101 protein-coding genes, 2 tRNA genes and 8 pseudogenes (1 of these 111 running past the window's edge) are annotated in these 115,343 nt (G+C 45.3%); 78 read left to right on the top strand and 33 right to left on the bottom strand.

Annotation, left to right across the window (positions count from 1 at the left end; genetic code table 11):
• Positions 1-739: the 3' portion of a M23 family metallopeptidase gene (locus tag NSB28_RS20625; protein WP_109748400.1), read on the top strand. The gene continues 38 nt to the left of window position 1, outside the view; the window shows 739 of its 777 coding nt (coding positions 39-777); its start codon lies beyond the left edge, outside the window; the stop codon is at positions 737-739.
• A 264-nt stretch (positions 740-1,003) separates the two neighbouring features.
• Positions 1,004-1,270 carry a GIY-YIG nuclease family protein gene (locus NSB28_RS20620; protein WP_109748401.1) on the top strand — a complete coding sequence of 89 codons (267 nt, stop codon included), beginning with the start codon at positions 1,004-1,006 and terminating at the stop codon, positions 1,268-1,270.
• Positions 1,271-1,375: 105 nt separating this feature from the next.
• Here the strand turns inward: NSB28_RS20620 and trhA are convergent, their stop codons facing one another.
• Positions 1,376-2,131, bottom strand: coding sequence for a PAQR family membrane homeostasis protein TrhA (trhA, locus tag NSB28_RS20615; RefSeq protein ID WP_109748402.1), 756 nt, complete (start codon positions 2,129-2,131; stop codon positions 1,376-1,378).
• A gap of 240 nt (positions 2,132-2,371) precedes the next feature.
• Here trhA and NSB28_RS20610 point away from each other — a divergent pair, with 240 nt between their 5' ends.
• The 4 genes from NSB28_RS20610 to NSB28_RS20595 all read left to right on the top strand — a co-directional run bounded on the left by NSB28_RS20610 (position 2,372) and on the right by NSB28_RS20595 (position 7,360).
• Positions 2,372-3,625, top strand: a complete 1,254-nt coding sequence (locus NSB28_RS20610; protein WP_109748403.1) for a 5-bromo-4-chloroindolyl phosphate hydrolysis family protein — start codon at positions 2,372-2,374, stop codon at positions 3,623-3,625.
• 43 nt (positions 3,626-3,668) lie between these two features.
• Positions 3,669-4,826: a toxic anion resistance protein gene (locus tag NSB28_RS20605; protein ID WP_109748404.1), complete on the top strand. Its 1,158-nt coding sequence runs from the start codon at positions 3,669-3,671 to the stop codon at positions 4,824-4,826.
• A gap of 238 nt (positions 4,827-5,064) precedes the next feature.
• Positions 5,065-6,648 carry a DEAD/DEAH box helicase gene (locus tag NSB28_RS20600; protein ID WP_109748405.1) on the top strand — a complete coding sequence of 528 codons (1,584 nt, stop codon included), beginning with the start codon at positions 5,065-5,067 and terminating at the stop codon, positions 6,646-6,648.
• Between the two features lie 112 nt (positions 6,649-6,760).
• Positions 6,761-7,360 (top strand): ECF transporter S component, encoded by a 600-nt coding sequence (locus tag NSB28_RS20595; protein ID WP_109748406.1) that lies wholly within the window; start codon positions 6,761-6,763, stop codon positions 7,358-7,360.
• Between the two features lie 132 nt (positions 7,361-7,492).
• Here NSB28_RS20595 and NSB28_RS20590 read toward each other — a convergent pair whose 3' ends face one another.
• On the bottom strand, positions 7,493-8,038 hold the full coding sequence (locus NSB28_RS20590; RefSeq protein WP_109748407.1) for an NADH peroxidase: 546 nt from the start codon (positions 8,036-8,038) through the stop codon (positions 7,493-7,495).
• Positions 8,039-8,154: 116 nt separating this feature from the next.
• Positions 8,155-8,544: a Fur family transcriptional regulator gene (locus tag NSB28_RS20585; RefSeq protein ID WP_109748408.1), complete on the bottom strand. Its 390-nt coding sequence runs from the start codon at positions 8,542-8,544 to the stop codon at positions 8,155-8,157.
• Between the two features lie 166 nt (positions 8,545-8,710).
• Between NSB28_RS20585 and trxB the strand changes: the two genes are divergently transcribed.
• Together trxB and NSB28_RS20575 are read left to right on the top strand one after the other, a co-directional pair.
• Positions 8,711-9,631, top strand: a complete 921-nt coding sequence (trxB, locus tag NSB28_RS20580) for a thioredoxin-disulfide reductase (protein ID WP_109748409.1) — start codon at positions 8,711-8,713, stop codon at positions 9,629-9,631.
• 197 nt (positions 9,632-9,828) lie between these two features.
• Positions 9,829-11,349 (top strand): NlpC/P60 family protein, encoded by a 1,521-nt coding sequence (locus NSB28_RS20575; RefSeq protein WP_109748410.1) that lies wholly within the window; start codon positions 9,829-9,831, stop codon positions 11,347-11,349.
• 1,051 nt (positions 11,350-12,400) lie between these two features.
• On the opposite strand, the gene NSB28_RS20570 is transcribed toward NSB28_RS20575, so the two are convergent.
• The 10 genes from NSB28_RS20570 to NSB28_RS20525 all read right to left on the bottom strand — a co-directional run bounded on the left by NSB28_RS20570 (position 12,401) and on the right by NSB28_RS20525 (position 23,921).
• A complete protein-coding gene (locus NSB28_RS20570) occupies positions 12,401-15,208 on the bottom strand; it encodes an NlpC/P60 family protein (protein ID WP_109748413.1) in 2,808 nt (935 codons plus the stop codon).
• A gap of 190 nt (positions 15,209-15,398) precedes the next feature.
• Positions 15,399-16,016 (bottom strand): V-type ATP synthase subunit D, encoded by a 618-nt coding sequence (locus NSB28_RS20565; RefSeq protein WP_109748414.1) that lies wholly within the window; start codon positions 16,014-16,016, stop codon positions 15,399-15,401.
• On the bottom strand, positions 16,016-17,413 hold the full coding sequence (locus NSB28_RS20560; protein WP_109748415.1) for a V-type ATP synthase subunit B: 1,398 nt from the start codon (positions 17,411-17,413) through the stop codon (positions 16,016-16,018). Before NSB28_RS20560 ends, NSB28_RS20565 begins: the two co-directional genes overlap by 1 nt.
• Positions 17,414-17,427: 14 nt before the next feature.
• The gene (locus NSB28_RS20555; RefSeq protein WP_109748416.1) at positions 17,428-19,197 is read right to left on the bottom strand and encodes a V-type ATP synthase subunit A; all 1,770 of its coding nucleotides are present in this window, start codon (positions 19,195-19,197) and stop codon (positions 17,428-17,430) included.
• Entirely contained in the window at positions 19,190-19,777 is a 588-nt protein-coding gene (locus tag NSB28_RS20550; protein WP_109748417.1) for a V-type ATP synthase subunit E, read from the bottom strand. The genes NSB28_RS20555 and NSB28_RS20550 overlap by 8 nt, the downstream gene beginning before the upstream one ends.
• A 15-nt stretch (positions 19,778-19,792) precedes the next feature.
• The gene (locus tag NSB28_RS20545; RefSeq protein WP_109748418.1) at positions 19,793-20,101 is read right to left on the bottom strand and encodes a V-type ATP synthase subunit F; all 309 of its coding nucleotides are present in this window, start codon (positions 20,099-20,101) and stop codon (positions 19,793-19,795) included.
• A 6-nt stretch (positions 20,102-20,107) separates the two neighbouring features.
• Complete coding sequence (locus NSB28_RS20540) at positions 20,108-20,548, bottom strand: ATP synthase subunit C (protein ID WP_109748419.1); 441 nt, start codon at positions 20,546-20,548, stop codon at positions 20,108-20,110.
• Between the two features lie 61 nt (positions 20,549-20,609).
• Positions 20,610-22,550, bottom strand: coding sequence for a V-type ATP synthase subunit I (locus tag NSB28_RS20535; RefSeq protein ID WP_109748420.1), 1,941 nt, complete (start codon positions 22,548-22,550; stop codon positions 20,610-20,612).
• A gap of 17 nt (positions 22,551-22,567) precedes the next feature.
• Complete coding sequence (locus NSB28_RS20530; protein ID WP_109748421.1) at positions 22,568-23,605, bottom strand: V0D/AC39 family V-type ATPase subunit; 1,038 nt, start codon at positions 23,603-23,605, stop codon at positions 22,568-22,570.
• A gap of 4 nt (positions 23,606-23,609) precedes the next feature.
• Complete coding sequence (locus NSB28_RS20525) at positions 23,610-23,921, bottom strand: hypothetical protein (RefSeq protein WP_109748422.1); 312 nt, start codon at positions 23,919-23,921, stop codon at positions 23,610-23,612.
• Between the two features lie 210 nt (positions 23,922-24,131).
• Here NSB28_RS20525 and trmB point away from each other — a divergent pair, with 210 nt between their 5' ends.
• Together trmB and NSB28_RS20515 are read left to right on the top strand one after the other, a co-directional pair.
• Positions 24,132-24,806 (top strand): tRNA (guanosine(46)-N7)-methyltransferase TrmB, encoded by a 675-nt coding sequence (trmB, locus tag NSB28_RS20520; RefSeq protein ID WP_109748423.1) that lies wholly within the window; start codon positions 24,132-24,134, stop codon positions 24,804-24,806.
• Positions 24,807-24,898: 92 nt separating this feature from the next.
• On the top strand, positions 24,899-25,048 hold the full coding sequence (locus NSB28_RS20515; RefSeq protein WP_187374413.1) for a hypothetical protein: 150 nt from the start codon (positions 24,899-24,901) through the stop codon (positions 25,046-25,048).
• A 153-nt stretch (positions 25,049-25,201) separates the two neighbouring features.
• Here NSB28_RS20515 and NSB28_RS20510 read toward each other — a convergent pair whose 3' ends face one another.
• Positions 25,202-26,566 (bottom strand): AI-2E family transporter, encoded by a 1,365-nt coding sequence (locus NSB28_RS20510; protein ID WP_257497548.1) that lies wholly within the window; start codon positions 26,564-26,566, stop codon positions 25,202-25,204.
• Between the two features lie 284 nt (positions 26,567-26,850).
• Between NSB28_RS20510 and NSB28_RS20505 the strand changes: the two genes are divergently transcribed.
• Positions 26,851-26,923 (top strand) — tRNA-Lys (locus tag NSB28_RS20505).
• Positions 26,924-27,105: 182 nt separating this feature from the next.
• Here NSB28_RS20505 and NSB28_RS20500 read toward each other — a convergent pair.
• Positions 27,106-27,726, bottom strand: coding sequence for a hypothetical protein (locus NSB28_RS20500; protein WP_109748425.1), 621 nt, complete (start codon positions 27,724-27,726; stop codon positions 27,106-27,108).
• 187 nt (positions 27,727-27,913) lie between these two features.
• Here NSB28_RS20500 and NSB28_RS20495 point away from each other — a divergent pair, with 187 nt between their 5' ends.
• The 5 genes from NSB28_RS20495 (at position 27,914) to NSB28_RS20475 (ending at position 32,209) form a co-directional block, all read left to right on the top strand.
• The gene (locus NSB28_RS20495; protein ID WP_109748426.1) at positions 27,914-28,573 is read left to right on the top strand and encodes a response regulator transcription factor; all 660 of its coding nucleotides are present in this window, start codon (positions 27,914-27,916) and stop codon (positions 28,571-28,573) included.
• 238 nt (positions 28,574-28,811) lie between these two features.
• Complete coding sequence (locus tag NSB28_RS20490; protein WP_109748427.1) at positions 28,812-29,726, top strand: ATP-binding cassette domain-containing protein; 915 nt, start codon at positions 28,812-28,814, stop codon at positions 29,724-29,726.
• The gene (locus NSB28_RS20485; RefSeq protein ID WP_109748428.1) at positions 29,719-30,549 is read left to right on the top strand and encodes an ABC transporter permease; all 831 of its coding nucleotides are present in this window, start codon (positions 29,719-29,721) and stop codon (positions 30,547-30,549) included. The genes NSB28_RS20490 and NSB28_RS20485 overlap by 8 nt, the downstream gene beginning before the upstream one ends.
• A 67-nt stretch (positions 30,550-30,616) precedes the next feature.
• Positions 30,617-31,501 (top strand): sensor histidine kinase, encoded by an 885-nt coding sequence (locus NSB28_RS20480; RefSeq protein ID WP_109748494.1) that lies wholly within the window; start codon positions 30,617-30,619, stop codon positions 31,499-31,501.
• 45 nt (positions 31,502-31,546) lie between these two features.
• A complete protein-coding gene (locus tag NSB28_RS20475) occupies positions 31,547-32,209 on the top strand; it encodes a GNAT family N-acetyltransferase (protein ID WP_109748429.1) in 663 nt (220 codons plus the stop codon).
• 11 nt (positions 32,210-32,220) lie between these two features.
• Here the strand turns inward: NSB28_RS20475 and NSB28_RS20470 are convergent, their stop codons facing one another.
• Complete coding sequence (locus NSB28_RS20470; RefSeq protein WP_109748430.1) at positions 32,221-33,255, bottom strand: LacI family DNA-binding transcriptional regulator; 1,035 nt, start codon at positions 33,253-33,255, stop codon at positions 32,221-32,223.
• Between the two features lie 431 nt (positions 33,256-33,686).
• On the opposite strand from NSB28_RS20470, the gene gtfA reads away from it, so the two are divergent.
• Positions 33,687-35,126: a sucrose phosphorylase gene (gtfA, locus tag NSB28_RS20465; protein ID WP_109748431.1), complete on the top strand. Its 1,440-nt coding sequence runs from the start codon at positions 33,687-33,689 to the stop codon at positions 35,124-35,126.
• A 118-nt stretch (positions 35,127-35,244) separates the two neighbouring features.
• On the opposite strand, the gene NSB28_RS20460 is transcribed toward gtfA, so the two are convergent.
• Both NSB28_RS20460 and NSB28_RS20455 read right to left on the bottom strand, forming a co-directional pair.
• Positions 35,245-35,697: a TM2 domain-containing protein gene (locus NSB28_RS20460; RefSeq protein WP_109748432.1), complete on the bottom strand. Its 453-nt coding sequence runs from the start codon at positions 35,695-35,697 to the stop codon at positions 35,245-35,247.
• Between the two features lie 164 nt (positions 35,698-35,861).
• Positions 35,862-35,934, bottom strand: a tRNA-Val gene (locus NSB28_RS20455).
• A gap of 175 nt (positions 35,935-36,109) precedes the next feature.
• Between NSB28_RS20455 and NSB28_RS20450 the strand changes: the two genes are divergently transcribed.
• The 4 genes from NSB28_RS20450 to NSB28_RS20435 all read left to right on the top strand — a co-directional run bounded on the left by NSB28_RS20450 (position 36,110) and on the right by NSB28_RS20435 (position 40,865).
• A complete protein-coding gene (locus NSB28_RS20450) occupies positions 36,110-38,167 on the top strand; it encodes a DHH family phosphoesterase (protein WP_109748433.1) in 2,058 nt (685 codons plus the stop codon).
• A 2-nt stretch (positions 38,168-38,169) separates the two neighbouring features.
• The gene (rplI, locus tag NSB28_RS20445) at positions 38,170-38,616 is read left to right on the top strand and encodes a 50S ribosomal protein L9 (RefSeq protein WP_109748434.1); all 447 of its coding nucleotides are present in this window, start codon (positions 38,170-38,172) and stop codon (positions 38,614-38,616) included.
• 12 nt (positions 38,617-38,628) lie between these two features.
• Complete coding sequence (gene dnaB, locus NSB28_RS20440) at positions 38,629-39,960, top strand: replicative DNA helicase (protein WP_109748435.1); 1,332 nt, start codon at positions 38,629-38,631, stop codon at positions 39,958-39,960.
• Between the two features lie 143 nt (positions 39,961-40,103).
• Positions 40,104-40,865 carry a MerR family transcriptional regulator gene (locus NSB28_RS20435; protein WP_109748436.1) on the top strand — a complete coding sequence of 254 codons (762 nt, stop codon included), beginning with the start codon at positions 40,104-40,106 and terminating at the stop codon, positions 40,863-40,865.
• A 64-nt stretch (positions 40,866-40,929) separates the two neighbouring features.
• Here NSB28_RS20435 and NSB28_RS20430 read toward each other — a convergent pair whose 3' ends face one another.
• From NSB28_RS20430 to pflB, 5 genes and pseudogenes are all read right to left on the bottom strand, one after another.
• Entirely contained in the window at positions 40,930-41,655 is a 726-nt protein-coding gene (locus NSB28_RS20430) for a nitroreductase family protein (RefSeq protein WP_109748437.1), read from the bottom strand.
• Positions 41,656-41,772: 117 nt separating this feature from the next.
• Entirely contained in the window at positions 41,773-41,946 is a 174-nt protein-coding gene (locus tag NSB28_RS20425; protein ID WP_109748438.1) for a DUF362 domain-containing protein, read from the bottom strand.
• Positions 41,947-42,092: 146 nt separating this feature from the next.
• Positions 42,093-42,863, bottom strand: a complete 771-nt coding sequence (gene pflA / locus NSB28_RS20420; protein ID WP_109748439.1) for a pyruvate formate-lyase-activating protein — start codon at positions 42,861-42,863, stop codon at positions 42,093-42,095.
• A gap of 1 nt (position 42,864) precedes the next feature.
• Positions 42,865-43,125 (bottom strand): annotated as a pseudogene (grcA3, locus tag NSB28_RS20415) (autonomous glycyl radical cofactor GrcA3); the annotation flags it as partial.
• A gap of 81 nt (positions 43,126-43,206) precedes the next feature.
• Entirely contained in the window at positions 43,207-45,270 is a 2,064-nt protein-coding gene (pflB, locus tag NSB28_RS20410) for a formate C-acetyltransferase (protein ID WP_109748441.1), read from the bottom strand.
• 336 nt (positions 45,271-45,606) lie between these two features.
• Here pflB and NSB28_RS20405 point away from each other — a divergent pair, with 336 nt between their 5' ends.
• The 6 genes from NSB28_RS20405 to NSB28_RS20380 all read left to right on the top strand — a co-directional run bounded on the left by NSB28_RS20405 (position 45,607) and on the right by NSB28_RS20380 (position 52,289).
• On the top strand, positions 45,607-45,813 hold the full coding sequence (locus tag NSB28_RS20405; protein WP_109748442.1) for a DUF1858 domain-containing protein: 207 nt from the start codon (positions 45,607-45,609) through the stop codon (positions 45,811-45,813).
• Positions 45,814-45,939: 126 nt separating this feature from the next.
• Positions 45,940-46,950, top strand: coding sequence for a LacI family DNA-binding transcriptional regulator (locus NSB28_RS20400; RefSeq protein ID WP_109748443.1), 1,011 nt, complete (start codon positions 45,940-45,942; stop codon positions 46,948-46,950).
• A 274-nt stretch (positions 46,951-47,224) separates the two neighbouring features.
• Entirely contained in the window at positions 47,225-48,637 is a 1,413-nt protein-coding gene (locus tag NSB28_RS20395) for an ABC transporter substrate-binding protein (protein ID WP_109748444.1), read from the top strand.
• A 69-nt stretch (positions 48,638-48,706) separates the two neighbouring features.
• Positions 48,707-49,747 (top strand): carbohydrate ABC transporter permease, encoded by a 1,041-nt coding sequence (locus tag NSB28_RS20390; RefSeq protein WP_257497550.1) that lies wholly within the window; start codon positions 48,707-48,709, stop codon positions 49,745-49,747.
• Positions 49,747-50,604, top strand: a complete 858-nt coding sequence (locus NSB28_RS20385) for a carbohydrate ABC transporter permease (protein ID WP_109748445.1) — start codon at positions 49,747-49,749, stop codon at positions 50,602-50,604. The genes NSB28_RS20390 and NSB28_RS20385 overlap by 1 nt, the downstream gene beginning before the upstream one ends.
• Before the next feature lie 11 nt (positions 50,605-50,615).
• A complete protein-coding gene (locus tag NSB28_RS20380) occupies positions 50,616-52,289 on the top strand; it encodes a glycoside hydrolase family 13 protein (RefSeq protein ID WP_109748446.1) in 1,674 nt (557 codons plus the stop codon).
• Positions 52,290-52,378: 89 nt separating this feature from the next.
• Here the strand turns inward: NSB28_RS20380 and NSB28_RS20375 are convergent, their stop codons facing one another.
• Together NSB28_RS20375 and NSB28_RS20370 are read right to left on the bottom strand one after the other, a co-directional pair.
• Positions 52,379-53,149: an adaptor protein MecA gene (locus NSB28_RS20375; protein WP_109748447.1), complete on the bottom strand. Its 771-nt coding sequence runs from the start codon at positions 53,147-53,149 to the stop codon at positions 52,379-52,381.
• A 162-nt stretch (positions 53,150-53,311) separates the two neighbouring features.
• The gene (locus tag NSB28_RS20370) at positions 53,312-53,899 is read right to left on the bottom strand and encodes a TetR/AcrR family transcriptional regulator (protein WP_109748448.1); all 588 of its coding nucleotides are present in this window, start codon (positions 53,897-53,899) and stop codon (positions 53,312-53,314) included.
• A 165-nt stretch (positions 53,900-54,064) separates the two neighbouring features.
• Here NSB28_RS20370 and NSB28_RS20365 point away from each other — a divergent pair, with 165 nt between their 5' ends.
• From NSB28_RS20365 to NSB28_RS20345, 5 genes are all read left to right on the top strand, one after another.
• On the top strand, positions 54,065-55,051 hold the full coding sequence (locus NSB28_RS20365) for an NAD-dependent epimerase/dehydratase family protein (protein ID WP_109748449.1): 987 nt from the start codon (positions 54,065-54,067) through the stop codon (positions 55,049-55,051).
• Positions 55,052-55,122: 71 nt separating this feature from the next.
• Complete coding sequence (locus tag NSB28_RS20360) at positions 55,123-56,394, top strand: HD-GYP domain-containing protein (RefSeq protein ID WP_109748450.1); 1,272 nt, start codon at positions 55,123-55,125, stop codon at positions 56,392-56,394.
• Between the two features lie 21 nt (positions 56,395-56,415).
• The gene (yaaA, locus tag NSB28_RS20355) at positions 56,416-57,177 is read left to right on the top strand and encodes a peroxide stress protein YaaA (RefSeq protein ID WP_109748451.1); all 762 of its coding nucleotides are present in this window, start codon (positions 56,416-56,418) and stop codon (positions 57,175-57,177) included.
• Positions 57,178-57,202: 25 nt separating this feature from the next.
• Positions 57,203-57,673: a NifB/NifX family molybdenum-iron cluster-binding protein gene (locus NSB28_RS20350; protein ID WP_109748452.1), complete on the top strand. Its 471-nt coding sequence runs from the start codon at positions 57,203-57,205 to the stop codon at positions 57,671-57,673.
• Between the two features lie 45 nt (positions 57,674-57,718).
• Positions 57,719-58,240: a hypothetical protein gene (locus NSB28_RS20345; RefSeq protein ID WP_109748453.1), complete on the top strand. Its 522-nt coding sequence runs from the start codon at positions 57,719-57,721 to the stop codon at positions 58,238-58,240.
• A gap of 73 nt (positions 58,241-58,313) precedes the next feature.
• Here NSB28_RS20345 and NSB28_RS20340 read toward each other — a convergent pair whose 3' ends face one another.
• Positions 58,314-59,495 carry a CapA family protein gene (locus NSB28_RS20340; protein WP_257497551.1) on the bottom strand — a complete coding sequence of 394 codons (1,182 nt, stop codon included), beginning with the start codon at positions 59,493-59,495 and terminating at the stop codon, positions 58,314-58,316.
• A gap of 171 nt (positions 59,496-59,666) precedes the next feature.
• On the opposite strand from NSB28_RS20340, the gene NSB28_RS20335 reads away from it, so the two are divergent.
• The 5 genes from NSB28_RS20335 (at position 59,667) to NSB28_RS25185 (ending at position 62,887) form a co-directional block, all read left to right on the top strand.
• Entirely contained in the window at positions 59,667-60,689 is a 1,023-nt protein-coding gene (locus NSB28_RS20335; protein ID WP_109748455.1) for a DUF2804 domain-containing protein, read from the top strand.
• A 14-nt stretch (positions 60,690-60,703) separates the two neighbouring features.
• The gene (locus NSB28_RS20330; RefSeq protein WP_109748456.1) at positions 60,704-61,303 is read left to right on the top strand and encodes an accessory gene regulator ArgB-like protein; all 600 of its coding nucleotides are present in this window, start codon (positions 60,704-60,706) and stop codon (positions 61,301-61,303) included.
• 17 nt (positions 61,304-61,320) lie between these two features.
• Positions 61,321-61,965, top strand: coding sequence for an endonuclease III domain-containing protein (locus tag NSB28_RS20325; RefSeq protein ID WP_109748457.1), 645 nt, complete (start codon positions 61,321-61,323; stop codon positions 61,963-61,965).
• Positions 61,966-62,305: 340 nt separating this feature from the next.
• The gene (locus NSB28_RS20320; protein ID WP_109748458.1) at positions 62,306-62,575 is read left to right on the top strand and encodes a Fic family protein; all 270 of its coding nucleotides are present in this window, start codon (positions 62,306-62,308) and stop codon (positions 62,573-62,575) included.
• A gap of 180 nt (positions 62,576-62,755) precedes the next feature.
• Positions 62,756-62,887: an ATP-binding protein gene (locus NSB28_RS25185; protein ID WP_392391517.1), complete on the top strand. Its 132-nt coding sequence runs from the start codon at positions 62,756-62,758 to the stop codon at positions 62,885-62,887.
• 113 nt (positions 62,888-63,000) lie between these two features.
• Here the strand turns inward: NSB28_RS25185 and NSB28_RS24900 are convergent, their stop codons facing one another.
• Both NSB28_RS24900 and NSB28_RS20310 read right to left on the bottom strand, forming a co-directional pair.
• Positions 63,001-64,044, bottom strand: a complete 1,044-nt coding sequence (locus NSB28_RS24900) for a sensor histidine kinase (RefSeq protein WP_109748459.1) — start codon at positions 64,042-64,044, stop codon at positions 63,001-63,003.
• The gene (locus NSB28_RS20310; RefSeq protein WP_109748460.1) at positions 64,032-64,700 is read right to left on the bottom strand and encodes a response regulator transcription factor; all 669 of its coding nucleotides are present in this window, start codon (positions 64,698-64,700) and stop codon (positions 64,032-64,034) included. The genes NSB28_RS24900 and NSB28_RS20310 overlap by 13 nt, the downstream gene beginning before the upstream one ends.
• Positions 64,701-64,927: 227 nt before the next feature.
• On the opposite strand from NSB28_RS20310, the gene NSB28_RS20305 reads away from it, so the two are divergent.
• Genes NSB28_RS20305 through NSB28_RS20285 form a run of 5 tightly spaced genes read left to right on the top strand, consistent with a single transcriptional unit; the run spans position 64,928 to position 69,368 of the window.
• Complete coding sequence (locus NSB28_RS20305) at positions 64,928-66,247, top strand: ABC transporter permease (protein WP_257497552.1); 1,320 nt, start codon at positions 64,928-64,930, stop codon at positions 66,245-66,247.
• Between the two features lie 15 nt (positions 66,248-66,262).
• Positions 66,263-66,949, top strand: a complete 687-nt coding sequence (locus tag NSB28_RS20300; RefSeq protein ID WP_109748462.1) for an ABC transporter ATP-binding protein — start codon at positions 66,263-66,265, stop codon at positions 66,947-66,949.
• Positions 66,946-67,092, top strand: coding sequence for a CD1871A family CXXC motif-containing protein (locus NSB28_RS20295; protein WP_187374414.1), 147 nt, complete (start codon positions 66,946-66,948; stop codon positions 67,090-67,092). The genes NSB28_RS20300 and NSB28_RS20295 overlap by 4 nt, the downstream gene beginning before the upstream one ends.
• A gap of 9 nt (positions 67,093-67,101) precedes the next feature.
• Positions 67,102-68,064 carry a 4Fe-4S binding protein gene (locus tag NSB28_RS20290; RefSeq protein WP_109748463.1) on the top strand — a complete coding sequence of 321 codons (963 nt, stop codon included), beginning with the start codon at positions 67,102-67,104 and terminating at the stop codon, positions 68,062-68,064.
• A 47-nt stretch (positions 68,065-68,111) separates the two neighbouring features.
• A complete protein-coding gene (locus NSB28_RS20285) occupies positions 68,112-69,368 on the top strand; it encodes a TlpA disulfide reductase family protein (protein WP_109748464.1) in 1,257 nt (418 codons plus the stop codon).
• Positions 69,369-69,514: 146 nt separating this feature from the next.
• Here the strand turns inward: NSB28_RS20285 and NSB28_RS20280 are convergent, their stop codons facing one another.
• The gene (locus NSB28_RS20280; RefSeq protein ID WP_257497553.1) at positions 69,515-70,192 is read right to left on the bottom strand and encodes a YczE/YyaS/YitT family protein; all 678 of its coding nucleotides are present in this window, start codon (positions 70,190-70,192) and stop codon (positions 69,515-69,517) included.
• 314 nt (positions 70,193-70,506) lie between these two features.
• Between NSB28_RS20280 and NSB28_RS20275 the strand changes: the two genes are divergently transcribed.
• From NSB28_RS20275 to NSB28_RS25180, 13 genes and pseudogenes are all read left to right on the top strand, one after another.
• Entirely contained in the window at positions 70,507-71,244 is a 738-nt protein-coding gene (locus NSB28_RS20275) for a MerR family transcriptional regulator (protein ID WP_109748466.1), read from the top strand.
• Between the two features lie 113 nt (positions 71,245-71,357).
• Positions 71,358-72,089, top strand: coding sequence for an ABC transporter ATP-binding protein (locus NSB28_RS20270; RefSeq protein ID WP_109748467.1), 732 nt, complete (start codon positions 71,358-71,360; stop codon positions 72,087-72,089).
• Complete coding sequence (locus tag NSB28_RS20265; RefSeq protein WP_109748468.1) at positions 72,076-72,819, top strand: ABC transporter permease; 744 nt, start codon at positions 72,076-72,078, stop codon at positions 72,817-72,819. Before NSB28_RS20270 ends, NSB28_RS20265 begins: the two co-directional genes overlap by 14 nt.
• Before the next feature lie 875 nt (positions 72,820-73,694).
• Positions 73,695-73,913: a helix-turn-helix domain-containing protein gene (locus tag NSB28_RS20260; RefSeq protein ID WP_109748470.1), complete on the top strand. Its 219-nt coding sequence runs from the start codon at positions 73,695-73,697 to the stop codon at positions 73,911-73,913.
• Positions 73,914-73,927: 14 nt separating this feature from the next.
• Positions 73,928-74,399 (top strand): annotated as a pseudogene (locus NSB28_RS20255) (DUF1819 family protein).
• 23 nt (positions 74,400-74,422) lie between these two features.
• A complete protein-coding gene (locus NSB28_RS20250; RefSeq protein ID WP_330581498.1) occupies positions 74,423-74,644 on the top strand; it encodes a hypothetical protein in 222 nt (73 codons plus the stop codon).
• Positions 74,645-74,877: 233 nt separating this feature from the next.
• A pseudogene (locus tag NSB28_RS20245) lies at positions 74,878-75,822 on the top strand (BREX-1 system adenine-specific DNA-methyltransferase PglX); the annotation flags it as partial.
• Between the two features lie 11 nt (positions 75,823-75,833).
• Positions 75,834-76,295 (top strand): hypothetical protein, encoded by a 462-nt coding sequence (locus tag NSB28_RS20240; protein WP_109748471.1) that lies wholly within the window; start codon positions 75,834-75,836, stop codon positions 76,293-76,295.
• Positions 76,282-77,073, top strand: a complete 792-nt coding sequence (locus tag NSB28_RS20235; RefSeq protein ID WP_109748472.1) for a hypothetical protein — start codon at positions 76,282-76,284, stop codon at positions 77,071-77,073. Before NSB28_RS20240 ends, NSB28_RS20235 begins: the two co-directional genes overlap by 14 nt.
• A 37-nt stretch (positions 77,074-77,110) precedes the next feature.
• A pseudogene (locus NSB28_RS20230) lies at positions 77,111-78,491 on the top strand (ATP-binding protein).
• Positions 78,492-78,497: 6 nt separating this feature from the next.
• Positions 78,498-78,725: a hypothetical protein gene (locus tag NSB28_RS24885; RefSeq protein WP_330581502.1), complete on the top strand. Its 228-nt coding sequence runs from the start codon at positions 78,498-78,500 to the stop codon at positions 78,723-78,725.
• Positions 78,726-78,756: 31 nt separating this feature from the next.
• Positions 78,757-80,373, top strand: coding sequence for a BREX-1 system phosphatase PglZ type A (pglZ, locus tag NSB28_RS20225; protein ID WP_334304803.1), 1,617 nt, complete (start codon positions 78,757-78,759; stop codon positions 80,371-80,373).
• 157 nt (positions 80,374-80,530) lie between these two features.
• Positions 80,531-81,405: pseudogene (locus tag NSB28_RS25180) on the top strand (anti-phage BREX system Lon protease BrxL).
• Between the two features lie 318 nt (positions 81,406-81,723).
• Here NSB28_RS25180 and NSB28_RS25175 read toward each other — a convergent pair.
• A pseudogene (locus NSB28_RS25175) lies at positions 81,724-81,846 on the bottom strand (helix-turn-helix domain-containing protein); the annotation flags it as partial.
• A 76-nt stretch (positions 81,847-81,922) separates the two neighbouring features.
• Between NSB28_RS25175 and NSB28_RS20205 the strand changes: the two are divergent.
• From NSB28_RS20205 to NSB28_RS20170, 9 genes and pseudogenes are all read left to right on the top strand, one after another.
• On the top strand, positions 81,923-82,753 hold the full coding sequence (locus tag NSB28_RS20205; protein ID WP_109748473.1) for a MerR family transcriptional regulator: 831 nt from the start codon (positions 81,923-81,925) through the stop codon (positions 82,751-82,753).
• 84 nt (positions 82,754-82,837) lie between these two features.
• The gene (tsaA, locus tag NSB28_RS20200) at positions 82,838-83,314 is read left to right on the top strand and encodes a tRNA (N6-threonylcarbamoyladenosine(37)-N6)-methyltransferase TrmO (RefSeq protein ID WP_109748474.1); all 477 of its coding nucleotides are present in this window, start codon (positions 82,838-82,840) and stop codon (positions 83,312-83,314) included.
• A 9-nt stretch (positions 83,315-83,323) separates the two neighbouring features.
• Positions 83,324-83,518 (top strand): annotated as a pseudogene (locus tag NSB28_RS25170) (integrase DNA-binding domain-containing protein); the annotation flags it as partial.
• Between the two features lie 18 nt (positions 83,519-83,536).
• Positions 83,537-83,788 (top strand): annotated as a pseudogene (locus NSB28_RS25165) (tyrosine-type recombinase/integrase); the annotation flags it as partial.
• A gap of 247 nt (positions 83,789-84,035) precedes the next feature.
• Positions 84,036-84,461, top strand: a complete 426-nt coding sequence (locus tag NSB28_RS20190) for an Hsp20/alpha crystallin family protein (protein ID WP_109748475.1) — start codon at positions 84,036-84,038, stop codon at positions 84,459-84,461.
• Between the two features lie 204 nt (positions 84,462-84,665).
• Positions 84,666-85,091 (top strand): Hsp20/alpha crystallin family protein, encoded by a 426-nt coding sequence (locus NSB28_RS20185; protein ID WP_109748476.1) that lies wholly within the window; start codon positions 84,666-84,668, stop codon positions 85,089-85,091.
• Positions 85,092-85,389: 298 nt separating this feature from the next.
• Positions 85,390-86,610, top strand: coding sequence for a peptidase T (gene pepT / locus NSB28_RS20180; RefSeq protein ID WP_109748477.1), 1,221 nt, complete (start codon positions 85,390-85,392; stop codon positions 86,608-86,610).
• A gap of 38 nt (positions 86,611-86,648) precedes the next feature.
• Entirely contained in the window at positions 86,649-87,134 is a 486-nt protein-coding gene (gene ybaK, locus NSB28_RS20175; protein ID WP_109748478.1) for a Cys-tRNA(Pro) deacylase, read from the top strand.
• Between the two features lie 10 nt (positions 87,135-87,144).
• On the top strand, positions 87,145-88,554 hold the full coding sequence (locus NSB28_RS20170; protein WP_109748479.1) for an alanine/glycine:cation symporter family protein: 1,410 nt from the start codon (positions 87,145-87,147) through the stop codon (positions 88,552-88,554).
• 101 nt (positions 88,555-88,655) lie between these two features.
• Here NSB28_RS20170 and NSB28_RS20165 read toward each other — a convergent pair whose 3' ends face one another.
• Both NSB28_RS20165 and NSB28_RS20160 read right to left on the bottom strand, forming a co-directional pair.
• Positions 88,656-89,840 carry an iron-containing alcohol dehydrogenase gene (locus NSB28_RS20165; RefSeq protein ID WP_109748480.1) on the bottom strand — a complete coding sequence of 395 codons (1,185 nt, stop codon included), beginning with the start codon at positions 89,838-89,840 and terminating at the stop codon, positions 88,656-88,658.
• 19 nt (positions 89,841-89,859) lie between these two features.
• Positions 89,860-90,420: a hypothetical protein gene (locus NSB28_RS20160; RefSeq protein WP_109748481.1), complete on the bottom strand. Its 561-nt coding sequence runs from the start codon at positions 90,418-90,420 to the stop codon at positions 89,860-89,862.
• Between the two features lie 277 nt (positions 90,421-90,697).
• On the opposite strand from NSB28_RS20160, the gene tnpA reads away from it, so the two are divergent.
• The 6 genes from tnpA to NSB28_RS20130 all read left to right on the top strand — a co-directional run bounded on the left by tnpA (position 90,698) and on the right by NSB28_RS20130 (position 99,119).
• A complete protein-coding gene (gene tnpA, locus NSB28_RS20155) occupies positions 90,698-91,111 on the top strand; it encodes an IS200/IS605 family transposase (RefSeq protein WP_257497579.1) in 414 nt (137 codons plus the stop codon).
• 44 nt (positions 91,112-91,155) lie between these two features.
• Positions 91,156-91,911 carry an ABC transporter ATP-binding protein gene (locus NSB28_RS20150; protein ID WP_109748482.1) on the top strand — a complete coding sequence of 252 codons (756 nt, stop codon included), beginning with the start codon at positions 91,156-91,158 and terminating at the stop codon, positions 91,909-91,911.
• A gap of 8 nt (positions 91,912-91,919) precedes the next feature.
• Positions 91,920-95,582 carry an FtsX-like permease family protein gene (locus NSB28_RS20145; protein ID WP_109748497.1) on the top strand — a complete coding sequence of 1,221 codons (3,663 nt, stop codon included), beginning with the start codon at positions 91,920-91,922 and terminating at the stop codon, positions 95,580-95,582.
• A gap of 8 nt (positions 95,583-95,590) precedes the next feature.
• On the top strand, positions 95,591-97,039 hold the full coding sequence (locus NSB28_RS20140) for an RsmF rRNA methyltransferase first C-terminal domain-containing protein (protein WP_109748483.1): 1,449 nt from the start codon (positions 95,591-95,593) through the stop codon (positions 97,037-97,039).
• A 174-nt stretch (positions 97,040-97,213) separates the two neighbouring features.
• The gene (locus NSB28_RS20135; protein ID WP_109748484.1) at positions 97,214-97,927 is read left to right on the top strand and encodes an IMP cyclohydrolase; all 714 of its coding nucleotides are present in this window, start codon (positions 97,214-97,216) and stop codon (positions 97,925-97,927) included.
• Positions 97,920-99,119 (top strand): phosphoribosylaminoimidazolecarboxamide formyltransferase, encoded by a 1,200-nt coding sequence (locus tag NSB28_RS20130; protein WP_334304804.1) that lies wholly within the window; start codon positions 97,920-97,922, stop codon positions 99,117-99,119. Before NSB28_RS20135 ends, NSB28_RS20130 begins: the two co-directional genes overlap by 8 nt.
• An 86-nt stretch (positions 99,120-99,205) precedes the next feature.
• Here the strand turns inward: NSB28_RS20130 and NSB28_RS20125 are convergent, their stop codons facing one another.
• Entirely contained in the window at positions 99,206-99,652 is a 447-nt protein-coding gene (locus tag NSB28_RS20125; protein ID WP_109748486.1) for a hypothetical protein, read from the bottom strand.
• Between the two features lie 578 nt (positions 99,653-100,230).
• Here NSB28_RS20125 and NSB28_RS20120 point away from each other — a divergent pair.
• From NSB28_RS20120 to NSB28_RS20085, 8 genes are all read left to right on the top strand, one after another.
• Positions 100,231-103,290: a glycoside hydrolase family 3 protein gene (locus NSB28_RS20120; protein WP_109748487.1), complete on the top strand. Its 3,060-nt coding sequence runs from the start codon at positions 100,231-100,233 to the stop codon at positions 103,288-103,290.
• Positions 103,291-103,320: 30 nt separating this feature from the next.
• Positions 103,321-105,249 (top strand): glycoside hydrolase family 2 protein, encoded by a 1,929-nt coding sequence (locus NSB28_RS20115; RefSeq protein ID WP_109748498.1) that lies wholly within the window; start codon positions 103,321-103,323, stop codon positions 105,247-105,249.
• A 39-nt stretch (positions 105,250-105,288) separates the two neighbouring features.
• On the top strand, positions 105,289-106,857 hold the full coding sequence (locus tag NSB28_RS20110; protein WP_109748488.1) for an MFS transporter: 1,569 nt from the start codon (positions 105,289-105,291) through the stop codon (positions 106,855-106,857).
• 178 nt (positions 106,858-107,035) lie between these two features.
• Positions 107,036-107,740 carry a LytR/AlgR family response regulator transcription factor gene (locus NSB28_RS20105; RefSeq protein WP_109748489.1) on the top strand — a complete coding sequence of 235 codons (705 nt, stop codon included), beginning with the start codon at positions 107,036-107,038 and terminating at the stop codon, positions 107,738-107,740.
• On the top strand, positions 107,737-109,074 hold the full coding sequence (locus NSB28_RS20100; RefSeq protein WP_109748490.1) for an ATP-binding protein: 1,338 nt from the start codon (positions 107,737-107,739) through the stop codon (positions 109,072-109,074). Before NSB28_RS20105 ends, NSB28_RS20100 begins: the two co-directional genes overlap by 4 nt.
• A gap of 234 nt (positions 109,075-109,308) precedes the next feature.
• A complete protein-coding gene (locus tag NSB28_RS20095) occupies positions 109,309-111,729 on the top strand; it encodes a glycoside hydrolase family 3 N-terminal domain-containing protein (protein ID WP_109748491.1) in 2,421 nt (806 codons plus the stop codon).
• A gap of 69 nt (positions 111,730-111,798) precedes the next feature.
• On the top strand, positions 111,799-112,485 hold the full coding sequence (locus NSB28_RS20090) for a hypothetical protein (RefSeq protein ID WP_257497556.1): 687 nt from the start codon (positions 111,799-111,801) through the stop codon (positions 112,483-112,485).
• A 324-nt stretch (positions 112,486-112,809) separates the two neighbouring features.
• The gene (locus NSB28_RS20085; protein ID WP_109748866.1) at positions 112,810-115,158 is read left to right on the top strand and encodes a glycoside hydrolase family 3 N-terminal domain-containing protein; all 2,349 of its coding nucleotides are present in this window, start codon (positions 112,810-112,812) and stop codon (positions 115,156-115,158) included.
• Positions 115,159-115,343: the final 185 nt, after the last annotated feature.

The raw sequence follows: 115,343 nt of genomic DNA, 5'->3' as shown, positions 1-115,343 counted from the left end.
AGGAACTATTGTAACCTTAAGCCTCTGTCTCGTGGGTGCAGCAGGGTTTTCAGCGCTCTATGCGGTTAATAAAGTAGAGAAGGCAAAGGAACAGCAGGAAAGGCTGATTGATTTAAATGAAGCTGCCGGCGAAGAGGATGGGGATACAGTAAAAGGCATTACAAAAACAGAAGATAAGGAAACAGAAAAAGCAGAGGCAGCTAACAATGCGGACGTACTTTCTGAGTCTGAAGCGGCATCATTAAAAGATGACAAGGACACAGCCAAAGAGGAACAGACAGAAGGCCTGGTTGATGCTTCGGCCAACATTAAGCCCACAGTGAATTTTACAGATTCAGACGCACTCACATGGCCGGTGGCAGGTACGGTACTGATGGATTACAGCATGGATGCGACAGTGTACTACAAGACTTTAAATGAGTATAAATACAATCCGGCCCTGATCATTGGATGCGACGTGGATTCACAGGTAGTGGCCGCCGCAAAAGGGATCGTGGAATCTATCGATGTTGACGGAGAGACAGGAACCACAATTAAGATGAATATAGGAAATAACTACGAATTAGTATACGGCCAGCTCAAGGGAGTGACAGTAAATGTGGGTGATGTTGTTGAGACAGGTACTCTTTTAGGATATGTCAGCGAACCTACAAAATACTACTGTGAAGAAGGAACTAACCTGTATTTCCAGATGAATAAAGAAGGCGTTCCCGAGGACCCGTTCCTTTATCTGGAGTAAAGACAGGAAAACTGTATAAGCCTTTCCTTGCACAAAAGTCCAAATTTGGAGTATACTATATTAAACCCCTGAGGATTCGCAATCGAAGGTTTATACAGGCGGCAAAATGGAGACAGAATGACTTTGGCATCTGAATCCCTGGGTGAAATACTTTTTATGTTCGATTGCTTTTTATAGAGGGCGTGCATGTTTTATTAATTTGAGGATGCCTGGCATCCCGGAGAATGTGCGCGCTTTACATAGACGGGATGCTGTGGAGGAAAAGTGGAAAAGACGAATTATACGTATATCCTGAGGTGCAGCGACGGCACCTTGTATACGGGATGGACAAATGACCTGGACAAGCGTGTGGCAGACCACAATGCAGGCAAGGGGGCAAAATATACGAAAGGGCGCACTCCTGTCTCTGTGGCATATTATGAAGTATTTAAAACAAAGCAGGAAGCCATGCACCGTGAATATGAGATCAAGCATATGAGCCGTGCCAAAAAGCAGCAGCTTCTGAAGGAGGGACAGACCAAGGCAGACTGATCTGATGGAAGATTACGGAAGTGTGCGCATATGTATATGATATGAGAATAACAAATCAGCAGTCCGGGAGTTTTACCTGGACTGCTGATTTTGTTATTCCTGATGTCACATGTTAACTACATAACAGTACATGAAAATGTAGTGGCAGATGCTTCCGGCCATAACAAAGAGATGGAAGATCTCGTGGGAGCCGAAATTTTTATGCTTCAGATCAAAAAGGGGTACTTTTAGAGCGTATATGATTCCACCCACTGTATAAATGATGCCTCCGCCCAGCAACCATGCAAATGCAGCGGGAGAGAGCTTATCAAGCAGCTGTGTGAATGCCAGTATGCATACCCAGCCCATACCGATATATAATACGGAAGAAAACCATTTTGGACAGGTTATCCAGCAGGCCTTTATGAGTATTCCGGCAAGGGCGATTCCCCACACAAGATAAAACATAAAACGTCCAAAGCTGCCGCCAAGAACTATCAGGCAGACAGGTGTATAAGAACCGGCAATCAGGACAAAAATCATCATATGATCTATTTTGCGGAGGATCCGGTTTGTCCTGGTGGTCAGGTCCAGAGAATGATATGTGGCGCTGGCGCCATAGAGACAGATCATACTCAGGATAAAGATTACCATCGAAATGACATGTACATTACCAGGGACATTTGCAGCCTTAATAATAAGAAAAGGAGCGGCGATTACAGCCATGACCATACCAATAAAATGTGTGATAGCGCTTCCCGGATCCTTCAGGCTGAATTTTCTTTTAGCGCGTGACCTGTCTGTATACCTGTTATTTGATGTATTACCTGCATTCTTAAAGGTGGCTGCGTTTATTGTTGATGTGTTTGATTTGTCTGGCATAATAAATCCTCCTTGCAATTACAAAACGTGTCATGTGGATACTATATATCGACACGTAGTTTTGAATACTACTTGCTGATATAGTTATATTATACCCTGGATAAGAAAAAATCAAGCATTTTTTACAATAACTTTCATTGTATTTTTGTATAGAATCATATATAATTTAGATAACGCGCTTTTGGCTGTAAAAAGAGCCCTGCGCTAAACAGATGCAGGAGTTTGAACAGGAGGGATAACATGGCACATCAGGACTGGTCAAATCTAGGGAATGATATAAGAAATATGGTGCAGTCAGCCATAGATTCCAAAGATTTTCAACAGTTAAATCAGTCTATTAACCGCACCATAAACGATGCGATGCAGAATATAAATAAAGGGTTTCAGCAGGCAGGAAAGAATATGGGGATGGGGAGCCAGGGGCCAAAGGGACCCAGGCCGCAGCCGCAGAACCCATGGGAAAGAAGGCGTCCTGACCAGAACGCCAGCCCTTTTGACGTCAGCACAAAGACGAGGAAGGCCAGCCCGTATTTTGCGGGAACAGGCGCAGCGTCGGCAGCGGGAATCGCACTCTCTGTAGTGGGAGGTATCCTCACGGCGGGAACAGGGATAGCAACCCTTGTATTACTATTGATCTCGCTTTTTGGCGGGGAAATGTATTTAGGGTTTAAGATCGCTATCGGAATCATGCTTCCATTTTTAGTGGGAGGCGGCTTTATGGTAGGCAAGGGAGCCGGACTGCTGGGCAGAGTGAACAGATTCCGCGCCTATATAAGAGAACTGAGGGGGCAGCCATTCTGTCCGATCAAGAGCCTCGCTGAAGAGGTAGGCAAATCAGAGAGTTTTGTATTAAAGGATGTAAAGGATATGATAAAGCGACGCATGTTTATTGAGGGACATGTGGACGCTCAGAATACCTGTCTGATCGTCACAGAGGATGCATATGATCAGTATCTGGAGGCACAGCATCAGCTGGAAGACAGGAGGCGCCAGGAAGAACAGAGGCGTCAGGAACAGACGGCAAAAGGCGATATCCCTCAGGATACCCGCAAGATGATAGAGGAAGGGCAGGCATACATCAGGGAGATCCATGAATGCAACGATGCCATTCCGGGTGAGGAGATATCTGAGAAGATATCCAAGATGGAGCTGATTGTCCGCAAGATATTTGCTAAGGTTGAGAATGAGCCGGAATTAGCGGCGGATATGAGAAAGTTTATGGAATATTATCTGCCGACCACAGTAAAACTGCTTCATGCATATGAGGAGCTGGATGCCCAGCCTATACAGGGGGCGAATATCGTAAGCTCTAAAAAGGAGATAGAAGATACGCTGGATACTATAAATCAGGCATTTGAGAATCTTCTGGACAGCTTTTTCCAGGATACCGCGTGGGATATTTCCTCTGATATATCAGTTCTCCAGGCGATGCTGGCTCAGGAGGGTCTGACAAACTCGGCGTTTGACAAAGGTAAGTCAGGAAAAGTCGGCTGATTGAAAGTGAACAAGAGAAACAGTAGATGGAAAGGATACAATTATGAGTGAAGAATTTAAAGAATTTCAGGCATCCCCTACTCTTACGCTGAACCCGTTCGGGGATACACCCCAGGCTAAGGAGGTACCGGCAGAACCGGTGCAGGCAGCTCCGGCCCAGAAACCGGAATTTGACGAGAGTATTCTCTCAGCAGAAGAAAAAAATATGGTTGATGCTTTTGCAGAGCAGATAAACCTGCGTGATTCAGGGATGATCCTGCAGTACGGTGTTGGTGCGCAGAAGAAGATGGCGGACTTTTCAGAGGCTGCCCTTGATAATGTCCGCACTAAGGATCTGGGGGAAGTCGGTGACCTGTTAACAGGAGTGGTCACAGAGCTTAAGAACTTCGATGCAGACGAGGAAGAAAAAGGGTTCCTGGGATTTTTCAAAAAGAACACGAATAAGCTGACGACCATGAAAGCTAAATATGACAGAGCTGAGGTGAATGTGGGAAAAATCTGTGAGGCCCTGGAGAACCAGCAGGTCACTCTTATGAAGGATATAGCTGTACTGGATAAGATGTATGAGCTGAATAAGACATACTTCAAAGAGCTTTCCATGTACATCATAGCGGGAAAGAAGAAGCTGGAAAAGGTAAGGGCAGGGGAACTTCCTGAGCTGATGAGGAAGGCAGAGATGACAGGTCTTCCGGAGGATGCGCAGGCTGCCAAGGATCTGGATGCCATGTGCAACCGCTTTGAGAAGAAGCTTCATGACCTGGAGCTGACAAGGATGATCTCCATCCAGACGGCGCCGCAGATACGCCTTGTCCAGAATAATGATACAATGATGGTAGAGAAAATACAGTCAACAGTTGTGAACACCATCCCTCTCTGGAAGAGCCAGATGGTACTGGCCCTGGGTGTGGCCCACTCTACACAGGCTGCAAAGGCACAGAGGGAAGTTACAGACATGACAAATGAACTGCTCAGAAAGAATGCTGAGACACTGAAGCTGGCCAGTATCGAGACAGCTAAGGAGTCCGAGCGCGGTATCGTAGATATAGAGACGTTGAAAAATACCAATGAGTCTCTGATCTCTACACTGGATGAGGTCATGAAGATCCAGCAGGAGGGACGGCAGAAACGCCAGGAGGCAGAGCTTGAGATGCAGCGCATGGAAGGAGAGCTTAAGAGTAAGCTTCTTCAGCTGCAGAGATAATTGCTGGCTGGTTATTATTTACAGTTCCGGATTCTCCCCTTGACAATACAGTGCTTTTCGTGCTATGATAGCGCTTGCACTGTCTAGAGTGGATAGAAACAATATGATAAATGGAGTTTTAGCCCTGTACATAGCGATGTGTTGCAGGGCGTTTTCATGTTCCGGGAAGCAGGAACCGTTTCCAATAACATGAAAGCGTCGCGCCAAATCGGAGCTGCAGGGAAAGAAAGGTGGAAATATGGAAACAATAAGATTTGATGAGCTTGGGCTCAGCGACCAGATATTAAGAGCGGTAACAGAGATGGGATTTGAGGCGGCCAGCCCCATACAGGCTAAGGCTATCCCGGTGATGATGGAAGGAAAAGATATAATCGGGCAGGCGCAGACAGGTACAGGAAAGACAGCTGCATTTGGTATACCTCTGCTGCAGAAGATTGATCCTAAGAATAAGAAGCTTCAGGCTATGATCCTCTGTCCCACAAGAGAGCTTGCCATCCAGGTTGCAGAGGAAATCCGCAGGCTTGCGAATTTCATGCACGGAATTAAGATTCTCCCTGTCTACGGAGGACAGGACATTGTCAAGCAGATACGGTCCCTCAAGAGCGGAGTTCAGCTTATCATCGGAACTCCGGGCCGTGTTATGGACCATATGAGAAGAAAGACCATAAAGTGGGATCAGGTGCATACCATTGTCCTGGATGAGGCAGATGAGATGCTTAATATGGGCTTCCGTGAGGATATCGAGACGATCCTGAGCGAAGTTCCGGAAGAAAGACAGACAGTTCTTTTTTCAGCCACAATGCCAAAGCCTATTCTGGATATCACAGATAAATACCAGAAAGATGCCCAGATGGTCAAGGTGGTCAAAAAAGAGCTTACAGTGTCCAACATTGACCAGTATTATTATGAAGTAAAACAGAAGAATAAGGAGGAGGTCCTCTCAAGGCTTCTGGATATGTATAATCCTAAGCTTTCTCTTGTATTCTGCAATACTAAGAAAAAGGTGGATGAACTGGCGGCAGATTTAAAAGGCAGGGGTTACTTTGCTGAAGGCCTCCATGGTGATATGAAGCAGTCTCAGAGAGACAGGGTCATGAACAGCTTCCGCAACGGGAGGACAGAGATCCTCATCGCAACTGATGTGGCGGCCAGGGGAATTGATGTGGACGATGTTGAGGCGGTATTTAATTATGATCTTCCCCAGGATGATGAGTTCTACGTGCACCGTATAGGGCGTACAGGACGTGCGGGAAGGGTTGGTAAAGCATTTACTTTTGTAGTTGGCAAGGAAGTGTATAAGCTTAAGGATATACAGAGGTATTGCAAGACTAAGATCTATGCACAGCCGATACCGTCACTGGATGATGTCTCCGCTATAAAGGCAGACAATGTACTTGGGGAAATTAAGCAGATCATCCAGAATGAAGATCTTTCTTCTATTATTAATATGCTGGAGCAGAACATCAATGAAGAGGACTACACAGCCATGGATGTGGCGGCAGCTTTCTTAAAGAGGGAGATGGGACAGGAGATCACAGCACAGGAGGAGAAATATGATTTCGGTGATACTGGTGCAGAAGAAGGAATGGTCCGTCTGTTCATTAATATAGGAAAGAAACAGAATGTGAAGCCTGGTGATATCCTGGGAGCAATTGCAGGAGAATCAGGAATGCCGGGGCGTCTTGTGGGCAGTATAGATATGTTTGACAAATACACATTTGTGGAAGTGCCAAGAGAGAATGCCAGGGATGTCTTAAATGCCATGGATCATGCTAAGATAAAAGGAAAGCTGATCAGCATTGAGCCGGCAAACAGAAAATAAACAGCAGAAAAGAACTGGACTGGTCAAAAAAATCATAACTGGCTATTTCGATTAAACCAGATTGGTGATAACATAACTCCTGTGAAAAGATTTACAGAAAAGAGGAAATGTTATGGAAAAGAGAAACAGCACTGTTATGAAATTAGCCCAGACGGCTTTGATGGCTGCGCTCTGCTTTGTGAGCTTTACCTTTCTGCAGATAAAGATACCCATGCCGGGAGGGGATGCCACGTCTATCCACATAGGAAATGCCTTCTGTGTGCTGGCTGCACTGCTCCTGGGCGGCGGATACGGCGGACTGGCCGGTGCAGTTGGGATGACGATTGCAGATCTTCTGGACCCTGTTTACATCGTAGGCGCTCCAAAGACCTTTATACTGAAGCTCTGTATTGGGCTTATCACGGGATTCGTGGCACACCATATTGCGCATATTGGAGACAGCCAGGATAAAAAGTACATTTTTAAATGGAGTACCATCGCATCTATATGCGGGCTTGCATTTAACGTTGTGGCTGATCCGCTTGTAGGTTATTTCTATAAGCAGTATATTTTGGGGCAGCCTCAGGAGATGGCTTCAGTACTGGCAAAGTGGAGTACGGCAACTACATTTATAAATGCAGTGATCTCAGTAGTGTTAGTGGCGGCAGTCTATAATGCACTGAGACCTGTTCTGCAGAAGTCGAATATGCTGGTGCACGTGGGGAGCAGATAAAGGAAACATGTAACTGTGAAGGTTGAACAGTTACGAAAATATATAAAAAAGCGGGACTGTAATAATACAGATTCCCGCTTTTTTGCATAAATGCCGTTTATGCTGTTTTAATATTTAGGTGTTTTGGATAACTTATTTGTTGAAATATCTCTTTAACAGACCTTCGAAAGCTTTTCCGTGTCTTGCTTCGTCTCTTGCCATTTCATGAACTGTATCATGGATAGCATCCAGATTAAGAGCTTTAGCGCGTTTTGCAAGATCAAACTTACCAGCTGTAGCGCCGTTTTCAGCTTCTACTCTCATCTCAAGATTTTTCTTTGTGCTGTCTGTAACTACTTCGCCTAAGAGTTCTGCAAATTTAGATGCATGCTCAGCTTCTTCGAAAGCAGCTTTTTCCCAGTATAATCCGATTTCCGGATATCCTTCTCTGTGAGCAACTCTTGACATTGCCAGGTACATACCAACTTCTGAGCACTCTCCTTCAAAGTTTGCTCTTAAATCAGCGATGATATCATCCGGAGCGCCTTTAGCAACGCCTACTACGTGTTCTGCTGCCCATTCCATCTGGCCTTTCTGCTCGATGAACTTTTCAGCCGGTGCCTTACAGATCGGACATGCCTCAGGTGCTTTTTCTCCTTCATAAACATAACCACATACACTACATACAAATTTAGCCATTTTAATTTCTCCTTTTCTTATTATAATATTTTAATTTTTAGTTGTTTTAAATCAGTAATGATTACTGATATTAATTTACTACATTTCTCTTACTTTGTCAAGAGGTTTTTGGAAATTTATGATTTTTTTATGCAGTCTCCGCAAACGCCATAGAAGTTAGTTACATATCCAGCAATATGCCCATCAAAATTCCTTCCTGCAATTTCAACAATGTTGTCTATACTGTCCATTTCCAGGTCAATGACACTGTGGCACTCTGTGCACACGAAATGGTTATGAGGGGTTGTATTCCCATCGAAGCGGTCTGCACCATCACCAGTAGTGATTTTCATGATCTCTCCAATGTCCGATAAAAGAGAAAGATTCCGGTATACAGTTCCAAGACTGATATTGGGAAATGTTTCACGTATATTCATGTAAACAGTATCAGCCGTTGGATGATCAGTCCGGGACGCCAGAAATTCTTTTATGGATTCACGCTGTTTGCTGTATTTCAGCTTCGGCATAGCTCTCCTCCTTTCGATAATGATAATTGTTACTGATATAAGTATAAGCCTAAAATTTCATTTTGTCAATTATCTTATGTAAAAAATTTTGCAGATAGTATATAATAGTTATTATTGACATGTTGCAGAGTGGCTTGTAAATCAGTAGTTTGAAAGGAGCAGGAAAATGGATAAAATTTATGATTTAGTGATTATAGGATCGGGACCCGCCGGTCTGGCTGCAGCAATTTACGCGCAGAGGGCAAGGCTTGATACCTTAGTTCTGGAAAAGAGCTATGTCAGCGGAGGGCAGGTAATAAATACGTATGAGGTTGATAATTACCCCGGTATTTCCGGTGTCAGCGGTATGGATCTGAGTATGAAGTTTCATGAACATGCCAAGAATCTGGAAGCAGAATTTATGACAGCTGAAGTGAAAGACATTATTATAGAAGAAACACTGAAAAAAATAAAGACGGATAAAGCTGAAATACTGACAAGAACAGTTATTATTGCAACGGGAGCGAGGCACAGAAAGCTGGGTGTGCCTGGTGAAGAAGAGTTTGCAGGAATGGGTGTTTCCTACTGTGCAACATGCGATGGGGCATTTTTCAAAAATAAGACAGTTGCTGTTGTAGGGGGAGGAGATGTGGCAGTTGAAGATGCCATTTTTCTGGCAAGAGGAAGCAAGAAGGTCTATGTGCTCCACCGCCGGGAGGAATTCAGGGCAGCCAAAAGCCTTCAGGAAAAACTATTTGCGCAGGATAATATAGAAGTACTGTGGAACACTGTCGTTAATGAGATCAGGGGAGAAGATAATGTAAAATCTATTTCTATAGAAAATAAAAAAGACGGAAGCAGATCCGAACTTCAGGTGGATGGAGTCTTTATTGCAGTGGGTATACTTCCCAATTCAGAACTCTTTAAGGGTATGCTGGATATGGATCCTCAGGGGTATATTATTGCGGGGGAAGACTGTGAGACAAGTGTTAAAGGGATTTATGCGGCAGGGGATGTAAGGACTAAGATGCTCAGACAGATCGTGACAGCCGCTTCGGACGGGGCAAATGCTGTGACATCTGCTCAGAATTATTTAATGTTTTTGTAAGATAACCAATATGTACCTTATTTGTCACATTAATTGGACTGAATTAGTAACCACATTAAATTATTTCAGGTTTATTTCAGAGTTAAAAAATATTTAATATATGGTTGACAAAAGGCAGTAGATTTGTTATGATAGCCGTGTAACAAATTTAACAATTCTGTAACAAATGAGTGATACATATGGAGGTTAGATAAATAATGAAAAAGGGAATCTTGAAAGTAACGGCATGCTGCCTCGCAGGTGCAATTACATTCGCAGGAAACGGCGGCGTTTCTCTGGCGGCCGGATTTGAAGTGCCGTTAGCCGGCGGTTCAGCCAAGATTGCGGAACAGGAGAGTAAAGCTCAGAATACGCAGCCGGAAACATCTGCACCGTCTGAGTTTGATACAACAGCGATCGCACAGGTTGATGAATACGTAAATATCAGAGATCAGGCAAGCACGGATGAAGGGGAAGTGCTTGGCAAACTCTATAATAATTCTGCAGCAAAGATTTTAGCTAAGGAAGGCGACTGGTACCTGATTTCATCAGGGTCTGTTACAGGTTATGTGAAATCTGATTATTTTGTAACAGGACAGGCTGCTGAAGAGCTTGCAAAGGAAGTTGGGCAGAAGAAAGCGACAGTTAAGACTACCACTTTGATGGTGCGTTCAGATTCTAACCAGGATTCAGATGTACTGGCAATGGTGGGAGATTCAGAGCAGTTAAATGTTGTTGATGACAGTGGCGACTGGGTTAAAGTTACTGTTGATGATGACGTTGAAGGATATGTGGCAAGAGATTATGTAGAGTGTGAGACAGTTTTCACAGAAGCAGAATCTATTGAAGAAGAACAGGCAAGACTGAAGAAACAGGAAGAAGATTACCAGAAAGCCATTGAAGAAGCAAGGCGTGCTGATGAGGCCGCAAGAGCTGAACAGCAGGCACAGAATAATAGTACAGAAGGCTGGACAGAGGCACCGTCTACAGAGGCGCCTACAGACTGGACAGAAGCTCCTACGGAAGCACCGGCTTGGACAGAGGCACCTACAGAGTCAACAGAGTGGACAGAAGCTCCAACAGAGGCGCCGGCTTGGACAGAGGCACCTACAGAGTGGACAGAGGCTCCAACAGAAGCACCAGCTTGGACAGAAGCGCCTACAGAGTCAACAGACTGGACAGAGGCACCGGAATGGACAGAAGCGCCTACAGAATCTACAGAGTGGACAGAAGCTCCAACAGAGTGGACGGAAGCACCGGAATGGACAGAAGCACCTACAGAATCTACTGAATGGACGGAAGCTCCAACAGAAACGGAGTGGACAGAAGCTCCAACAGAAACAGAGTGGACAGAAGCGCCGAGTACAAATGCAGGACTGAGAGAGCAGATAGTAAGCTTTGCACTTCAGTTCGTAGGCGGAAATTATGTTTGGGGCGGAAATGACTTATACAGCGGCGTAGACTGCTCAGGGTTTACACAGCAGGTATTAGGAAACTTCGGAATCTCTATCCCGCGTACAGCTGGTGCACAGTCAGTAAGCGGACCACAGATCAGCATGAGTGAGATACAGCCGGGTGACCTGTTATTCTACAGCGGTGACGGAGACTACGGCATCGGACATGTAAGTATGTATATCGGAAATGGCCAGGTAGTACATGCAAGTACACCTTCCACCGGAATCATTATTTCGGATGTGAACTACAGACAGCCGACAAGCATAGTAAATTATATTGGTTAATTAAATAATTGAGTAGATCAACTAAGAGGCACTGCAAAATGCAGTGCCTCTTATGTTATAGTAATTAAAGTAACTATTCAACAGGTCTGTGTATTTACTGCAAAGAACATGATTCAGGGATCCTAAAATTCATTTAAGCGCATATACTTTATAAGGACAAGGCATGATCGATATAGAACGTTTTAATGGCTTTTGGAGAGAAATAAAAGCCCGTACTATCAACTTAACCATAAGCACATTAAAATGCCTGCATGACGTGTTTAAATGTGTTACAGAGGATGCTGCTTAAAACGGGAGTATGAATTATATGCTTTACAGAGCAGGAATAAAGTGTTATTCAAAAAATTAAATTAACAGACGATAGTGGAAATATATAGAATATTTAAAAGCCCAAAAAGGGGATTGACAGAGGTTTTTGTGGAAATAGCGGTGTCAAAATGCACAAAAAAACCGAGAAAACTGCGGCAGGACCTTGCTGCAGATGTGGGAATAATCTACATTTATCCACATGGGTTTGGGATAAAATCAGAGGTAAAAACAGTTAAAATAGAGTTATGCACTGAGTTATCCACATTATCCACATTTATTTAACCACATTTGGGCGGTTTACATAGTATTTTTTTAAAACAGGTGTTTTGTACACATATCATAAATCGATTAATTACATAAAAATAAAATGACGAATTACTTGACATTTTAATAGTCTTGAAATGGTCAGGAAACGCATAAGATTTTTGATATTATCAGACAATAATATTATTTACCTGCTTTATAAAGTAGGAAGTTGGATTGTCAGAAATTAGGATAAGGAAATAGTATTGAATTAATAACATAGGGAATTCCAGGGATTTAATTATTATGTTTGTGAAGGGATTTGGGGCTGCAAGTTCAGGAAAGAAAAGACAGCCCTGCGGGGTTCCGGCTCTTACAAAAGCCTGGGTCCCCACAGGGCTGTCTTTTTTATTTAATGTCAGAGGGCAGATAACAGTATTTCCTGACAGTATAAAATATTTAAGTACTGCCAGCCGTGCCCGCGTTTTAATCTTTAAATTTACCAGTAACGGACAATTGCCGTAATTCCTGTATAATTATAGCGGTCTGTCTTGATCCCGCCCTGTGGATAAGGGTTACTGTTGGAAGAGTGAATGATCTGTCCGTTTCCCATATAGATTCCTACATGATAGATAGGAGTACCATAAAAAATCAGATCTCCGGGCATCAATTCATTTTCAGAAACAAATTTACCGCCGCCCTCCCAGGCCTGGGCATCGGCTACGCGCGGGATGCTTATCCCAAAATGGAGCATTACCTGTTGTGTAAATCCGGAACAGTCAACACCATCAGTCAGGCTGTTTCCGCCCCAGACATATTTTCCGCCTTCGTAGCTTGCAGCAAATTTTGCAATCTCCATACCCAGGGAAGCATTTCCGGTAACTTCAGAATTTCCGCGGCCCTGTTCATCGAAGGTATACGTTGTTGTTCCGAAGGTGCGGGTAGTAGATTTCAGCATCGCACCGCCAAGTGCAGGATCAAAATAGTAGACAATACCATTTACATATTGAAATTCCAGCTGCATCTGGCCGAGATCGTTAAAGTAATAGGTATTTCCCTCAAAGTACTGAAGGCCCTTCATTGGAAGCCCTACGCTGTTAAACAGGTAGGAGAAGCTGCCTATCTTAACAAGCTGGTTGCAGACACGGATTCCTTCGTTATCAACATAGTATTCACCGATCCTCATGTTAACGGCCTTTGCTCCGTCACTCTTGAGATAATACCAGTTGCCGTCAGGATGGATCCATGTATCATGCATCATTTCAAAATTATCATTATAGAAGTACCATTTATCACCTGATTTATTCCAGCCCTTCAGTTTTTTTTCACCAGTGTATTTACCGTTGGCATCCACATAGTACTCGCCATTCACCCAGCTGTCTGTGACCATCACTCCATCCGGGCCGAGATAATAGTTTCCAACCCACTTATCTGTAACCATAACACCAGTTCCGGAATCCAGATAGTACCACTTGCTGCCGCTCCTGGACCATCCTGTGATCATAGCGCCGCTGGCGTTAAACCTGTAATCCTTGCCGTCGATCACCTGCCAGCCTGTGTACATGACGCCTGATTCAGGGTCAAGATAATAATTCTTGCCCTTGACTGTCACCCAGCCCTTCATGATCTGGTTATTATCGTAATAATACCACTTATTATCTGCGTTTACCCAGCCTGTCTTTACAACCTTCTTGCCGCTGCCATCCAGAGGTATGCCATCAACTACAGTATTTACGGCCATCTTGCCGGAATCATTTACGTAGTAATCCCCTGCCCACTGGTTTGTGAGCATGACGCCTGTACTATCGTCCATGTAGTACCAGGCAGAACCGCTCTTGGTCCATCCTGTGATCATGGCCCCGCTCTCGTTAAAGCGGTACCATTTTCCTTCGATCTGCTGCCATCCTGTCTTCATTACTCCATTGGAAGGAGCCAGATAATAAGTTTTACTGCCTACCACTGTAAAACCAGTGGCCATGACACCGTCAGCAGGATTTAAATAGTACCATTTATTTCCCGTCTTGAGCCAGCCTGTCTGCATAGCGCCTGAGCCGTTGAAATAGTACCATTTGTTATCGATCAGTTTCCATCCCGTGGCCATTACGCCTGTCTCAGGGTCCAGATAATAAGTCTTGTTTTTGACGTTCACAAACCCTTTTGCCATAGTGCTGTCATCGTTGTAATAATACCATTTGCTGTCAGTCCTTACCCAGCCTTTTTTGACGATCTTTTTCCCGTTTTTATCTACAGGGTAACCGTCTACAGTAGTGTTTACAGCCATTTTTCCGCTGTCGGTCACGTAATAGTCATCTATCCACTGGTTCTTTAGCATAATGCCAGTAGACGGATCCATATAATACCAGGAAGCCCCTGATCTGACCCATTTCGTCTGCATGGCGCCTGAACTGTTAAAGTAGTACCAGTTTCCTTCTATGAGTTTCCAGCCTGTGGCCATGGCTCCCCCAGACGGTTCCAGATAGTATGTCTTGCCGCCAACTACAGTAAAACCTGTGGCCATGGCGCCTGAACCGGGATTTAAGTAATACCATTTGCCTCCCAGCTTTGCCCATCCTGTCTTCATGGCACCGGAAGAATTAAAATAGTACCAGGTGCCGTCGATCTGTTTCCAGCCTGCAGCCATTATCCCTGTTGCCGGGTCCAGATAGTATGTTTTGTTATTGACATTTGTGAAGCCAAAAGACATATTGCCGGAAGCATCGTAATAATACCACTTGTTTCCAGTCTTGATCCAGCCCTTATTGACGATCTTGTGCCCATTGGCATCCACTGCTATGCCGTTTACAACCGTATTTGCAGCCATCTTTCCGTCTGGGTATACATAGCAGTCACCAACCCACTGATCTGTGGCCATGGCCCCCGTTACAGTGTCCAGATAGTACCAGCTGGCTCCGATCTTCTGCCATCCGAAGAGCTTGACGCCGGAAGAGGTAAAATAATACCATTGATTATCGATATTGTTCCAGCCTATGGCCATGACTCCTGTATTGTAGTCCAGGAAATAGGATTTGCCTTCTAAATCCAAAGGTCCCTTTGCCATGGTGCCGTCCGGATTGTAATAGTACCATAAGCCTCCGGCCTGCTGCCAGCCCGTCTTCATCCAGCCGTTTTCATCGAAATAGTACTGCTTATCATCTATAGACTGCTGGCCTGTCAGAAATCCGCCGTCATCCGTAGAGTACCAGGTACCCTTGTCGTTTGACTCCCAGGCGGCATCTGCGTCCAGCGACGGCCCTGTAAAGGCTATCATGCCTATTAAGGAAAATAGCAGCAGTTTGTTTCTTTTCATAACATTGCTCCTTCTGCTAATAATGACATTTTAATGGTTTCTTCCCTAAATTATTTCAAATGTGTAATAAATCTTTACGGAATTATTACAGCTTAGTTAAAATAGTACAGGATTTCAAGGAAAAAGTCAATAGAAAAGCCCAGATTTATGCACTTCTGCATAAATCTGGGCGATACTTTTTAAGATTTTCTTAACCGGTTTTGCGCCGTTTGATGACCTTCAGACGGGTAAATTCTTCACGTTCCTTTTCTTCCAGTGCATTCTGGATATTTGTAGATAATGCCTGGTATGTGGGGATTGTGATATTCTTCAGGGCATTGGCGCGTTTCTGGGTCTTTTTGATATTTGTAGCCAGGCGGTACGCTGAGTTTTCTATCATGGACAGGCGGATGGTCAGATCCTTCACCTTCTCAAAAGCAACTTTAGCTTCATCCAGGGACTTCCTGGTGGAGTAAAACGCATAAGTAGGGACGGAGACGATCGGATCATACTGGACCAGGGGGATCTCTGTCCCCATGATGCTTCTTGTCTTGATTTTGATAGAATTCTCTACAGGTACGGAGAATGAGATCTCCTGCACATAATTGATGCCCATCTCAATATTAGCCTTCTGGAGGGCAGCGTATGCGGTGCGGAAAGTCTCATCGATCTGCGACTGGATCTCACTGGCCTGGTCAATGAGGCCCATCATTTCCCGGATCAGGATATTACGCTTTTTATCCATCAGCTCAAAGCCTTGTTTGGCCAGGGCCAGTGAGTTTTTAGCTAATATCAGGTTACCTTTTGTAGGAAATGTATTCGGATCCATTAAATCACCTCTGCTTCCTTATCAGCAGGTTTATAGTATTTATCCAGTATCTTTGTATCGATACGGTCAAGCTCTTCACGGGGAAGCATGCCTAAAAGCTCCCAGCCCAGATCAAGGGTGTCCTCTATGGTACGGTTTTCATTCTCACCCTGCCCCACAAAATGTGTCTCAAAAGCTTTACCGAACTGCAGATATATCTTGTCAAGGGGTGACAATTCATCTTCGCCGATGACAGAAGCAAGCGATCTGGCATCTCCCACCTTGGCATAACAGGAGAACAGCTGGTTAGCCACGTCCTGATGGTCCTCACGCGTGTAACCGGCACCTATGCCGTCCTTCATTAGACGGGATAGAGACGGCAGCACGTTAATAGGCGGATAAATGGCCTGGCCGTGCAGCTGACGTTCCAGAACGATCTGGCCTTCGGTGATATATCCTGTAAGGTCAGGGATCGGGTGGGTGATATCATCATTCGGCATGGTCAGGATCGGTATCTGCGTCACAGAGCCGTTAATGCCCTCTACAATGCCGGCGCGTTCATAGATCGTGGCCAGCTCACTGTATAAGTATCCAGGATAACCTTTACGGCTGGGGATCTCTCCCTTGGAGGAGGATACCTCACGCATAGCCTCGCAGAACGAGGTCATATCTGTAAGGATGACCAGGATGTGCATACCCTTTTCAAATGCCAGATATTCGGCGGCTGTCAGCGCCACCTTCGGTGTGATAAGACGCTCTACGACAGGGTCATTAGCCAGGTTTAAGTACATTACAACGTGGTCAGAAACACCGCTTTCTTCAAATGTCTTGCGGAAGAATTCAGCTACGTCATATTTTACGCCCATGGCTGCAAATACGATAGCGAATTTCTCATCTGAGTTATCCCCCAGTGACGCCTGTTTTACAATCTGTGCAGCCAGTCTGTCGTGGGGAAGTCCGTTTCCGGAAAAGATAGGAAGCTTCTGTCCGCGGATCAGAGTAGTAAGCCCATCGATGGCTGATATACCTGTTCTGATATAATTCCTGGGATATTCCCGGGTCACCGGGTTGAGCGGAAGCCCGTTTATATCCAGCTTTACTTCCGGGCTGATCTCGCCCAGATCGTCGATGGGCTGGCCGATTCCGTTAAAGGTGCGTCCCAGGATTTCCGGGGACAGTGACACTTCCATGGGGTGGCCGGTCAGTTTTGTATGTGTATTTTTAAGGGACATTCCCTCATTGCCTTCAAATACCTGAATTACTGCTCTGTCCTCATAGAGTTCAACGATACGGCCCAGCTTCTTCTGGCTGCCCTCTACCGTTATTTCTACGATTTCATCAAAGGAAGCGCCCTGAACGCCTTCCAGAACGACAAGGGGGCCGTTAATCTTACTGAGTCCTAAATATTCTATTGACATGAATTACAACCTCCTTATGCATTTTTTGCTAATACTTCATCATAGAAATCATCCACCGCCTTGTGGTATTCATCAAACATTTCCATGCGGTCGTTGGGGACATCATATTTAATAGAAATAATTCTGTCGAAAATATTGCTTTCCTTCAGGATTGACATGGGCATTCCCATTGTGACAAGCGCTTTTGCCTTATCATACAGATACAGGATGATCTCCATCATTTTATACTGCTTCACCATAGGCACACAGGTATCTTCCTTGTGGAACGCATTCTGCTGCAGGAAACCCAGGCGGATGACTCTTGCGATTTCAAGAGTCAGCTTCTGGTCATCAGGAAGCACATCGTTTCCGATAAGCTTGACGATCTCCATAAGGCTGCTCTCCTGGTTCAGGAGCGCCATCAGCTGGTTGCGGTAATCCACAAAGTTTGGAGCCACATTGTCCTTATACCAGGGCGCAAGATCATTCAGATACTCACTGTAGCTGGTAAGCCAGTGTATTGCGGGGAAATGCCTTGCATACGCCAGGCTTTTGTCAAGCCCCCAGAAGCACCTGACAAAACGTTTTGTATTCTGTGTGACAGGTTCAGAGAAGTCACCTCCCTGAGGAGATACGGCTCCGATGATGGAGACGCTGCCTTCTGAACCGTTCAGATTCTGCATCATGCCGGACCTCTCGTAAAAAGCCGACAGCCTGCTGGCCAGATAAGCCGGGAAACCTTCTTCCGCCGGCATCTCTTCAAGACGCCCGGAAAGCTCACGGAGAGCTTCGGCCCAACGGGATGTGGAGTCTGCCATGATAGCCACGTCGTAGCCCATATCACGGTAATATTCAGCCAGTGTCAGTCCTGTATAGATAGAAGCCTCACGGGCTGCCACAGGCATATTGGAGGTATTGGCGATCAGAGTTGTACGGTCCATCAGAGGATTGCCGGAACGTGGATCCACAAGCTCTGAGAATTCTTCCAGAACCTGAGTCATTTCATTTCCGCGCTCGCCGCAGCCGATATATATGATAATATCAGCATTGGACCATTTTGCGATCTGGTGCTGTGTCATTGTCTTACCTGTTCCGAAACCGCCTGGTACGGCGGCAGTGCCGCCCTTTGCGATGGGAAAGAGGGTATCCAGGATACGCTGGCCTGTTATTAAAGGCTCTTTAGCAGCATAGCGGGCGGCTGTAGGCCTGGGTACACGTATAGGCCATTTCTGCGCCAGAGTCAGCTTGATTTCGCTTCCGTCATCCAGCTGAAGAGTGGCAATGGGATCCTTGATCGTATACTGGCCGTCTGGAGCCGTCTCCAGGATTGTGCCTCTCATGTTCGGGGGAACCATGGATTTATGAAGTATGGCAGGTGTCTCGGGTACTTCTGCAATGATGGAACCGCCGCTCACATATTCACCGGGTTTTACTGTGACATGCACATCCCAGAGCTTTGAAGTGTCCAGGGAATCAATGCTTAAGCCGCGGTTGATATACTTGCCGCTTCTTTTGGCGATCTCACTTAAGGGTCTTTCCACACCGTCAAAGATGTTGTTTAAGATACCGGGGGCAAGAGTTACAGAGATCGCATCACCTGTGGCCTCGACCGTATCTCCCGGCTTCAGGCCGGAAGTCTCTTCGTACACCTGTACAGTAGTAGTGTCAGTATCCAGGTTGATTACTTCACCAACCAGTTTTTCCCTGCCTACATAAACCATTTCAGACATCTTGAAGCCGGTATTGCCCTTCAGATAGATGACAGGTCCGTTGATGCCGTAAATAATACCAGTTCTATTATTCATGGTTTATACCTCCGTCGAATACAAATGCAGACTTTGCCTCTTCCAGCTTGGTCGCGAAGGAGTTGTCGATCAGGATATGCCTGTCTGCCAGGACAGCTCTTGTGCCTCCCATGAAAGAATACTCAGATATGACCACCTGAGCATTAGTGGCAGCGTTTAAGCTGAGCTGTTTAGAGGAGTCGGCAGGATCGATATATATTACATAATGGTCATTGCCGGCTACTTTTTTGATGTCGTTGATCTGTTTGATCAGAAGCTGGTCGTATGCAGGGGTATCCATATATTCTTCCAGATTGGTCTGGACCTCTATAAACAGCTTTTCTTTCAGCTCTGTATGTTTTTTTGTTATCTCACGTTTAATCTGAAGCTGTTCCTTGGATAGGGCCATGTTGTTTGCGCGCTTCAGGCTGTCTGCCTCAGTCTTGATCTGTAGGGCAGCCTGCCTTTCTTTAGCAGCTTTATGTTCTTTAAAAATCTTTTCAAGGGCAGCTTTGTGTTCTTCTATCATCTGAACACTCTGCTCCCGGGCTTTTTCCATGGAAGATTCTTCGAAATGTTTTAACTTTTCTTCAGTTGTCAAAAATCTTCACCTTCTTTACAGTTTTAGTCCAATTGCTTCATTGACGTATGACGTGATAAAGTCTGCCTTACGCCCCGTACCATGCCTATCTGGAATCTCAATAATCAGCGGAAGCTTACGGCGCAGCTTGACATCATCGATGATTTCCGGAAATTCGCGGCCGAATTTTTCCGTGAGCAGGATGATCCCAATGGTCTTATCCGCCACGGCTTTTTCCAATTCTTCCCTTAATTCCGCTCTCTCATGTACTACGCAGCCTTCCACGCCTGCTAGTCTCATTCCGGTATAGGTATCTACGTTATCACTGATCAGATACATCCTCATGGCAGATTATAACTTACCTAAGATCATGAAGGAGATGATTAAGCCGTAAAGGGCAACACCTTCTGCCAGACCTACGAAGATAAGTGATTTACCAAGAATACTCTGGTCTTCACTGATTGCACCGAGAGCTGCGCTTGCAGCACTAGCAACTGCAATACCGCCGCCGATACAAGACAAACCTGTTACTAAAGCTGCTGCAAGGTAACCAAGTCCTGTGGACAGATCTCCTGCTGATGCAGCTGCTTCCCCAGCTGCCAAAGAAGTAGAATCGCTTGTAAAAGCGATGATATTTGCAAGAATCAATGTTCCAAAGAAGAAGAAGCAATTGACTGCCAATGAAGTCTTATATCTACCTCTGTTTTTTTCGCCGATTAAGAAAGCTCCAAAAGGTACGATGATGCTGAGAACCAAAGCTACTACTAATAAGATTGATGTTATTGTTGACATATTATATCCTCCTCTTAAATTAAATTATATGATCAAAAAGGAACCCTTTTTGTATCTGAAGTTATTTATTGTGTTTTATCTGTGCGAAGGGTTTAAATTCGCGGCCTGTTCCTTTATAGAATCGGCTGAACATTTCATAATATTCCAGACGGAGCACCTGAATACCTACGATCAGGCCTTCCATGCCGCATACGAAAATGTTTCCAAGCACGATGACGATCCAGTTGGGGGTACCGGCCTCGGCGCCCGCCAGCATCAGCACTACCTCCATCATGGCCGCATGGCTGACTGCAAAAGCGCCGATACGGACAAAGGAAAGAGTGTTGGAGAAGTAGCTTAAAAGAACTTCAAACATCTCAAATACTGTCTGGACAATAAACATGCCTTTTTCTTTTGGCATAAAATCCGCTCTTTTCTGGACAAGCTTGGAGAGCGGCTCCTTTAAAGCGATCAGGACAAGCGGTATTACAAACATCAGGGCAATCACTATTCCGGCAGGAAGAGTGTGACCTGTCATGAAGAGCACAAGTATCAGCACGATTGCTCCGTAGAATACAAGTCCGGCCAGTCCGTTTGTATCAAACCAGGTATTTTCCGGATCATGGGCTTTCATGCCGTTAATGATATGGAATACCATAGTCACAAGGATAAGGAGCATACCGAAGCCGATAGCGATGATGAATACCGTATTCAGCTTGCCTATAAACGGAACAGTGGTCATACTGTCTACGGGCCTGAGCCACAGGGCAGGTATCAGGTCTTCGAAGCCAAAGAAGCTTCCGAAGAGAAGTCCGAAGATGGTGGAGAAAAATCCTGCACAGGAAACGATCGCAGCCAGATCCAGCTTCTTAAAGTGATAGAGCAGATACCCGCCTATGAGCAGGCACAGCCCCTGTCCCGCATCTCCGAACATGGCCCCGAAAATAAAGGCATATGTGATACCCACAAAAACAGTGGGATCGATCTCATTGTAGGCAGGCAGGCCGTACATTCTGACAAACATCTCAAAGGGCTTGAACAGCCTAGGGTTCTTCAGCTTTGTAGGCGGCTGATGGACCACGTTGTTATTGTCATCTTCCAGTATACAGTACAGGTTGGTGTCATTTGCCACATCCTTCTCGAATGCTATGGCATCGTTCTCAGTCATCCATCCGCAGAGTATATAGAAGACCTGATGGTCATTCTTGGCCCTGGTGCAGGCAGCCAGCCGCCGCACATCAAAGTTTGTAGAAAGAGAAGCCAGTTTTTTCCGGGCTGTAATTATCTCCTCCTTGTGGGAGACGAGAGTACTGTCAATAGTCTTCTGGCATTCATGGATCAGGTTTGTGTACTTATCGATGTCTTTCTGCAGTTCAGCCGCTGCCTGGTGAGGGGTGCCGGTATAATCATCCGGAATGTAGATCCTCTCAAAATGCATGGAAGAATATACAGCGTCAATTTTATTTGCCTGAGATGCGGGCACAAAATAAATGCCCCAAACGTAATTCTCATCGCTGTGGCATCTGTAAAATACGGTGTCCAGGTCATCATAGACATATTTTGCTAATTTATCATAATATTCATGGGAGATCTTCCCAAACCGGTATTTAATGAACCGGAATTCTAAAACAGCGTGGATACTGTAATCAAATTCCAGGAATGGCTCAATAGTTTTGTATGAAGAGCGCAGAGCCTCGCGTTTTTCTTCATAGATATTCCGCTTCGTGCGGATATCACGTATCTTTTCATCCAATCCCCTTATCAGGTCGATGGATTTATCAAGTGACATCTCTTTTTCAGAAGAAAAAGAGGGATCAGCCACAGATTCCGCAAATTCATTTGCCTTAGTCAGCCATTCCCTGTATGGGTTGATCTCCATAAAGGGTGTCAGCTGTTCCACCGTCTTCAGCTCAGACAGAGCATTCTCGAGGTGAATCTCGTACTTTGATAAGTATTGGTTTACCACACGGTCGATATCGGCCTGAGGTCCCGTAATACTTAAAAATTTCATTTTAACAATCAAAAAAGTTCCCCCCCTGTCTAATGCGTAATGTATTCCAGCGTCTCACTGGGGCTTAAGCCGTAGCGGATGCATTCCAGCGCGATGGTCAGCTTGCTGATCTCATGTTCCTTAGAATAAAGAAATGCGATGATCGTAGCGACAGAATAAGGATTCTGTGAAGCGTTTTTGTGCTGAACGAAGTCCCTGATATTGTTATATGCAGAGTCCAGCGGAGTATCCATAAACTGCGGATAGTGTTTGGCATAATACCCCTTTTTAACAACAGCTTCAAACTCATCAAGCGTAGGCGCTTCCACCATGTCACGAATATCAGTCTTTTTTAAATGATATTGTACCGGAATCAATAATGCATAGATTTCTGCGTTAGTCATATGATAATATTTTTTACAGCGATAGATCCAGCGTATATTCAGAAGATCCATTTTTACGCCGTATGCATCCATAAAGCTGCGCAAGGCATCCTTTTTCAGAGCTTTATCTTTATTTTTCCAAAGCCATGTGAAATAATAGATATCCAGGGCCATCTCATAGTCAAATAAAGTAGGATGCTCAATATTTGAAAGCCTGTTCAGGCGTTCATAATAAATACTGCCCTTCAGATTTGCAACAAGCTCCTCTATAGTACGGGAATTGGACAGCTTATTCAGGTCCAGATCTGAGTGTTTCTCAAAGAAATCATAGAAAAGGCTCAGGTCCAGTTTAAAATCGCGGTGGTCAAAGACCATTCTCATACACCGCTTCAGGATTGCCACCTCGTAACGTTTGAAGTACATATCCAGAAATTTCCTCTGGTGAATTGTGGCAAACCGGTATATTTTCTGGAAATCCACATAAACGGCATTTGTGAGGATTTTTTCAATTTCGTTTCGATGCAGCGTTGCCTCGTCCATATTAGCAAACAATTCATGATAGCCGGGATGCTTTTTTATATAAGCAACGGCGTCGGGCACAGATTTCTGTGCGGCCAGTTCCCTGTAGTCGTCCTGCGTAAAAAAGCGGCTCTGGATTGCGCGTATCTTGGTTGTGGTTCCGCTGTATGCTAACAGGTTACCCATAAGCCTACCCCTCAATCAGTTGTTTTAATATGTTGTCAGCTAGTTTTTTGTGGTTTTGGTCATAATCTGCTTCCAGACTGGCGACCAGATTTTTTGTTTCTTCTTTTAATCTGGCGAGTTCGACGGCCATATCTTCCTTCAGCTTAGCCTGCAGCTCGTTCAGTGTCTGGGCTGTTTTGGCATCTACGTCAGCGTCAAACTCTTTTATTTTGGCATCGGCCTGCTTATCCAGTTCCTTTTTCTCTTGCGCTGCGGCATCAATGATTTTTACCGCCTGCGCTTCGATCTCGGATAATCGGTTAACAACCATATCCATAATGCATGCCTCCTACTCTATATTGTTATCCTTTTATCATACACTATTTTAAGAAAAATTCCATAGAAAATTTTACAAATTCATAATTTATAAAGAATTAAATTTTGTATATTTTTCAAAAGTGTGGTAAAATCTTTAGGTTACGGAAAAATTTTTTCGTATAGATTAGACTAAATTATGGGAAAAATATGGGAAAAAAGGAGAGAACCAATGCGGTTAAGGAATATTCCGAGATCACAGGAAGTGATTGATAAAAGTAAATATGTAGTCCACGATGAAAAAATGGCGAAGGGACTGTGGAAAAAAGAAATTTTCGGGAATACAAACCCGGTACATATTGAGGTTGGCATGGGAAAGGGAAGGTTTATCACAGAACTTGCAAAAGCCAACCCGGATATTAATTATGTGGGGATAGAAAGGTATACAAGTGTTCTGCTCCGCGCCGTGGAAAAGCTTGAGGATGAGGAGACTGCCGGTGGAGAGGTGCTTAAAAATCTTTTCTTCCTGTGCATAGACGCACGGGAGCTTCCGGAGATCTTCGGTGAGGGCGAGGTGGATAAGATATATCTGAACTTCTCAGATCCCTGGCCCAAGGACAGACATGCCAGGAGACGGCTCACATCCAGAGAGTTCCTGGGAAGATATGACAAGATATTGGCAAAAGAGGGAACGGTTGAATTTAAGACGGACAACAGGGGACTCTTTGACTTCTCGCTGGCGGAAGTGGAACCGGCAGGCTGGCACCTGATGGCATCTACGTTTGATCTGCACCACGATGAGGAAATGGTAAAGGGCAACGTAATGACAGAATATGAGGAGAAGTTCTCCGCCATGGGCAATCCGATCTGTAAAATGATTATCGCAAGGGGAGAATGCGGCATATAGTATTAAAAAGAAGTATCTGTTCAGGTACCGTATTTTCCCGGAGAGAATGAGGAAAGCCGGTATCTGGCAGCTGCGGGCGGAGGCAGGAGACTATGAGCAGCAAGAGAGGGCTGAAAGATAAGCTGGGAATGGCGATCTATGACAATCCCAGGCTGAATGAGAAGCTACTCATTATGAAAAAATCGTTTGATGAGGTGAACAAGGGGCTTCAGGGGGGCAGGAAGAAAGAAGATAAGAAATAAGGGACAGCTATTTGGCAGGTCTGCGCACTTGCCGCACAGACCGAAAGAAAATGATTCAAACGTTAAAAATCAGAAAAAGCCCTGCAGATCTCAGCAGTCATACAGCTGAAGCCTGCAGGGCTTTTTGGTCATATATTGATGCACAGCCGCGTTTTAGGCGGCGGATTTTATATTCCGCTTGTGCAGCCTTGACAGCAGCAGCCTGTTCAGGAGGTAGCGCAGCACAGCTATGACAGGAACGCCCAGGAACATTCCCAGGACTCCGGCCATGCTTCCGCCTATCGTGATGGCGAAGATGATCCACAGAGGCTTCACGCCTGTTGAATCACCCAGGATCTTCGGTCCCAGGATAAGTCCGTCAAACTGCTGGAGCACCAGAATGAGAACTCCGAAGATCACAGCTTTTAACGGGCTTACGATCAGCATTATCAGGATACCGGGAACAGCTCCGATAAATGGACCGAAATAAGGAATCATGTTTGTAACCCCGACGATAACGCTGATAAGAACTGTGAACGGCAGCTGGAACAGGGTCATAAACAGAAAGCACAAAAGTCCGATTATCAGTGAGTCCACAGCCTTGCCAACGATAAAGCTGCTGAATAACCTGTTGCACTCGCTGAAGACCTCCATAGTAGTATCTATCTTTTTAACTGGTACAAATGCGTATATTATAGATCTGACGGAGTTCAGCAAAGGCTTTTTATCTGAAAGCATATAAATTGATACGATAAGTGTGATAATGACATTCAGTATCCACTGCACGATAGAAACAGATACTGAGTATACAGCGGGCACTATATTTGAAGCGAAATCCTTCAGATAAGTGATCATATTGGGCAGGGCATTATTAATAGTATCCCGGACCACATCAATGTCCAGATCAGGGAAATGCTCCTCCAGGTTATCAAAAAAGTGATAGATAGCGTCATATGTCTGGGGGATAGAATTCACCAGCTCAGTGATACTGTCAACGATCTGCGGGATAACACCGAACAGGGTGACGATAATAAGCCCTAAAAACAGCAGGTAGGTAGTGGCAATAGAGAGTATACGCTGTACCTTGACTGACTTTATCTTGCAGACATTCCTGAAAAACCTCATTAACTGGTTGACTGCCGGATTCAGTATAAAAGCCAGAAGTCCTCCGATAATGAAAGGCATCAGAATATTGAAGATGTTCTGAATAGTGACTATAGTCTCCTCCCACGACATGATACATTTAATTATAAGCGTGGATAAAAAAACGACACAGAGAGCGTAGACAGATATAGTAAAATATTTGTTGTTTGCCAGGAAACGCCTGGGAAAGCCGTCATCAGTAACTTCATGTGCATAGGAATCTGTATCCGGGGTCTCTGTGGGGGTATTATCATCTTCAGTGGAGATGCTGCTTACAGCGGTTTCTTTGGCGGCTGCAGTGGTATCACCGGCTTTCTTATGTATTTGTCCGGCCGGATTAGCCGTTCCTTTTCCGGGATTCTTTGTGTTAAAGTTTTTTTTCAACAATTTAGTCATGGTCCTGACCCTTTCAGTTACATATGAAATCTGTAACAAAATCTCTTTTATTTAAATATTAGCCTGAAATGTACGCAAAACGCACTTTTGTTCTTATCCCATTATAAAGGGTAAAGATTCAGGTTTCAAGGCGTTGTATAAAATAATTTCTTATAATTATATAAACTGGGCCAGTAAAAAAATAATAAAAAATGAAAAAAAATTTAAAATAATGCTTGCAATTTAAAAAAGAATATAATATAATAACTCTTGCGTTAAGGAAGAGCCTTAACGGAAAAGCATAAGCGCCTTTAGCTCAGTTGGTAGAGCAGTAGACTCTTAATCTATTTGTCCAGGGTTCGAGTCCCTGAAGGCGCATTTGAAGCACTGTTTTTGCGGTTTAAGCCGTGGGGACGGTGTTTTTTTGCGCGTATTCAGGTTTTTAGGGATTTTGGGAGCACGAAGTGCGGAGAAATCCGCAAAAATCAGGGGGCAAAAGGCTTTAGGATTTACTAACAAAAAGGAAATAAATAAGTAGTAGACACGCCATCCTGGGCGGCCTAACCGGATGGCGGATTGGGATGTAAGCTGTAGAGGATCATACCGCCCTTTTTATCATATTCTGTATCCCAAAGTTCGGAGAGGGACAGATATAGTTCTTTGCCATAGGTTATGGTCCTGACATAGAATCCGCTGCCGGAATCCTCGTAGCCGGCGACCATGAACCAGTGCCAGACAAAATCCCTGAAAGCGCGGTTTTTATGGTTCAGGAGCAGGAAGGGGATGGGAAGGCCTGCATCTAACTGGCGGCGGACAGCTGTCTCGGCGTGCTTTACAGGAAGTTTTCCTGAAAATCCTTCCATTGATATGCAGGAAATTTCTGAATTATCCAGATAACCTCTGAATCCGCCCATGAACAGTTCCAGTGTATCGATTCCCTGGATACGGGGACGCAGATATGGTTTCATCTCCTTGCAAAAACGCAGATAATCCTTTTTATTCAGCTTTTGTACATCAAAAGGATATAAGCCTTTTATGCCTTTGTAGAGGGACAGGTAAATGCAGGTCTCACAGGCTGCGATCGCAGCACATCCGCCTAATTTCATCATGGGGTCAAAAAACCAGTTCTGGCATCCGCCCCGGCACTCTTCGATATTAAAGTAAGGCAGTTCTTTTTTCATTGTAATCCCCCCTTAGATGTGATTATCAAGTTAGTCTGCTTTCTGTGACAGATTATAACATACCTTATTATAATTAACAGCTTTATCTGTTTCATTCATAGTAAATGTGAAACACCGGTTGAAATCTCTTGTGCAGTTGGATAGAATGAGGGGAATGAAGACAATATAAATGCAGGTGAGGTAAAAAATGAAGGAAATTGCGATCATTGATGATGATGTCTATATAGGAAATATGTTAGAGGAACTTCTTCTGCGGGAGGGCTACCGTGTAACACGCGCGTACTCAGGGACAGAGGCGCTTATGCTGCTAAAGAGCAGGAGGCCGGATCTTGTGCTTCTGGATCTGATGCTTCCGGGCCTTGGCGGGGAGGAAGTGCTTCCAAAGATACAGAATATCCCTGTCATTATCCTCAGCGCAAAAACGGATGTCCAGGACAAGGTCAGTATGCTGCTGGGAGGTGCAGCGGACTATATAACTAAGCCGTTTGAAGCAAGGGAGCTGCTGGCCCGCATCACTGTTCAGCTGAGGGGAAGGATTCAGGAAGAAGGACATCAGATCCTGTCATTTGGGGGACTGGACCTGGACACGCAGACCCATGAAGCCGGAAACGGCGAAAAGAAGGTGCGGCTGACTAAGACAGAATATGCTATCTTAAAACTGCTTATGCAGAATCCATCTCAGGTAATCACAAAATCTCAGATATTGGACAGAATAAGTGAAGATACGCCTGACTGTATGGAAAGCTCCCTGAAAGTCCACATCAGTAATCTGAGAAAAAAGCTGCGCCGGCTCGATGAAAAAGAATATATAGAATCAGTCTGGGGAATTGGTTTTAAGATGCTTTAACTATTTCTGTAACTGTTCAGTACCTTCACAGTTACATGCAGAAATCCATTTAAAATCGTTGGAAACGATGGGATTTCTGCACTCTTGAATCATGTTCTCACGTTCTGTGCAGTAAATGCACAGACCTGCTGAATAGTTAACTATTTCTTTACCTTTTCCTTTACCGCTTTCTTGACCTTATAGGGCTATTATTATAAATGTTATAGTTACGCCATATACAAAATAAGGAGGAAATGATATGGAATATGTTCTAAAGGCCAGCCGATTGACAAAAAAATATAAGAATTCAAAAGCTCTGGACGGTCTTACTATGCACGTTGAAAAAGGAGCCATATACGGATTCGTGGGAAAGAACGGAGCGGGAAAAACGACGCTTATCAGGATAATATGCGGGCTGCAGAGGCCTGAGGGCGGAGAATATGAGGTTTATGGGGTTAAAAATTCTGATAAAGAAATTATACAGGCACGGAGAAGGATGGGAGCAGTCATTGAGACGCCTTCTATTTATCTGGAAATGTCAGCAGAAGAAAATATCAGAGAACAATACAGAATACTGGGGCTTCCGTCCTTTGATGGGATAAGTGAACTGCTGGAGCTTGTGGGGCTTGCGGGAACAGGGAATAAAAAGGCAAAAAATTTTTCCCTTGGTATGCGCCAGCGCCTTGGCATTGCTGTAGCCCTGGCAGGCTCACCTGACTTTCTGGTGCTGGATGAGCCGGCGAACGGTCTGGACCCTCAGGGGATTATAGAGATACGGGAGCTGATACTGAGGCTGAACAGGGAGTATCAGATAACTGTGCTTATCTCCAGCCATATTCTGGATGAGCTTTCACGTCTGGCTACCCACTACGGCTTTATAGAAAATGGACGCATCATAAAGGAAATCAGTGCAAAAGAGCTGGAGGCGGTCTGCAGGAAATGCATGCGTGCAGAGGTGACGAGCACTGTTGTGCTGTCCCGCGTCCTGGAACGTCTTGGAATGGAGTATACAGTTGTCTCTGACACTCAGGCGGATATATATGGAAAGGTCAGCATCACAGACCTGGCGCTGGAGCTGTCCAAAGAAGGATGTGAGGTCAGGTCGGTCCATGAGCGAGATGAAAGCCTGGAGAGCTACTATGTAAGTCTGATGGGAGGTGGCAGAGATGAGTAAACTTCTGAATGCCAACTTTGCAAGGCTCAAAAAGGAGAAAGTATTCTGGATAACAGTTGTGTTTATGGTAATATATGCAGCAGGAGTGTGTATTTGGGCTTACTCAAGAGGCAGCGGCATCAAGTTTGACGGACTTTTCCTGTACGTATACGGGCTCGGCGGGCAGGCAGCTGTGCCGGGTATCGTCATGGCGGTCTTATGCAGCATGTTTATCGGCACAGAATACAGTGACGGGACAGTCAGAAATAAACTCGTAGTAGGGAGGACGCGTTTCGAGATATACGCTTCCAATTTTATTACATGCGCAGCAGCGGGTATTTTTCTGAATGTAGTCTGTACAGCAAGCATATGCGCAGTTGGGATCCCCTTATTCGGAGGATTTGCAATGCCTGCAGGAATGCTCATCCAGATCATCATCACGGGAGTGCTTATAATGGTATCGTATGCAGCGCTGTTTAATATGCTCGCCATGCTTCTGACTAACAAGACGTCATCCTCTGTGCTCAGCCTTATCCTGGCAATTGCGGTAATGTTTGCTGCCGCCTACATGATAGCAAGGCTGGCGGAGCCTGAGATCACGGATTTATACAGTCTGGTGGACGGACAGTTTACAGTGGAGACAGGGCCAAATCCATTCTATATCGGTGGAATGGCCAGGGTTATCTGCCAGGTTTTTGTAAATCTTTTCCCGTCCGGACAGAGCCTTCAGCTTTCAAGCGAATATGCAGAGCTGAACTGGACACTTCCTCTATACTCTGCCGGAGTGATCATTGCTGCCAATGCAGCGGGGCTGTCTGGATTTATCAGGAAAGACCTTAAGTAATACTGTAAGTTAAAAAGCAGTGCGGCATATGTCTGGCCGCGCACTGCGGCTTGTAAGGGAGGATTTTATGGAGATTTACCTGGGTATACTGTGTACCGTCCTGCTGGCAGCTGTTTTTGGCCTTTTGGTCCGGCTGTATCTGATACGCAGGTCAGTGCGGGAGATAGGCGATAGTTTTGCCGACAGGCTGAAGACAGATACAAATACGCTTATCGATGTATCATGTAATGATAAGACTATAAAATACCTGGCTTCCTTAATCAATGAGCAGCTGAAAACTCTGCGCAGACAGAGCCACAGGTATATCCAGGGGGATAATGAATTGAAGGAAGCAGTTACAAATATTTCACATGATCTGAGGACTCCGCTGACGGCTATCTGCGGTTATCTGGATATGCTTGAGGGAGAGGAAATGACTGAGAATGCCCGGAGATATCTTCTGATCATCAGAAACAGAGCTTCTGCATTAAAACAGCTGACAGAGGAATTGTTTCAGTACTCCATTATAATTTCATCAGGAGAGGAACAGGAGAAGGAGGATATCGTAGTAAATTCTCTGCTGGAGGAAAGTGTCGCAGCCTGTTATGCAGTTTTGAAGGAAAAAGGGATCATCCCCCTGATTACCATGACTGAGGAAAAGGTCAGGCGCTGCCTTAATAAAAATACAGTATCCCGGATATTTGGAAATATCATCAGCAATGCGGTAAAGTACAGCGACGGTGACCTGAGTATTGTCCTGGATAAGGATGGGACAGTGGTATTTTCCAACAGGGCCAAAGGGCTTGACCAGATTGCAGTAGGCAGGCTGTTTGACCGTTTCTTTACAGTAGAGACGGGGCGCGGATCCACAGGACTTGGCCTGTCTATCGCCAGGTCACTGACAGAACAGGCCGGGGGAAGCATACATGCCGACTATAAGAAGGAGACGCTGTATATTACAGTTCAGCTGTAAAAGGAATATAATGTAAATAGACTGTAGAAAGGAAAAGGGGCTAAGATGACAGCAGCGAATGATATAAATCTAAGAGAAGAGAAAGCTGAAGATTACAGGAAGGTTGAGGAAGTGACAAGAGAGGCCTTCTGGAATCATTATTCTGAAGGATGTGATGAGCATTATCTTGTGCATGTCATGAGAGGATCTGCCAGTTTTGTTAAGGAATTGGCAATTGTGGCAGAGGCAGAGGGTAAGATAGTGGGGAATATCATGTATACAAGGGCAAAGATACTGGGAAATGACGGAAATGTGTATCCGGTTCTCTGTTTTGGGCCGGTTTCCGTCCTCCCGTCCTGTCAGGGGAAGGGTATCGGTACTATGTTGATTGAACACTCCTGCAGCAAAGCGCGCAAATTAGGCTACAAGGCTGTGCTGATTTACGGGGATCCGGAATTTTACAAAAGGGCGGGTTTTGTTCCGGCCGAGAGGTTTGGAATCTGTACTCCGGATGGCATGTATGCGGCAGCTCTCCAGGCAAGAGAGCTGGTGAAAGGAGCGCTTGAAGGATGTGCGGGCAGCTTTGCCGAAGATTCTGTCTTTGAAATAGATGAAAAAGATTCCGCAGAATTTGATAAAAGCTTTCCTCACAGGGAAAAAATGTCAGGCTTGCCTTCTCAGAAGCGCTTCCGGGAGGTGGCGGCAATGAGACGTCCAAGGGAGGCATAGCAGTCAGCAGTCTACGCGGTCCCGCGTTTGATAAGGCTGACCGGGAACATGACAGACTGCGGCAGCATGGTTCTCCCGCCAGAGGCAGGTCCATGAGCGCTCCTTGAAGCTTTGGCGGTGTCTGCAGCATTTAAAGCGTCTGTGATATAATCTACTGCCGCACTGCAGATTTCCTTAACAGGCTGATGGATGGTGGTGAGGGGAGGCGTGCATAGAGCCGCAAGGTCTGTGTCATCGTATCCAATTACTTTTACATCCTCCGGCACGCGTTTTCCCTGTGCGGACAGATACTGGACAAGCTGTGCAGCCATGATATCATTGGAAGTGAATACGCCGTCAATGCCGGGATGATCATAAAAAAGCTCTTCAATCATTGCTTCATAGTGCATGGAGATAAAAGACTCTTCAGAAGCATCTATAAAAAGCGGGGATTCCATCCCTGCTTTTTCGCATGTATCCCTGAATCCCAGGAAACGCTTGTTGGCATCCATATCCAGTCCGGCGCTTCCGCTAAGATATACTAAACTTGTGCATCCACAGCCCAGGAGATGTTCAGCTGCCAGTTCTCCCCCGTGGTAATTGTCAGAACAGATAGAGGGGATGTCAGGGGATATGATTCTGTCTATAGTAACGACCGGGGCATCAAAGCTGAGATAATCCCGGAGGTTCTGGGTATGGCTGGCGATAATGACTCCCGCTACTTTGTTCGCCTTGAGCATTCCGAAATATTCCAGTTCTTTTTCAAGCTGCAGGTTGGATACACAGAGCAGCAGCTTGTAGCCGTTTGCCACCACAGCCTGTTCCGTGTACTCTATCACCTGGGAAAAAAAGAAATTTTTAGCAGAGGGAACGATCAGGCCTATAAAATTGCTTCTTTTTTTAGTCAGGGACTGCGCAAGTTCATTTGGCTGGTAATCCAGTTCCTTCATGGCATCCATGATCTTTTTTCGTGTCTTTTCGCTTATGTTCACGCGGTTATTCAGCATTCTGGAGACCGTTGTCACAGTCACGCCTGCTTTCTGCGCCACATCTTTTAAAGTTGCCATTAATATTTAAATCCCCCTTGCCATGTGCATAGTAATAGTAAAGTTACTGTTCACTCCGGCCAGTAACATATTAAATTCTATTGTATGCGAAATGCTGGAAATGTCAATGATTCTTGGAAAAGAGTGCTTTGTGTGGTAACAGTTCAGCCTTCCACTGTTCCGCGAGGTGTTTTCGTGCGTATTTGCACGAAAATCCCGAGAGCTGCAGCGCGAAACGGCGGTTTTTGCCGTTTCTGTGCAACGCGGAGCGTGTTACTGTTCACGGAGTGAACAGTAACCTTTGTGCATAATGCATAAGAAAACAGTTAAAAGTTTGGAAGCAAAACAGGTAAAAACAAAATGTCAACCGATTGACATTTTGCAAAAACCTATTATAATAAAGCTATACAGTAGCAGCGGCAGGAAGCCAAAATGATAAAGGAGAATCCAAAATGAAAAAACCAGAAAATAAGATCATGTTAATTACTTACCCGGACAGCATGGGTAATAATCTGAAAGATTTGGACAGGATACTGGATAAATATTTTGAAGGTGCAGTTGACGGTGTACACATCCTCCCCTTCTTTCCATCCTCAGGGGACAGAGGCTTTGCTCCGAAAAATTACTACGAAGTAGATAAGGCTTTCGGGGACTGGAATGATATAGAGGGGTTGGGAGAAAAATATTATCTCATGTGCGACTACATGATTAACCACATTTCAGCCCAGAGTGAGTATTATAAGGATTTTCTGGAAAAGAAGGATGCTTCCGAGTATAAGGATCTCTTTATAAGATATAAAGATTTCTGGCCGGGCGGAGAACCCACACAGGGGCAGGTGGATATTATCTATAAAAGGAAGCCGAGAGCCCCATATGTGGATGCTGAATTTGCGGACGGCACAACGGAAAAGATATGGTGTACTTTTGACAAAGAGCAGATAGATATCAACTGCAAGTCGGCGGCAGGACAGGAATTTATCAGAAAGAATCTGGAAGGACTCTGCAGGCATGGGATCTCAGTGGTACGGCTGGATGCATTTGCCTATGCCACAAAAAAAGCCGGCACTACCTGTTTTTTTGTGGAGCCTGACGTGTGGGAGTTCCTGGGAGACTGCCGCAGGATCGCGGATGAATATGGGGTGACTATCCTGCCTGAGATCCATGAGCATTATACCATGCATAAGAAGATCGAAAATGGAGGGTACTGCACATACGACTTTGCTCTGCCTATGCTTCTCATTAATGCACTTTACTATGGCCAGGCAAAATACCTGAAGCACTGGCTGGAGATCTGCCCCCGAAACCAGTATACTACCCTTGATACCCACGACGGGATAGGAGTGGTAGATGTGAAGGATCTGCTCCCCGATGAAGAGATTGACAGGACTAAAGAGGACATTTTTAAATACGGGGCTAATGTTAAGAAGATCTATAACACAGCCGCTTATAATAATCTGGACATCTATCAGGTAAACTGTACTTACTATTCAGCTCTGGGAGAAAATGATACGGATTATCTGATTGCCCGTGCAGTACAGTTTTTTGCTCCCGGTACGCCTCAGGTGTATTATGTGGGAATGCTGGCAGGAAAAAATGACATCAAGCTGCTGGAAGAAACGAAGGAAGGACGCAATATTAACCGTCACTACTATTCGGAAGAAGAGATCGCACAGGAGGTCAGGCGGCCTGTAGTTGAAAAACTTTTAGAACTTATGAGGTTCAGGAATACACATCCGGCATTTAACGGAGATTTTTCTGTATCAGGTGATGACACAGGGCTGGAGATACTCAGAAGCAACGAAGGCCAGTGGGCGAAGCTGAATGTGGACTTCGAAAAGAAAGAATATACTATCACATACACGGATGAGGGCGGGAAGGTCTGCAGATTATAACAGAGAGCCATGAGTAAAATAAAAGCCAGAAGCTTTGCCCTGTAAAGAGGGCGGCTTCTGGCTTTTTGGGTTAAGATATAAACTGGTAAACACCAATATGTAAGGGAACGAGTCCTTTCTAAACATAATATGGGTTGGGTTTAAGCAGAAGAACTACAAGATCTACCATCCAGCCTATTCCAAACAGACCAATGGTGAAGAAGTAAATAAATCCCATACCTATTTTTCCTTCATAAAATTTGTGCCCGCAGATTGTAAAGAAACAGAGAAGAAGAGAAACCCACTTGTTTTTTGGTCTTCCATATACACGGTCAGAATCGACGGAAGCATAAGCGGCAGCTGAAGAAGAAGCCACATTATTATTATTGTTGTTGATAACAATATTTCTGTCATTATTATTTAGTTCTTCAACCTGTTTTCCGCATTTTGGACATATTATGCAGTCCATATCAATTAATCCACCGCAGAATTTACAATATTTTTTTTGGTTGAATGGGGTTCCGCAGTTGGGACAGCTTGGTGCTTTGTCCGATATTTCTTTTCCACACTCGGGACATTGGATTAACGCCATAACTCTTTCCTTCCTTCTTATGTTTTTAACAAAGGTCTCTTGCCTGTTGTTTTAAATTCTCTTTCCGGTATAAAACAGTTTGATTTACAGAAAAATTTAGCATCCGGAAACAATCCCGAATGCCTGATATTCAATTCCCTCCCAAAGATGGGAAAATTATGGAGTGGAGACAAGGGGGCTCGAACCCCTGACCTCTCGCGTGTGAGGCGAACGCTCTCCCGGCTGAGCTATACCTCCATGTGACTATTATAACACTAAATAGTAAAAATGGAAATATTTTTTTAAAATATAAAAAGGTCTTTTCTCAAATGCGAAAAAATGGTATTATATATCCATATATGGTTAGACAGAGTGGGTGCACTCAGCACCGGGAGCTTGTAAAAAGCAAGGAGAAAATCGAGGCTTAGATATTATGAAGAGAAATAAAAAAAGTAAGATCCAATATGCCGGGAAACTGAAAGCATATCTGCAGTGGCCGATCGCAATCGTGATACTTGTGCTTATCATGAATGTTTCCGTCTATTACTTTAATGTGAAAGCCGGACTGACGGTGTCAGCCTTTTGTGTGATACTGGTCATACTGTTGTTTATGATCATGTTCTATTATAAGCCCAGGCTTATGGATGAGATGATTTCTTTTGCCACACAGTACGGACAGATACAGAAGACGCTGCTCTATGAGCTGGAGATACCGTATGCCCTTCTGGACTTTGACGGACGGATTATCTGGATGAATGAGAAATTCTGTGAGATCGTGGGCAAAGACCAGAAATACAGGAAGAATATCCTGAATCTGTTTACAGAACTGAACCAGAATGTACTCCCAAAGGATAAAGAGGAGAATTCTGTGGAGGTACACGGGGGAGAGCGGTATTATACTGCGAAGATGAAGAAGGTGTCCATTGACAGCCTTGCGGAGGCAGTTACTATAATGGATGTACCCCAGGACCGTAATTATATGATAGCGCTGTATCTGTTTGACAATACAGAGCTGAAGAATTACATCAAGGCGAATGAAGAGCAGAAGCTTGTAGCCGGACTAATCTATCTGGATAATTATGATGAGGCGCTGGAGAGCGTAGAGGAAGTGAGACGGTCGCTTCTAGTGGCGCTGATTGACAGAAAGATCAATAAGTATATTTCTAATATTGACGGTATTGTCAAAAAGATTGAGAAGGACAAGTACTTTATTGTACTCAAACAGAAGTCTCTGGATATACTGACACAGAACAGGTTCTCCCTTCTGGAGGAAGTCAAGACAGTAAATATCGGCAATGAGATGAGTGTGACGCTGAGTATCGGGATCGGCATGAACGGTTGCGGCTATGTCCAGAATTATGATTTTTCCAGGATAGCCATAGAGCTGGCACTGGGACGCGGCGGGGACCAGGCAGTTGTCAAGGACAATGATAAGATATCATATTACGGGGGCAAGTCCCAGCAGATGGAGAAGAGCACCCGTGTGAAAGCGCGCGTGAAGGCACATGCGCTGAGAGAGTTTATGGGGACTAAGGATGATGTGGTGGTCATGGGACATAAGATCACAGACATTGATTCATTCGGCGCTGCCATCGGGATCTACCGTGCAGCCATGATGATGAACAAGAAAGCCCACATCGTCATACAGGAGATCAATGGCTCTATCAGGCCGTGGATAAATATGTTCCTCAACAATAAGGATTATCCGGAGGATATGTTTGTAACCCATGAACAGGCAAGAGAGATCGTGGACAGCAACACTGTTGTCGTAGTGGTGGATACGAACAGGCCAAGTATGGCAGAGTGCGCTGAGATTCTGGACCAGACTAAGACGATCGTGGTCCTTGACCATCACAGGCAGAGCAGTGAAGTTATCAAAAATGCCGTACTGTCTTATATAGAGCCGTTTGCATCATCAGCCTGTGAGATGGTGGCTGAGATCCTTCAGTATTTTGCTGACGGGATAAAGCTGAAGAGCCAGGAGGCTGACTGTATCTATGCAGGTATTATTATTGATACAAATAATTTCGTGGCCAAGACAGGCGTGCGTACCTTTGAAGCGGCTGCTTTCCTTCGCAGATGCGGAGCGGACGTGACAAGAGTTCGCAAGATGTTAAGAAATGACATGCCGTCCTACAAGGCCAGGGCAGAAGCAGTGCGCCATGCCGAGGTATTCCTGGACAGCTACGCTATCAGCGCCTGCCCCAGCAAGGATCTGGAGAGCCCTACTGTAGTCGGGGCGCAGGCTGCCAACGAGCTTTTGAACATTATAGGTGTAAAAGCCTCCTTTGTGATTACAGAGTACAACAGGAGGATATATGTAAGCGCCAGGTCTATTGATGAAGTGAATGTACAGATCATCATGGAGCGCCTGGGGGGAGGCGGCCATATGAATATAGCCGGCGCCCAGATGGATGGAATATCCGTGGAAGAGGCAAAAAAGAAATTAAAAGATATAATTATTAAAATGACAGAAGAAGGAGCGATTTAACAATGAAAGTAATTTTAATAGAAGATGTAAAGAGCCTTGGCAAGAAGGGCGATACAGTCAATGTCAGCGACGGCTACGCAAGGAATATGCTTTTTCCAAAGAAGCTGGGGATAGAGGCAACGCCGAAGAATATTAATGACCTGAAGCTTCAGAAAGCACATGAAGAGAAGGTTGCCCAGGAACAGCTGGAGGAGGCCAGGGCCTTTGCAAAAGAGCTGGAGTCAAAGGAAGTGACGGTTTCTGTGAAAATGGGAGAGGGCGGAAGAGTGTTTGGCTCCGTGTCAACAAAAGAGGTGGCCGAGGCTGCAAAGTCACAGCTGGGTTATGAGATTGACAAGAAAAAGATGCAGCTGTCCAGTCCGATCAAATCTGTGGGCACTACTCTTGTGCCGGTTAAGATCCATCCAAAGGTGACGGCACAGCTGAAGGTAATTGTAAGAGAGGCATAGGAGGAGTCACAGATGGAGGAAGAACTCATAAAACGAGTATTGCCTCACAGTGTTGAAGCTGAACAGTCCGTAATCGGTTCTATGATCATGGACAGGGAAGCTATACTGACAGCTTCTGAAATTATTTCAGGGGAAGACTTCTACCAGCATCAGTACGGAATCGTCTTTCTGGCTATGAAGGAGCTCTACGATGAGGGAAAGCCGGTGGATCTGATAACACTTCAGGACCGGCTGAAGGAAAAGGATGTTCCGCCAGAGATCAGCAGCCTGGAATTTGTCAGGGATCTTCTTGCCAACGTACCCACATCAGCGAATGTGAAGTATTATGCGGAGATCGTAAAAGAAAAATCCATGTTAAGGAAGCTTATCAAGGTTAATGAAGAGATTGCCAATACATGTTATCTGGGCAAGGAACGTGTAGAGGACATCATGGAGGATACAGAAAAAAAGATATTTGACCTGGTACAGCGAAGGGGCGGCGGAGATTTCGTGCCAATCAAGCAGGTCGTGTTAAATGCCCTGGATAAGATAGAGGCCGCTTCAAAGACAAAGGGGAGCGTTACGGGCATCCCTACAGGTTTTATTGATCTGGACTACAAGACATCGGGATTCCAGCCGTCAGACCTGATCCTGATAGCTGCCCGCCCTTCCATGGGAAAGACAGCTTTTGTTCTGAATGTGGCTCAGCATATGGCCTTTAAGGTGAACAAAACAGTTGCCGTATTCAGCCTGGAAATGTCAAAGGAACAGCTTGTAAACAGGCTTCTGTCCCTGGAGTCCAGGGTGGATTCCCAGTCCATCAGGACAGGAAACCTGACAGATGATGACTGGGGAAAGCTGATAGAAGGCGCCGGGATCATCGGAAAATCAAATCTGATCATAGATGACATGCCCGGTATTTCCATAGCGGATCTGCGTTCTAAATGCAGGAAATACAAGATGGAGATGGATCTGGGGATCATTATCATTGACTACCTGCAGCTGATGACTGGAAGTAAGAAATCAGAATCCAGGCAGCAGGAGATATCAGAGATCTCCCGTTCCTTAAAAGAGATCGCCAGGGAGCTGAATGTGCCTGTGGTGGCTCTGTCCCAGTTAAGCCGTGCGGTTGAAAGCCGTCCTGACAAGCGGCCTATGCTGTCGGACCTGAGGGAATCTGGGGCTATTGAGCAGGATGCCGACGTAGTAATGTTCATATACAGGGATGACTATTATAATAAAGACACAGATAAGAAAAATATTGCTGAGATCATCATTGCAAAGCAGAGGAATGGCCCGATTGGTACGGTAGAGCTGGTATGGCTGCCAAACTATACAAAGTTTGCAAATATGCAGCGTGAATAAACAGATAACGAATTAGAGCAGATAATGTAAAAAACAGTCCTGTTTTCAGAAAAAGGGCTGTTTTTTGTTGCTATTTGCGAAATATTAGAGTAGGCATGTTTTGGCAGATGTGGTATGATATTAGGGATTAAGGAGGGGTAGAAATGGATGAAGTCCGTTATATGATTTCAGATGCCTCCAGAATCGTTCAGGTAGAAGCTCATGTGCTCAGATACTGGGAAGAAGAACTGAACCTGAACGTAGGGAGGACTGAGCTTGGCCATCGTTACTACACCGAGAAGAATATCCATGAATTCATGAATATTAAAGAACTAAAGGAAAGAGGGCTGCAGCTGAAAGCTATAAAGGTGCTGCTGCCGGAATTGGATAAGAAAGAACATAAAAGCCTGGAGGATGCCTATGAGAGCTATGCAGTCCGGGGAGCGGACGAAGACGGCGGGAGAGCTGACGAACAGTACATTAATACGGAGTGTTGCATGCCGGAAAAAGAGGATGAGACAGTTCAGGAGGCAGAGACAGATCCAGGGGAAGAATCAAACGGACAGGACCCGGAACAGGAGGCCTGGGGCAGGGAAGAACCTGAGCCGGCACTGCAGAAGAGTGATGGGACATCGCTGGCGGAGCTGGATGCCCAGACGCAAAAACTGTGGCAGTTTGAACACATAGCTGTTAATGCCTTTAAACAGGCATTAAAGGAGAATAATAAGGCTTTAGAAGCAGACATAAGTGATGCTATCGTCCGTGAAATGGACATCCTTATGAAGCTGAGAGAAGAGAGGGAAGAGGAGCGGTACAGAAGGCTGGATGAGTCTATACGCGCCCATCAGAGCTTAAGCCCCCATAAAATGACTGCCGCCGCCAAAGAAAAAAGGACAGGCGGATTTAGGTGGTTTAAAAGACATTAAAGAAAATAGCGGCAAGCAGGGTGAAAATGATCAGCCTGCTTCCGCTATTTTTGCTGTACGTTCTTTACAGCCAGGATTTCAGGTATTCTTCCACAGAGCTGCTCATTTCTCTGGAAAAATCAGAATTATATTTGCGCTGGCAGAAGGCCCGGCACCAGTCCTCGTAGCTTTTCTGACCGAAACGCCCTTTAAAAGTATTGTAAAGCTCCTCACCGTGAAGAGAATGATATGTATTTTCGTGGACGATGGAGGAGAGGGGACAGCGTTCTGGTTTGGGCCTCTCCATCTGCTGTGCAGTAGGGTAGCCAAAGACTGCCATAGCTGCGGGGAAGACATAATCAGGCAGAGCCAAAAGTTCTCTGTGGACCCGGCACTGTTCCATGATATCACCAATATAGCAGGAGCCAATGCCAAGGCTCCAGGCTGCTGTCACAGCATTTTGTGCTGCTATCAGGGCATCATCAACAGCCAGAAGCAGGTCGCCGGGGGCAGGCTTTCTGGGGGAGGCGCCAGTCTCCAGGAAAGCATCATACCATTTCTGGAAATCAGCGCAGAAGATAAGTACAAGCGGCGCCTTTGCGATAAAGGGCTGATTGTCACAGGTGACGGCCAGCCTGTCCTTAAGCTCCTGGTCTGTAATATCCAGGATAGTGTAGAGCTGCTGATTGCCTGCTGTGGGGGCCTGTGCAGCAGCGTGCAGGATGAGGAGCTTGTCCTCTGCCGGGATCGGCCTGTCTTCAAATGAACGCACAGATTTGCGGCTGAAGAGGGATTGAATTACTTCATTCATGGTTTATCTCCTTTTGGATGTTAAAGAAAAAATGTGCTCTTCATGTACTATGGAACAAAAAAAGATCCTGCCTCCGGATTCCGGGGAACCCTGCGGCAAGACCTTTATCAGTCCTTATTATTCGCCTGCTACAATAGCACCGTTTGGACATTCAGCTTCGCATGATCCACAGTCAAGGCAAGCATCTGCATCGATAACATATTTGTCATCTCCTGCGCTGATTGCTTCTGCCGGACATACAGCTTCGCATGATCCACATGATACACATTCGTCTGTAATTACATATGCCATAATTCTTATCCTCCTTATAAAATACAGTTTCAGACATCTTGTCTGTCTTCAATTCATTTTAATACATCTATATCAATTATACAAGTGAAATATTTGTTAAAAAGCTGTAATATTTCGGTTGCTTTTCTAAATATTTTCATGGAAATTTATGGAGTCCCAACAGGTTTGCTGATATCTCTGCGCCGTCTGCGGATTCCCTCCATGATAAGTTTTCTCGCTTCAAGTGCGGCTTCTTTTGTACAGTCAGGAAGATCTCCCAGAGGATAATCCATGCCGAGTTTTTCATACTTGGCCTTACCCATAGTATGATATGGAAGGACATCCAGCGCCTTTACATTTTTAAGGCCGCCGATAAAGTATCCCAGTTTGTCCAGATATTTTGGATCATCTGTGATGCCGGGAACTATGACATGGCGGATCCATACGGGGATCCCCCTCTTTTCCAGATATTCTGCAAATGCCAGAATACGGCTGTTGTCCTGACTTGTCAGCTCTTTATGTTTTTCGGGATCGATGTGCTTAATATCAAGCATCACCAGATCAGTCACCTGCATCAGTTCATCCATTTTTTTCAGGCAGGCCTCACTCCCGGGAATGAAGGTAATGCCTGAAGTGTCGATGCACGTGTGGATATCCAGTTTCTTTGCCTTTTTGAACAGATCCAGCACAAAATCTATCTGGAGAAGAGGTTCACCGCCTGTAACGGTAAGACCGCCTTTCTGATAAAAGGCCTTATTTTTCATATAGTGCCCAAGGATCTCTTCCGAATCCGTTAAGGTTCCGGTACGAGGCTCCCAGGTGTCAGGATTGTGGCAGTAGAGACACCGCATTGGGCATCCCTGCATAAACACCACATACCTGACGCCAGGTCCGTCTACGGTTCCGAAGCTTTCCTGGGAGTGTACATAGCCTTCCATATTACATTGCGCCGTGGAAAGTCCTTGAAATAACCTCGTCCTGCTGCTCTTTTGTTAATTTATTAAAGTTTACCGCGTATCCGGAAACACGGATTGTCAGCTGAGGATATTTCTCAGGATGTGCCTGAGCGTCTAAAAGAGTCTCTTTTGTAAATACATTTACGTTTAAGTGGTGACCGCCTTTTTCTACATAGCCGTCTAATAATGACACCAGGTTATCGATCTGTGCGTTGTTTGCTTCCATGTTCAAATCCTCCTTATTATACTTTACAGTTTTATCTTATCAATTTACGGGCCGGCTGTCTATAGCAGTTTATGACAATTTCCCGGATGGAATGTCCTGCTATTCGATTGTTCCTTCACAGCATCCTAAATCAAGCTCTACTTCCAGTTCGCCTGCAAAGATCTTATCATCCTTGCCAAGTGCACCGGGAATGATGGAGAAGGTATTGGAGATACCGTCCTGTGCATCCCTGAATGGCAGCTTGGATACAGATGCCAGAGAAGCAACAGCTCCGTGGGAGTCGCGGCCGTGCATTGGGTTAGCTCCCGGTGCAAATGGTTCACCGGCTTTTCTTCCGTCAGGAGTAGCGCCTGTATTCTTTCCGTAAACCACATTAGATGTGATGGTAAGGATTGAAGTTGTAGGTCTTCCGCCGCGGTAAGTGTGATTGCCCTTGATATATCCCATAAAGGTGTGTACGATCTCAGCAGCAATCTCATCAACACGGTCATCATCGTTTCCGTATTTCGGGAAATCACCTTCCACTTCGTAATCTACAACAATACCGTTCTCGTCACGGATCGCTTTTACCTTAGCGTATTTAATGGCAGACAGTGAGTCAGCTACTACGGAAAGACCGGCGATACCTGTGGCAAACCAGCGTGTCACTTCCTTATCATGGAGAGACATCTGCAGTTTTTCATAGCAGTATTTGTCGTGCATGTAGTGGATGATGTTCAGTGTGTTGACATACACTCTTGCAAGCCATTTCATCATATCCTTATAGTGATCCATCACATCATCATAATCCAGGTATTCAGAAGTGATCGGACGGAACTTAGGTCCTACCTGCTTCTTGGAGATTTCATCCACACCGCCGTTGATAGAGTACAGAAGGCATTTAGCCAGGTTTGCACGTGCCCCGAAGAACTGCATCTCTTTACCAACACGCATAGAAGATACGCAGCAGGCGATAGCATAGTCATCTCCGTGAGTTACACGCATGAGGTCATCATTCTCATACTGGATAGATGATGTTTTGATTGACATAGCTGCACAGAACCTCTTAAAGTTCTCCGGAAGCTTTGTGGACCAGAGCACTGTCAGGTTCGGTTCCGGAGCCGGTCCCAGGTTCTCAAGTGTATGCAGATAACGGAAGGACATCTTTGTGACCATTGGGCGTCCGTCGATGCCGACACCTCCGATGGACTCTGTTACCCATGTGGGGTCTCCTGAGAACAGGTCATTGTATTCAGGTGTACGTGCGAATTTAACAAGACGCAGCTTCATGATAAAGTGGTCTACGAACTCCTGAAGCTGTTCCTCTGTGAATGTTCCGTTCTCCAGGTCACGCTGTGCGTAGATATCCAGGAAGGTGGAAGTACGTCCCAGGGACATAGCAGCGCCGTTCTGTTCTTTTACAGCAGCAAGGTAACCGAAGTAGAGAGCCTGGATAGCTTCCTGTGTGTTAGAAGCCGGCTTGGAGATATCACAGCCGTAGATCTCGCCCAGTTTCTTTAATTCTTCCAGAGCACGGATCTGTTCGGACAGTTCTTCGCGGTTGCGGATTACATCAGAGTACATAATAGTACGTGTTCCGTCTTTCTGCTCCTTCTTGTCCTCGATCAGGCGGTCAACACCATAGAGGGCTACACGGCGGTAGTCGCCGATGATACGTCCCCTTCCGTAAGCGTCAGGAAGGCCTGTAATGATATGGCTGGAGCGGCAGGCACGCATTTCCGGTGTATATGCATCAAACACACCTGCATTATGTGTCTTTCTGTGTTTTTCAAAGAATTCTACGATTTCCGGATCTACTTCATATCCGTTGTCCTTGCAGGCTTTTACTGCCATACGGATACCGCCGTAAGGCTGAAGTGAACGCTTGAAAGGTTTGTCAGTCTGGAAACCGACAATTTTTTCTTTAGATTTATCAAGATATCCAGGGCCGTGTGAAGTGATGGTGGAGATGATCTTAGTATCCATATCCAGTACTCCGCCGGCTTCCTGCTCTTTACGGGTCAGGTCCATAACCTGTGCCCACAGGGCCTGAGTATCTTCTGTTGCACCAACTAAGAAGGAATCATCTCCTTCATAAACGGTGTAGTTTTTCTGAATAAAGTCGCGGACGTTAATTTCTTTTACCCATACGCCCTTGGTGAAGCCTTTCCACTCTTCTCTCATTACAATAACCTCCTAAGGAATGCTTGTGATTAGTTGTACCCATAAAAAGATAAAATATTAATTAGGTCAGCCCTGTTAAATATTTATCATATTCATATAGTACTATGTACATTGTATACAAGTCAATAGCTAAATCTGTTTTTTTTTAAGTACAGTGTCGAAAATGATAATAATAATTAATAATAAGGAAATAATGTACGATACAGGTAAAAAAAGGATGGTTTTCCAAACGCTCAAAGTATCAAATACTGGCGGAAAAGTAGGAATAATGCCTTGCATCAGGATAAGAAAAGTATTATAATAGGAACCATCTCGAAAAGAAGGAGGGATTTTAGCATGAAAGTAACAAAGGATATGTTAATTGGGGAAATTCTGAATATGGATCCAGACATGGCGGCAATTCTTGTGGCAGGCGGAATGCACTGCGTAGGATGCCCGAGCGCACAGATGGAATCTCTGGAAGAAGCTGCTATGGTTCATGGTATAGAGCCGGATGTATTGGTTGCGAGAGTGAATGCATTTCTGGAAACAAAAGAAGCTTAATAAAATTAAGTAAGTCCCGGTCTGAAGGGGCTGTGTTATATGATGCCGCCCGGGGCAAAAGAAAGCTGCCGTACAGTCCACAGACTGGAATGGCAGCTTATTTTTTAGGTAAGGGGGCAGACTGATATGGTCACCATTAAAGAACTAGCTAATATTCTGGGAATCAGCACGACAACAGTTTCTAATGTCATCCACGGCAAGACGAGCGAGGTGTCGCTTGCTACAGTGGAAAAGGTACAGAAACTTTTAGAGGAATATGATTATACCCCGAATATAAATGCCAGGAACCTGGCCCAGAACAGGTCTAAAATCATAGGTATGGCCCTGTTCAGCAATGAGGATAAATATAAGAATATAGTTGCCGACCCGTTTTTTGGCAGTCTTGTCGGGGCAATCGAAAAGGAAGTCAGAAAAAATAATTATTTCTTTATGCTGTACGTATCTGATGATATAAGCGAGATCATCAGATACGTGTCCAGCTGGAATGTGGACGGCCTGATTACTGTAGGAATGAACAGGGATGAGTACCTGAAAATAAGAGGCAGGTATAAAAAGCCCATTGTTCTGATAGACAGCTATGCCCCCAAGGATATCATGGACTATGTGAACGTGGGGCTGGACGATGAGGGCGGCGGCTATATAATGACAAAATACCTGATAGAAAACGGTCACAGGGAGATTGCCTTTATATGTGATAACCTGGAGGGCGTGGACTATATGCGCTACAGGGGATTTAAAAAGGCAGTGGGAGAAGCAGGGATCGTCTTTGATAAAAAGAACCTGATCATAATTTCACCTGTGGAAGGGGAAACTGCTGTCAGCATGAGCGAAGTATATGAAGCTGCCCAGAGGGTGACGGCAATGTTCTGCTGTTCAGATAATTACGCACTGCAGGTCACCAATGAACTTTTTGCCCGGGGGATGGATGTCCCCGGCGATGTGTCAATAGCAGGATTTGATGACAATATATTTGCAAAGGTATGCCGGCCGGCACTTACCACTGTGTATCAGGATGTTGACAGAAAGGGCACAGTGGCTGTAGAAAAGCTCATGGCGATGCTGCGTGGCGAGGAAAATCCGAAGGACGAGATACTGCCTGTAAAGATCGTGGTAAGAGACAGTGTCCGAAAGCTGTAAAAGTACAGGAAAAGGAAGAAAAAGCTTCTAAAAAGCAGATAAATCGATGTTGGTTTATCTGCTTTTTTATATTTTGCACAAAAATGACAGTGCTGGATTGTGAAAATATGTCAAAGGTCTATTGTACAAAAGTTATAAAAATGTAGCTTATGCGCATAAGTTATTGACTTATGCGCATAAGGTGATTAAAATCAAAGATGTAAATAAAACTTATGCGCAAAAGCAAACAGGGCAGCGCAGAATATAGTAAGAATAAAAATATGAGGTGAACAGCATGAAAAAGAAATTATTATCAGCGGTGTTGGCAGGAGTTATGGTAATGGGGACTTTGGCAGGATGTGGAAGCAGCTCTGCAACTGAAACAGAAAAGGAGACCAAAGCGGACACAACTGAGGCAGCAGCACAAGATGATACGGCAGCAGCGGAGGATACAGCAGCAGGAGATACGGCAGCAGCAGAGGATGCGGCAGAAAGTACGGAAGCGGCAGGCGAAGAGGCAGCGCCCACCAGTGAGCCTATCAGATTTATGAACACGAAGATTGAGATTGATGAGCCTCTTAAGGCTTTTGCAAAAAAATATCAGGAACAGACAGGGCAGGAGGTTGTCATTGAATCCCTGGGAGGCGGAGTGGATGTTAACGGACAGCTGAAGAATTATTATGCAGCAGGAAATATGCCGGATATCTTCGCATATGCAGCTGACTCCTATCAGTCTTTTAAAGACTGGCTGGCGCCACTTGACGGTGAATCATGGATCGCTGATACAGACTATGCTTTTACAGCAGATGATGGTACTGTCGTAGGTATGCCGTTTGCAGTGGAAGGAATTGGAGTTACATATAATAAGGACATCCTTGATAAAGCCGGGATTGACCCCGCCACACTTACGACAATTGACGCTTACAGGGCAGCATTTGAGAAGCTGGATGGTATGAAGGATGAGCTGGGGCTTCAGGCAGTATGCTCCGTGGCGGCTGAATCAGGACAAATGAACTGGTCTACAGGAAACCATATGATGGCTGTCTATATCGCACAGGGACAAGACAGAAGCGATAAGTCTCTGATAGAGATGGAACAAAAAGGTGAAATTGACAAAGAGCGTATGTCACAGTTCGCTGACTGGGTAAAATTACTCTTTGACTATGCAGACCAGAACGTGCTGATATCAGGAACATATGATGACCAGCTGGCACTGTGGGCACAGGGCAAAACAGCTTTCATCACACAGGGAAACTGGATTGACCCTTCCCTCGACACATATAATGCAACATTTGCCTGCGGGATCGCCCCGGCAGCATTCTCTGCAGAAGAGACAACAGGTATCCTTGCAGATGCTCCTGCAGTGTGGGGAATCTATAAAGACAGTGACAAGATTGACGCATGTAAGAAGTTTTTAGAGGCACTGGCAACAACTGAAGAAGGGCAGCAGGCGCTTGTAATTGACTGTGGTATGGTATCACCGTTTAAATCCTGCAAACTGGAGCCGACTACTCCTCTGGCAGCCAGCATGATCCCTTATATTAAAGATGGCAATACTTATGCATGGGATTGGCTGATGCAGCCGGAAGGTATTGCACAGAACGCTACAGGTGCGGTATTCGAGCTTTATGCGAAGGACCAGCTCGACAAAGAAGGGTTTGTAGATATGATGGAGTCCACTATAGCAGACTATGCGGCACAGCAATAAGCTGTGCTGCAATCCCGGGCAGTTACAATAAGCCAGTTACAATAAGCGTCAGAGAGAGGAGATAGCAGCGTGAACAGCAGTGCGAAAAAGACCATTTCATTGATTGCCCTGATTGTCGGAATAGCGGCCATGGCAGTTGCCCTGTATCTGGACTTCACAGGAAGCCAGAATGCATACAGGGGAGGTATTCTGATCGTTGGAGCAGTCCTGGTGCTCTTTGGAATCTATTATTATCCGACAAAGAAGCACCGCAAAATTATTAATTTTATCTTTTTATTCCCGTTAGTCTTCGCATTTGGGGTTACAGTCCTTGTCCCTTTCATCTGTGGTATCTTCTACTCACTCACAGACTGGGACGGAGTCAAGATGACACAGTTTGTGGGGCTTGGAAATTACATAAAGATGTTTCAGTCAAAAGACTATTTATATTCCTTTGTGATAACCTTTATTTTTACAGTTATTAACATGATATCAGTAAATATAGTGGCGTTTGCTCTGGCGCTGCTGTGTACATCAAGGGTAAAGGGCAGAAACTTTTACCGTGCTGCGTTTTTCGTGCCGAACCTGATCGGCGGCATTGTACTGGGCTATGTATGGCAGTTTATCTTTAATAAGGTATTTACTTCCGTTATCGCAGGAAGTGTATCCATGCTGACAGATCCGAACCAGGCTCTTGCAGCCATCCTTATCGTGAGCACATGGCAGTATGCTGGCTATATTATGATGATCTATGTGACAGGGCTTCAGGGTGTGCCCAAGGATGTACTGGAAGCTTCCTCAGTGGATGGGGCAAATGCCTGGACGACACTTAGAAGGATAAAAATGCCTATGATCGCAAATACTTTTACGGTATGTATCTTTTTGACACTGGTCAATTCTTTTAAACAGTATGACTTAAACCTTGCACTTACCAATGGCGCTCCAAGCCGGATATTAGCCGGAAAGGCCGTACAGTCAACGGAACTGCTGGCCCTGAATATAGTTAACACAGCAATCAGCAAGAACCAGTATGCGCTGGGCCAGACAAAGGCGGTAGTATTCTTTATCATACTGGCTATCGTTTCACTGACACAGGTATCGATCAGTAAGAAAAAGGAGGTTGAGATGTAATGAAAGCACAAAAAATGAGAACAAGGGCTGCAGAAGTTGTGGCTATTCTCCTGACACTTGTCATGCTCTCTCCGTTCTTTTTGGTAATAATAAATGCGGCCAAAAAGAGCGCAGACATTGTTATCAGCCCGGTATCGCTGCCGTCAGAGTGGTCACAGCTGTTTACTAATTTTAGTAATGTCATTAACAACCAGAGTTTTAATTACTGGAATTCCTTTTTCAGTTCGCTATTGATTACGGTAGTATCCCTGGCGCTGCTCACTGTATTTTCCAGTATGGCAGCCTGGGTGCTGGTCAGAAATAAGACAAAATGGTCATCTTTTATTTTCATGATATTTGTATCGGCCATGGTTATCCCATTCCAGGTAGTCATGCTGCCTCTCCTCTCCACATTTAAGAACTTGTCCAGTTTTCTGGGAATCAGTATGCTGCAGAGCTATAAGGGTGTCATCTTCGCCTATCTGGGATTCGGGGGGTCTATGTCAGTATTTATCCTTCATGGGTTCATAAAGGGGATCCCGTATGAACTGGAGGAAGCGGCATGGATTGACGGGTGTAGCCCGGAAAAGACATTTTTTAAAGTAGTATTTCCGCTTCTGAAGCCAATACAGGTAACAGTGCTGATACTGAACGGTATCTGGATCTGGAACGACTATCTGCTCCCATCCCTGATGCTGGGGCTGAATGGTAAGATTAAGACACTTCCTGTAGCGGTGAGCAGCTTTGTAGGTTCCTATGTAAAGCAATGGGATCTGATACTTTCAGCAGCATTTCTGGCTATGGTGCCAGTCATTATCCTGTTTATCTTTGCCCAGAAGCAGATCATGCAGGGAATGGTAGAAGGAGCTATTAAGTAAAGGAGAAAAATATGCAGGAGAATTGGTGGAAGAACGCGGTCGTATACCAGATATATCCCCGCAGCTTCATGGACAGCAACAATGACGGCATTGGTGATCTTAAAGGAATCACACAAAAGCTGGATTATTTAAAGGAACTTGGCGTTGATATCATCTGGCTCTCACCAGTCTATAAATCGCCTAATTGTGACAATGGGTATGATATCAGCGATTACCAGGATATCATGGACGACTTTGGGACTATGGCTGACTTTGATGAAATGCTGGATGAAGCACATAAACGGGGCCTGAAAATCATGATGGACCTGGTAGTCAACCACACCTCTGATGAACATCCGTGGTTCATCGAGAGTGCAAGATCAAAAGACAATCCCTACAGTGATTATTATATCTGGAGGGATGGAAAAGAAGGAAAGGAGCCGACAAACTGGGAAGCCAGCTTCGGAGGTTCCGCATGGGAGTACTGCGCAGCGAGAGACCAATATTATTTACACGCATTTGCGGTAAAACAGCCGGATCTGAACTGGGATAATCCAAAGGTCCGCCAGGAAGTATTTCAGATGATGGACTGGTGGTGCCAAAAGGGGATTGACGGTTTCAGGATGGATGTGATCAGCATGATATCAAAGCCTGAAGTTTTTGAGGACGGTCATGTGAGAGAGGGGCACCAGTATGCGGAGATCGGACCTATCATTACACATGGGCCTCACGAGCATGAATATCTGAAAGAGATGAACAGAGAGGTATTATCCAGATACCCTCTTGCCACTGTAGGTGAAACAGCATGCGTGACTGTTGAGGAGGCTAAGAAGTATGCGGGTTTTGATGAGCATGAGCTGAATATGGTTTTCCAGTTTGAGCATATGGATCTGGATTTTGGAAGCTACGGGAAATGGAATAACAGACCGCCCAGACTGACACAGCTTAAAGAAGTACTCAGCAAGTGGCAGACGCAGCTTCACGGAAAAGCGTGGAACAGTTTATACTGGGACAATCATGACCAGCCCAGGGTAGTGTCACGGTTTGGAAATGATAAGGAATTCAGGGCTGAGTCAGCCAAGATGCTGGCAATCTGCCTGCATATGATGCAGGGTACGCCCTATATCTACCAGGGTGAGGAGCTTGGCATGACAAATGCAGGATTCACCTCAATTGACCAGTACAGGGATATAGAGAGCATCAATGCGTACCACGAGATAGTGGAGGGAGGGATTGCAGGAGAAGATTATATGATGGAATGCCTGCGCTTTAAAAGCAGGGATAATGCAAGAACGCCGATGCAGTGGGACAGCAGCGTAAATGCAGGCTTTACAGAGGGCACGCCCTGGATAGAGGTAAATCCCAATTATACCGGCATTAACGCCCGGGCGGCGCTGGCAGATAAGGATTCCATCTTTTATTATTATAAGAAGCTCATCGGGCTGCGCAAGGAGTACCAGATCATCACAGAAGGCAGCTATGAACTGCTTCTTCCGGACAGTGAGGAGCTTTATGTGTATACTCGCACATACGGAGATGAGAAGCTGCTGACAGTCTGCAACTTTACCGGGGATATTCAGAAATTTGAAGTGCCTGGAGGATTTGAGAAGAGCAGATGCCTGATCGGAAATTATTCAAGAGATGTTTATAAGGGTCAGATCGAACTGAAACCCTATGAGGCTTTTGTACTGTATAAGTGTAGATAGTAACAAAAAAAGCGCTTCACGGTTCCTGCCGCATTGATGGCAGGAGCTGGAAGCGCTTTGCTGTTTTTTTCTAACAATATATCTAAGTCTCAGACATCTGACAATTTCTGAAGTGCGGCGTATTCCACCAGGCATTCCATATGCTCTCTGTAAAAGGCCTGGGTAGCAGGTGTATATTTGATGCTGCTGCCGTATTCAGATAAAATATTGCAGACCTTGTTAAATTCCTCTGGTGTATGGTCTGATTTGCTTATGATCAGATGGTATTCCCTTGTCGCAGGATTCTTATAAAGAGAATTCATGCCGTGATAGACAGGCCCCAGTACATGAGATGCACGGATCACACAGTCCAGATCCGGGAAAGCATACAGCTTTGTGAGGTTAAAAGAAGCCTCATCAGCGCTTATATCTGCTTCCTCCTCTTCTTCGGGCTGGCTCTCTGTCTTTGTAGACTTGGCCAGGGCTGCACTCTTCTTAGCTTCACGGATTTTATTAAAAAGCCCTAAAATATCATCCGCTCCTTCTGGTTTAGGGGGAGCGGCAGAACTGCCGGGCAGCTCTTCGCCAGACTGACTGGGTGCAAATTTAGCAAATCTTGTATCCAGTTCTTCAGGGTCTTCTACTTTAGTTATGATCAGGATGATAGAATCTGCAGAAATAGGAATTGCCTCAATCATAAGCGGGATATCATTTGCCTCAAAGCCGCATTCATAAGCAGCCTGCTGCATCATGTCGCGAAACAGAGATTTTGCCTTATCAGTTCCATAGGCCAATTCACTCAACTTGAGATCGCGGCTTGACAGATCTTCTCTTGTTAGCGTACAGCGTATCTGATTATCGTTGATTTTCTCTATTTTCATAATATCACTTCCTATCTATATTTATATTATATACTGCTTTGAATAAATATGTAAAGTAATTAACTGGTTTCTTTAGATTTCTTTAATAGAAAATTTCTGGAATCGGCCAAACAGCCGTATTTATATAGTTGATGCATAGTATATACATAGAAAAGCCTGTTGTCAAGAGGACATATCAAGAAATCCCACGCCTGTGAGCATGATCTGCTCTGCCATACGAGCGATCTCCAGAGGAGCTCCATCCATGCCGTCTTCCATCCACCTTCTGAGCAGGCCGATACATCCTGCACTGACAAAAGAATAAAAGTATTCGATACTGCGCGGTGAAGCTTCTTTAAAATACGAGGAATATGACTTCAGGCAGGCCTGTTTCCCCAATGCCAGAAGGCGGGCCACAAACTGTTTGTCACAGTAATTTCCCAGCATGATAGTGCACATATCTGAATTGTCTTTAAGACACTGGAAGACTTCGGTGCAGATTGCCACAAGAGTGGTTGGTGATCCGGAGTTGTCAGCCAGGCTTAAGAGAGCAGCGTCAATCTCTGACACCATGGCTTCCTCTATCTCTCCCAGAAGCTCATAAATATCCTGATAGTGAGTGTAGAAAGTACCCCGGTTAATACCGGCAAGGGCACACAGTTCTTTTACGGTTATACTCTCAATAGGTTTCTCTGATAACAGTGAAGTAAAAGCTTTTCTAATAAGTAGTTTTGTGACTCTTACCCTGTGGTCATTTTCTAAATTTTTCATAAAAAGCGGCTCCTTTTGAACACATTTAAGAATTATGTTCAATAAATAACGGTTTTGAAAATTGTGCTGATTGTATTTTCCTGTTCTACTGTATATAATTATAATACATGAAGAGAAAATAATCAACATAGTGTTCAATAAAATCTTCGGGAGTGTGATATTGATATGAGAAAATTATATATTGTTACAGGCGCTAACGGGCATCTGGGAAATACAATTATAAGAATGCTGAGAAAACGGGACGAGGAGGTAAGAGGACTGCTCCTTCCGTCAGAAGAGAGGAAGAATGAGCGGGGAGTGACATACATCAAGGGGGATGTGCGGGATAAAGAAACGCTGAGACCGCTGTTTGAAGGTGTGGGGAACCGGGAGATCCAGGTGATCCACACAGCAGGGATCATAGATATTGCAGACCGTGTATCAGAGAGCATGTATCAGGTAAATGTTGGCGGCACGAAAAATATTGTGGAGCTCTGTCTTGAGTATCATGTGAAGAGACTTGTATATGTAAGCTCAGTCCATGCCATACCGGAAAAAGAGGGCAATCAGGTCATCGAGGAGGTGCGGGAGTTTTCGCCTGAGAAGGTGGTTGGAGGATATGCCAAGACTAAGGCAGAGGCCACGGAAGCCGTCCTGGATGCGGTCAGTAGGGGGCTTGATGCTGTGGTGGTACAGCCTTCCGGGATACTGGGACCATATGATGTGTCAGGCAACCATCTTGTGCAGATGGTAGGCAGTTATATACACGGGCGCCTGCCTGCGTGTGTAAAGGGCGGATATGACTTTGTGGATGTGAGAGATGTGGCCAGGGGAACTCTGGCGGCAGCACAGAAGGGGCGGAAGGGAGAGTGCTATATCCTGTCCAACAGGCATTATGAGATAAAGGATGTGCTGGGGATGATCAAGGGTATAAAGGGCGGCAAAAAGATCCCTACCCTTCCCATGTGGATGGCGAAAGCTTTTACTCCCCTGCTTGAAGGATATGCAAAGTTGAAGAAGCAGAGACCTTTGTACACCAGGTATTCTCTGTATACTCTTTCAAGCAACGGGAATTTTTCCCACGATAAAGCCACAAAGGAATTGGGGTATTATCCCAGGGATCTGTATAAGACTTTAAAGGATACCATACGCTGGCTGACCAGGAAACGATAACCCAAAATGCTTGTAAAACAAGATGCTATACGATATACTTAAGCCAGTATAAAGCAAAGGCGGATAATAGAATGAGGCTAATGAACAGCGAGAATGTGGCAAATATTATGATGCGGGCCCTGGATTATGTAGACCCCCGGCTTATTGACCACGGAGTGAGGACAGGTTATTGTGTGCTGCGCATGATGGAGGCAGACGGAGGCTATGATAAAGGCACGGTCAGGGATATGTGTATCATGTCGATCCTGCATGACATTGGCGCTTATAAGACAGAAGAGATAAGCAATATGGTGCAGTTTGAGACAGGTGATGTTTGGGAGCATTCCGTTTATGGATATCTTTTTATCAAAAATCTGTCTCCCATGCCGGAGTACGCCCCTGTTATTCTCCTGCACCATCTGGAATATCCGCGTCTTAAAGGTGTAGATTGTTCCGATGAGACTAAGAAAAAGGCTCAGATCCTCAGTCTGGCGGACAGAGCGGATGTCTACAGGCAAATGGGGCAGCAGCAGCCGGTTGAAGAGTATCTGAAGAGATATGTGGGGACAAAGTTTTCAAAAGAAGTCTATGACCTGTTCCTAAAGCAGCAGAAGCAGGAGAGAAATGAAAACGGCGGGAAGGACCGGCAGGAGCGGGAATGTTATCTGGACAGAGTGCTGGGGGCCATAAGGGAACAGCCTTTCAGCGATGAACAGATTGAGGGGTTTTTAAAAATGCTCATATTCAGTATTGACTTTAGGAGTGAGCACACAGTCATACATACGATAACCACAACTGCAATCAGTGTGGAAGCCGCCAGGCGGCTTAATGCGGGGGAAAGACTGACAGAGAAGATACGCCACGGAGCATTGCTGCACGATCTGGGAAAAATCGGAATACCCGTGGAGATCCTGGAGTTTCCCGGAAAGCTCAGCCCCCAGGCTATGAACTACATGAGGACGCATGTAGACCTGACTGAGAAGATTTTGGACGGCCAGGTAGATGATGAGGTGACACAGATAGCGCTGCGCCACCATGAAAAGCTGGATGGCTCAGGTTATCCGAAGGGCTGGAAGGAGGCAGACCTGTCATTGGCCCAGAGGATCGTAGCAGTGTCGGATATTGTGAGCGCCCTGACAGGGACAAGAAGCTATAAGGAGGCATATGATAAGGAGAGGACTCTTTCCATACTCCAACGGATGAAATGTGAAGGGCTTATCTGTCCATATACTGTGGACGTGCTGACAGAATCATTTGACGTTATCATGGAGGAGGTCAAAAGGCAGTGCCGTCCTATCCTTGATATATATACAGGCATGAAGACAGAATATAATGACATCATCGAAGTCTGCAGGAATTTGTGACGAAGGGGAAATTTAGCCAGCATGAAGATAATTATTTCACCAGCTAAAAAAATGAACATATGTGACGACATTCTGGAGATATCAGGGCTGCCGGACCTCATACAGGAGGCGGGGCAGCTCTGCAGCCGTTTAAAGGAGATGTCATATGAAGAGCTGAAGGCACTGTGGAAGTGCAATGATAAGATAGCCTCGCTGAATGAAGAGCGGGTGAGGAATATGGACCTGTACGGAAGGCTGTCGCCGGCGCTGCTGGCGTATGAGGGGATCCAGTACCAGTATATGGCTCCCCATGTATTTACGGACAGCCAGTGGGAATATGCGCAGAAGAACTTAAGGATACTCTCAGGTTTTTATGGCATACTTAAGCCCCGTGACGGGATCATACCCTACAGGCTGGAGATGCAGGCCAGGCTTTCAGTTGAGAATGAGAAGGATTTGTATAATTACTGGAAAGGAAAGATCGCGGAAAGGCTGATCGAGGATAAGGAGGAATCTGTCCTTAATCTGGCATCAAAAGAATACAGCAGGGCTGTGGAGCCGTACATAGGAAAGAATACGCCGTTTGTGACATGTACCTTCGGTGAGATAGAAGACGGCAGGGTGAAGGTAAAGGGCACTCAGGCCAAGATGGCAAGAGGCGAGATGGTGCGTTGGTTGACAGAAAATCAAATTGGAGGTATAAAAGAGGTATCACGATTTGACGGGCTTGGATATTCTTTTAGGCCTGAGCTGTCTGATGAGGCAGAGCTGGTCTTTGTAAAGGAAACAGTCCGCAGTAAGTGAAAAAGAACAGACGGAGGGGAAATCCATGATAATTGCAGTAACTTATAAGGATGGAGAAGTGTTCCAGCATTTTGGACACTCAGAACAATTTAAGATCTATGAGACAGAAGGAAGCGAGATCGTATCGGGAAAAGTAGTTGATACAAACGGCAGCGGCCATGGCGCTCTGGCAGGTTTTTTAAAAGAGCATCACGTGGAAGCTCTGATCTGCGGGGGAATCGGCGGCGGAGCCAGGAATGCCCTTGCTGACGCAGGAATCAGTCTGTATCCCGGAGCATCAGGGAATGCGGATGAACAAGTTAAAGCATTGCTGTCTGATACGCTTAATTATAATCCGGACACTGTGTGTAGCCACCATCACGGCCACGGGGAAGGTCATGACTGCGGCAGCCACGGCCATGGCGAGGGGCATAGCTGCGGAAGTCATGACCATGGTGAAGGGCACAGCTGCGGAGGCCATGATCATGGTGAAGGCCATAGCTGCGGAGGCCATTAACAGGGTTCAGGCAGGAGAATGAACGAGGAAAGGACTTAGGAGTGCATGGAACAGGGAACATTGACAGATGTCATAAAAGACCAGACCATCAGGGCGCTGTGGGAAGTTAAAAATGTGACAGACTGTGTCCCTGACAGATACTGGAACAGGGAGTACTGTGATATGCCGGTATGGAAACATATTTACCATATGCTCCATTCCCTGGATCTGTGGTTTATAAACCCAAGGGATCCACAGTTTGCGGAGCCGGAATTTCATGAGAAGGATCTGAATAATCTGGATGTGGTTTCATCTAAAGCACTTACCCGTGCTGAGATCAACAGCTATATGGAAAAGACTGAGGATAAGATCAGAAAATACTTAGATGAACTGAGTGATGAAGCACTGTCGGAGAAGCCTGAGAGCTGTGAGTACACTAAATTTACTCTTATATTGGCCCAGTACCGCCATCTGCATACCCATATGGGAATGATAATGGGATTTATCATTGAGGGTACAGGTCTTTGGCCGAGAATTATCGGGCTGGAAGGTGAGATACCTGCAGGAGATTATGAGAAATACCTGTAATCATATCATTATAGAGATGCCGTTTTCACGGAGGCTTCAGACCTCCGGAAAACGGCATCTGCTTTTATGAGTGTTAAAGGCCCTGGCTGCGTTCTTCTATTTTATCCAGGATCCTCTGGGCGTCATCTCCCTGCGCAGGCGTGGGCTGGTAATTATTGTAGTAGTATTCTGATGATACACTGCAGGGGATGATATTGATGTTGTCGTCGGAAGATACCTCGCTTCCATTCACCGTGAACGTCTGCTGGAATATAATAGTATCCATATCTGTAGGGTTTGTGTTCCCGCCAAAGCAGAAGTTGCCAAGGCTGTAGGCGATGTATTTTCCTTTATATTTCTCTATCCCCTGCAGGACATGTGGGTGATGTCCTGCCACAAGGTCAGCGCCATTGTCAATAGCGATGTGGGCCAGTGACTTCTGAGTGTCGTCCGGTACAGTCTCCAGCTCATTTCCCCAGTGGAAGACTGTAATGATGATCTGTGCCCCTTCGGACTTTACCTTTGCGATATTATCTAACAGCTGCTGCTCCCTTGCCATGTGGTCATCCAGCTCATAGATGCCTACCAGACCCACCTTGATACCTTTGACATCCATAACAGCAGTCTCATCATATCCAAAGGTGGTGATGCCGGCTCCCCTTGCTGCCTCCAGAGTATCTGTAAAGCTCTGCTCACCGTAATCGTGGCTGTGGTTATTTGCCACGGTGGCAGCCTCCACATAGCTGCCGGAGAGGATATTGATAAACTCCGGGTCGCCCCTGAAGGCAAATAGCTTGTCCTCCCTTGTGACAGAGGTAGTCAGCGTGCCCTCCAGATTGACTATCGTCAGGTCATCCTGCCGAAAGATTTCCCGTACATTCTGAAGAAAATAATCTGCTCCCTGAGTGAGATAGTAGGCATTTAAGCTTGTATCCCAGCCAAAGTTTTCATCTGTCCCCAGTGTGCAGTCACCTGTAAGGCTGACAGTTATCTGGACAGGTGCCCGGGGGGCTTCTGTCTGGGAAAGGGCCAGGTCAGAAGAGCTGCCGTCTTCGGTGCCCCCATTGCCGTCCTGCGTCTCTTTTGCTTTTGCAAGATTATCGGCCTCTGCATCCGCCAGCTCTGCAAAGGACGGTATCGCGGCAGGTTTCAGGCTCATGTGGCACCAGACTCCTAAGGAGAGCAGCACTACAATACCTGCAGCCGCAGCTGCGGCCTGGAGCTTTGCTTTTTTATGTAAACGTATTTTTTCATTGATTTTTCTTAAGTCAGCCATTTTCTCCCCCCGCTCTTTCCAGCGATGCATATATAAGACAGTTAGGTATAGGATTATTATACAGTTTTGGGGTAATTATGTAAATAAAAAGGTGGCTGCGAAACAGAGTTTGTTACTTGCATGAGGGCCTGGAATCGGGTACAATGGGATAATAAGAGAAGGGGTGGTTGCATGAGGAATCATGAAGTGACAAAGGTCCAGCAGCTTTTGAAATACGACGGGAGCCTGAGGGAGCCTGGATGGTCCAGGCAGATGTACCAGATCTATGACAGGAGCAAAATCAAAGCCCCTGCATTTAAGATTAAAGAGTGGGATTATTATGCAGTAGTGGGCAATGAGATCGCCGTGGCATTCACAATCTCTGACGATGGATATATTGGCCTTGAGTCGGTCAGCCTCATTGATCTGAAACGGGCCTGGGAGCATACGGAAACAGTTTTGAAACCATTTCCCATGGGAAAGCTGGGCATGCCCCCAAGCAGCAAAGAGGGGGATGTATCCTATAAAGACAGAAGGCTTCAGATGGAATTTCAGGTGAGGCCCGGCAAAAGGCGTATTAAATGCAGCTTTAAGCATTTTTGTGATAAAAAGGATCTGTACTGTGATATCATACTGGAACAGCCGCCCATGGATACTATGGTAATAGCCACTCCATGGAAAGAAAATAAGAAAGCGTTCTATTACAATCAGAAGATCAATTGCATGAGGGCAAAAGGAATTGTCAGATTTGGGGGCAAAGAGTATCAATTCAGCCCGGAAACGGACTTTGGGACCCTGGACTGGGGAAGAGGGGTATGGACATACAGCAATACATGGTACTGGTCTTCAGGCAATGGGATAGTGGACGGGAGGCCGTTTGGATTTAATCTGGGGTATGGATTCGGGGATACAAGCGCTGCCAGTGAAAATATCATATTTTATGAAGGAAAGGGACACAAGCTGGCTGATGTGCAGTTTCACATTCCCAGGGACAGCTATCTGAGGAAATGGAAGATCACATCCAGCGATGGCAGGTTCGAGATGGAGTTCTCTCCAATTATAGACAGGGCGGCGAATCTGTCAGCTGTAATTGTGGAATCTGACCAGCATCAGGTTTTTGGCCGTATGAGCGGAAGAGCGGTCCTGGATGACAAGAGGGTACTGGAGATCAGAGATCTTGTGTGTTTTGCGGAGAAAGTCCACAACAGGTATTAAAGGTGAACTACTAAATGGAAAGATTTTTAACAGACAAAATATTAAACTGGTGTATAAGGATTTCTCCCATGCCGGAGTCACAGAAAACGATTGTGAGGTACGGGATAGAGCTGTTTCTTGATAATATACTGAAGACTACCCTGATAGTGGCGGCAGGATTTCTTATTGGCCAGGGACCGCAGACGATCCTGGTTCTGATAGCTTTTTCGGGGCTGAGATCAAAAGCCGGGGGCTTCCACATGCAGACCAGCCTGGGCTGTACAGGAGCAATGCTCACTGTGTGGGTTTTATCACTGGCAGCAGGCAGGTGGCTCTCTGTTCCGGAAGCTGTGCTGTGGTCAGGCTTTGGGGCTGCAGTTATCCTGCTGCTGCTGTTTGCGCCGGCTGAGACTAAGAAGCACAGGTTCATGAGTGCACAGCAGAAGAAAAAAAATAAAAGAGCCGCGCTTGCAATTGCATGTGTATTGTATCTGGGTGCCATGTTCCTGCTGAAAGGAAATGCAAGGATGCTCATTATCCTGCCTGTATGGCTGGAGGTGCTCAGCATGCTGCCGTGTGCAGAGTTTCCGTTGGGGAAGGATGGCAGGAATAAAAGAGAAAAGATATTTGGCTGAGAGACAGGAGAATATAAATGACAAAGGAAGAATTGGCAAAAGAAGTAATAGACAGGTTAAAGAAGGAATATCCCGATGCAGGTTGTACGCTGGACTATAATCAGGCCTGGAAGCTGCTTGTCAGTGTTCGGCTGGCAGCGCAGTGCACAGATGCGAGGGTTAATGTGGTTGTCGAGGAGCTGTATGAAAAATATCCGGACGTGGATGCGCTGGCAGAGGCAGACCCGGAGGATATAGAAAGTATTGTCAGGCCGTGCGGACTGGGAAAGAGCAAGGCAAGAGATATCAGCGCATGCATGAAGATACTCAAAGATGAATACGGAGGTAAGGTACCGGACGATTTTGATGCCTTGTTAAAGCTTCCGGGGGTGGGAAGGAAAAGCGCCAACCTGATCATGGGGGATGTCTTTGGAAAGCCCGCGATTGTTACGGATACGCACTGTATCCGTCTTGTTAACAGGATCGGCCTGGTAAACGGGATAAAAGAACCTAAAAAGGTAGAGATGGAACTGTGGAAAATCATTCCCCCGGAGGAAGGCAGTGACTTCTGCCACCGCCTTGTATATCATGGCCGGGAGGTGTGTACAGCACGCACAAAGCCATATTGTGACAAATGCTGTCTGGCGGATATTTGTGCTAAGGCGGGTGTAGAAGCTGTATAAGCCATAAAGGTGGCTCCAGATACTATTCAATATGGTCTTGCATTTAGTACAGTTAAAAAATATATATTGCAGCTGATAGTAAAAGGGCTATTTTACAAATATTAATTTAGTAAAGCAGCCCTTTTTATATAAATATCTGGGGCTCACCAAAAGTTATACTTATATAGGCCGCATGATTTTGATTAGCAGTGATATTTCTTAAAAGTTATAGTAAGATAATAAGCAAGATAATAAGCAAGATGAGGTGAGGTAGTGGAAGAATATAAGCCGCCATATTCAATAACAGGTAACAATTGCAGATTGTCATGTAAATGGCAATTCAAATGTTTTTATTGAATTTATGCTGAAACAAATTGACGCTGTTATAGATGAAATTGTTACCCAGGTTCGCAGGCCGGATGATACTTTATCTGAATATGTAAAGAAGCTGCTTAATGCAATGGATTTTGAAGTTCCATATAGCGCAGCTGCAATTATGCAGAGACTGGGAATTAAATCCAGAGAAACTTTACGAAAAAATTATCTTGATCCAGCATTAAAGATGGGGCTTGTAATCCGCACAATTCCGGACAAACCCAACAGTAAGAATCAAAGATATATTAAGAAGTAGGCAATACCTGCCGTAATGCCAGTGCATACTTTGGGCTCATATCTGATATTTCCCATCACCTTGCCCAAACCCTGTCGGGAGGTATACCATCTGGCTAAGGAGAAAGAAATCTCTATTGTTCTGGAGGAATTTGAGGACATAAAAGTCTTGCAGAACCGCAGATAGACCAGGGAGGTCCTTGTGAATATCCTGGAAAATGCCCTGAAATATTCTCCATTCCGCTCCAAGATCCAGATATCAGTAAAATGCCAGGTCAGTTACGTCCAAATCTCCTTCCGTGACCAGGGAGTGGGCTTTACCTTGCCAGGCTGATATTGCTGAAGGAGAGCGGGAGCATTACGGCAGAATCTGAGGCGGCGGCTGGGAGCGTTTTTAATGTGTTTTTGAAGATGGTGTAGGTGTGGTGCAGTATTGCAGGCGATTATTCAGGCCGAAGGAAATGCCAGAATAAATTCATTGCCCTGCCCCTTTATGCTGTTTACACGGACGAAGCCGCTGCACAAAGTACAGACATGCTGGACAAGGCTCAGTCCAATTCCATAGCCGTCCTTGTTTAACTTTCTGATCTGATACCCGTGTTCAAATATCAGTTCCGCCTCATCCTCACTCATCCCCATGCCGTGATCCCGGACATGGAGCAATACGCTGCCATGCTGCTGCTCCAGGGTTACCTCCACCGGGTTTCCGCCTCCGTATTTGACGGCGTTATCCAGCAGATTGTCAACAGCCCGGCGCAGCCATTGCTCTTTCCCTAAAATCTCATAGGTACTATCCTCATCAAATTGAAAAGTCAGGTCAGGATAAACGCTTTGGTATGCATCACATTCCTGAGCTGCGATCATTGCCAGATCTACTATTTCACGGCTGGCGTCCCGATGTGAGGATATAGTCAGAATATCATCCACAGACTTGGCCAGCTTTTCAATGTCCCGGATGAGCAGCGGATCGGAGGTCTCATTGAGCCGGGCCTTTATGAGCATGATAAGATTTTTTTGCTCGTGGGCGATGAAAGAATGAAGCCGCTGCTGGTCTTTCTCGTATGCGGAAAGCCGTGCATGTATGCTTTGATATTCCGCCTTTAAATCAGTTTCCCGGATATACTCTGGCTCATCTTCAGACAGATCCTGCAGATCGCTGGCGATGATCCTGTTATGCCTGCGCTCCAGAGCGCGGATGCCAAGCAGAAGTGAACAGGAAGATAAAAGAACAAGCATACAAACAGCAGTGATCAGCAAGGGCAGATAACGGAAAAAAGCGGAGCGAAAATAATCGTGGAGCTCTGTGGAGGTAATAGAACCATCCAGAACTATCTGTCCGTTTTGCGGAGTAAAAAACAGCGTTTCAGGCAGCATGCTGGTGTCCGCACCGGAATTGCGCACGAACAGATAAAAGCATACAACAATGCTCAGACTAAGCAGGATAGTATATCCGGCAATCAAAAACCAGGTTTGCTTTTTCACTTCAGACACAGGTAATACCCCTTTCCCTTTTCGTTGCGCAGAATCGGCGCCTCTCCTATTTTGAGCTTCTTCTTGATATTAGCCATGTGAACACGGATGACCCCGGAAAAGGGATCAAAGTTCTCGTCGTAGACATGTTCTGCCAGTTCCTCATTGGAGACGATCCGTGGATGACAGCTTGCCAGATATTCCAAAATATCGAATTCTTTAACTGAGAGAGGAATCTCGCGTCCGTCCAGAGTTACCCGTCGGGTGGCCGGATCGACAGAAAGATCTCCGACTATAATGACAGGATTTGCCCGCCCCCGGAACCTTCGGATCACTGCCTGGATACGGGCGTCCAGCTCTGTAAATTCAAAGGGTTTTGTGATATAGTCATCGCTGCCCAGCTGAAGGCCCCTGACCCGCTGCTCAAGTTCGCCCCTGGCTGTTACGATCAGCACTGGTGCAGAGATCCCCCGGCTCCGCCAGTCCTCCAGCAGTTCAAAGCCATCTCTGTCCGGTAGATTCAGATCCAGCAGGATCGCATCATAATCATTATCAGAAGCCTTCAGATCTCCGTTTTCTCCATCATAGGCCACATCACATACGTATCCACAGCCGGACAGCTTCTCTTTCATCAGCTCTGCCAGTTCTGAATTGTCTTCAATTACCAATAAACGCACCACGATCACCTGCCATTATAAATTTTTATTCCTATAATATATCACAGGCAGTGTTAATTCTAAAGAAAAACATTCCAACAAATTCCATCAAAAAAAGTCCGGTCTTGCCGCAGAATTAACATTCCCTGTGGTATACTGGGGAAAATTTAAAAGAAATGAGTGAACTATTCATGTATATATTTAAAAATGCTTTTCAGAATCTCTTCCGGAATCCAGGGCGGAATCTGATGACAGCCGGAATCTTTCTGTTGATCATCACTATGAGCTGTGTGGCGCTGGTGGTCTGTAATGGTGCCAATGACATGGCAAAGCAGTACAAGGACCGACTTAGCACAGAAGTAATCCTGAATGTTAATGAAATGAAGGTAAGCGAAGCATGGGAAAAGGATGAAACATTTAGAAAGCCAGGGCTTACAGATGAACTGATCCAGAAGATCGCCGCCTCAGGATACCTGAAAAAAACTGTGTACAGCGCTCAGATGGAAGCCGTTGCAGATGATCTGAAGTATACCGAATCCAATGACTATGGGGATATAGAGATACAGCGGGCAGGCGAGGATCCGGCTAAGACCCGTATCCCACAGTATATCCTCAGTGGTTTCGAGGATGTAAGCCAGGCTGAACCCTTCCAGAGCGGGCAGGCCAAACTTGCCGAAGGAGGGACTTTCCCAGGGGATGATAATGAATGCCTGATTTCCGATACACTGGCAGAGTTAAACGGCCTGAAACCCGGCGATACCATCCGGGCGAAAAGCATCTATTATACAGACAAACAAGGGAATCCTCTGGAAGAGATGGAACTTAAGGTCAGCGGCATCTATCACCGGGAATACGGCGAGGGGGAGAAGGACAGCGGCTATGAAATATTTACAAAATATAAGATTCTGACCGACCCGCGCTATACTTATGAGCCAGTATTTTATGCGGACTTTTTCCTGAAAAATCCCAGGGATCTGGAGGCCTTTGCCCGGGAAGCCTATGCATCAGGTCTCTCTGAATATTATAGCCTGGGCACGGACACAGTTGCCTATGATGCTTTTGTAAAACCTATTGAGCAGATGAGTATTATTGCCATGATTTTCCTGTGTGTGGTCCTGGTGCTGGGCGCTTCAATACTGCTTATTTTGTCCTCATTGATAGTACGGGAGCGGAAATATGAGATTGGCGTTCTGAGGGCCATGGGCATGAAAAAGAGCAAGGTTGCAGCCCAGCTGGTCCTGGAATCAGCGCTCATCATGGGTGTCTGCCTGATTATGGGTATTGTCCTGGGCAGCCTGTTCGCCCAGCCTGTCACAGATATGTTGCTGGCGAACCAGATGTCTCAGGCTCTGGACGGTCCAAGTCTTGCCGGCGGGATGGGGGGCACCTCTTTTGGAGGGCTGGCTACTGACAACAGGCCCATCACCCACATCAGCGCTGCACTGGGTCTCACCACCATCATGGAGCTTGTGGGCATTGCCCTGGTTTTAACAGGGGTTGCCGGGGCGGTCAGTGCTGCCTGTGCAATGAAGTATGAGCCTATGCGCATCCTGCGCGAGAGAAATTGACAGGGAGGAAGTAACATGGCTGTCTTATCACTTAAAAATGTGGGGTATACCTACGAAAAAACTACAAAACCGATATTTCAGGGACTAAATGCAGATTTCGAGCGGGGCAAAGTCTACTGTATTGTGGGAAGATCAGGAGCGGGCAAGACTTCCCTGCTTTCCCTGCTGGCCGGGCTGGATACCTGTACGGAAGGAGCGATCCTGTATGAGGGTGAGGACCTGCGCAGGCTGGACAGGGACGATTACCGGGCGGGAAAAATAGGCGTTGTCTTCCAGAGCTATAATCTTCTGTTAAATAAAACTGCATTGGAGAATATAGAGCTTTCCATGGCAATCAGCGGTGTCAGCCATAAAAATAACCGTTCCTGTGCCCTGGCGCTGTTGGAAAGCGTGGGCATTGATGAGGAGACAGCAGGACGCCGCGTGCTGGGCCTCTCCGGGGGAGAGCAGCAGCGGGTAGGTATTGCCCGCGCTCTGTCCCACGATCCAAACCTGCTGCTGGCCGATGAACCAAGCGGGAATCTGGACCGGGAGACAGAGAGGGACGTAATGAAGATTTTGACCAATCTGGCCCATGTGCAGGACAAATGCGTGATCATTGTGACCCATTCCCAGAAAATTACACGCTGTGCAGATGAGATATGGGGTCTTAACAAGGGCGGCGGCCTGGTTTATATGGGGAAGGGAGGTGAAGCCGGATGACAGAAAAAAGGAGACAGTACATCGGCATCGCCTGTCTGGTCCTGGGTCTTTTGTTCATCGGACTGGGACTGCTCAGGGAGGAGCAGCTGACGGTACTTAAAAAAGCGGCGGCAATCTGCCTGGAATGTATAGGAATTGGCTAGGAGAGACATATGAAAAATAAAGAAAATACGATAAACAAGGGGCCGAAAAAAGGTATCCGCCTCTGGGTGCAGATCATCTTTGCTGCATTGACTAATGGTTATGTAAATGGATTTATCCAGTCGAAAATCTATACCGGACCCACGAAAGCAGTCTGTGTGCCAGGCCTTAACTGCTATTCCTGCCCCGGTGCGCTGGGGGCCTGTCCTATAGGTTCCCTCCAGGCAGTCATCAGCAGCCGGAACTATCAGTTTTCATTCTACATCATCGGTTTTTTAATGGCCATGGGGGCTTTCTGCGGGCGATTCGTCTGTGGCTTTCTCTGTCCCTTCGGGCTGGTTCAGGATCTGCTGCATAAGATTCCCGTGCCAAAGCTTAAAAAGCTGCCGGGTGAAAAATATCTGAAGTACCTCAAATATGTGATTTTTGTGGTATTTGTCATGCTGCTTCCAATGTTTGCAGTTAATATAATCGGGCAGGGAAATCCCTGGTTCTGCAAGTGGATCTGTCCTTCAGGCACTTTACTGGGAGGCATCCCCTTAGTAGCGGGAAATCCTGATTTACAGGCTGCCATAGGCTGGCTGTTTGACTGGAAGGTCTTCCTGCTGGTATCCATTCTGATACTTTCCATATTTTCCTACCGGCCTTTCTGTAAGTTCCTGTGTCCTTTGGGGGCAGTTTATGGGTTATTTAATCCCATATCTCTCTACCGCCTGCACCTGGATGAGGACAAATGTGTGGACTGCGGAATATGCAAAAAGACATGCAAGATGGGCATCGATCCCAGAAAGACGCCAAACAGCCCTGAATGCATACGCTGCGGCGACTGTGTCCGGGCCTGCCCCAAAGGGGCTATCACAAAAGGTTTAGTTAATGGTAAAAAATCAAAAACAGCGGCCTGCACAGGCGCCTGTGCTTCCTGTGCCGGAAGCTGCGCCGGGAAATCTGATTTGAAAGAAAAATTTAAAAACTAACATTGCAATTTAACATACAAACTGCGAACTAATGAAAGGAAAATATTATGAAAAAATTATTGACATTATTTCTGGCCTTAGGCCTGACAGTTTCCCTTACTGCCTGCGGCAGTCCCTCTGCTGCTTCCTCTTCCTCATCTGAGCCTGTGTCGGAGGTGAGCAAAGGCCCGGCGCCGGATGTAAACGACATAGTGAAAGAGGATACCGTAACTGATGAAGAGCAGGAAATGATGGACCGCAGTGTCCGCTTTACAAAGGATAAGCTCCTCAGCTACGATACATGGAAGAAAGTGATGGAACTGCCTGGTGTGGACTGCCCTGACCACATTTCGGGATATATAGATGATGTAGCTCTGGGAGATACGAAAGACATGCTTCTAAGCGGCGAACCGGAACTGGAGGAAAACGGACTTTTTGTCACTTATGAACTCACAGAGGGAAAGGTTCCCGCTGACGGTTCCACAGGAGGCTGTGTGATCCCGGCATCCATGGCTAAGGATATGGGAAAAAAGGTGGGAGATAAAGTGACTCTGGATACTCCGCTGGGCAAAGCGGAATATGAAATCACAGGACTGTACGGCTACAGCGAAAAAGGCAAGGTAGGAGGACTCACTGAGGAGAATTCACCTTTGTATGAAATTTTCGTTACACCTGAAGATATAGTGAAGCTCACAGGTACAAGCAAAGACGGCTATTTCCTTGGCGATACAGTCACCTGCTCCACTGCCGAGGAGGCACAAAAACTGGTTGAGCAGGCTTCGGCAATTCTGAAGGATTACGGCGCCAAAGCAATGCTGGCAAGTGATTCCAGCGCAGAGTTGAGCTACGCAGACAGTGATGAACTGTTCCAGAATGTTGCACTGGATGGAACAGACCTGGACGGTAATCCCCTGCCGGAAGATTTGCTTGCCAAAGGCGGTGTCACAATGGTGAATGTATGGGCAACCTTCTGCAATCCCTGCCTGGCGGAAATGCCCCATCTGGAAGAGCTGAGCAAAGAATTTGCCGCTTCAGGTAAAAATTTTAAAGTTGTGGGTGTAGCAGCTGATGTAATAAACGACAAGGGGGAGGTCGGGCAGGAACAGCTGGATCTGGCAAAAGAGATTGTGGAAAAGACAGGCGTAAAATATACAAACATCATTCCAGGAGAGAAACTGCAGTCTGAAACTCTGTCAAATGTGACAGCCTTCCCCACCAGTTTTTTCCTCAATGATAAGGGAGAGGTGATCAAAACTGTAATGGGTGCCACCACCAAAGAGGACTGGGTGAAAATAGCCGATGAGCTTCTGGAAAGTATTAAATAAGCCATAAATGAATTACATATACAAAAAAGCAGGACCACATATTCTGATATGCTCCCTGTCAAGCAGATTTTGATTATTTACCTTGTCTGCTTAAGGGGGGCATATCACACGTATGAGGTCCTGCTTTTTTGTGATGCATGGAACATTCAGGCTCCTTCTCCTTTTTCAGGAGTGAAGGTATGCATAATGAATTCCACGATCCGGCCGCTTACCGGAAGAAATATCTGGGCTACCGGGCCAACCAGAAATGCGCAGATAATGGTTCCGATATTCAGGGCTCCCCCAAGCAGAAATCCCACAGCCACAAAGCACACGTCTGTACCAATACGGGTGGGGCCAAACGCAAAGTGCAGCTTGTCACTGATAACAATCGCCACCAGGTCATTGGGTCCTACACCCGCGTCAGATTTCATCACTATGGTCATGCCAAAGGCCAGGATCACACAGCCTGCAGCCAGAGTTATAATCCTGATAATAAAGGGATTTCCTGAATTGACGATACCATTCAGAAGCCCCGTAAAGAAGTCAATTATAGGGCCGCCGCAGATCATACACACAATAGTGCCAAGCTTAATATAGCTCCTGTCAGTTATCAGCAGCACTATAATAATGAGAAAACATATTGCCATATGAGTATACCCGTGGGTAAGAAACGCCCACCCGGACAGGCTCTTTGTTGTCCTGAAAATACCCTGCACGAGTACATTAAAAGGATCAGCCCCCAGATCAGCCAGAAGAAACAGGGTGACTCCCAGATGTGCAACTGTCAGTCCGGCAAGAAGAATAACCAGCCGCAATATAGTCTCTTTTAATCCTTTTTTCATTAAGATCTCCATTTCTTCCGAAGGCGCCTGATGTAAAGCAGTGATGCAAAATCATAAGGCGCTAATTATTCAGCAGGTCTGTGCATTTACTGCACAATTATTAATATTTTATCATATGTGGGGGGAGGAGGCAATAGAATCATCTTACAGGTCTGCCTTCTTCTTAAGTGTCAGGGGAAAATGGGTATTTCCAGAAAACACCTAATTTACCTCTTGTATATTTTGTTTTTTCTAAATATAATATAACCCTACATTAAAACACCAGACTTTTAATCATTGCTATAATCTTATTGAGAACAGGAGGCATATTGATAATGAATACATATAAGACAACAGAAATCGCAAATATTATCGGTATCCACCCTAACACTGTAAGGTTATATGAAAAGTTAGGATTAATACCAGAAGCAAGACGTAAAGAAAACGGGTACCGGATATTTACGGATCTTCATATTGAACAATTCCGTTTGGCTCGTGCTGCTCTAAAGGTTGAAATATTACAAAATGGGCTGAGGAAAAAAGCCATGAACATAATTAAAGTTTCTGCAGCAGGAAATTTTGATAAGGCTCTCATACTGACGGATGAATACCTTTCACAGTTGGAGCAAGAAAAGAATAATGCAGAAGAAGCTATAAAAATTGTTGAAGAGCTTTTAGACGGAAAAAGCCAGTCAAATGGACTGTTGCTGAAGCGCAGGGAAGTTTCTGAATACCTAGGCATTACAATGGATACTTTAAGAAATTGGGAATTGAACGGCCTGTTAAGAGTAAAAAGAAAGTCTAATGGATATCGTGTTTACACAAGTGATGATATAAGGAGACTGCGGATTATCCGGGCATTGAGATGTGCGAATTATTCACTGGCTTCTATACTGCGTATGCTGAATGCCGTATCTGTTGATCCGGATATAGATATAAAAGATGTTATCGGCAGGCCAGAAGAAAGTGAAGATATTATTACCGCTTGTGATAAACTTCTTTTATCGCTGCATGACGCTAAGGAAAATGCACTATTTATGAAAAGTACTTTAGAAAATATGAAAGAAACGTAACTATTCAGCAGATCTGTGTATTTACAAAGAAACTTATAAATCAAACCCTCCATTTTAACACCAGAGTTTTTTCTGGTGTTATTATTTTGCCATAAAATAAAGGAGGTATGCGAGTGGACGCAGCAATCAAGGTTGAGAATTTAAAAAAATCATATGGAAATATCACAGTACTTAATGATGTCAATATTTCTGTAAAAAGGGGTGAAGTCTTTGGGCTTCTTGGTGCAAATGGAGCTGGTAAAAGCACTGCTATCGAATGTATCTTAGGAACAAGGAAACCTGACAAGGGAAGAGTACGTATCCTTGGTATGGATCCTGCTGAGGACAGAAAGAAGCTGTTTGAAAATGTAGGGGTCCAATTTCAGGAGTCCAGCTGCCAGGATAACATTCTGGTATCTGAATTGTGTGAGGAAACTCAGTGTCTTTACAAGGATACTGCTGATTACAAGGCATTATTAGGGCAGTTTGGATTATCTGAAAAAATAAAGAGTCCGGTGTCAGCGTTATCGGGAGGGCAGAAGCAAAGGTTATTTATTGTTTTATCTCTGATTCCCAATCCGAAGGTTGTCTTTTTAGATGAATTGACAACGGGACTGGATACAAAGGCACGCCGTGATGTGTGGAAATGCTTGTCACAGCTGAAAGAAAAGGGATTAACTATTTTTTTAACTTCTCATTTTATGGATGAGGTGGAAGCCCTTTGTGATAAGATCATGATATTGAAAAAAGGAAACGCCGTATTCTCCGGCACAATTAAAGAAGCAGTGGAAAACAGCCCTTATAAAAACTTTGAAGATGTTTATCTTTGGTATGCGGAGGAGGAAACAGCAGATGAAAACATTTAAAACTATGCTCAAAACAGAATTAAAGCTATCTTTTAGAGGAATGGATATGTTTATTTTTGCTATCTGTATACCTGTGGCAGTTATTGTTCTGTTGGGAATCATTTATGGAAATAAACCAGCATTTGAGGGAGCGGAATATACATTCTTACAACAATCATTCGGCGCTGTATCTACGATTGCCATTGGTGCCGGCGGTTTGATGGGATTACCGCTGGTTGTATCTGACTACAGAAACCGAAAGATTTTAAAAAGGTTTAAAGTTACACCTGTGAGGCCTGTTGTAATTTTACTGGTGGAGGTAACGATTTATTCCATCTATGCTCTGGCATCCTTAGCACTTATCTACATTACAGCATTTTGTTTTTTTGATTTTAGAATGGTGGGTTCTTTTGCAGAATTTTTACTATCATTTTTACTGGTTATGTTGTCAATGTTCAGTATTGGCATGATGGTGGGGGGCATTGCGCCTAACATAAAGATGGCAGGTACAATAGCCAGTATTTTGTATTTTCCAATGCTGATCTTCTCCGGGGCAACTTTGCCCTATGAGATCATGCCTGCTGTACTGCAGAGAGTTGCTGATATACTCCCATTGACCCAAGGCATTAAGCTGTTAAAAGGAACGTCTTTAGACCTTCCCCTAGACAATATCTTTTTCCCTGTTGTTTTGATGGTAATTATAATTATAGTATGTACCGGGATATCTCTTAAATTCTTTAGGTGGGAGTAATCCATGGAAACTGTATTTCCTGAGATTTGATGATACCAGCAGCAAATGTTGGTGTCAAATTGGTGTCAGACCAATATTTTTATAAAAAATATGTGCTTCTTGGGAAAAAGTCAACTGATCCTGAAAAAATTTTTTGACAAATTCTTACAAATTCAAGCATTGGGCGGCAGGATAATTTTTTCTGCCGCTGATTTGTATTTATAGAGGAAATCTGGCCGATAGCTTGACTGATTTCTCTGGGCGCACGTGAAGTGCCGTGGGCTAAATCTGCCAGAATGCAGTTATTATGAGCAGCGCCATTTCTGAGACTTTTTACTAGATTGATTGATAGAATTGATTTATGTTTAAATGGACATCCTAAAAGGCTACGCAGTGCGTAGGAAATTGAAACTAACAAGCATTGAAAAGTGAATAATTGCAGAGAAAGGCGTGAGTCATAGAAAAGTGGCTTGCGTCTTTTTCTGTATGGAACGACGATCTGAGGAACAGAAATGGCTTGAAGAGCAGGATTGAGCAAAAGCGGCTCGAAGAGGAAATAAAAGACGTTCGGGACCAGAACTCTAAATTGAAGAACCAGGTCAATAAATCATCTGTGCAGACTCTTGATGAGGCATATAAAAAGCAAAAAGAACTGAAAAAGAGAATGAAACTTCAATTAGAGAAAATAATTCAAAAAAATTCTTCTGTGGGATCGGATATATTGTGGCGATTGTATTTGCTCTTATTGAGATATGTTTTCTTTGATTTTAAAATGCGATATTTCAGAATTTAATTGTGATTTTCAATATATTAGATTGTCCAAAACGCATTCATATGATATGATAAAAAATACGATGTGAACAGAGATTTTAAACAAATAAGACTGAGGTGAAAAAATGGCAATTAGTTACAAGAAATTGTGGAAATTGTTGATTGATAAAGACATGATGAAGAAAGATCTGCGTGCAATGACAGGAGTTAGTACAACAACGATGTCTCGATTATCAAAAGATGAAAATGTTAGTACAGAAATTGTGTCGAAGATTTGTTCTGTGTTAAATTGCGATGTTGGAGACATCATGGAATTTGTTCCAGATAAAAAAGAGGAACAGTAAGGAGGTACGGTAGCATGGATCATTCTTATCCTTATATTGCGTCTTTGACCAGAGAGCCGTTCCTTTTCTCCGAAATGCGTTCTACCGCAAAGCTGATGGCATCAGGACTTTCTGATGATGCGATTGAAAAAAATTGTAGAGCAGAATCTTTTCCAGTACCCAACGGAAAAATCCATCACACGCATGGCGAAAGCCTGCATCAAACGGCTTCATGCGCTGGAAGATGATTCACTGGTTTCTGCGATTGCATCACAGCCGACAGATGTAGCAAAACAGATTTGTCTGTATGCATTGATGAAGCGAAGCCGACTGGTCTGGGAATTTATGCTGACGGTTATTGGCGAGAAGTACCGGTTAAGGGACACGTCTTTTGGTAAGATAGATTTGAATACATTTTTTATGCGTTTGCAGGAACAGAATGATACCGTAGCTTCCTGGAGCGATACCACAATAACAAAGTTAAAACAGATTATTGCCAGCGTTTAATTGCTTTTCGTAGGAGGGAGCCAATGAGTGATAAGGTGAATTTCGGCACAGCCGAAAGAGAGGGCGGCCCGGGCCGTATAAAAGAACGCCTGGACAAAGTTCGGGCATTGATTCAGGAACCGGAGTTTCTGGAAGGAAAGGGACTGAGCAATGAGGTGAATATTAGAATCTTCTGCTATGAACCAGAGAATGAAATGGTTGTCCGCCATTTTGTGAATCAGCTGGAAAACCATCATTTAGAGTAAAAGATAACGGAACATTTATAGAAAGTGCCTCTTGTATGTGTCGCATAGAGGAAGGGTGTGAGAAATATCTTCTTGGATACTTAAATTCATGCGTTGCGGATGTTATTTTGGATGCACTGAATCCTACTATGCATTTTCAACCGGGTGATATTAGTAGATTACCATGGAGAGTTAAAGCAGATAGGAAAAAAGAAATTAGTATGTATGTACAGCAGAATATTGATGAATCACATAAAGATTGGGATTCTTTTGAAACCTCATGGGACTTCCCACACCATCCACTGCTTCGCAAAATTTCTACCATTGCGGAAGCCTTTGATCAGTGGCAGGCTGAATGTGACAATCGTTTCAATCAACTGAAAGTCAATGAGGAAGAACTGAACCGCATTTTCATCGACATTTACGGATTACAGGATGAGCTGACACCAGAGGTTGAGGATAAGGCTGTAACTGTTCGCAAAGCTGATCTTGACAGGGATATTCGCTCTTTCATTTCCTATGCGGTTGGTTGTATGTTCGGTCGCTACTCTTTGGATATGGACGGACTTGCTTATGCAGGCGGCGAATGGGATGCTGGAAAGTATGCTTCTTTCGCTGCGGATAAGGATAATATTATCCCGATTTGTGATGATGAATACTTTGAGGATGATATTGTCGGTCTGTTCGTGGAGTTTGTAAAAACGGTTTATGGTGCAGATACATTGGATGAAAATCTGAAATTCATTGCCGATGCACTTGGCGGCAAAGGTCAGCCGAAGGATGTGATTCGTAATTATTTCCTGAGCGACTTCTATGCTGACCATTGCAAGATTTATCAGAAACGCCCGATTTACTGGCTATTTGACAGCGGCAAGAAGAACGGCTTTAAGGCTCTGATTTATATGCACCGTTATCAGCAGGATACGATCGCCCGTATTCGTACCGACTAAGTACATGAACAGCAGGCTCGATATCGTACTGCCATTGCTGACCTGGAACAGCGTGTTACTAACGCTTCCACCGGCGAGCGTGTGAAGCTGAATAAAAAGCTGACTGCTTTGCAGGCACAGGATACAGAGATTAGAATTTATGAGGAAAAGATACATCACCTTGCTGATCAGATGATTTCTATTGACCTGGATGATGGCGTGATGAAGAATTATGCAATTTTCCAGGATGTTTTGGCTAAAATAAAGTAAGGGAGAAAAGTATGAGTGATGAAATCAATATGACGATTTCTATTCCCACGGATGATGATGGCTATGTTCTTCTGCAATGCGAGCATTGTGGCACATATTTTAAGGCAACTCCTTCTGATTTAGAGGATGACAGGGTGCTTCATATATTTTGTCCAAGCTGCGGTTTAATAAGTGAAAATTATGTTACGGAGGATGTGTTTGAACTTGCCATGAAAACGGTGACAAATGCCGTCAATGATATGATTTATAATGAATTTAAAAAAATGGAACGGCATAGTAAAAAAGGAATCATTACATTCAAGGTTGAAAAACGTCCGAAGCATGAAAATGAAGACCCTATTCGGTCAGGCATAGAAGCAATGGAAATTTGCAATTTTTCATGTTGCGAGCGTACTACAAAAATCAAGCCATTATTAAAGATGACGGGTGCGTATTGCCCGTTTTGTGGGGTGAAAAACTATGAAATTGAATAGAAAAGAACTTAGAAAAATCCAATATGATTTTAACAGCTGTTCAAATCGACTACTTCAGGCAGACTATGAAGATTATGCTGGGGTGCTTGCAAAATTTGTGAAATATATGGATAGCACTCCGATTATCAATGATTACATACATGGTTGCGGCAGTTGTGATTGGGATTTAGAAAAAGAAATTAAGGAAGTACAAGGATCATACGGACACTTGGTTTTCTCATTGGGTGAAACCGATGAAGAAGAAGTACGAAATGTGTATGCTGTTTTACGATATTTAGTAGAAACTAATAGTTCTGTATATCGTGGTGTTGCTATAGGATATTCTTCTTCCGCTAAATGGCAGGATAAAATCAAAGGCTTTAATGAACGATTTGTTATGGTGCTGATTCGCCATGTAGAAAGATATTTAACGAAAATAGGTATTGATATGGGAATAGATGAAAAGAATGTTTATAACGTGACTGTGCAAAATGGTCAAGCTATTATTGCAAATGATAATTCTTCTGTCACGGCAACTACAAATATTGGCGCAACTGCAAATGCAATAGAACAGTTGATTGCCGCAGTTCGAACAAAGATGGACACCCTTACATCAGATGAAGATAAAGAAGCTGCATCTGAAAGCCTGGAAGTTATAAAAGCAGAAGTCATATCTGAAAAGCCAAAGAAATCTATGATAAAAACGGCAATAGCTTCGTTGCAAGCTATAAAAGGAACCGTCGAATTTGGATCGGCTGTTACGGCTTTGATTCAGTTTGTTGGATCAATGCTATCGTAACAACGGTTAAAACTGTAAAAGAGAGCGGGGTGTTATGATGACCATAGAAGAAATTCTTGCAGGAGAATCGAAGAACGTAGAGTTCAAAGAAAGCCTGCCGGAGAAAAGCATCAAATATATGAAGTCCGTGGTTGCCTTTGCAAATGGTTATTATCCCGGATATTACTTTACAGACGATTGATGGTAAGACAGTTATTGTGGTAGAGGTTTCTGAGGGCAGACAGCGCCCATATTATATCAAAGCCCTTGGCAGAGAAGGCGGTGTATATGTTCGTGTTGCCGGAACCACCCGGCTTGCTGACGAGTATATGATAAAAGAATTGCTGTTTGAGGGAAGCAACCGCTACTACGATCAGTCTTTGTGTACCGGGTTGAATATCACGGATGAAGATATTGATGCTCTTTGCAAAGGTATGAAAGGGCAGGCAGTCAAAAACGCCCATACGGAGGAACAGAAAGCATCGATTAAAGATGTTGGCAGACAACAACTCCGTTCATGGGGCGTTCTGATTGAGCGTGATGGAAAAGATTATCCGTCCAATGCTTTTGCTATTTTAACGGGTAACGGAGGACTTCATGTTGCAACGCAATGTGGCGTGTTCAAAGGTACAACGAAAGCGGTATTTGTTGATCGACGGGAGTATACCGGTCCGCTTTGGGAGCAGATAGACGAAGCATTTCAGTTTGTTCTGCGAAATATTCACTTGGGTGCTACCATTGTGGGGATTTATCGGCAGGACATTTATGAGATTCCACCGGATGCCATTCGTGAGTTGATTATCAATGCCATGGTGCATCGTAGTTACCTGGATCATGGTACGATACAGGTTGCAGTATATGACAATCGATTAGAAATCACTTCTCCTGGAAAGCTGCCAATGGGACAAACTATGGAGCGCATGAAAGAAGGCTATTCTAAAATCAGAAATGAAGCTCTTGCTCATGCGTTTGCTTATATGAATTTGATTGAGCATTGGGGAAGCGGTATTCCGAGAATTATTGATAAAGTAAAAGCTGCCGGACTGCAGGAACCGGAGTTTATAGGTGGCGAGGTTGATTTGCGTATTAATATTTATCGAGGTCAGATTGATGGCATTGTTGACCTCAATGACTCCAATCGTAATCTCAATGATCCCAATAGTGCCGATAAAATGCCGGATAATACTATCAAAGTGCCGAATAGTGCCGATGAAGTGCCGGATAATACTATCAAAATGCCGGATAGTGAACAGGAACAACGCATTTATAAATATGTATTGGAAAATGGTTCTATAACAACAAATAAGGTGATGGAACTTCTCAATGTGAAGCAACGTAGAGCAAGGGTTATTTTGCAGTTGATGATTGAAAAAGATTGGCTGAAGAAAGCAGGTGCAGCGAGAAGCACAATTTATGTAAAAAATACGGAAGGGAGATAATGCAGCGTGGATACAGACAAAGTAATACAAGACTTGAACCGCAGATTTGCTGCACCTCTGCCGGAGTTTTATCAGCGTCGTATCATCTTTTGGTACGATGAAGATAAGGAATTTGAGGATAAGCTGGACGAAGTGGTTCTGGAAAATGCAAAGGTCATTGCACTGACTGGCAATAATGCGTTTTCTGTGAAGAAACTGCTTTCGGTAGATGATCTGACCACAAACTATCTGTGATGTGGCACGATATGTTGAGGATGAAGCCCGTTTGCATCAGCGTTTCGAAAAGCTAACTGTGGATGATTTGGCAGGAACCGAGTGCTTTCCGTGCATCAACGAAGTGATTCTGACTAAGCTGATGACAGAGATCAGCGACCATATCATTGATGTGGACAGCATAACTTCTACTGTTGAAAAGCGAAGAACCTGTGCATGGTATGAGCCGTTTGAGAATTTTTATGACGGTATCTTGCAGGTGGCAAATATGCAGAGCTTCTTTAAAGAGCATTCTGCCGGATTCCATACCGCAGAAGCAAAAGGAATCTGGAAAGAATATACGGAAAGCTATTATCAGATGGACACCTATTACCGCTTGTTTCATCTTAGTTTTCAAAAGAGTCTGGAGACTTCCAATATTCTTCTGGACGATTTGTTTAAGCACGTTGTCGATAAAGTGGAAGGACTTTATACTCATTGGTTTCTGGGCGAGTTGGGTAATAACTGGTCCGATGTATGTGCGGATGAACTGGCAACCTATGGTAAGGTTTTGGAAGTACCACAGCAGGAAGAATTTTATTATTCCCGCATAAAAACTTCAGATACCAAGGTGTTCGTGATTATTTCGGATGCTATGCGCTATGAAGTGGCGGCTACCATGGCAGATCAGCTTCAGAGAGAAACACAGAGTAAGGTTTCCATCAGCAGTATGCAGAGTATTTTTCCTTCTATCACAAAGTTCGGTATGGCATCGTTACTGCCGCACAAAGAACTGACGGTAGAGGTTCGGAATGATATTTTGACAGTTTTGGCAGATGGTCAGTCTACGGCAAGCATCTATCGGGATAAGGTTTTGAAAGCAGAAGATTCAGCGAGTGTCGCATTGAAATATAATGATATTATTGCCATGAAGCGAGCAGAGAGAAGTGCCCTGGTGAAAGGAATGGATGTGGTTTATATTTATCACGATACCATTGATGAAGCCAGCCATACTTCCGATACTGCTGTTTTTGCAGCTTGCGATAAAGCAATTTCAGAATTGAAGAATCTTGTGCGTATTATTGTAAATGAATTTGGCGGCACGAATATTTTAATTACGGCTGACCATGGATTCCTTTATACATACAGTCCTTTAAAGGAAGAGGATAAGGTAGATAAAAGAGGCTTTTTTGATGCGGATGTAGTAAACTCTGATGTTATAAAAAAAGAAAGCATCAGACGGTGTGTGGAATATGGAAGAAGATATGCAATTATGCAGAAAGGTGTACAGCCAGATTATTTGATGCCTGTAAAATTTCTGGGGGGAAATACAGAGTTTGAAGGATTTACTCCAAGAGAGAGTATCCGGATTAAGATGAGTGGCGGTGCTATGAATTTTGTGCATGGTGGTATCAGCTTGCAGGAAATGGTTGTTCCGGTGATCGAGTACCACTATCTCCGCAATGATTCTATGGAGTATAAACGTAATAAGCAGAAATATGATACCAAACCGGTAACAGTCAATCTGCTGTCCGCAAATCGTAAAATCAGCAATATGATTTTCTCACTGAACTTCTATCAGAAGGATGCAGTCAGTGCAAACCGTGAAGCGGCTACTTATCAGGTTTACTTTACGGATGAAAATGGCCAGCGACAACGGTGCAGAAAGAACTTTCCGCTGCCAGTTTAATCTGAAATCTCTGAAATACAGCAATACCGCTACTTACTATCTGGTAATTGCAGATGAACAGAGAGTGCAGATGCCACAACGTGAGCCGTTTCAGATTGACATCGCCTTTGCGGTGGATGAGTTCAATTTTTTTAGTTAATACCGCAGGAGGATAAAGATGGAGCAATTTACAGAGGGTGAAAATACCCGTGAAGAAATAAAGAACAAGCTCCGTCAGGATTTTGACGGTAAGATTGTTCGGAAAGACCTGACAAAAATCAAGGAAGGGGCGAATGTTCCGGTTTATGTCCTTGAGTTCCTGTTGGGGCAGTATTGCAGCTCAGATGATGAAACTGTCATTGAAAAAGATGTACAAAATGTAAAGCGGATTCTTGCTGACAACTTTGTATGCCCGGATGAATCGCAGAAGATTCTTTCTCAGTTGCGTAAAAAAGGATTGCTTTTTTGCAGAGTTTTTTGATCTGGGAGTTGGCAATGTACCGATTACTGACAAAAACCCGGAAAGTTTGATCGTTTACTCTGTGGTGGTATCTGGTGCATTGTTCAGTTGGATTATGAAGTTGAAGGTGACAATAACTTTGGCATTGAGGATATTGACGGGAATCCGCTTTGTTCTAAACAAAAAAGCAGAAAGAGATTTCGCCAATTAGTATCCGTAAGTTGACAACGATTCGGTTGCCACACATTGATATTGATGAATTGAAGCAGAGACGAAAAGCCTTTACAAAAGACGAATGGCTGGATATTCTTCTCCGTTCTATCGGCATGACCGAGAAGGTGGCACTTCCTACATTGACTGCCCTTTGCTCGATTGCACTGGGAAAACCAGTGGTCAGCAATCTGGCAATTCTGGGAGATATTACAATCAGCGGCACGATGATAAAGGTGGATGAACTTGCCAATACGCTTCAAGTATGCCTGGACAGTGGTGCAAAGAAGGTGCTGATTCCGAGTACCTCGTTTGTTGATTTCGCAAGTGTTCCGGCTGATCTGATGAGTACATTCCAGCTGATTCCGTATCAGAGTGCGTAGGATGCTGTGTTTAAGGCGCTGGGTGCCATTCATGTGGTTTTAACAGGTATGTATGCTGGTCAAAATATTAGGAATCAGCTGTCAGCATATTTATTTAATAGAGAGGCAGTTGAGGAATATCTGGTATCCGTGAAGGTTGGACATCCGATTGCACCTCCGGATCCGTAAACCTCTTGATTTTTTGTGGGATTTAAATTACACTCTTTATATAAGTTAGTAGTTACTTCAATGCTAATTTTTAAGTTAAAAGCGAAATCTCTGGCAGCTAGAAAAATGATATCCCCATCGTTGGATAAATTTCCAGTGGTGGGGAAAATTTTATATTAATATTCGCCATTTCTTCTTAGGTTCAAATTTCCCACATCCTTCACAGGTCTGTGGCCAGTTGATTTTCCACTCAAAATATTCATCTCTGGTAATCTCACCGGATTTCAATTCATCCATATTGCAGGCCTGTTTTATTATTGAAGTATTAAAAAAGAATATTTATAATTAGAGTCAGAAATGGAGGGATAAGATGTTTAGAATTGGTGAATTTTCAAAACTGACACAAGTATCTGTTCGTATGTTACGATACTATGATGAAACTGGTTTACTAAGACCAGCGGAAATTGACTCATGGACTGGATATCGTATGTATTCAGTTGAACAGATACCTACTTTAAATAAAATTATATATCTACGTGACAGTGGGTTCAATGTGGCTGAAATAGCAGTTGCCCTTAATGGTGAAAATGATACTTTAATTATAGAGCAGCTTGATAAAAAATATGAAGATATTAAACATAACATACATACAGAGCAAGAAAAGCTAAAAAAAATTGAACTTGCTAAAAATGAGTTGTTGAATGGAAAAAATGAAATACATTACAATATTTCTATAAAATCTGTTCCAGGTTACCAGGTTCTGTCATTGAGAAAAGTAATACCTGACTATTATTCTGAGGGTGGATTGTGGAATGAATTATCAGAATTTGCCAAACAGCATAGAGTTGAACTCCTAAGTGATACATTTTCTATTTATCATGATGAAGATTACAGGGAAGAAAATGTTGACGTGGAACTATGTGTGGTTGTAAGCAAAGCTGGTAAAGATATAGAACCCTTTAAATTCCGGCGCACTGAACCTGTTCCTATAATGGCTTGTACTATGGTCTATGGAAATTTTTCAAATATTGCGGCTGCATATCTCACATTTGCAAAATGGTTACAAAATAATAGTCAGTATAAAATGAAAGGTGAAAATAGGCAAATTGTACATCGTGGTCCGTGGAATGAAGAAAATCCACAGAAATATTTAACTGAAATTCAGATACCTTTAGAAAAAAACTATGAAAACGTCTTGTGATTTTGCAGGACGTTTTTTCTTGACTCTCACATGATGTTAGGGTTTACTGTTTGATTACAGATAAATGAAAATGGAGGAAAAAATATGAAAACTTATAACGTAAATTCGATAGGAATTATCTGTAACAATGAAACAGGAACATTTATTAAACTAAAGGCTGAATTTATTCCAGCATTAAAGGCTTTGGATGGTTTTAGCCATATCAATGTTCTTTGGTGGTTCAGTGATTTTGATAAGGAAGAATATAGGTCTGTATTAGAGACAGAACAGCCTTATAAAAATGCTCCAGAAAAGATGGGTATTTTTGCCACAAGGTCGCCAATACGTCCAAACCCTATTGCATTAACGGCAGTAGAGATTATTCATGTAGATTATCAGAATGGTATTATCCAGATTACCTACATTGACGCTAATGACAATACACCTATTATTGACATCAAGCCTTATACACCGAGCCTTGACAGAGTGGAAACACCAGTTGTTCCCGGATGGTGCAGCCATTGGCCGAAAAGTTTAGAGGAATCTGGAACATTTGCATGGGAGCAAGAATTTAACTTTTAGGAGTGGTGCATGATGAGTCTACAAGATTATATATCTGAAAAGCCGGCTATCCATACGGAACTAGGATTGGTTCTCATGGCAAACAGTAGAAAAGGCCACAAAGGAAGAAAATTAAGAGAGGGCGAAAGCTGGCGAAGTGATGGCAGATACAGTTACCGCTGCACAGATGTTCGGACAGGCAAACGTCTTACCATCTATGCACAGGACTTACCAGAATTGAGAGATAAGGAAGAAGTAAAAGCCGCAAAGAAAGAGCATAGAAAAGCAGAACTGCTACCGAAAATTTCCGCTCATATCATGCGCCACACAGTTTGTACCAGAATGGCAGAGTGCCGTATGGATATAAAAGTTTTACAGTATATCATGGGTCATGCACACATTGATGTGACTATGGAAGTATATAACCATTTAGGTGACAGAGCGAGAATTGAAAATGAGGTTGCGAAGCTGGACAGCATGGCGGTAAACTTCTGACACCAGAAAAACAAAAATAGGTGTCAAATTGGTGTCAAAATAGAAAAAATGACAATTTCAAGAGAAATAGATTGCTGCAAACCAGTGATTTTAAAGGGTTGCTAAAAAAATCAGAAAAAATTAGCACTCACCTCTTGACAGTGCTAACAATATGTGCTATAAAATATATAACAAATGAAACAAATACAACAACCAATTCGGTTACAACAGCCGATACAGTTAATATAAATCCAAGGAGGAATGACTTATGTTATTAAGGAACAGAGCGTTTGATTTATTTGATGAGATGTTTAAGGATCCGTTTTTTGACCGTGTAATTGATAATGGAACAGCGCAGGTCATGAAGACGGATGTGAGAGAAAAGGACAATGGTTATCTGGTTGATATTGAACTGCCTGGTTACGCAAAGGAAGATATTAAGGCAGAGTTAAAAGACGGCTATCTGACTATTACAGCCATCAGAAATGACAATAAAGAAGAGAAAGATGAGAAGGGCCGTTATATCCGGAGAGAGCGCTATACAGGAACCTGCAAGAGAAGCTTCTATGTAGGGGAGAATGTAAAACAGGAGGATATCAAGGCAGGGTTCCAGGATGGAATATTGAGACTGGCAGTGCCAAAGGATACTCCGAAGCCGGTAGAAGAAAAACCGAAATTCATTTCGATTGAATAATTTATATCCATGTACCGGGAAGGCATAACATTACTGTTCACTCCGCGGCCAGTAACACGCTCCGTGATGCACAGAAACGGCATAACTGCCTTCCCGTTCACATAGACTTTGGAACATGTTGACAGATGAATTTTGCCGCATATGAGCGGCACGATGCTCTAAACAGGCAGAAATGTCTGGTTAATTTTTAAGGAGGAATGACTTATGTTATTTAGAAACAGAGCGTTTGATTTATTTGATGAGATGTTCAGAGACCCGTTCTTTAGCGGAGCATTTGAAAGCGGTACAACACAGCTGATGAAGACAGATGTCCAGGAACAGGACAATGGCTATCTGGTAGACATTGAGCTGCCGGGGTATACAAAAGAAGATATCCAGGCAGAGTTAAAAGATGGATACCTGACCATCACAGCCAATAAGAACGAAAGCAAGGACGAAAAAGATGACAACGGCAAATTTATCCGCAGAGAACGTTACAGCGGGACCTGCAAGAGAAGCTTCTACGTTGGCGAAGGAGTTAAACAGGAGGATATCAGGGCAGGCTTTAAGGATGGAATCTTAAGGCTCGCAATTCCTAAGGCAGTCCAGCAGCAGGTAGAAGAGAAGCCGAATTATATAGCTATTGAGTAGTGTAGAGCAGACATCTTATAAATAAGAGGTAAGTAAAAAAGCTGTACCGGCCATTTGCAACAGGCCGGTACAGCTTTTGTGCGTCTATGGCACGGCAGCTCTCGGAATGTTCGTGCATTTTTGCGCGAAGTTACTTCACGGAACAGTGGAAGGCTGAATTGTTATGCTCTGTGACCAATAACGCGCTCGATACTTGATATTTTGCATAAAATAGGGTAATCTTAATGATAGATTATATGCGGCTCCCTCGCCTCGATGGGGTCATTATAAAAATAATTAGGAAATGAGGTTAAATGGAATGGAAAGAGCTTATGAAAAATTTCTTCGTTATGTGGTAGTTCCCACGGCGAGTGATTATGAGAGCACCACAGTGCCCACGACTAAGGAGCAGTTTGTGCTGGCCAGGCAGCTGGTAAAAGAGATGCAGGAGCTGGGGATCCAGGATGCAAGGGTAGATGAAAACTGTTATGTATATGGCATGATTCCGGCCACAGAGGGGTATGAGGACAAGACTAAGATCGGGTTCATCGCTCATATGGATACAGTATCTGATTTTGCGGACCATCAGGTGAGGCCGATTCTCCATGAAAATTATGACGGAGGGGATCTGGAGCTGGGTGAGAGCGGCCGTAAGCTGGAGGTAAGGACTTTTCCTCATCTGACTAAACTGGCAGGCAGGACGCTCATAACCAGTGACGGGACAACAATACTTGGTGCAGACGACAAGGCGGGAATTGCAGAAATCCTGACTATGGCAGAAAGGCTGAAGGAAGAGGGTATTCCCCACGGACAGATCTCCATAGGGTTTACTCCCGATGAAGAGGTTGGACAGGGTGCAGATCTGTTTGATGTGGAACATTTCGGGGCTGAGTTTGCCTACACGGTTGACGGCGGCAGCGAGGATGAACTAGAGTATGAAAACTTTAATGCCAGCGGTGCAAAAATAGAAGTGACCGGCTTTAACGTACATCCGGGCAGCTCCAAGGATACTATGATCAATGCGTCTGCTGTGGCATCGGAAATCAACGAAATGCTTCCAAAGAGAGAAACACCGAGGGATACAGAAGGATATGAGGGGTTCTATCATCTGGAATATATATCAGGCACCGTGGAAAAAGCAAAACTTTCTTACATTATAAGAGATCATGACTGGGATAAATTTAAAAAACGCGAGCAGATCATGACTGATATCTGCGAAAAAATGAATGAGAAATACGGAGAGGGCACTGTTAAGCTGACTATCAAAGAGCAGTACCGGAACATGGCCGAGAAGATCAGGGAATGCTTCCACCTCATAGAAAATGCGTCAAAAGCTATGGAAAATGCAGGCATCAAGCCGTTTACACTGCCGATCCGCGGCGGCACAGACGGGGCACGGCTCAGTTTTATGGGACTTCCATGCCCAAATCTGGGTACCGGCGGCTATGCATTCCATGGACCATATGAGCATATCACAGCAGAAGGCATGGACAAGGCTGTGGATGTGCTGACTGAAATTGTAAAATTATATTCAGAGTAGGAACTGCAGGCCGGGACATTGGAGAGAGGCGGATAAGTATGGCAAAAGAAGTTAAAACAAATGCAATGAGGATTCTGGACAAAAATAAAGTTGCCTATGAAATGATCCTCTACGAATGTGATGAGTTTATTGACGGCCTTCATACCCTGGAAAAGACAGGGGCGCCTGCGGCTCAGTCCTTTAAGACACTTGTGGCTCAGGGAAAGAGCGGGGAATACTATGTATTTGTGATACCTGTGGCGCAGGAGGTCCAGCTGAAGCTGGCGGCCAGGGCCGTGGGCGAGAAGTCTGTGGAGATGATACATGTAAAGGATATTAATAAGATCACTGGCTATGTCAGGGGAGGCTGCAGCCCGCTGGGAATGAAAAAGCAGTACAAGACAGTAATACAGAAGAACGCCCTGGATTTTGATGAGATCTATGTGAGCGGAGGAAGGCTTGGGGCTACGATAAAGCTCTCTCCAAAGGATCTGTCCAGGGTAACAGGGGCAGTATTTGAAGACCTGACAGGTCAAAATGGATAAGAGGTGACAGATGTTAGAATTTATTAGTGGGTTATTGACGAGTCTGGATGACTTCCTGTGGAATATCCCCCTCATTTTTTTGATACTCTTTACAGGGATATATCTGACAGTCAGGCTTAAGGGACTTCAGTTCAGAAGACTTCCAAGAGCCCTGAAATACATGTTTAAGAATGAAGAGGGCGGAGAAGGGGAGGTAACCAGCTTTGCGGCGCTCTGCACTGCGCTCTCTGCCACTATAGGTACAGGAAATATTGTGGGAGTGGCTACCGCTCTTGTAGCCGGAGGTCCCGGCGCTCTGTTTTGGATGTGGGTGGCCGCCCTGTTCGGAATGGCGACAAAGTATGCGGAAGGCGTTTTGGCGATCAAGTATCGGGTGATTGGAAAGGATGGTCATGTGCTGGGCGGTCCCTTCTACTACATAGAAAATGGTATGGGCAGCAGGTTTAAATGGCTTGCTAAAATGTTTGCATTTTTCGGAGTTATTGTTGGTCTTCTGGGAATGGGAACCTTTACGCAGGTTAATGGCATCACAGATGCTGTAAAGAACTTTTTTGATCCCCAGACAGCGTGGAGCCTTTCCATTTTTGGCCGGGAATACTCATGGACTGTGCTTATAGCAGGCATCATACTGACTGTCTGTACCGGGCTTGTGATCATAGGCGGAATCAAGAGGATATCCAAGGTATCTGAGATCGTAGTCCCGTTTATGGCAGGACTTTATATACTGGTCATTGTTGTGCTTCTGGTCCTTAATTTTGATAAGATCCCTCAGGCCTTTGCACAGATCTTTGAGGGAGCCTTTGGCCTGCGTGCTGCGGCTGGCGGGGCATTGGGAGCCATGATGGCAGCCATGCAGAAGGGGATTGCCCGGGGAATTTTCTCAAATGAGGCAGGCCTTGGAAGCGCGCCGATCGCGGCAGCGGCCGCCCAGACGAATGAGCCGGTGAGACAGGGGCTTGTATCTATGACGGGAACTTTTATAGATACTATCGTAATCTGTACCATGACAGGCCTTGCGATCGTACTGACAGGGACATGGGATATAGGGCTGGAGGGTGTGGCTGTTACAACTACGGCCTTTGTTCAGGGCCTTCCCTTTGCAGAGAGCGTCAGCGCCTTTATCCTGATGATCTGCCTCGTCTTTTTTGCATTTACAACTATTTTGGGATGGAATTATTACAGTGAGCGCTGCCTGGAATACTTGTGCAAAGGAAACAGGAAAATCGTGCAGAGCTACAGATGGCTGTATATCCTTGCCGTTTTTATAGGTCCGTTTATGACTGTTTCAGTTGTCTGGACTATAGCGGATATCTTTAATGCCCTGATGGCATTGCCGAACCTGATAGCCATTGTGGCACTGTCGGGAGTCATTGCGGCGGAGACGAAAAAATATTTCAGCAAGCCCCATCGCCAAGGGTGATTTTCATGGGTTTGCAGGTAAAATTAAGAGAGGATCTGTCCGGTGCCAATGGGGCACTCAGGGCAGATCCTCTTTTATATAATTTTGCAGCAGCAGCGCAGTTACCAGGCGCGTTTTAAGATAGAAATGACGTCCGCTGTATCAGCTTTTTTGGGGTTTACTATCATGGCTCCGTCATTTACAGCTGCCTGAGCCACTTTTTCGAAATCCTTTTCTAATACGCCCACCTCCTGCAATGTCAGCGGAAGGCCGCACATTTCATGCAGCCGGCAGGTCATCCGGCGTATCATTTCAACGGTCTTTGACGCACGCTCCTGTCCGGGAGTGGAGGCATAAGTCTCTTCGTCAGTCATAAAGAGCAGCAGCTTAGCATAATCTTCCTCACATTTATCCATGTTGTATTCCAGACAGTAGGGCAGCAGAATGGTCATGGCTTCCGCATGGGGCACGCCGCAGATACCGCCCAGAGCGTGGCCTATGGCGTGAACGATTCCCACCATAGAATTGGAAAAGGCGGCTCCTGCCATTAAGGAGCCATTTGCCAGGGCCATGCGCGCCTCTTCATCCCTGCCGTTTTTTACCGCTGTATAGAGATTGGAGCAGATCATCTTGATGGCTGCAGATGCATATGCATCGCTGAGAGGATTTTTCTGGAGACAGGAGTATGCCTCTATCGCATGGCAGAGTGCATCCATGGCAGTGGAAGCTGTCATTTTGGGGGGCAGGCTTACGGTCATACGGGGATCCAGCACTGCTGCGTCAGGCTGGAGGTAGTATGAGATAAATTCCATCTTTACCTGTTTTTCTACGTTTTTAATAACTGCCACCAGAGTGGATTCCGACCCTGTGCCGGAGGTGGTGGGAATGATCACAAAGGGGATCTGGCGTCCCCTGCCGATGCATTCACATCCCATAAGCTCCAGGATGTCTGTAATATCCTGGGAGAGAAGCATTCTGACACCTTTAGCAGTGTCAATGACAGAGCCGCCCCCCGCGGCCACAATGCCGTCGCAGCCGGATTTCCTGTACAGGGCTGCGATCGCGTTTACTGTCTGGTCCGAGGAATCAGCCGGGATATCAGTAAAGACTGCAGCAGGCACGATACCGCCGGCACCCAGAGCGTCCAGCACTGTCTGCATTGTTCCGATCTTAGCCAGGACATTGTCTGTCAGCAGTATGGGGGATTTGCATCCCAGGTTTTCAAGTTCTGTGGGAATGTTTTCAAGCGCATATTTTCCGGCTAGAATTTTTGCGCTGTTCTGAAATTCATAATAAGCAGGCTTCATGGCAGATAGTTACTCCTTTTCAGGCCTTCCGGGACAAGTACTGCTGCGGTGCCGCACATATCTGGCGGTACTGAAGAGTAAACATGCCCAGGAGAATGCGGCCGTAGATATTCAGTGTACAATGTTCTTTTTCTGGTACTTCTTTGAGAATACGCCTTGTCATGACCCGGGGGAAGAGATAACCCTCTGCCAGGTCTGCACAGCGGCACAGGGACATGGTCTTCTGGACATCGCCCTCCAGGATGAAGCCGTGGGCGCTGTAGGAGCCTGACAGACCCAGCTGTCCTGTGAGGACAAGAAAGGCGGAATCAATACTCTTAAATGTGATGCGTACATTCCGGCAGTCTGGTGTGTATTCCTTCAGGCGGTTCAGAGAGTCTCCTGATTTTTCAAAACACAGGAAGGGCCCGTTTTTAGAAGCCTTCAGGCAGTAAACCATGCCCTCGGGCCAGGAAGAGATTTCTTTTGCGATCCTTGTATCGCAGGCAGCCAGCTGCTTTAAAGCCCCAAACAGGAAATACAGGACAATTGCGCAGATATTTTTCTTTAGTGTCAGGGACAGGCGTTTTTTCAAACTCATAGGAACCTCCATAAAAAACGATCCAGTTGTGATCGTGTGAAATAATGCCAGATCAATTTCACACTTATATATCACTAGACTCAAATATTTTGAATTACCAATTAAATAGAGTATAGCACAGATGGTTTGGTTGTCAAGATAAATACACCGGGGAATAAGGTAGGGATAACCGGATTATTTATAAAATTTTAACATAATCTAGCGGGATTCGATTATAAAGATGTGTTATCATATAATCAGTCGATGGCTGGTCAGCCGGAGAAAGGGGTTGATTTATATAGAAAAATTAGATAATAATGCACATTCAGTATTTCTGCTGTCTTATCACTTGATTATGGTGGTAAAATATAGGAGGAATGTCATAGATTATAAAGTCTCCAAACGTGCTGAAGAGATCTTCTGTTATATTGCGCCAAAGTATGGGATCACGCCGGAAGAATGGAACCATGGCAAAGATCATGTACATGTGAAGTTCCGTGCCCAGCCGAAAAGTGAACTCAGCAAGTTTATCAATGCTTATAAGAGTGCAAGCAGCAGGCTGATCAAAAAAGAGTTCCCGCAGATACGGGAAAAGCTCTGGAAAGAGGCGTTTTGGAGCCAGAGCTTTTGCCTGCTCAGTACGGGCGGGGCCCCCATAGAAACAATACGCACTTATATAGAAAGCCAGGGGGAAAAGCATGAACAGGGATAATAAACCACACAAAAAGAAAACGGATTCTGTCAGGAGGAAATAGTATGGCTGGATATAAGAAAACAGGCGGGTTCGGTGACCTGGAGGACTTTGAAAGGGAGGCTTTCGTAAAACTGGAAGGCGTTACTAAGGTTTATCATATGGGGGAGATAGATATCCATGCAGTGGATGGTATTGATTTTGAGATCGCCAAGGGTGAATTTGTAGTGATCGTGGGCCCCAGCGGCGCAGGCAAGACAACGGTTCTGAATATCCTGGGAGGGATGGACACGGCTTCAGGGGGCAAGGTACTGGTAGATAACAGAAATATAGCCAGATATTCCCAGAAGCAGCTGACCTCCTACAGAAGGGATGATATAGGGTTTGTCTTCCAGTTTTATAATCTGGTGCCTAACCTGACTGCTTTAGAGAATGTGGAGCTGGCCCTTCAGATATGCAGGAATCCTCTGAATGCCAGGGAAGTGCTTGAGGATGTGGGCCTTGGAGAAAGACTGAACAACTTTCCGGCACAGCTCTCAGGCGGGGAGCAGCAGCGTGTCTCGATCGCCAGAGCGCTTGCCAAGAATCCTAAGCTTCTGCTGTGCGATGAACCTACAGGAGCCCTGGATTACCAGACAGGCAAAGCTATACTGAAGCTATTGCAGGATATGTGCAGGCTTAAGGGCATGACGGTCATTGTCATTACACACAATACCGCCCTGACGCCCATGGCGGACAGGGTGATCAAGATCAAAAACGGGAAGGTCTCCCAAATGTACAAGAATGAGACTCCTGTATCCGTAGAATATATTGAATGGTAGGGGATCAGATGAAGAAGCGTGCACTCAGAAAAGATTTTTTTATGGAAATCAGAAAGAGCTTGAACAGGTTCATATCTATCTTTTTTATCGTAGCACTGGGAGTTGCCTTTTATTCAGGAATACAGGCTTCTGCTCCTGACATGCGCTATACAGGGGATGCATTCTACGATGAGCGGGACACTATGGATCTGAAGGTCATCAGCACTCTGGGAATAACAGACAAAGATGTGGAGGCGCTGAAGGCTCTTGACGGGATAGACAGGGTAGAGCCCGGATATATGCTGGATGCCATGACAGGCTCCGGTGAAGATGAAAAGGTATTACATATTGAGTCTGTCCTGCCGGAAATGAATAAGCTTACCTTGTCAGAAGGTGAGATGCCGCAAAATGAAGGGGAATGCTTTCTGGATTCTGAATTTGCGGCAAATGCAGGATATAAAGTGGGAGATACCCTGACGCTGCGCCTTGATAAGGATACTGACGAAGATACTTTGAAGACGCTGGAATATAAAATATCAGGGATTGGCAGCAGCCCGGCTTATATTTCATTCAGCCGCGGCAGTACAAATATCGGGACTGGTGAGGTCAGCGGGTTTGCATACATATTACCTGAAAACTTTGACCAGGAGGTCTATACCCAGGCTTATATGAAGGTTAAGGGAGCGCAGGAGCTGGTGTGCTATTCCCAGGAGTATGAGGATCTGGTGGCGGAGGTACAGGGCCAAGTTGAGGGTATCGAGGATATCCAGTGTGAGCAGAGGTATAATGAGATACTCGATGGCGCTGATGATAAGATCGCGGAGGCACAGTCAGAACTGGATGAGGGCCAGAGTGAGGCAGATCAGAAGCTCTCAGAGGCTGAATCAGAGCTGATTGAAGGAGAATCTGAACTGGCGGAGGGCGAGTCAGAGCTGGCAAAGGCGAAGGCAGATCTGGAGGACGCCCAAAAAGAGCTGGCAGACTCCAAAGCGACCATTGAGGAAAAGCAGGAGGAATGGAATAATTCTAACGAAGAACTGGGCAATGCCTGGCAGCAGTATGCTGATGGAAAAGCCCAGCTTGAGGCCAAGGAGGCGGAGTATAACGCATCCTACCCGGATGCCCAGGCCCAGATAGACAATGGGTGGCAGCAGCTCTCAGATGGAAAGGCACAGCTGGAGCAGGAAGAGGCAAATTATAATGCGGGCGTGGCGGAGCTTCAGGGGAAGAAGGATGAATATGAGTCAGGAGTTGCCCAGATCGCTCAGGCAAGACAGGATCTGGAGGCCGGTGAGGCTCAGCTTGCGGCAGCAAAGCAGGAGTATGATGCGGGTATGGCCGGACTGGATTCTGCCAGGGAGCAGCTGGCAGCGCTTCAGCAGCTGATCGATGCAGGGAGCGCCACAGAGGAGCAGATAGCGGCAGCTTCTGCTATAGAGGCCACCATTGCTGAGCAGGAGCCAGGCTTAACTGCAGCTGGCCAATATATAGCAGAGCAGGAACAGCTGCTTCAGGCCTCGCGTGCCGAGCTGGATGCGCAGGAGGCAGCCCTTCCTGATGCCGGAACGGTACAGGCGGAATTTGATGCAGCCCAGGCACAGCTTGACCAGGGCAAAAACCAGCTGGACGCAGCCAGGACAGAGATAGCAAATACGGAGGCCCAGCTGACTTCAGCCCAGGCCCAGCTGGATTCAGCATCAGCCCAGCTGCAGCAGGCCAGGGAAGAGCTTGCGTCAAATGAGGCGGCTCTTGCAGCAGCCCAGACCCAGTTGGATGACGGGGCGGCTCAGCTGGAGGATGGACGTAAACAGATAGCTGACGGTGAACAGCAGATAGCTGACGGCGAAAAAGAAATTGAGGATGCAGAAAAAGAGATAGCAGAGAATAAGAAGAAGCTGGAGGACGGCAGGAAAGAGTATGAGCAGGCTAAAATCGATGCCCAGGATGAACTTGAAAAGGGCAGACAGAAGATAGAAGATGCAAAGGCTGAGCTGGCTGACCTTGAGATGCCGGAGTGGATCATATATGACAGGTCATCTCTGAGTGAATATACAGGTTTTGGGGATAATGCAGACAGGATGAAAAATATAGGAGAGGTTTTCCCTGTCCTGTTCTTCCTGGTGGCAGCGCTTATCAGCCTGACGACCATGACCAGGATGGTTGAGGAGGAGAGGACACAGATCGGGACTATGAAGGCCCTGGGTTATTCTAAATGGCCTATCATGTCAAAGTATGTCTACTATGCACTGCTGGCGACAGTGGGCGGCAGTGTGTTCGGCGCCCTGATAGGTGAGAAGGTATTCCCGTGGGTGATCATAAGGGCTTATGAGATCATGTATCATATTCCTAATCTGGAGATCCCATACAATCTGCAGTTTGCTCTGATAGCTACCGGGGCCGCAGTGTTCTGTACAATGGCGGCAACGCTTGCGTCCTGCTACAAGGAGCTTTCAGAGACGCCTGCTTCCCTCATGCGCCCGCCTGCGCCTAAGCAGGGCAAGAGGGTGCTGCTTGAGAGAGTGACATTTATCTGGAAGCATTTAAGCTTTACCTGGAAGTCCACGATCAGGAACCTGTTCAGATATAAGAAGCGGTTCTTTATGACTATATTCGGAATTGGAGGCTGTATGGCGCTGATGCTTGTGGGATTTGGCATCAGGGACTCCGTTACAAACATTGCAGTCCTGCAGTACGGGGAACTGCAGCTTTATGATGGCATGGTCATTCTGAATGAAGATGCCAGTGATCCGCAGATAGAGGAGCTGGAAGAGTTCCTGTCTGAGAATCCCAAAGCTTCAGAAAAACTTCCTGCTGTAATGAAAAAGGTAAAGATGACATCATCTTCGGCATCAGGCAATCAGGAGGTATACCTGGTGGTTCCGGAAAATCTGGATGATTTCAGCAAATTCTTTGTGCTGAGAGACCGCAGGACAAAGACCCCATATACGCTAGATGATAGCGGAATCGTCCTGGCTGAGAAGACAGCCAAGCAGCTGGGGGCTGGTGTGGGGGATACTGTAGAGATTGTGGAAGATAATGGAAAGAACAAAGAAGCAAAAGTATCCGCCATCTGTGAGAACTATGTGAGCAACTATGCTTATATGGCCCCGGGAATGTACAAAGACCTTTATGGAGATGAGGCCAAATACAACAGTATTTTCTTTATGACTCCTGAACATGACAGTGCGTCAGCGTCCCAGTTAGGTCAGGAAGCGCTGAAATATAAGGGGGCTCTGAGCGTCAGCTACACCGGAAGTGTCATGAATGAGGTCAACGATATGCTGAGCAGCCTGGATACTGTAATCGTGGTCCTGATTACATCTGCCGGTATGCTTGCATTTGTGGTATTATATAATCTGAATAATATCAATATCAATGAGCGGAAGCGGGAGCTGGCTACCTTCAAGGTGCTCGGTTTCTACGACAAAGAAGTATCCGCCTATGTATACAGGGAAAATATCCTGCTTACCCTTATAGGGGCGGCCGTGGGCTCAGGGCTGGGGACTATCCTGCACCGGTTTGTCATTGTTACAGTTGAAGTGGATGCTGCCATGTTTGGAAGGAATATTGAACCATTGAGCTTTGTATATTCCATCCTGTTTACATTTGCATTCTCACTTTTTGTAAATGGTGTCATGTACTTCAAGCTGAAGAAAATTGATATGGTAGAATCATTAAAAAGTATAGAATAGAGGTCAAAATGAAATTACCAGAAGCGTTTGCCGATAAAATGAAGAACATCCTTGGAAAGGAGTATGAGGCTTTTGAGGCGGGGTATGATATGCCCCGCCAGTATGGGCTGAGGGTGAATACTCTCAAGATCAGCACGGAAAAGTTTGAGCATATTGCGCCGTTCCATCTGACAAAGATACCCTGGATAGAAAATGGTTATTACTATGAGGAGGAGGACGCTCCGTCCCGCCATCCATATTATTATGCAGGTCTGTACTATCTGCAGGAGCCCAGCGCTATGACTCCCGCTTCCAGGCTGCCTGTAAATCCCGGGGAGAAGGTGCTGGATCTGTGTGCTGCTCCGGGAGGGAAGGCCACAGAGCTGGGGGCAAGACTGAGAGGAGAGGGGCTGCTTGTGGCAAATGACATCAGCGCGTCCAGAGCAAAAGCCCTGCTTAAAAATGTGGAAGTATTCGGAATCCCCAATTCATTTCTGATCAATGAGGTGCCGGGCAATATATCAGACAGGTTTGAAGAATTCTTTGATAAGATACTGGTAGATGCCCCGTGCTCCGGGGAGGGGATGTTCAGAAAGGAGCCGGAGGTCATGAAGGCCTGGAGTGAGGACAAGCCGGCTGCCTGCGCCAGGGTGCAGAAGGAGATCATCCTGCAGGCGGCAAAGATGCTGCGGCCCGGCGGAATGCTCCTGTATTCTACCTGTACATTTTCACCGGAGGAGAATGAGCAGGTTATCCAGTATCTGCTGGATAACAGGGAAGATTTTGAATTAGTGCCGGCCAAAGGGTATGATGGATTCTCAGAAGGACGCCCTGATCTGGCAGGTGGCAATGAAGAACTGAAGAAGTGTGTGCGCATCTGGCCTCACAAAATGCAGGGTGAGGGACATTTTCTCGCATTGCTGCATAAGAAGGGGGATTCCTTAAATACTGGCGCTGCTGCTGTAACGTCAGCGGTGCAGGACGGGCAGCAGAAGGAAGAGAAGGCCGTGGTCCCGGCTTCGGAAGGACTGAAAGGGGCCAAAAATATCACGAAAACAGATAAGGCTGTGCTGGAAGAATTTTTCTGTGATGTCTATATGGATATAGACTGGAGCAGGGTAGAAATACGTAAGGGTCAGGTCTATTACGTACCTGGCGCCCTGGGAGAACAGAGAGGTGTGAATTTCCTCCGCAATGGACTGTATCTGGGCGAACTGAAGAAGGACAGGTTTGAACCCAGCCAGTCATTTGCCATGGCTTTGCATAAGTCAGACTACAGGATATGCCTGAATTTTCCATGGACGGACAGCAGGGTATCAAAATATCTGCGGGGAGAGACAGTGACTGTAGACGATATGCCTATCAAACGCCAGAGGGGCTGGCAGCTCATCTGCGTGAACGGGTACCCCCTTGGCTGGGGCAAGCTTGTAAACGGCCTTTTAAAGAACAAATATCTCCCGGGATGGAGGATGAGATAGAAGAAAAAGGGAGAAACGGAAAAATATGTCGAAAAAGGTTGTTTTAGGGGTGGAAATTCATTAACCGATTGTATATAATGAAAGATGCGTTGAAAATATAGCAAAGTAAAAGTGACTGTCCGGCGTCTGTTATAAAATACCGGCTGGTTACAAGAGTGAAAAGGAGAGAAGTTCATGGAAGTAGTATCAATTGAAAAAGAGCTACGGGAAAATGCGTATCCAGGACGAGGAATCGTTATTGGAAGAACCCCGGATGGGACCAAGGCCGTTACGGCTTACTTCATTATGGGAAGAAGTGAGAACAGCCGGAACCGTGTCTTCGTGGAAGACGGAGAGGGAATCCGAACACAGGCATTTGATCCGGCAAAATTAACAGACCCAAGCCTTATTATCTATGCGCCTGTACGCGTATTGGGAAATAAGACGATCGTGACAAACGGTGACCAGACAGACACGATCTATGAGGGTATGGACAAACAGCTGACTTTTGAGCAGTCTCTGAGAACGAGAGAGTTTGAGCCAGATGGTCCGAATTATACGCCAAGGATTTCTGGTATCCTGCATATTGAAAACGGAAATTTCAACTATGCAATGTCTATCTTAAAGAGCAACAATGGAAATCCTGATTCCTGCAACCGTTTCACCTTTGCATATCAGAACGCCCAGGCTGGGGAGGCACGCTTTATCCACACTTATAAATGCGATGGCAATCCTCTTCCAAGCTTTGAAGGAGAGCCGACATTAGTTGATGTGTCAGACGACATTGATGCTTATACAGAACTGCTCTGGAGCAGTCTGAACGAAGATAACAAAGTATCATTGTTTGTACGTTATATTGATATCCAGACAGGTACATACGAAACAAGAATCGTCAACAAAAATAAATAGGAGGCCTCTTATAATGAAAGAATTAGAATTAAAATACGGGTGTAACCCTAATCAGAAACCGGCAAAGATCTCTGTGTCTGATGGAAGGGACCTTCCAATTAAGGTTCTTCTTGGAAAAGCCGGATATATTAATTTCATGGATGCTTTAAACGGCTGGCAGCTTGTAAGCGAGTTGAAAGCAGCTACAGGGCTTCCGGCAGCTGCATCCTTTAAGCATGTTTCACCGGCAGGAGCAGCAGTAGGGCTTCCTCTGGATGATGTATTAAAAAAGATCTACTTTGTGGATGATATGGGTGACCTTTCTCCGCTGGCATGTGCTTACGCAAGGGCAAGAGGCGCTGACAGAATGTCTTCCTTTGGTGATTTTATTTCTCTTTCTGACGTGTGTGATGCTGACACTGCATCTATCATTAAAAGAGAAGTTTCAGACGGCGTGATCGCTCCGGGGTATACTGAGGAGGCACTTGCTATCCTTAAACAGAAGAAAAACGGCGGCTACACAGTGATCGAGATCGATCCTGAGTACAGGCCGGCTCCTATTGAGCACAAGGATGTGTTCGGTATTACATTTGAACAGGGCAGAAATGAGTTAAAGATCGATAATGATCTGCTTGCAAATGTAGTGACAGCAAACAAAGATCTTACAGAGCAGGGAAAAATGGATCTTGTGATCTCCCTGATCACTCTGAAGTACACACAGTCAAATTCAGTATGCTACGCAAAGGGCGGACAGGCCATCGGAGTAGGCGCAGGACAGCAGTCCAGGGTACACTGTACACGTCTGGCGGGAAATAAGGCAGATAACTGGTTCCTCCGCCAGTGTCCGAAGGTTCTGGAGCTCCAGTTTGTAGATGGAATCCGCCGTGCGGACAGGGACAATGCGATAGATGTATATATTGGCGATGAGTACATGGATGTGCTCTCTGACGGAGCCTGGGAGAAGATCTTCAAGGTAAAACCGGAAGTCTTCACAAAAGAAGAGAAAAGGGCATGGCTTGACAAGATGAGCGATGTAGCTCTCGGATCTGACGCCTTCTTCCCATTTGGCGATAACATCGAGCGTGCTTACAAGAGCGGCGTAAAATATATCGCAGAGCCGGGTGGCTCTGTAAGGGATGACCAGGTGATCGCTACATGTGACAAGTACGGCATGGCTATGGCATTTACAGGCATCCGCCTCTTCCACCACTAATAAGTATTTTGTATAAAAGACAATAAAAAAGCAGATCTGTTCCGGGTGCGACGGAGAACAGATCTGCTTTTGATTGTTAGGACTGTTTAAGCAGTTTTAGTCTCAGCTTTTGTTTCGATTACTTTGGTTTTTCTCATATACAGAGAAACCTCAGAAACGATGAAGCTGAGCAGCAGCAGTACGGCACATATGATGACTTCCTGAATGTGAGGAAATGGCTCAATACCGTAGATTGTATCGGCAACAGGCCAGATGATCAGATGAACATACATCAGGAAGGAAATGCCGCTGCCGATGCAAAGGGCAACAGGTGCAAAACCATCAAGCTTACGGACCATCAGCATAGCTGCAGCGATAACTGCTGTTACACTCAGCAGGATCCATACAGTGGAGTCATAGATAGGCTCCTTATATTCCATTGATTTAAAATTAATCCCATACATAATAGCAGCTGCGAGGCAAAGCACAACTGCGGCGATACCGACATAGAAGCCGGCAGCTTTTTTTACCGGGGTATCTTGTTTAGCTGTCATAATTAAAACTCCTTTCCACTTCTACTGCATGCCGATGTTCTAGCAGGCGGCTGTAACATTTTGAATCATTGAATGCAGCGCTGAGACCGTTAGTGCCAGAGAACCGCATTTCCCTGAAAATCCTGAAAACACCGGTTAACAACGCATTCCTCAAGTAAGAATATTATGACATGTAATATGTTATATGTCAAATTTATATCACGATTTTAAAAGCCCGCATAAAATGACATGGAATGAATTCACGTCATAAAACAGATTATACACGACAGAAAAATCCGTTCGCACATATATAAAAGACGTGAAATGATAAAAATATTCATTGCGGCAGTACATAGATTTTACACGACATGGCCTGAGTCTTCCCTAGTTGGCAAAAAACGAATATAATAGAGGCATAACTTTAAATGTATATGCTCTGCACAAGGGTGCTTTCAGTATATCGTGCATCTGCCGATGGGATGCCGGTAGTTCGGGATGGTTTGTGCAAAGCTCTTGTGTGCTGTTACCGCATTGACAGCTGCGCAGGTACTTAAACAGTTGTATTATCAATCTAGAAAGAGAAGGAGAGGAGATTGCTTATGAAACCCTCAAAAAAGAGAACGTTGGAGAAGGTTTTTACGAACATCATGGTAGTTTTGCTGGTGCTCGTACATTTTGGAAATACCGTTGCCAACGAGTTTGCCGGCCAGATTAATTCTTTTCTGGGCATAACCACATTCAAAACAGTCAGTGACAGTGACGCGGATGACAGTACATATGCAAGATATTACGACAGTGAATTCACATCTGTAGCTGATTTAAAGGAAGCAGGATTTGCAAAGGTCCGTGAAGTAGAAGGTGAAGGAGCTGTCCTGCTTAAAAATGACAATGAAACACTGCCCCTGAAAGGAAAAGAGGTTTCCTTATTCGGCGCAACTGCCATTTCACCAGTTTATGGAGGCACCGGTTCAGGTGCGGTATCCTCTGCGGATGCACCTACATACCCACAGGTTCTGGCAGACGGCGGTTACACAGTAGTAAATGAGGACCTGCTGAAATGGTATAAGGATTCAGAGAAAGGAAGAGATTTTGATAATGGAAATATCAATGAGGCTTCCTGGAAACAGATCCAGAAATCTGATGCAGCAGATTCTTTCGGCAAGGGCGAGACGGCTATCTTTGTTGTCGGCCGTGTTGGCGGTGAGGCCAACGACCTTAAGAGCGTGGATCATGACGACGGAAAGAACGGCGATTATCTTACACTGAACAAAAATGAGAGAGCCATTCTGGAAGGCCTGAATGAATATAAGGAGGAAGGAAAGATTTCTTCCATCGTTGTGCTGATCAACAGCGCTAACCCTGTTTCAGCCGAGTTCATTAATGACAAAGACTATGGCATCGATGCTGCCCTCTGGATAGGTTCAGTAGGCCAGACAGGACTGTACGCTGTAGCGGATATCCTCTCCGGTGCAGTAAATCCTTCAGGATCTCTGCCTGACACATGGTGGACAGACAATCTGCTTGATCCTGCTATGGCAAACTTCGCAAGCTATACATATGACGGAGCAGAAAATTATGATTTCGGAGCTCATGGCCGTGTATTTAATACATATGTAGTTTATCAGGAAGGAATCTACGTGGGATACCGTTACACGGAGACACGTTATGAGGACCTGGTGATGGGTACAGGCAATGCAGGTGATTTTGAGTATGAAGACGTTGTAGCATATCCATTTGGCTATGGCCTGAGCTATTCTACTTTCGAGATGTCTGATATGCAGGTATCTAAGAGCGGTGAGGGCATGGAGACAGCTTACACTGTATCTGTAAAAGTAACAAATACAGGAAAGACAGCAGGTAAGAAGACTGTACAGATCTATGGACAGAAACCGTATACAGATTATGACAAGGAAAACCAGATCGAGAAAGCTTCTGTAGAACTGGTAGGTTATGGAAAGACAGCAATCCTGGAGCCGGGCGCCAGCGAAACTGTTACTGTAGAAGTACCGGAATACTTCCTCACTTCCTATGACGCTTATAACACAGGCGTATATATTTTAGATGAAGGAACTTATTACCTGACAGCAGCGGACGACTCACATGCGGCAGTAAACAATATCCTGGCTGCAAAAGGCAAGAAAGTATCAGATGGTATGACTGCTGATGGAAATGCAGATCTGACTTATACAATGGATTATGATTTCGACAGCGAGACATATGCAAAAGCCTACGGCACAGGAAATGATGTCACAAGCCTGTTCGCGGATGTGGATATTAACCGCTACGAAGGCCGCGGCGACAATGAAGTTACTTATATCTCCCGTAATGACTGGGAAGGAACCACAATGCTGTGGACACCGGATGATGACGGACATAACACCAATTATGTAAAACTGTCTATGACAGACCAGATTGCTGCTGATGCAGTACTGGATGATTCGGACCTGCCGGAGAATGACGGAGACTGGCCTGTAATGGGCTCCACTGAGACAGCATACCAGCTCATCAATCTTCAGAGAGATGAAGAGGGAAATGAGATTGCATACGATGATCCAATCTGGGAGAGCTTCCTGGATCAGCTGACATACGGACAGTTAAGCGAGCTGTGTGCAGTCGGCCTCAGAATGACAGTGTCTGTACCTGAGATCGGCAAACCGGAAACACTTGACCACAACGGCCCCAGCGGCGTGACACAGAAATACAGCCTGGGAAGCAACGGATATGCAGTCCAGACTAATGACCCAAATAAAGAAGAGACAGGTACCTGCTATCCATGTAATGGTATAATAGCAGCTACTTTCAACGACAAACTCGTTGAAGAGGTTGGAAACCTCATCGGCGAAGATGCTATGTGGGCCGGCTATGCAGGATTCTACGGCACTGGCCTTAATATCCACCGTACACCATACGCAGGACGTGTATTTGAGTATTATTCAGAGGACGGCATTCTCACAGGCCTGATTGCAGGAGTTGAGACAAAAGCGATCCAGTCTAAAGGCGTATATGTATATAATAAGCATTTCGTGCTCAATGATCAGGAAGAACAGCGTCAGGGTATCGGAACATGGTGCAACGAGCAGGCACTGCGCGAGATCTATCTGCGTGCATTCGAGCTTCCGATCGTGAATGCAGATGCAAAATGTGTCATGACAGCATTTAACCGTGTCGGCGCTACATGGTCAGGAGCAAGCTATAACCTTCAGACTGCATGGCTGAGAGGCGAAGCAGGAATGAGCGGATTTGGCGTAACTGATATGTATGACGGCAGCTATATGTCCAAACCTCATGAGGTTCTGGCAGGCAACGATATCCCGGATAACTATCCTGGAACAAGCGGAACCGGGGGAGATAAATCTACAAGCGATCTTGGCTTTGAATTTGCACAGTATGCACCGGGAGCTTCTAAGGAGAACGCACCTCTGGCACGCGCAATGCGCGAATCTGCACACCGTATACTTTACACAGTAGTTCATTCACGCGGTATGGACGGTATCAGTGCAGATACGAAGATCGTACATGTTACTCCGTGGTGGTCCACAACATTGACAGTTGCAGAATATACACTTGCTGTCCTGTCTCTGCTGGGAGCGATCCTTCTGATCCTGGATATGGCTGGTATCAGTTTAAAGAAAAAAGAAAAGAAGGAAAAGAAAGCATAAATGCTGCCCATGGCAGCATGGAGGAAAAACATGAAGAGATATGAGAGTCTGCTGAATCGGGACTGGCAATTTGCCGGCCCCGATGGAAAAGACATAACCGTCCGCCTTCCTCATACCTGGAATAATATTGACGGCCAGGACGGCGGTAACGATTACTACCGGGGAACTTGCAGCTATTCCACCACTTTTGAAGCACCGGCATTTGATCCGGAGTCAGAATGTGTTTACCTGGAATTTGACGGTGTGAACGCCACTGCAGATATTACTCTCAATGGCAATGCCTGCTGTCATCATGACGGCGGATACTCTACATTCCGTGTGGATGTGACGTCACTTATCCAGACAGAAAACAGCCTGACAGTGGCTGTGGATAACAGTGTCAATGATCATGTATACCCGCAGAAGGCTGATTTCACTTTTTATGGCGGGATATACCGTGATGTGAAGATACTTGCAGTAAACAGGAAGCACTTTGATCTGGACTACTATGGAAGCCAGGGCGTAAAAATTACGCCCCTGGTGGACGGTGAAGATGCCAAAGTCACAGTGGAGAGCTGGAGCAATGCACCGGAAGCAGAGACGAGAGTTACCATACTGGACGCCGGAGGAAGGGCTGTGGCAGAGGGGGAGGGCAGCAATGCTGTCATTGTCCTGCACAAGCCTCACAGATGGGACGGGATGAGGGACCCTTACCTGTATACAGCTGTGGTGCAGCTGAAAGAAGAAGGTAAGGTGCTGGACGAAGTCCGTCAGCGCTTTGGAGTGCGCAGCTTCCATGTGGACAAGGACAAGGGCTTTTTCCTGAATGGGCGCAGTTACCCGCTTCACGGGATATCACGCCATCAGGACAGAAAGCAGCTTGGAAATGCCCTGACTAAAAAGGAGCATGACGAAGATCTGAAGCTGATCAGGGAGATAGGTGCCAATTCCATCCGTTTAGCTCATTACCAGCATAGCCAGTATTTCTACGACCGCTGTGATGAAATGGGATTTGTGGTATGGGCGGAGATTCCGTACATCTCCGAGCATATGCCGGGCGGACGGGAGAACACTGTTTCCCAGATGAAAGAATTGATAAGCCAGAATTATCATCACGCATGTATTGTGTGCTGGGGAGTATCCAACGAGATCACGATCTCCACAAAGGATAAGAAGGATATGCTGGATAACCACCACCTGCTCAACGACCTGTGCCATAAGATGGATCCAACAAGACTGACGACCCTGGCCTGTTATGCTATGTGCGGCCCGTTCAACAAATCGGCCCATATAACTGATATAGTAGGCTGGAACCTGTATCTTGGCTGGTATGTTCCGGGATTGTTCCTGAATGACCTGTGGATTAACTTTTTCCACCTGGTGTATCCCAAGCGTTCCCTGTGCTTTTCTGAATATGGTTGTGAAGGTATGCCAAACCTGCATTCCGAACATCCCCGCAGAGGCGACCACACTGAGGAATACCAGGCAAAGTATCATGAGTTTATGCTGCGCTGTTTTGAGCGCCATCCTTATATGTGGGCCAATTATGTGTGGAATATGTTTGACTTTGCAGCTGATGCAAGAGATCAGGGCGGTGAGCCGGGCATGAACCACAAGGGGCTAGTAACTTTTGACCGTAAGGTGAAAAAAGACAGCTTCTACTTGTATAAGGCATTCTGGAGCAGGGAGCCGTTTGTACATATTGCGGGAAAACGTATGGCAGAACGCACTGGTGAAAGCACGAAGGTGACAGTCTATACTAACCAGCCTTATGTGAAGCTGTATAATAACGGCAAACTTGTGGGCCAGGCAAATGCTGACAGGACTGTGGTCTTTACAGTACCGCTTGAGGAGACTAACAAGATAGAGGCAGTAGCCGGAAAACAGCGGGATTCGGGAGTGCTGCGGAAAGTGGCTGTGCCTAACCCTGATTACAAACTGAAGAAAAATAAGAAGCGTAAGAAAAGCAACTGGGTATAAGCCCCCGCTTTTGCTAAAGAGAATGAAAGGAGTCATGTGATGAGTAATATTACCCAGCCGGCTGGCCAAGAGACCACGAACCATGCGAAACTTTACCAGCTGGCACTATTTCCCATGAATAATGGGGCTACGAATGTCTATTTTGTTCTGGTGCTTTCTTATATTGCATTGTTCGGCAACGGCGTGTTGGGCCTGCTGATGGCGTTTGCCACTATCATGGTAACAGTTATGCGTCTGTGTGACGCAATTACAGACCCGATTATCGGTGCATTGATCGACCGTACTAATGGCAAATTTGGAAAGTTCCGTCCGTTTATGGTGATCGGAAACCTGATCATGGCAGCGAGCGTGCTGATCCTGTATCTGTTTACTCCTATGATACCGGACACAATGATGTGGCTGCGTTATGTGCTGTTTGTTCTCCTGTATTTTGTATGGGTCATCGGCTATACATTCCAGACCTCCTGTACACGTTCAGGCCAGACAGTTCTGACAAACGATCCGAAGCAGCGTCCAATGTTTACTTTATTTAATACAGTAGGCAGCCTGGTTGGTATGGGGGCTATGCAGTTTCTGGCTCCGCTTATCCGCTCCAGTGTGGGCGATTACAATACCGCTGCTTTCTATCGCGTGCTTGCTCCCCTTGGTATCGTGATTTCCATGGTGCTGACTGTTTTGGCAGTCATCGGTATCTGGGAGAAGGACCAGCCGAAATACTTTGGTATTGGAGGAAAAGAGTCAAAGAAGGTCAAGATTTCAGAATATATACAGATCATCAAATGCAACAAGCCCATGCAGCGTCTGATGGTTGCGGGGGCAGGCTGCAAGCTGGCGCTGGCTATAGCTACAAATGTGTCTGTTCTGTGTATGCTCTACGGCAGTATGATGGGAAATTATGACGGACTGTATCTGCCCATGATGGTTCTTGGCTATGTATTTTCTGTTCCGTTCTTCCTGCTTACGATCCGTACCTCTCAGAAGCATGGACAGAAAGCATCGCTGGAAAAGTATGTGAGGGTTGCGCTGATCATGTATATTGGCGTGCTTGCATTAATGATCCTGTGGAAACCGGATAATCCGGCATTTAACCTCTCTCTGTTTGGAGAAGGCGGCCTGACGATCAATCTGTACACTGTTCTGTTTATAGTGTTCTTTGGTGTGGGCTATGGAGCATACTACTCTACGGCAGATATGCCCATACCTATGGTGGCTGACTGCTCTGACTATGAGACATACCGTTCAGGACAGTATATCCCCGGTGTTATGGGGACACTGTTCAGTCTGGTAGATAAGCTGGTATCTTCACTGTCAACAACAGTTGTGGCACTGGCAATCTCCTTTATTGGATTAAAAACCCTTCCGGCGGCTGAGACGGCATATGAACCTGGAATGAACTGGGTAGTCATAGTGCTGTTCTGCGTTATTCCTATGATTGCCTGGATCGCCACACTGATCGCCATGAAGGGATACACTCTGACAGGCGCCAAGATGAAGGAGATACAGACTGTTAATGCATCCAGAAAGGCTGCGATTGCGGAAGGAAAGACATTGGAGGAAGCCATGAAAATGTATCCTGCTATTGAAGATGTAAAGGCAGGAGCTAAATAATTTTATCCATTTTAAGGTTTCAGGTTCCCAAAATAGCAATTTCGTATTATAATTAAATAATGGAAGCGTCGGAATAATCGCCGAAGTCTATATCTGGTCATGGACCTATTCATATAGTGCTTTGGCGATTGTTTTTTCGTTTTTTTGTTGTTGATCTAAAACAAAGGAGGGGAGAAATATGCTTCTGATTGCAATTGTAGATGATGATGCCAAGGAGGTGAAAACGCTTGCGGGATATGTAGAGCGTTACTTTGAAGAAAAGGGAGAGGCGCATATCATTCATATGTACTATGACGGGGTGGAGTTTGTCCGCAGCCGGGAATTGTATAATATCGTATTTCTGGATATCCGTATGGGTGAGATGGATGGTTTGGATGCAGCGCACTTTCTTAGGATTGTCAATAAGGAGGCCCAGCTGATCTTCGTGACTTATATGGCGCAGATGGCCATCCGCGGGTACGAGGTGGATGCTATGGATTTTGTGGTCAAGCCCATTGATCAGTTCTCTATATACCGCGTGCTGGATAAGGCGCTTAAGCGTATCAATGACTGCAAGGGAGCCACCTTTGCATTGAAGACACCGGACGGGATCGTGAGCATCTCTTCTAACGATATCTATTTTGTGGAAGTCTATGACCATGATTTGATCTACCACACGGAGCAGGGAGATTATAAGGTGCGCGGCCGTCTGGGAGACGTGAGGAAAAAGCTGGATGACCAGCATTTTATTCTGTGCAACAGGTCATATCTAGTCAATATGCGCCATATCAAAAGCGTACACAGTGATTATATGGTGGTAAATGATGTTCAGGTGCAGATTTCAAAATCACACCGGAAGGAGATAGAACAGAGATTTATCAGCTATTTAGGTGAAAGCGTATGATGGAGCCGATTTGGTGGATCCGGGAAATAGACTGGCGTATTTCTTCGGGAGTAATCTTTTTTATACAGCTTGTAATTTGGAACAGAAGGGAAAAGAAATCTTCTTATCCCGTTCGGATCCTGCTGAGCTTTGTGCTTTTATGCGGGGCAAGCTGGTGTATGAGGTATGTGATCGAGGAGCTGCTGACGGTAAAACTGGTTGTGGCAACAGCAGGCAGCATCTATATCATGGTCCTGAGCCTGCTCTTTATTATATGCTACCTCTTCTGTTATCAGGCTTCTGTGGATTCCGGCATATTTAACGGCCTTATAGCGCTTACCGTCTACAGGATGTCCTGGAATATGGTGAAACTCATATCCGCGATTCCCGTTGGTCCGGACGCTGCATGGACAGACGGAAGCCCGTTTCAGTCCATTATGTCATATCTCCTGTATCTCACAATGTGTATTGGCTGCTGCAAGGTGTACAGGCGTTTTGTAAAACGGCCTGTGTCATTTCCGGTAAGGTCGCTGCTGGGGCTTTTCGCTGTAATACTGCTTTGCCAGATGCTGCTGGAATTTACATACCAATTTCTGTACAGCGGCAGTGTGCAGACAGGAGTCCTGTTTTTCCTGACAGCGCTGCTGTACTGCGTGGTGAATTTTATTCTCTGTGTTGTAGGAGCCTCTCTGACCCTGCTGCAGGAGGAAAACCTTAGTATGCAGAATTTTATCCGCAGCAAGCAGCAGTATTACGAGATCAGCCGTGAGGGAATACTCTCCCTGCAGATCAAATGCCACGACCTGAAGCATCAGATCGGCCTGATCCGTTCAGCTGAGGGGGAGAGTGAGCTGCAACGCCACATGAACAGCCTGTCTGATTCCATTGATGAATATAATACAGTTGTGGACTCAGGCAACAAGGGACTTGACGTGGTGCTGACAGAGAAGAATATCATCTGTTCTATGAATGGTATCCGTTTTACATATATTATTGACGGAACATTGTTTTCATTTCTGACGGACATGGAAATTTATGCGCTGTTTGGAAATGCTATGGACAACGCTCTGGAAGGGATGGAAGATGTAGTCTGCAAAGAGAAGAAGTTTATTTCTCTCAAGGCTGCCAGGCGCAATGATATGGTCATATTAGTTGTGGAGAATTATTATGAGCATGAGCTGAAGTTTGAGAATGGCCTTCCTGTCACTACAAAAATGGAAAAAAGCTATCATGGCTTTGGACTGCGCTCCATCATGTCTATTGCACAGCAGCATGGGGGCAATGTGTCTGTACAGGCAGATAATAATATATTTATGCTGACCGTGTCCATGAAAAATGAGCAGGAGCAGAAGTAATGAGACCGGCAGGAAAATTAGATTTGTTCTTGCGGCAGAAATAGCAGTTTTCACAAAACTTTAATTTGCTTACGGCAAAAGAAAGCTGTTTCACGACAAAATAAATGATTGGCGGTAAAAACACGCTGATTCGCGGAAGACGGGGGCTCTTTATTTTTGTGTAAAATTGTGGTAATTTATATCCATAAAAACAATTGATTAATCAGAAGGATTGATTAACAAAGGAGGATGGATATGAAGAAAAAGATGAGAAAAGCTGTCAGTGTTACTACAGCCTTAACACTCTCTATGTCTCTGACATCAGTTGCTTATGCAGCAGAGGGCGGGACAGAGGCAGCAGATTACATTCCTGCACCTTACACAGCGGATGAAGGTCTTCAGGGGCCGACAGAATATCTTGAGCCGGTGTTCTATGAGAACGAAGACGGACCAACGATTGGTGTAACGCTTGTAGGCGTTATTTCCGAGGACGGCAAGTATTTCAAAGACAGCAACAATAATGGTGAGCTGGATACTTTCGAGGACTGGCGCCTTGATACAGAGACACGTGTTGCTGACCTGCTGACTAAACTTACAAAAGAACAGCGCATTGGCCTGCTGGCTAACCAGCTGATGTGCAGTCCCACAGTTACTTCTGCTGATGAAGTGTATGATGAGAATGGTAAGGTAGACCTGAACCAGCTGATGGTAGTTACTGAAGATGCTCTGAATATGGTAGTGGCAGAAGAAGAAGAAATTGAAGGGGATGCTGCTACAAAGATCAATGCCGGCGCAGCTGCAGTTGAGACTGCACCCCGTCCAAACAGCACAGGTGAAATGCTGACCTTTGAGAACCGTTCCGGTGTACTCAGGGCAACTACAGATGCAGAGACAGGCGCTTTATGGAACAATGCAACGAACATGACAGCTGAATATGCTGCCGTTGCAAAGAATGAGCCGACTATACCGTTTACAATTATCTCTAACCCACAGCAGGTGATCAAGATTCCGGGATCAATGGGAGTAGCAGCAGCAGTGATGGGTGCCGGAGCAGAGGAGGGCGATTACAGCCTGGTTGAGCATTTTGCTGATGTTGACCGCCAGATCTGGGATGCAAAGGGCATCAGCCGTATGTATGGCCCTCAGATCGACCTGATCACTGATCCTCGCTGGAATAGAAATTCCGGTACATATACAGAGGTTCCTGATGTAGCAGCAGGTATTGCTTCAGCTCTGGTAAAAGGCTATCAGACAGGTACTGACGGCGCTCAGGACGGAGATGTTGCTCTGATCATGAAGCACTTCCCTGGTGACGGCGCTTCCTATAATGGATTTGAATCACACAATGCAATCGGCCAGTGGCGTATATACCAGACAGAAGGTTCTCTTGAAAAATACCAGCTTGTTGGCTTCCAGGCAGCTATTGATGCCGGTGTAGCAGGTATCATGCCAGGTTACAGCCGCCCTGCAGCTGATGGCACTTATGGCAGTGTTGCACAGAGCTACCGCGATGTAGAACTCACACCGGACCAGGTTGCAAATGCTTATAACACAACTCTCCTTCAGACACTGCTGCGGGATACAATGGGATTCTCAGGCTTTGTTAATACCGACTCAGGCGTCCTTTCTATGGGAATGCAGTACGGTGCTGAGGAACTGACCGCACCTGAACGTGTAGCAGCAATGATCAATGCCGGCTCTGATATCATTGGTGATGGATTTACTGGTGTTGAGTGGCAGGATTATTACGATGCATATGATCAGGGACTGATCGAAGAAGCAGCACTTGACCGCGCTAATGCAAGCACTCTGGCTACTGTTATGAATATGGGACAGTTCGAAAATCCTTACAAGGATGTAGAAGAGAGCAAAGCAACAGTAGAAGGCCTGTCAGATGAGATCGAAGCGATCGGAACAGATATCAGCAGAAAATCTGTTGTTCTGATGAAGAATCATGAGAATACTTTACCGCTGGCTGACGTTTCCAAGAAGGTATATATTGCGTCTTATACAAGCTCAGGCGCTGATGATGAAACTGTAGAAAAGTGGACAGGTGCCTTTGAAGCTGCCGGCTATACGATCGTAAGCAAGGCTGATGAAGCTGATATTGCATTTCTTGATGTAGTACCGGGCGGTGTTTCTAACAGCAACACATTTATGAATGTTATTGATTTAGTGGACGGGCTTGAAGTTGAGGAAGTTAACCATCCTGAAAATACAGAGAAGACAGGCGAGATGGCAGAAGCTACCACTCTGATAGATGTAAAGAAAATTGCTGATACTGCTGAAAAAGTACATGCTAACGGCGGCAGCGTAATTGCTTCTATCGATATCAGCAGCCCATGGATCCTGACAAATCTGGAGCCATACTGTGACGCTCTGATCGGTTCCTTCTCCACATCTGTAGATGCACGTATGGACGTACTTACAGGCGCTTACAATCCTACAGGTAAACTTCCTGTAACTATGGTTTCCTGCAATGAAGTCATTGCTGTAAATGAGACAGAAGTTGACGGAAATGTTTATGAAATTTGCGTATCTCCTAATGATGTACCTGGATATGACAAGGATCAGTACATGGACGCAGAAGTACTTGCACAGTCTCCATCCGGAAGCTATGCTTACAAGGATGCCGACGGCAATGTATATGCAGCCTGGTTTGGCCTGAGCTACTAAAAAGATAGAACTTAAAAACGGAGGCCTCGTATGAGGCCTCTCCATTTAGTGAAAGGAGCTGTAACAGTAATGAAAAAGAAAGTACTTGGTGTATGTCTGACACTTATGATGGTTTCCATGCTTCCGCTGTCTGTATACGCAAAGGATGCGAAAGAGGATGCCACAGAGGCAGTAACAGAGAAAGACGGAGAAATCTCAATGGAACTGGACTATGAAGCTGAACCGGAAGCATATGTAGGCAAATGGGTACTGACAAATGCTTATACTGCAGACGGCGGAATTCTGGAAGTAGAGCCGAAGGCATGCACTCTGGAGATCGAATTGAGCATTGATGAAAATAAGCTGGTAGACGAAGCAGCATATATCCACGCAGATGCCACAAACCTGAAGGGAACCATGAGCTTTGACCATGACGATATCGACGTGGATGATTACAGCTGTTCAGCAAACTGGGCAGGCTGGACAGTAGTAGATGTTGTGGGTGAAGGAGAATGTAACTTCAAGGGCGCAAATAAGTTCAAGATCCGTGACGATGATGAAGGCCTGTTCTTCGACGTCCTTACAGGCGAAGAGATGGACGACATGGAACTGATGGATGTTATAGGAATGAACAAAGACGGACAGCTCATACTGGGTTACTCAGAAGACCACATTGAGCGTGACGGCGATGCTGAGTGGGAGTACGCTTATATCTTCACAAAAGATGGAGCAGACGACAAAGCAGCTGACGAGACTGAAACTGAAACAGAGAAATAATATCATTTCTGAATATATCTTAATGATAGAATAGCCAGTCTTTGGACACATGTTATTTATGGCTCTGCCGCTGAACAGAGCCGTAGATAGCAGTGTTTTTAACGGGTATTTTTTCTTTACGCCGAAAATTGCATTTCTCACAGGATGAATAATCCTTCACGACAAAAACAGACCGATTCACGACAAGATCATTATTTTACGATAAGAGTCCGGAAACTTGCGACAGCCGGGGACTCTTTATTTTTGTGCAAAAATATGGTAAAGTGTATTTAACAAAAAACAATCAATCGGATTACGCAGATTGATTAATAAAGGAGGATGGATATGAAGAGAAAAATGAGAAAAGCCGTCAGTGTTACCACAGCATTGACATTCGCAATGTCCCTTACATCAGTTGCTTATGCAGCAGAGGGTGAGACAGAGGCTGCGGCTGAGTACATTCCTGCCCCTTACACAGTTGAGGAAGGCATTGAATGTCCCACTGAGTATCTTGCGCCGGTATTCTATGAGAACGAGGGCGGTCCCAGGATCGGTGTAACGCTGGTAGGTGTTATTTCTGAGGACGGAAAATATTTCAAAGACAGCAACAATGATGGAAAGCTGGATCCGTTTGAGGACTGGCGTCTTGATACAGCCACACGTGTTGCTGACCTCATTTCCAAGATGACACCGGAACAGCGCATTGGCCTGCTGGCAAATGATCTGATGTGCAGCCCGGCTGCGAAGACAGCTGATGAAGTGTATGACGAAAACGGAAATGTCATCCTCTCTCAGTTAGTATCTCTGCCGACGGACGAAGAGGTGGAAGCAGAAGAGGGAGACGTCATGGCCATGATGAACAAGGCTGCCTCCTATAGTGTAGTAACCGGGCAGGAGACACGTTCCGGCGTTATCCGTAAGGATACAGACACAGAAGTTGGCGCTATGTTTAACAACACGCTGAATATGCTTGCTGAGTTTTCATCTGTGAACCAGGGTGAGGTAAATATTCCGTACATGCTTATTTCTAATCCTATGACAGATGGTTTCCCGGCAACGGAAGGTATGGCCGCAGCTGCCATGGGCGATGAGAACTATGATGGAATCAAAGCATATGCAGAATTAGATTCACAGATCTGGGATGCAAAAGGCATCCATCAGATGTACGGTCCGCAGATCGACCTGATTACAGACCCGCGCTGGAGCCGTAACGCTACTACATACACTGAAGTTCCGGAAGTAATGTCAGGCATTTCTGAAGCTCTTGTTCTGGGGTACCAGCATGGCACAGACGGTGCACAGCTGGGGGATGTGGCTTTGATCATGAAACATTTCCCGGGTGACTGTGCTGCTGAGAATGGTTTCGAATCTCATTATGGCATGGGCCAGTGGAGAATTTACGCTACAGAAGGTTCTCTGGAGAAATACCAGCTTCCAGGTTTCCAGGCTGCTATCGATGCAGGACTTGCAGGAATCATGCCGGGCTACAGCCGTCCTGCTACAGATGGACGCAGTGCTGCACAGAGCTACAAGGGTGTTGAGATTACACCGGAAGAGATTGGAAATGCTTATAATACTACAATTTTACAGACACTGCTGAAGGATACAATGGGATTTGACGGCTTTATTAACTCTGACTCCAATATAATCAGCACCCAGAACTGGGGCGCAGCTGATATGACACCTGCTGAGCGTTATGCAACTACTATCAACGCCGGCTGTGATGTAATTGGCGACGGAATGCAGGGGATTGATTATGATTCCATTAGAGAAGCTGTAAATTCCGGCCTTGTGACAGATGAAGCATACGAGCGTGCTACTACAAACCGTATGACTAACTGGATGGATATGGGAATGTTTGAGAATCCTTACCGTGATGCTGCAGAGAGTAAGGCTGTTGCTGAAGATAAGGCAGACGAGCTTAATGCCATGAAGACAGAGATGAACCAGAAATCAGTAGTACTGATGAAGAATCATGAGAATACTCTGCCGCTGGCAGATGCATCTAAAAAAGTATATGTTGCTTCTTTTACCGCTTCTGGTGAGGATGAAGCAGCTATAGAAAGCTGGAAGGCTGCTTTTGAAGGCGCAGGGTATACAATAGTGGACAAGGCTGAAGAAGCTGATATCGCATTTTTAGATGTAGTTCCGGGTGGAATCACCCAGGCTTCACCAAATATGGCAGTGCTTGAACTGGTGGACGGCATAGATGTAGAAGAACGCAATACTGAAGACCAGTCTAAGACAGGTGAAACTGTTGAAGTTTCTACTCTGCAGGATGTTAATAAGATTGCTAAGACAGCTGAGGCTGTACATGCCAACGGAGGTATCGTACTTGGTTCTATCAACATCACAAATCCATGGATCCTGACAAATCTGGAGCCATACTGTGACGCTCTGATCGGTTCCTTCTCCACATCTGTGGATGCACGTATGGACGTACTTACAGGCGCTTACAATCCTACAGGTAAACTTCCTATAACCATGGTTTCCTGCAGTGAAGTTATTGCTGTAAATGATACTGAGATAGACGGAACTGTTTATGAAGTTTGTGTATCTCCTAATGATGTACCTGGTTATGACAAAGATCAGTACATGGATGCAGAAGTACTTGCACAGTCTCCATCCGGAAGCTATGCTTACAAGGATGCTGACGGCAATGTATATGCAGCTTGGTACGGTCTGAGTTATTAATAAAGTAACAAATTAAAAAAACAGAGGCCTCATAAGAGGCCTCTCCATTTAGTGAAAGGAGCTGTAACAGTAATGAAAAAGAAAGTACTTGGTGTATGTCTGACACTTATGATGGTTTCCATGCTTCCGCTGTCTGTATACGCAAAGGATGCGAAAGAGGATGCCACAGAGGCAGTAACAGAGAA

Source organism: Murimonas intestini (assembly GCF_024622195.1).
Taxonomy (GTDB): Bacteria; Bacillota; Clostridia; order Lachnospirales; family Lachnospiraceae; genus Murimonas; species Murimonas intestini.
The sequence above is the reverse complement of the archived record's forward strand: the minus strand, read 5'-3'. Positions and strand labels throughout refer to the sequence as shown.

Excerpts from the sequence above, each read along its gene's own strand:
- trhA (WP_109748402.1), bottom strand. The coding sequence starts at position 2,131 with ATGCCAGACAAATCAAACACATCAACAATAAACGCAGCCACCTTTAAG.
- NSB28_RS20610 (WP_109748403.1), top strand. The coding sequence starts at position 2,372 with ATGGCACATCAGGACTGGTCAAATCTAGGGAATGATATAAGAAATATG.
- NSB28_RS20605 (WP_109748404.1), top strand. The coding sequence starts at position 3,669 with ATGAGTGAAGAATTTAAAGAATTTCAGGCATCCCCTACTCTTACGCTG.
- NSB28_RS20600 (WP_109748405.1), top strand. The coding sequence starts at position 5,065 with ATGGAAACAATAAGATTTGATGAGCTTGGGCTCAGCGACCAGATATTA.
- NSB28_RS20595 (WP_109748406.1), top strand. The coding sequence starts at position 6,761 with ATGGAAAAGAGAAACAGCACTGTTATGAAATTAGCCCAGACGGCTTTG.
- NSB28_RS20590 (WP_109748407.1), bottom strand. The coding sequence starts at position 8,038 with ATGGCTAAATTTGTATGTAGTGTATGTGGTTATGTTTATGAAGGAGAA.
- NSB28_RS20585 (WP_109748408.1), bottom strand. The coding sequence starts at position 8,544 with ATGCCGAAGCTGAAATACAGCAAACAGCGTGAATCCATAAAAGAATTT.
- trxB (WP_109748409.1), top strand. The coding sequence starts at position 8,711 with ATGGATAAAATTTATGATTTAGTGATTATAGGATCGGGACCCGCCGGT.
- NSB28_RS20575 (WP_109748410.1), top strand. The coding sequence starts at position 9,829 with ATGAAAAAGGGAATCTTGAAAGTAACGGCATGCTGCCTCGCAGGTGCA.
- NSB28_RS20570 (WP_109748413.1), bottom strand. The coding sequence starts at position 15,208 with ATGAAAAGAAACAAACTGCTGCTATTTTCCTTAATAGGCATGATAGCC.
- NSB28_RS20565 (WP_109748414.1), bottom strand. The coding sequence starts at position 16,016 with ATGGATCCGAATACATTTCCTACAAAAGGTAACCTGATATTAGCTAAA.
- NSB28_RS20560 (WP_109748415.1), bottom strand. The coding sequence starts at position 17,413 with ATGTCAATAGAATATTTAGGACTCAGTAAGATTAACGGCCCCCTTGTC.
- NSB28_RS20555 (WP_109748416.1), bottom strand. The coding sequence starts at position 19,197 with ATGAATAATAGAACTGGTATTATTTACGGCATCAACGGACCTGTCATC.
- NSB28_RS20545 (WP_109748418.1), bottom strand. The coding sequence starts at position 20,101 with ATGAGGATGTATCTGATCAGTGATAACGTAGATACCTATACCGGAATG.
- NSB28_RS20540 (WP_109748419.1), bottom strand. The coding sequence starts at position 20,548 with ATGTCAACAATAACATCAATCTTATTAGTAGTAGCTTTGGTTCTCAGC.
- NSB28_RS20530 (WP_109748421.1), bottom strand. The coding sequence starts at position 23,605 with ATGGGTAACCTGTTAGCATACAGCGGAACCACAACCAAGATACGCGCA.
- NSB28_RS20525 (WP_109748422.1), bottom strand. The coding sequence starts at position 23,921 with ATGGATATGGTTGTTAACCGATTATCCGAGATCGAAGCGCAGGCGGTA.
- trmB (WP_109748423.1), top strand. The coding sequence starts at position 24,132 with ATGCGGTTAAGGAATATTCCGAGATCACAGGAAGTGATTGATAAAAGT.
- NSB28_RS20515 (WP_187374413.1), top strand. The coding sequence starts at position 24,899 with ATGAGCAGCAAGAGAGGGCTGAAAGATAAGCTGGGAATGGCGATCTAT.
- NSB28_RS20510 (WP_257497548.1), bottom strand. The coding sequence starts at position 26,566 with ATGACTAAATTGTTGAAAAAAAACTTTAACACAAAGAATCCCGGAAAA.
- NSB28_RS20500 (WP_109748425.1), bottom strand. The coding sequence starts at position 27,726 with ATGAAAAAAGAACTGCCTTACTTTAATATCGAAGAGTGCCGGGGCGGA.
- NSB28_RS20495 (WP_109748426.1), top strand. The coding sequence starts at position 27,914 with ATGAAGGAAATTGCGATCATTGATGATGATGTCTATATAGGAAATATG.
- NSB28_RS20490 (WP_109748427.1), top strand. The coding sequence starts at position 28,812 with ATGGAATATGTTCTAAAGGCCAGCCGATTGACAAAAAAATATAAGAAT.
- NSB28_RS20485 (WP_109748428.1), top strand. The coding sequence starts at position 29,719 with ATGAGTAAACTTCTGAATGCCAACTTTGCAAGGCTCAAAAAGGAGAAA.
- NSB28_RS20480 (WP_109748494.1), top strand. The coding sequence starts at position 30,617 with ATGGAGATTTACCTGGGTATACTGTGTACCGTCCTGCTGGCAGCTGTT.
- NSB28_RS20475 (WP_109748429.1), top strand. The coding sequence starts at position 31,547 with ATGACAGCAGCGAATGATATAAATCTAAGAGAAGAGAAAGCTGAAGAT.
- NSB28_RS20470 (WP_109748430.1), bottom strand. The coding sequence starts at position 33,255 with ATGGCAACTTTAAAAGATGTGGCGCAGAAAGCAGGCGTGACTGTGACA.
- gtfA (WP_109748431.1), top strand. The coding sequence starts at position 33,687 with ATGAAAAAACCAGAAAATAAGATCATGTTAATTACTTACCCGGACAGC.
- NSB28_RS20460 (WP_109748432.1), bottom strand. The coding sequence starts at position 35,697 with ATGGCGTTAATCCAATGTCCCGAGTGTGGAAAAGAAATATCGGACAAA.
- NSB28_RS20450 (WP_109748433.1), top strand. The coding sequence starts at position 36,110 with ATGAAGAGAAATAAAAAAAGTAAGATCCAATATGCCGGGAAACTGAAA.
- rplI (WP_109748434.1), top strand. The coding sequence starts at position 38,170 with ATGAAAGTAATTTTAATAGAAGATGTAAAGAGCCTTGGCAAGAAGGGC.
- dnaB (WP_109748435.1), top strand. The coding sequence starts at position 38,629 with ATGGAGGAAGAACTCATAAAACGAGTATTGCCTCACAGTGTTGAAGCT.
- NSB28_RS20435 (WP_109748436.1), top strand. The coding sequence starts at position 40,104 with ATGGATGAAGTCCGTTATATGATTTCAGATGCCTCCAGAATCGTTCAG.
- NSB28_RS20430 (WP_109748437.1), bottom strand. The coding sequence starts at position 41,655 with ATGAATGAAGTAATTCAATCCCTCTTCAGCCGCAAATCTGTGCGTTCA.
- NSB28_RS20425 (WP_109748438.1), bottom strand. The coding sequence starts at position 41,946 with ATGGCATATGTAATTACAGACGAATGTGTATCATGTGGATCATGCGAA.
- pflA (WP_109748439.1), bottom strand. The coding sequence starts at position 42,863 with ATGGAAGGCTATGTACACTCCCAGGAAAGCTTCGGAACCGTAGACGGA.
- pflB (WP_109748441.1), bottom strand. The coding sequence starts at position 45,270 with ATGAGAGAAGAGTGGAAAGGCTTCACCAAGGGCGTATGGGTAAAAGAA.
- NSB28_RS20405 (WP_109748442.1), top strand. The coding sequence starts at position 45,607 with ATGAAAGTAACAAAGGATATGTTAATTGGGGAAATTCTGAATATGGAT.
- NSB28_RS20400 (WP_109748443.1), top strand. The coding sequence starts at position 45,940 with ATGGTCACCATTAAAGAACTAGCTAATATTCTGGGAATCAGCACGACA.
- NSB28_RS20395 (WP_109748444.1), top strand. The coding sequence starts at position 47,225 with ATGAAAAAGAAATTATTATCAGCGGTGTTGGCAGGAGTTATGGTAATG.
- NSB28_RS20385 (WP_109748445.1), top strand. The coding sequence starts at position 49,747 with ATGAAAGCACAAAAAATGAGAACAAGGGCTGCAGAAGTTGTGGCTATT.
- NSB28_RS20380 (WP_109748446.1), top strand. The coding sequence starts at position 50,616 with ATGCAGGAGAATTGGTGGAAGAACGCGGTCGTATACCAGATATATCCC.
- NSB28_RS20375 (WP_109748447.1), bottom strand. The coding sequence starts at position 53,149 with ATGAAAATAGAGAAAATCAACGATAATCAGATACGCTGTACGCTAACA.
- NSB28_RS20370 (WP_109748448.1), bottom strand. The coding sequence starts at position 53,899 with ATGAAAAATTTAGAAAATGACCACAGGGTAAGAGTCACAAAACTACTT.
- NSB28_RS20365 (WP_109748449.1), top strand. The coding sequence starts at position 54,065 with ATGAGAAAATTATATATTGTTACAGGCGCTAACGGGCATCTGGGAAAT.
- NSB28_RS20360 (WP_109748450.1), top strand. The coding sequence starts at position 55,123 with ATGAGGCTAATGAACAGCGAGAATGTGGCAAATATTATGATGCGGGCC.
- yaaA (WP_109748451.1), top strand. The coding sequence starts at position 56,416 with ATGAAGATAATTATTTCACCAGCTAAAAAAATGAACATATGTGACGAC.
- NSB28_RS20350 (WP_109748452.1), top strand. The coding sequence starts at position 57,203 with ATGATAATTGCAGTAACTTATAAGGATGGAGAAGTGTTCCAGCATTTT.
- NSB28_RS20345 (WP_109748453.1), top strand. The coding sequence starts at position 57,719 with ATGGAACAGGGAACATTGACAGATGTCATAAAAGACCAGACCATCAGG.
- NSB28_RS20340 (WP_257497551.1), bottom strand. The coding sequence starts at position 59,495 with ATGGCTGACTTAAGAAAAATCAATGAAAAAATACGTTTACATAAAAAA.
- NSB28_RS20335 (WP_109748455.1), top strand. The coding sequence starts at position 59,667 with ATGAGGAATCATGAAGTGACAAAGGTCCAGCAGCTTTTGAAATACGAC.
- NSB28_RS20330 (WP_109748456.1), top strand. The coding sequence starts at position 60,704 with ATGGAAAGATTTTTAACAGACAAAATATTAAACTGGTGTATAAGGATT.
- NSB28_RS20325 (WP_109748457.1), top strand. The coding sequence starts at position 61,321 with ATGACAAAGGAAGAATTGGCAAAAGAAGTAATAGACAGGTTAAAGAAG.
- NSB28_RS20320 (WP_109748458.1), top strand. The coding sequence starts at position 62,306 with ATGCTGAAACAAATTGACGCTGTTATAGATGAAATTGTTACCCAGGTT.
- NSB28_RS20305 (WP_257497552.1), top strand. The coding sequence starts at position 64,928 with ATGACAGCCGGAATCTTTCTGTTGATCATCACTATGAGCTGTGTGGCG.
- NSB28_RS20300 (WP_109748462.1), top strand. The coding sequence starts at position 66,263 with ATGGCTGTCTTATCACTTAAAAATGTGGGGTATACCTACGAAAAAACT.
- NSB28_RS20295 (WP_187374414.1), top strand. The coding sequence starts at position 66,946 with ATGACAGAAAAAAGGAGACAGTACATCGGCATCGCCTGTCTGGTCCTG.
- NSB28_RS20290 (WP_109748463.1), top strand. The coding sequence starts at position 67,102 with ATGAAAAATAAAGAAAATACGATAAACAAGGGGCCGAAAAAAGGTATC.
- NSB28_RS20285 (WP_109748464.1), top strand. The coding sequence starts at position 68,112 with ATGAAAAAATTATTGACATTATTTCTGGCCTTAGGCCTGACAGTTTCC.
- NSB28_RS20280 (WP_257497553.1), bottom strand. The coding sequence starts at position 70,192 with ATGAAAAAAGGATTAAAAGAGACTATATTGCGGCTGGTTATTCTTCTT.
- NSB28_RS20275 (WP_109748466.1), top strand. The coding sequence starts at position 70,507 with ATGAATACATATAAGACAACAGAAATCGCAAATATTATCGGTATCCAC.
- NSB28_RS20265 (WP_109748468.1), top strand. The coding sequence starts at position 72,076 with ATGAAAACATTTAAAACTATGCTCAAAACAGAATTAAAGCTATCTTTT.
- NSB28_RS20260 (WP_109748470.1), top strand. The coding sequence starts at position 73,695 with ATGGCAATTAGTTACAAGAAATTGTGGAAATTGTTGATTGATAAAGAC.
- NSB28_RS20250 (WP_330581498.1), top strand. The coding sequence starts at position 74,423 with ATGAGTGATAAGGTGAATTTCGGCACAGCCGAAAGAGAGGGCGGCCCG.
- NSB28_RS20240 (WP_109748471.1), top strand. The coding sequence starts at position 75,834 with ATGAGTGATGAAATCAATATGACGATTTCTATTCCCACGGATGATGAT.
- NSB28_RS20235 (WP_109748472.1), top strand. The coding sequence starts at position 76,282 with ATGAAATTGAATAGAAAAGAACTTAGAAAAATCCAATATGATTTTAAC.
- NSB28_RS20205 (WP_109748473.1), top strand. The coding sequence starts at position 81,923 with ATGTTTAGAATTGGTGAATTTTCAAAACTGACACAAGTATCTGTTCGT.
- tsaA (WP_109748474.1), top strand. The coding sequence starts at position 82,838 with ATGAAAACTTATAACGTAAATTCGATAGGAATTATCTGTAACAATGAA.
- NSB28_RS20190 (WP_109748475.1), top strand. The coding sequence starts at position 84,036 with ATGTTATTAAGGAACAGAGCGTTTGATTTATTTGATGAGATGTTTAAG.
- NSB28_RS20185 (WP_109748476.1), top strand. The coding sequence starts at position 84,666 with ATGTTATTTAGAAACAGAGCGTTTGATTTATTTGATGAGATGTTCAGA.
- pepT (WP_109748477.1), top strand. The coding sequence starts at position 85,390 with ATGGAAAGAGCTTATGAAAAATTTCTTCGTTATGTGGTAGTTCCCACG.
- ybaK (WP_109748478.1), top strand. The coding sequence starts at position 86,649 with ATGGCAAAAGAAGTTAAAACAAATGCAATGAGGATTCTGGACAAAAAT.
- NSB28_RS20170 (WP_109748479.1), top strand. The coding sequence starts at position 87,145 with ATGTTAGAATTTATTAGTGGGTTATTGACGAGTCTGGATGACTTCCTG.
- NSB28_RS20165 (WP_109748480.1), bottom strand. The coding sequence starts at position 89,840 with ATGAAGCCTGCTTATTATGAATTTCAGAACAGCGCAAAAATTCTAGCC.
- NSB28_RS20160 (WP_109748481.1), bottom strand. The coding sequence starts at position 90,420 with ATGAGTTTGAAAAAACGCCTGTCCCTGACACTAAAGAAAAATATCTGC.
- NSB28_RS20150 (WP_109748482.1), top strand. The coding sequence starts at position 91,156 with ATGGCTGGATATAAGAAAACAGGCGGGTTCGGTGACCTGGAGGACTTT.
- NSB28_RS20145 (WP_109748497.1), top strand. The coding sequence starts at position 91,920 with ATGAAGAAGCGTGCACTCAGAAAAGATTTTTTTATGGAAATCAGAAAG.
- NSB28_RS20140 (WP_109748483.1), top strand. The coding sequence starts at position 95,591 with ATGAAATTACCAGAAGCGTTTGCCGATAAAATGAAGAACATCCTTGGA.
- NSB28_RS20135 (WP_109748484.1), top strand. The coding sequence starts at position 97,214 with ATGGAAGTAGTATCAATTGAAAAAGAGCTACGGGAAAATGCGTATCCA.
- NSB28_RS20125 (WP_109748486.1), bottom strand. The coding sequence starts at position 99,652 with ATGACAGCTAAACAAGATACCCCGGTAAAAAAAGCTGCCGGCTTCTAT.
- NSB28_RS20120 (WP_109748487.1), top strand. The coding sequence starts at position 100,231 with ATGAAACCCTCAAAAAAGAGAACGTTGGAGAAGGTTTTTACGAACATC.
- NSB28_RS20115 (WP_109748498.1), top strand. The coding sequence starts at position 103,321 with ATGAAGAGATATGAGAGTCTGCTGAATCGGGACTGGCAATTTGCCGGC.
- NSB28_RS20110 (WP_109748488.1), top strand. The coding sequence starts at position 105,289 with ATGAGTAATATTACCCAGCCGGCTGGCCAAGAGACCACGAACCATGCG.
- NSB28_RS20105 (WP_109748489.1), top strand. The coding sequence starts at position 107,036 with ATGCTTCTGATTGCAATTGTAGATGATGATGCCAAGGAGGTGAAAACG.
- NSB28_RS20100 (WP_109748490.1), top strand. The coding sequence starts at position 107,737 with ATGATGGAGCCGATTTGGTGGATCCGGGAAATAGACTGGCGTATTTCT.
- NSB28_RS20095 (WP_109748491.1), top strand. The coding sequence starts at position 109,309 with ATGAAGAAAAAGATGAGAAAAGCTGTCAGTGTTACTACAGCCTTAACA.
- NSB28_RS20090 (WP_257497556.1), top strand. The coding sequence starts at position 111,799 with ATGAAAAAGAAAGTACTTGGTGTATGTCTGACACTTATGATGGTTTCC.
- NSB28_RS20085 (WP_109748866.1), top strand. The coding sequence starts at position 112,810 with ATGAAGAGAAAAATGAGAAAAGCCGTCAGTGTTACCACAGCATTGACA.